The sequence below is a fragment of the Clostridium sp. NkU-1 genome (assembly GCA_001312405.1).
Window position 1 is genome coordinate 57436 of record BBDR01000009.1, and the last position, 115343, is coordinate 172778.

At 44.7% G+C, this 115343-nt stretch carries 109 protein-coding genes, 2 tRNA genes, 1 other RNA gene, 30 pseudogenes and 1 riboswitch (1 of these 143 running past the window's edge); of the genes and pseudogenes, 110 read left to right on the forward strand and 32 right to left on the reverse strand.

Translation table 11 applies throughout. The features are described from left to right. Positions 1-889 precede the first annotated feature (889 nt). The 6 genes from JCM10519_RS14530 to JCM10519_RS14550 form a co-directional block, all read right to left on the reverse strand. Positions 890-963: transfer RNA gene (locus JCM10519_RS14530), tRNA-Val, on the reverse strand. A 6-nt stretch (positions 964-969) separates the two neighbouring features. Continuing rightward, positions 970-1042: transfer RNA gene (locus JCM10519_RS14535), tRNA-Ala, on the reverse strand. Between the two features lie 92 nt (positions 1043-1134). Continuing rightward, positions 1135-1665 carry an NAD(P)-dependent oxidoreductase gene (locus JCM10519_RS30230; protein ID WP_347844347.1) on the reverse strand — a complete coding sequence of 177 codons (531 nt, stop codon included), beginning with the start codon at positions 1663-1665 and terminating at the stop codon, positions 1135-1137. Next, entirely contained in the window at positions 1551-2081 is a 531-nt protein-coding gene (locus tag JCM10519_RS30235; protein WP_347844292.1) for a hypothetical protein, read from the reverse strand. The genes JCM10519_RS30230 and JCM10519_RS30235 overlap by 115 nt, the downstream gene beginning before the upstream one ends. A gap of 155 nt (positions 2082-2236) precedes the next feature. Beyond that, complete coding sequence (locus JCM10519_RS14545; RefSeq protein ID WP_054740042.1) at positions 2237-2719, reverse strand: hypothetical protein; 483 nt, start codon at positions 2717-2719, stop codon at positions 2237-2239. Between the two features lie 14 nt (positions 2720-2733). Beyond that, positions 2734-3549, reverse strand: a complete 816-nt coding sequence (locus JCM10519_RS14550; protein ID WP_054740044.1) for a helix-turn-helix domain-containing protein — start codon at positions 3547-3549, stop codon at positions 2734-2736. A 274-nt stretch (positions 3550-3823) separates the two neighbouring features. On the opposite strand from JCM10519_RS14550, the pseudogene JCM10519_RS30240 reads away from it, so the two are divergent. The 7 genes and pseudogenes from JCM10519_RS30240 to JCM10519_RS14590 all read left to right on the forward strand — a co-directional run bounded on the left by JCM10519_RS30240 (position 3824) and on the right by JCM10519_RS14590 (position 12271). Beyond that, a pseudogene (locus JCM10519_RS30240) lies at positions 3824-4956 on the forward strand (Gfo/Idh/MocA family oxidoreductase). Then, on the forward strand, positions 4956-6908 hold the full coding sequence (locus JCM10519_RS14565; protein WP_054740050.1) for an alpha-glucuronidase: 1953 nt from the start codon (positions 4956-4958) through the stop codon (positions 6906-6908). Before JCM10519_RS30240 ends, JCM10519_RS14565 begins: the two are co-directional and overlap by 1 nt. Before the next feature lie 105 nt (positions 6909-7013). Beyond that, complete coding sequence (locus tag JCM10519_RS14570) at positions 7014-8393, forward strand: extracellular solute-binding protein (protein ID WP_054740053.1); 1380 nt, start codon at positions 7014-7016, stop codon at positions 8391-8393. A gap of 250 nt (positions 8394-8643) precedes the next feature. Further along, positions 8644-9516: a sugar ABC transporter permease gene (locus tag JCM10519_RS14575; RefSeq protein WP_347844293.1), complete on the forward strand. Its 873-nt coding sequence runs from the start codon at positions 8644-8646 to the stop codon at positions 9514-9516. Between the two features lies 1 nt (position 9517). Continuing rightward, positions 9518-10402: an ABC transporter permease subunit gene (locus JCM10519_RS14580; RefSeq protein WP_054740054.1), complete on the forward strand. Its 885-nt coding sequence runs from the start codon at positions 9518-9520 to the stop codon at positions 10400-10402. Beyond that, on the forward strand, positions 10399-11619 hold the full coding sequence (locus tag JCM10519_RS14585) for a sialate O-acetylesterase (RefSeq protein ID WP_347844294.1): 1221 nt from the start codon (positions 10399-10401) through the stop codon (positions 11617-11619). The genes JCM10519_RS14580 and JCM10519_RS14585 overlap by 4 nt, the downstream gene beginning before the upstream one ends. Then, positions 11600-12271 (forward strand): sialate O-acetylesterase, encoded by a 672-nt coding sequence (locus JCM10519_RS14590; RefSeq protein WP_054740059.1) that lies wholly within the window; start codon positions 11600-11602, stop codon positions 12269-12271. The genes JCM10519_RS14585 and JCM10519_RS14590 overlap by 20 nt, the downstream gene beginning before the upstream one ends. Before the next feature lie 194 nt (positions 12272-12465). Here JCM10519_RS14590 and JCM10519_RS14595 read toward each other — a convergent pair whose 3' ends face one another. After that, entirely contained in the window at positions 12466-13452 is a 987-nt protein-coding gene (locus tag JCM10519_RS14595; RefSeq protein ID WP_054740062.1) for a transglutaminase domain-containing protein, read from the reverse strand. 1071 nt (positions 13453-14523) lie between these two features. Here JCM10519_RS14595 and JCM10519_RS14600 point away from each other — a divergent pair. The 4 genes from JCM10519_RS14600 to JCM10519_RS30245 all read left to right on the forward strand — a co-directional run bounded on the left by JCM10519_RS14600 (position 14524) and on the right by JCM10519_RS30245 (position 18148). Further along, on the forward strand, positions 14524-15795 hold the full coding sequence (locus JCM10519_RS14600) for a leucine-rich repeat protein (RefSeq protein ID WP_054740064.1): 1272 nt from the start codon (positions 14524-14526) through the stop codon (positions 15793-15795). Between the two features lie 121 nt (positions 15796-15916). Further along, positions 15917-17437: a leucine-rich repeat protein gene (locus JCM10519_RS14605; RefSeq protein ID WP_054740066.1), complete on the forward strand. Its 1521-nt coding sequence runs from the start codon at positions 15917-15919 to the stop codon at positions 17435-17437. 109 nt (positions 17438-17546) lie between these two features. After that, positions 17547-17987 (forward strand): hypothetical protein, encoded by a 441-nt coding sequence (locus tag JCM10519_RS14610; protein ID WP_054740068.1) that lies wholly within the window; start codon positions 17547-17549, stop codon positions 17985-17987. Beyond that, positions 17981-18148, forward strand: coding sequence for a hypothetical protein (locus JCM10519_RS30245; RefSeq protein ID WP_347844295.1), 168 nt, complete (start codon positions 17981-17983; stop codon positions 18146-18148). The genes JCM10519_RS14610 and JCM10519_RS30245 overlap by 7 nt, the downstream gene beginning before the upstream one ends. Positions 18149-18360: 212 nt before the next feature. Here the strand turns inward: JCM10519_RS30245 and JCM10519_RS14620 are convergent, their stop codons facing one another. The 3 genes from JCM10519_RS14620 to JCM10519_RS14630 all read right to left on the reverse strand — a co-directional run bounded on the left by JCM10519_RS14620 (position 18361) and on the right by JCM10519_RS14630 (position 20464). Beyond that, positions 18361-18888, reverse strand: coding sequence for a nitroreductase family protein (locus JCM10519_RS14620; RefSeq protein ID WP_054740073.1), 528 nt, complete (start codon positions 18886-18888; stop codon positions 18361-18363). A gap of 281 nt (positions 18889-19169) precedes the next feature. After that, complete coding sequence (locus JCM10519_RS14625) at positions 19170-20177, reverse strand: ABC transporter substrate-binding protein (protein ID WP_054740075.1); 1008 nt, start codon at positions 20175-20177, stop codon at positions 19170-19172. A 65-nt stretch (positions 20178-20242) separates the two neighbouring features. Continuing rightward, complete coding sequence (locus JCM10519_RS14630) at positions 20243-20464, reverse strand: hypothetical protein (protein ID WP_054740077.1); 222 nt, start codon at positions 20462-20464, stop codon at positions 20243-20245. Positions 20465-20631: 167 nt separating this feature from the next. Here JCM10519_RS14630 and JCM10519_RS14635 point away from each other — a divergent pair. Next, positions 20632-21428 (forward strand): annotated as a pseudogene (locus tag JCM10519_RS14635) (Cof-type HAD-IIB family hydrolase). Between the two features lie 85 nt (positions 21429-21513). Continuing rightward, positions 21514-21817 (forward strand): annotated as a pseudogene (locus tag JCM10519_RS14640) (YerC/YecD family TrpR-related protein). 51 nt (positions 21818-21868) lie between these two features. On the opposite strand, the gene JCM10519_RS14645 reads toward JCM10519_RS14640, so the two are convergent. Then, the gene (locus JCM10519_RS14645) at positions 21869-22492 is read right to left on the reverse strand and encodes a DUF1836 domain-containing protein (RefSeq protein ID WP_054740079.1); all 624 of its coding nucleotides are present in this window, start codon (positions 22490-22492) and stop codon (positions 21869-21871) included. 264 nt (positions 22493-22756) lie between these two features. Between JCM10519_RS14645 and JCM10519_RS14650 the strand changes: the two genes are divergently transcribed. The 19 genes and pseudogenes from JCM10519_RS14650 to JCM10519_RS14700 all read left to right on the forward strand — a co-directional run bounded on the left by JCM10519_RS14650 (position 22757) and on the right by JCM10519_RS14700 (position 31259). Further along, positions 22757-23140 (forward strand): Rid family detoxifying hydrolase, encoded by a 384-nt coding sequence (locus JCM10519_RS14650; RefSeq protein WP_054740081.1) that lies wholly within the window; start codon positions 22757-22759, stop codon positions 23138-23140. A 419-nt stretch (positions 23141-23559) separates the two neighbouring features. Continuing rightward, positions 23560-24108 carry a Mur ligase family protein gene (locus JCM10519_RS30250; RefSeq protein WP_347844296.1) on the forward strand — a complete coding sequence of 183 codons (549 nt, stop codon included), beginning with the start codon at positions 23560-23562 and terminating at the stop codon, positions 24106-24108. Next, positions 24099-24233, forward strand: a complete 135-nt coding sequence (locus JCM10519_RS30255; protein WP_347844297.1) for a hypothetical protein — start codon at positions 24099-24101, stop codon at positions 24231-24233. The genes JCM10519_RS30250 and JCM10519_RS30255 overlap by 10 nt, the downstream gene beginning before the upstream one ends. Further along, on the forward strand, positions 24217-24840 hold the full coding sequence (locus tag JCM10519_RS30260) for a cyanophycin synthetase (RefSeq protein WP_347844298.1): 624 nt from the start codon (positions 24217-24219) through the stop codon (positions 24838-24840). The genes JCM10519_RS30255 and JCM10519_RS30260 overlap by 17 nt, the downstream gene beginning before the upstream one ends. Next, positions 24833-24973, forward strand: a complete 141-nt coding sequence (locus JCM10519_RS30265) for a hypothetical protein (RefSeq protein ID WP_347844299.1) — start codon at positions 24833-24835, stop codon at positions 24971-24973. The genes JCM10519_RS30260 and JCM10519_RS30265 overlap by 8 nt, the downstream gene beginning before the upstream one ends. Positions 24974-24984: 11 nt before the next feature. After that, positions 24985-25107 carry a hypothetical protein gene (locus tag JCM10519_RS30270; protein WP_347844300.1) on the forward strand — a complete coding sequence of 41 codons (123 nt, stop codon included), beginning with the start codon at positions 24985-24987 and terminating at the stop codon, positions 25105-25107. Between the two features lie 28 nt (positions 25108-25135). Continuing rightward, the gene (locus JCM10519_RS30275) at positions 25136-25951 is read left to right on the forward strand and encodes a hypothetical protein (protein ID WP_347844301.1); all 816 of its coding nucleotides are present in this window, start codon (positions 25136-25138) and stop codon (positions 25949-25951) included. Between the two features lie 13 nt (positions 25952-25964). Further along, the gene (locus tag JCM10519_RS30280; RefSeq protein ID WP_347844302.1) at positions 25965-26303 is read left to right on the forward strand and encodes a hypothetical protein; all 339 of its coding nucleotides are present in this window, start codon (positions 25965-25967) and stop codon (positions 26301-26303) included. A gap of 152 nt (positions 26304-26455) precedes the next feature. Further along, positions 26456-26795 (forward strand): annotated as a pseudogene (locus JCM10519_RS14665) (anti-sigma factor antagonist). Between the two features lie 34 nt (positions 26796-26829). Then, a complete protein-coding gene (spoIIAB, locus tag JCM10519_RS14670) occupies positions 26830-27240 on the forward strand; it encodes an anti-sigma F factor (protein ID WP_347844348.1) in 411 nt (136 codons plus the stop codon). A gap of 5 nt (positions 27241-27245) precedes the next feature. Continuing rightward, positions 27246-27557 carry a sigma-70 family RNA polymerase sigma factor gene (locus tag JCM10519_RS30285; protein WP_347844303.1) on the forward strand — a complete coding sequence of 104 codons (312 nt, stop codon included), beginning with the start codon at positions 27246-27248 and terminating at the stop codon, positions 27555-27557. Further along, entirely contained in the window at positions 27517-27936 is a 420-nt protein-coding gene (locus JCM10519_RS30290) for a sigma-70 family RNA polymerase sigma factor (protein WP_347844304.1), read from the forward strand. Before JCM10519_RS30285 ends, JCM10519_RS30290 begins: the two co-directional genes overlap by 41 nt. A gap of 86 nt (positions 27937-28022) precedes the next feature. After that, positions 28023-28184 (forward strand): hypothetical protein, encoded by a 162-nt coding sequence (locus JCM10519_RS30295; RefSeq protein WP_347844305.1) that lies wholly within the window; start codon positions 28023-28025, stop codon positions 28182-28184. Beyond that, on the forward strand, positions 28181-28411 hold the full coding sequence (locus tag JCM10519_RS30300) for a stage V sporulation protein AA (RefSeq protein ID WP_347844306.1): 231 nt from the start codon (positions 28181-28183) through the stop codon (positions 28409-28411). Before JCM10519_RS30295 ends, JCM10519_RS30300 begins: the two co-directional genes overlap by 4 nt. Continuing rightward, positions 28386-28808, forward strand: a complete 423-nt coding sequence (locus tag JCM10519_RS14680; RefSeq protein ID WP_347844307.1) for a hypothetical protein — start codon at positions 28386-28388, stop codon at positions 28806-28808. The genes JCM10519_RS30300 and JCM10519_RS14680 overlap by 26 nt, the downstream gene beginning before the upstream one ends. Before the next feature lie 68 nt (positions 28809-28876). Then, positions 28877-29194, forward strand: coding sequence for a stage V sporulation protein AB (locus JCM10519_RS14685; RefSeq protein WP_347844308.1), 318 nt, complete (start codon positions 28877-28879; stop codon positions 29192-29194). A gap of 113 nt (positions 29195-29307) precedes the next feature. Continuing rightward, positions 29308-29759, forward strand: a pseudogene (locus tag JCM10519_RS14690) (SpoVA/SpoVAEb family sporulation membrane protein). Positions 29760-29791: 32 nt separating this feature from the next. After that, a pseudogene (gene spoVAD, locus JCM10519_RS14695) lies at positions 29792-30812 on the forward strand (stage V sporulation protein AD). Positions 30813-30904: 92 nt separating this feature from the next. After that, positions 30905-31259 (forward strand): annotated as a pseudogene (locus JCM10519_RS14700) (SpoVA/SpoVAEb family sporulation membrane protein). Here JCM10519_RS14700 and JCM10519_RS30305 read toward each other — a convergent pair. Genes JCM10519_RS30305 through JCM10519_RS30320 form a run of 4 tightly spaced genes read right to left on the reverse strand, consistent with a single transcriptional unit; the run spans position 31233 to position 34083 of the window. Further along, positions 31233-31382 (reverse strand): hypothetical protein, encoded by a 150-nt coding sequence (locus tag JCM10519_RS30305; RefSeq protein WP_347844350.1) that lies wholly within the window; start codon positions 31380-31382, stop codon positions 31233-31235. The pseudogene JCM10519_RS14700 and the gene JCM10519_RS30305 sit on opposite strands and share 27 nt — an antisense overlap. A 47-nt stretch (positions 31383-31429) precedes the next feature. Beyond that, the gene (locus JCM10519_RS30310; protein ID WP_347844309.1) at positions 31430-32227 is read right to left on the reverse strand and encodes a hypothetical protein; all 798 of its coding nucleotides are present in this window, start codon (positions 32225-32227) and stop codon (positions 31430-31432) included. A 7-nt stretch (positions 32228-32234) separates the two neighbouring features. After that, a complete protein-coding gene (locus JCM10519_RS30315) occupies positions 32235-33137 on the reverse strand; it encodes a penicillin-binding transpeptidase domain-containing protein (RefSeq protein ID WP_347844310.1) in 903 nt (300 codons plus the stop codon). Continuing rightward, entirely contained in the window at positions 33049-34083 is a 1035-nt protein-coding gene (locus tag JCM10519_RS30320; RefSeq protein WP_347844311.1) for a transglycosylase domain-containing protein, read from the reverse strand. Before JCM10519_RS30320 ends, JCM10519_RS30315 begins: the two co-directional genes overlap by 89 nt. Positions 34084-34496: 413 nt before the next feature. Between JCM10519_RS30320 and JCM10519_RS14710 the strand changes: the two genes are divergently transcribed. The 14 genes and pseudogenes from JCM10519_RS14710 (at position 34497) to JCM10519_RS14770 (ending at position 47941) form a co-directional block, all read left to right on the forward strand. Further along, the gene (locus JCM10519_RS14710) at positions 34497-34979 is read left to right on the forward strand and encodes a YigZ family protein (protein ID WP_347844349.1); all 483 of its coding nucleotides are present in this window, start codon (positions 34497-34499) and stop codon (positions 34977-34979) included. A 177-nt stretch (positions 34980-35156) separates the two neighbouring features. Continuing rightward, positions 35157-36998 (forward strand): translational GTPase TypA, encoded by a 1842-nt coding sequence (gene typA / locus JCM10519_RS14715; RefSeq protein ID WP_054740086.1) that lies wholly within the window; start codon positions 35157-35159, stop codon positions 36996-36998. A gap of 203 nt (positions 36999-37201) precedes the next feature. Beyond that, a pseudogene (locus JCM10519_RS14720) lies at positions 37202-37830 on the forward strand (single-stranded DNA-binding protein). Positions 37831-37989: 159 nt separating this feature from the next. Continuing rightward, positions 37990-38493, forward strand: a complete 504-nt coding sequence (locus tag JCM10519_RS14725; protein ID WP_054740088.1) for a cob(I)yrinic acid a,c-diamide adenosyltransferase — start codon at positions 37990-37992, stop codon at positions 38491-38493. Positions 38494-38516: 23 nt separating this feature from the next. Then, positions 38517-38691: riboswitch (Lysine riboswitch) on the forward strand. A gap of 259 nt (positions 38692-38950) precedes the next feature. Further along, positions 38951-39834 (forward strand): annotated as a pseudogene (gene dapA, locus JCM10519_RS14730) (4-hydroxy-tetrahydrodipicolinate synthase). A gap of 81 nt (positions 39835-39915) precedes the next feature. Next, positions 39916-40675 (forward strand): annotated as a pseudogene (gene dapB, locus JCM10519_RS14735) (4-hydroxy-tetrahydrodipicolinate reductase). A gap of 76 nt (positions 40676-40751) precedes the next feature. Further along, positions 40752-41054 carry a hypothetical protein gene (locus JCM10519_RS14740; protein ID WP_054740090.1) on the forward strand — a complete coding sequence of 101 codons (303 nt, stop codon included), beginning with the start codon at positions 40752-40754 and terminating at the stop codon, positions 41052-41054. A 204-nt stretch (positions 41055-41258) separates the two neighbouring features. Further along, positions 41259-41630, forward strand: a complete 372-nt coding sequence (locus tag JCM10519_RS14745) for a hypothetical protein (protein WP_054740093.1) — start codon at positions 41259-41261, stop codon at positions 41628-41630. A 146-nt stretch (positions 41631-41776) separates the two neighbouring features. Next, positions 41777-42485: pseudogene (gene purC, locus JCM10519_RS14750) on the forward strand (phosphoribosylaminoimidazolesuccinocarboxamide synthase). A gap of 101 nt (positions 42486-42586) precedes the next feature. Then, a complete protein-coding gene (gene purF, locus JCM10519_RS14755; protein WP_054740095.1) occupies positions 42587-44029 on the forward strand; it encodes an amidophosphoribosyltransferase in 1443 nt (480 codons plus the stop codon). A gap of 138 nt (positions 44030-44167) precedes the next feature. Then, a pseudogene (gene purB, locus JCM10519_RS14760) lies at positions 44168-45597 on the forward strand (adenylosuccinate lyase). Between the two features lie 72 nt (positions 45598-45669). Continuing rightward, positions 45670-46296 carry a LysR family transcriptional regulator gene (locus tag JCM10519_RS14765; RefSeq protein ID WP_347844312.1) on the forward strand — a complete coding sequence of 209 codons (627 nt, stop codon included), beginning with the start codon at positions 45670-45672 and terminating at the stop codon, positions 46294-46296. Further along, complete coding sequence (locus JCM10519_RS30325) at positions 46289-46564, forward strand: LysR substrate-binding domain-containing protein (protein WP_347844313.1); 276 nt, start codon at positions 46289-46291, stop codon at positions 46562-46564. Before JCM10519_RS14765 ends, JCM10519_RS30325 begins: the two co-directional genes overlap by 8 nt. Positions 46565-46664: 100 nt before the next feature. Further along, positions 46665-47941, forward strand: a pseudogene (locus JCM10519_RS14770) (adenylosuccinate synthase). Between the two features lie 158 nt (positions 47942-48099). Here JCM10519_RS14770 and JCM10519_RS14775 read toward each other — a convergent pair. Next, positions 48100-48942, reverse strand: coding sequence for an arginine deiminase family protein (locus JCM10519_RS14775; protein ID WP_347844314.1), 843 nt, complete (start codon positions 48940-48942; stop codon positions 48100-48102). Positions 48943-49345: 403 nt separating this feature from the next. On the opposite strand from JCM10519_RS14775, the gene JCM10519_RS14780 reads away from it, so the two are divergent. The 6 genes from JCM10519_RS14780 to JCM10519_RS14805 all read left to right on the forward strand — a co-directional run bounded on the left by JCM10519_RS14780 (position 49346) and on the right by JCM10519_RS14805 (position 51928). Further along, positions 49346-49921 carry a MerR family transcriptional regulator gene (locus JCM10519_RS14780; RefSeq protein ID WP_054740097.1) on the forward strand — a complete coding sequence of 192 codons (576 nt, stop codon included), beginning with the start codon at positions 49346-49348 and terminating at the stop codon, positions 49919-49921. Between the two features lie 7 nt (positions 49922-49928). Continuing rightward, positions 49929-50162: a GyrI-like domain-containing protein gene (locus JCM10519_RS14785; protein ID WP_054740099.1), complete on the forward strand. Its 234-nt coding sequence runs from the start codon at positions 49929-49931 to the stop codon at positions 50160-50162. Between the two features lie 465 nt (positions 50163-50627). Beyond that, positions 50628-50831 (forward strand): hypothetical protein, encoded by a 204-nt coding sequence (locus JCM10519_RS30330; RefSeq protein WP_347844315.1) that lies wholly within the window; start codon positions 50628-50630, stop codon positions 50829-50831. Positions 50832-50868: 37 nt separating this feature from the next. After that, entirely contained in the window at positions 50869-51075 is a 207-nt protein-coding gene (locus JCM10519_RS30335; RefSeq protein WP_347844316.1) for a hypothetical protein, read from the forward strand. Continuing rightward, positions 51026-51382, forward strand: a complete 357-nt coding sequence (locus JCM10519_RS14795) for a hypothetical protein (protein WP_347844317.1) — start codon at positions 51026-51028, stop codon at positions 51380-51382. The genes JCM10519_RS30335 and JCM10519_RS14795 overlap by 50 nt, the downstream gene beginning before the upstream one ends. Positions 51383-51535: 153 nt before the next feature. Further along, positions 51536-51928: a hypothetical protein gene (locus JCM10519_RS14805; RefSeq protein ID WP_347844318.1), complete on the forward strand. Its 393-nt coding sequence runs from the start codon at positions 51536-51538 to the stop codon at positions 51926-51928. A 121-nt stretch (positions 51929-52049) separates the two neighbouring features. Here the strand turns inward: JCM10519_RS14805 and JCM10519_RS14810 are convergent, their stop codons facing one another. Further along, a complete protein-coding gene (locus JCM10519_RS14810) occupies positions 52050-53342 on the reverse strand; it encodes a PLP-dependent aminotransferase family protein (protein ID WP_347844319.1) in 1293 nt (430 codons plus the stop codon). A gap of 189 nt (positions 53343-53531) precedes the next feature. On the opposite strand from JCM10519_RS14810, the pseudogene JCM10519_RS14815 reads away from it, so the two are divergent. Together JCM10519_RS14815 and JCM10519_RS14820 are read left to right on the forward strand one after the other, a co-directional pair. Further along, a pseudogene (locus JCM10519_RS14815) lies at positions 53532-54246 on the forward strand (AzlC family ABC transporter permease). Continuing rightward, positions 54243-54575, forward strand: a complete 333-nt coding sequence (locus JCM10519_RS14820; protein WP_054740108.1) for an AzlD domain-containing protein — start codon at positions 54243-54245, stop codon at positions 54573-54575. Before JCM10519_RS14815 ends, JCM10519_RS14820 begins: the two are co-directional and overlap by 4 nt. A 118-nt stretch (positions 54576-54693) precedes the next feature. On the opposite strand, the pseudogene JCM10519_RS14825 reads toward JCM10519_RS14820, so the two are convergent. Continuing rightward, a pseudogene (locus JCM10519_RS14825) lies at positions 54694-56606 on the reverse strand (ATP-binding cassette domain-containing protein). Between the two features lie 256 nt (positions 56607-56862). Between JCM10519_RS14825 and JCM10519_RS14830 the strand changes: the two are divergent. From JCM10519_RS14830 to JCM10519_RS14855, 7 genes and pseudogenes are all read left to right on the forward strand, one after another. Then, a complete protein-coding gene (locus tag JCM10519_RS14830; protein ID WP_054740111.1) occupies positions 56863-57537 on the forward strand; it encodes a redox-sensing transcriptional repressor Rex in 675 nt (224 codons plus the stop codon). A 77-nt stretch (positions 57538-57614) separates the two neighbouring features. Beyond that, positions 57615-58433 carry an NAD(P)H-hydrate epimerase gene (locus JCM10519_RS30340; RefSeq protein WP_347844320.1) on the forward strand — a complete coding sequence of 273 codons (819 nt, stop codon included), beginning with the start codon at positions 57615-57617 and terminating at the stop codon, positions 58431-58433. After that, positions 58430-59122: an NAD(P)H-hydrate dehydratase gene (locus JCM10519_RS30345; protein ID WP_347844321.1), complete on the forward strand. Its 693-nt coding sequence runs from the start codon at positions 58430-58432 to the stop codon at positions 59120-59122. The genes JCM10519_RS30340 and JCM10519_RS30345 overlap by 4 nt, the downstream gene beginning before the upstream one ends. A gap of 11 nt (positions 59123-59133) precedes the next feature. Next, the gene (alr, locus tag JCM10519_RS14840) at positions 59134-60348 is read left to right on the forward strand and encodes an alanine racemase (RefSeq protein WP_054740113.1); all 1215 of its coding nucleotides are present in this window, start codon (positions 59134-59136) and stop codon (positions 60346-60348) included. A gap of 99 nt (positions 60349-60447) precedes the next feature. Beyond that, on the forward strand, positions 60448-60795 hold the full coding sequence (locus tag JCM10519_RS14845; protein ID WP_054740115.1) for a type II toxin-antitoxin system PemK/MazF family toxin: 348 nt from the start codon (positions 60448-60450) through the stop codon (positions 60793-60795). A gap of 109 nt (positions 60796-60904) precedes the next feature. Further along, a complete protein-coding gene (locus tag JCM10519_RS14850) occupies positions 60905-62299 on the forward strand; it encodes a CNNM domain-containing protein (protein WP_054740117.1) in 1395 nt (464 codons plus the stop codon). 209 nt (positions 62300-62508) lie between these two features. Continuing rightward, positions 62509-63237 (forward strand): annotated as a pseudogene (locus JCM10519_RS14855) (YebC/PmpR family DNA-binding transcriptional regulator). An 88-nt stretch (positions 63238-63325) separates the two neighbouring features. Here JCM10519_RS14855 and JCM10519_RS14860 read toward each other — a convergent pair. Then, positions 63326-64051, reverse strand: a complete 726-nt coding sequence (locus tag JCM10519_RS14860; RefSeq protein ID WP_347844322.1) for a PocR ligand-binding domain-containing protein — start codon at positions 64049-64051, stop codon at positions 63326-63328. A gap of 204 nt (positions 64052-64255) precedes the next feature. Between JCM10519_RS14860 and JCM10519_RS30350 the strand changes: the two genes are divergently transcribed. Further along, positions 64256-64648, forward strand: coding sequence for a hypothetical protein (locus tag JCM10519_RS30350; protein ID WP_347844323.1), 393 nt, complete (start codon positions 64256-64258; stop codon positions 64646-64648). Beyond that, positions 64620-64892, forward strand: coding sequence for a GNAT family N-acetyltransferase (locus tag JCM10519_RS30355; protein ID WP_347844324.1), 273 nt, complete (start codon positions 64620-64622; stop codon positions 64890-64892). The genes JCM10519_RS30350 and JCM10519_RS30355 overlap by 29 nt, the downstream gene beginning before the upstream one ends. Positions 64893-64895: 3 nt before the next feature. On the opposite strand, the gene JCM10519_RS14870 is transcribed toward JCM10519_RS30355, so the two are convergent. Then, positions 64896-65660, reverse strand: a complete 765-nt coding sequence (locus JCM10519_RS14870) for a GNAT family N-acetyltransferase (RefSeq protein WP_054740119.1) — start codon at positions 65658-65660, stop codon at positions 64896-64898. 235 nt (positions 65661-65895) lie between these two features. Here JCM10519_RS14870 and pepF point away from each other — a divergent pair. Further along, a pseudogene (gene pepF / locus JCM10519_RS14875) lies at positions 65896-67679 on the forward strand (oligoendopeptidase F). A 39-nt stretch (positions 67680-67718) separates the two neighbouring features. After that, positions 67719-68492, forward strand: a complete 774-nt coding sequence (locus JCM10519_RS14880; RefSeq protein WP_054740121.1) for a nitroreductase family protein — start codon at positions 67719-67721, stop codon at positions 68490-68492. An 89-nt stretch (positions 68493-68581) separates the two neighbouring features. Here JCM10519_RS14880 and JCM10519_RS30360 read toward each other — a convergent pair whose 3' ends face one another. Beyond that, a complete protein-coding gene (locus JCM10519_RS30360) occupies positions 68582-68833 on the reverse strand; it encodes an Hsp20 family protein (RefSeq protein ID WP_347844325.1) in 252 nt (83 codons plus the stop codon). Positions 68834-69262: 429 nt separating this feature from the next. Here JCM10519_RS30360 and JCM10519_RS30365 point away from each other — a divergent pair, with 429 nt between their 5' ends. From JCM10519_RS30365 to JCM10519_RS30375, 18 genes and pseudogenes are all read left to right on the forward strand, one after another. Continuing rightward, on the forward strand, positions 69263-69421 hold the full coding sequence (locus JCM10519_RS30365; protein WP_347844326.1) for a hypothetical protein: 159 nt from the start codon (positions 69263-69265) through the stop codon (positions 69419-69421). A 58-nt stretch (positions 69422-69479) separates the two neighbouring features. After that, a complete protein-coding gene (locus JCM10519_RS14890; RefSeq protein ID WP_347844327.1) occupies positions 69480-69899 on the forward strand; it encodes a YkgJ family cysteine cluster protein in 420 nt (139 codons plus the stop codon). Positions 69900-69971: 72 nt separating this feature from the next. Further along, positions 69972-70889: pseudogene (gene pyrF, locus JCM10519_RS14895) on the forward strand (orotidine-5'-phosphate decarboxylase). 9 nt (positions 70890-70898) lie between these two features. Next, positions 70899-71674 (forward strand): annotated as a pseudogene (locus JCM10519_RS14900) (dihydroorotate dehydrogenase electron transfer subunit). After that, positions 71675-72576 (forward strand): annotated as a pseudogene (locus JCM10519_RS14905) (dihydroorotate dehydrogenase). It abuts the pseudogene before it with no gap. Positions 72577-72607: 31 nt separating this feature from the next. Continuing rightward, a complete protein-coding gene (pyrE, locus tag JCM10519_RS14910; RefSeq protein WP_054740122.1) occupies positions 72608-73285 on the forward strand; it encodes an orotate phosphoribosyltransferase in 678 nt (225 codons plus the stop codon). A 116-nt stretch (positions 73286-73401) separates the two neighbouring features. Next, a complete protein-coding gene (locus tag JCM10519_RS14915; protein WP_054740123.1) occupies positions 73402-73551 on the forward strand; it encodes a hypothetical protein in 150 nt (49 codons plus the stop codon). 169 nt (positions 73552-73720) lie between these two features. Beyond that, positions 73721-74218 (forward strand): VanZ family protein, encoded by a 498-nt coding sequence (locus JCM10519_RS14920; protein WP_054740124.1) that lies wholly within the window; start codon positions 73721-73723, stop codon positions 74216-74218. Beyond that, positions 74187-74507, forward strand: a complete 321-nt coding sequence (locus tag JCM10519_RS14925) for a hypothetical protein (RefSeq protein WP_054740125.1) — start codon at positions 74187-74189, stop codon at positions 74505-74507. Before JCM10519_RS14920 ends, JCM10519_RS14925 begins: the two co-directional genes overlap by 32 nt. Before the next feature lie 5 nt (positions 74508-74512). Continuing rightward, the gene (locus JCM10519_RS14930) at positions 74513-76453 is read left to right on the forward strand and encodes an aminopeptidase (protein ID WP_347844328.1); all 1941 of its coding nucleotides are present in this window, start codon (positions 74513-74515) and stop codon (positions 76451-76453) included. 282 nt (positions 76454-76735) lie between these two features. Next, positions 76736-77179, forward strand: coding sequence for an MCP four helix bundle domain-containing protein (locus JCM10519_RS14935; protein WP_054740126.1), 444 nt, complete (start codon positions 76736-76738; stop codon positions 77177-77179). After that, on the forward strand, positions 77116-77778 hold the full coding sequence (locus tag JCM10519_RS14940; protein WP_054740127.1) for a HAMP domain-containing protein: 663 nt from the start codon (positions 77116-77118) through the stop codon (positions 77776-77778). Before JCM10519_RS14935 ends, JCM10519_RS14940 begins: the two co-directional genes overlap by 64 nt. Positions 77779-77880: 102 nt before the next feature. Beyond that, positions 77881-78552, forward strand: coding sequence for a methyl-accepting chemotaxis protein (locus tag JCM10519_RS14945; protein ID WP_347844329.1), 672 nt, complete (start codon positions 77881-77883; stop codon positions 78550-78552). A gap of 243 nt (positions 78553-78795) precedes the next feature. Beyond that, positions 78796-79315: pseudogene (purE, locus tag JCM10519_RS14950) on the forward strand (5-(carboxyamino)imidazole ribonucleotide mutase). Between the two features lie 239 nt (positions 79316-79554). Beyond that, positions 79555-80362: pseudogene (gene purM / locus JCM10519_RS14955) on the forward strand (phosphoribosylformylglycinamidine cyclo-ligase). Beyond that, positions 80356-80957, forward strand: a pseudogene (gene purN, locus JCM10519_RS14960) (phosphoribosylglycinamide formyltransferase). The pseudogenes purM and purN overlap by 7 nt, the downstream one beginning before the upstream one ends. After that, positions 80954-81723: pseudogene (gene purD, locus JCM10519_RS30370) on the forward strand (phosphoribosylamine--glycine ligase). Before purN ends, purD begins: the two co-directional pseudogenes overlap by 4 nt. Continuing rightward, on the forward strand, positions 81720-82220 hold the full coding sequence (locus JCM10519_RS30375) for a phosphoribosylglycinamide synthetase C domain-containing protein (RefSeq protein ID WP_347844330.1): 501 nt from the start codon (positions 81720-81722) through the stop codon (positions 82218-82220). Before purD ends, JCM10519_RS30375 begins: the two are co-directional and overlap by 4 nt. Before the next feature lie 126 nt (positions 82221-82346). Here JCM10519_RS30375 and JCM10519_RS14970 read toward each other — a convergent pair whose 3' ends face one another. From JCM10519_RS14970 to JCM10519_RS14985, 4 genes and pseudogenes are all read right to left on the reverse strand, one after another. Continuing rightward, complete coding sequence (locus JCM10519_RS14970; RefSeq protein ID WP_054740184.1) at positions 82347-83186, reverse strand: helix-turn-helix domain-containing protein; 840 nt, start codon at positions 83184-83186, stop codon at positions 82347-82349. Positions 83187-83326: 140 nt separating this feature from the next. Next, complete coding sequence (locus JCM10519_RS14975; RefSeq protein ID WP_054740129.1) at positions 83327-84160, reverse strand: pentapeptide repeat-containing protein; 834 nt, start codon at positions 84158-84160, stop codon at positions 83327-83329. Positions 84161-84407: 247 nt separating this feature from the next. Continuing rightward, on the reverse strand, positions 84408-84779 hold the full coding sequence (locus JCM10519_RS14980) for an arsenate reductase ArsC (RefSeq protein WP_347844331.1): 372 nt from the start codon (positions 84777-84779) through the stop codon (positions 84408-84410). Between the two features lie 100 nt (positions 84780-84879). Next, positions 84880-86162 (reverse strand): annotated as a pseudogene (locus JCM10519_RS14985) (MFS transporter). A gap of 415 nt (positions 86163-86577) precedes the next feature. On the opposite strand from JCM10519_RS14985, the gene JCM10519_RS14990 reads away from it, so the two are divergent. From JCM10519_RS14990 to rd, 10 genes and pseudogenes are all read left to right on the forward strand, one after another. Then, positions 86578-86943, forward strand: coding sequence for a Na-translocating system protein MpsC family protein (locus JCM10519_RS14990; RefSeq protein WP_054740131.1), 366 nt, complete (start codon positions 86578-86580; stop codon positions 86941-86943). 63 nt (positions 86944-87006) lie between these two features. After that, positions 87007-87189: a hypothetical protein gene (locus JCM10519_RS14995; RefSeq protein WP_054740133.1), complete on the forward strand. Its 183-nt coding sequence runs from the start codon at positions 87007-87009 to the stop codon at positions 87187-87189. A 123-nt stretch (positions 87190-87312) separates the two neighbouring features. Continuing rightward, a complete protein-coding gene (locus JCM10519_RS30380) occupies positions 87313-88200 on the forward strand; it encodes a DUF4914 family protein (protein ID WP_347844332.1) in 888 nt (295 codons plus the stop codon). After that, positions 88172-89191 (forward strand): DUF4914 family protein, encoded by a 1020-nt coding sequence (locus JCM10519_RS30385; protein ID WP_347844333.1) that lies wholly within the window; start codon positions 88172-88174, stop codon positions 89189-89191. Before JCM10519_RS30380 ends, JCM10519_RS30385 begins: the two co-directional genes overlap by 29 nt. Positions 89192-89307: 116 nt before the next feature. Beyond that, positions 89308-89982 carry an FCD domain-containing protein gene (locus tag JCM10519_RS15005; RefSeq protein ID WP_054740134.1) on the forward strand — a complete coding sequence of 225 codons (675 nt, stop codon included), beginning with the start codon at positions 89308-89310 and terminating at the stop codon, positions 89980-89982. Between the two features lie 227 nt (positions 89983-90209). Then, positions 90210-91292 (forward strand): mannonate dehydratase, encoded by a 1083-nt coding sequence (gene uxuA / locus JCM10519_RS15015; protein WP_054740138.1) that lies wholly within the window; start codon positions 90210-90212, stop codon positions 91290-91292. A gap of 13 nt (positions 91293-91305) precedes the next feature. Then, positions 91306-92919 (forward strand): annotated as a pseudogene (locus JCM10519_RS15020) (mannitol dehydrogenase family protein). A gap of 100 nt (positions 92920-93019) precedes the next feature. Continuing rightward, positions 93020-93361 (forward strand): ArsC/Spx/MgsR family protein, encoded by a 342-nt coding sequence (locus JCM10519_RS15025; RefSeq protein ID WP_054740186.1) that lies wholly within the window; start codon positions 93020-93022, stop codon positions 93359-93361. Positions 93362-93372: 11 nt separating this feature from the next. Further along, positions 93373-93717, forward strand: a complete 345-nt coding sequence (locus tag JCM10519_RS15030; RefSeq protein ID WP_054740140.1) for a cupin domain-containing protein — start codon at positions 93373-93375, stop codon at positions 93715-93717. A 110-nt stretch (positions 93718-93827) separates the two neighbouring features. Next, positions 93828-93986 (forward strand): rubredoxin, encoded by a 159-nt coding sequence (rd, locus tag JCM10519_RS15035; RefSeq protein WP_013272313.1) that lies wholly within the window; start codon positions 93828-93830, stop codon positions 93984-93986. Between the two features lie 110 nt (positions 93987-94096). Here rd and JCM10519_RS15040 read toward each other — a convergent pair. Together JCM10519_RS15040 and JCM10519_RS15045 are read right to left on the reverse strand one after the other, a co-directional pair. Further along, positions 94097-96182, reverse strand: a pseudogene (locus tag JCM10519_RS15040) (sodium-translocating pyrophosphatase). A 509-nt stretch (positions 96183-96691) separates the two neighbouring features. Next, a complete protein-coding gene (locus JCM10519_RS15045; protein WP_054740143.1) occupies positions 96692-97639 on the reverse strand; it encodes an N-acetylmuramoyl-L-alanine amidase in 948 nt (315 codons plus the stop codon). 139 nt (positions 97640-97778) lie between these two features. On the opposite strand from JCM10519_RS15045, the pseudogene JCM10519_RS15050 reads away from it, so the two are divergent. The 5 genes and pseudogenes from JCM10519_RS15050 to ssrA all read left to right on the forward strand — a co-directional run bounded on the left by JCM10519_RS15050 (position 97779) and on the right by ssrA (position 104661). Beyond that, positions 97779-98741 (forward strand): annotated as a pseudogene (locus JCM10519_RS15050) (tRNA-dihydrouridine synthase family protein). Positions 98742-99303: 562 nt separating this feature from the next. Further along, positions 99304-101561, forward strand: a pseudogene (locus JCM10519_RS15055) (ribonucleoside-diphosphate reductase subunit alpha). A gap of 64 nt (positions 101562-101625) precedes the next feature. Further along, positions 101626-102668 (forward strand): annotated as a pseudogene (locus JCM10519_RS15060) (ribonucleotide-diphosphate reductase subunit beta). A 106-nt stretch (positions 102669-102774) separates the two neighbouring features. Next, complete coding sequence (locus JCM10519_RS15065; RefSeq protein ID WP_054740146.1) at positions 102775-104109, forward strand: FAD-dependent oxidoreductase; 1335 nt, start codon at positions 102775-102777, stop codon at positions 104107-104109. Positions 104110-104318: 209 nt separating this feature from the next. After that, positions 104319-104661: a transfer-messenger RNA gene (ssrA, locus tag JCM10519_RS30390) on the forward strand. A gap of 7 nt (positions 104662-104668) precedes the next feature. Here the strand turns inward: ssrA and JCM10519_RS15070 are convergent. From JCM10519_RS15070 to JCM10519_RS15090, 5 genes are all read right to left on the reverse strand, one after another. After that, on the reverse strand, positions 104669-105796 hold the full coding sequence (locus JCM10519_RS15070; protein WP_054740148.1) for a site-specific integrase: 1128 nt from the start codon (positions 105794-105796) through the stop codon (positions 104669-104671). A 192-nt stretch (positions 105797-105988) separates the two neighbouring features. After that, entirely contained in the window at positions 105989-106888 is a 900-nt protein-coding gene (locus JCM10519_RS15075; protein WP_054740150.1) for a hypothetical protein, read from the reverse strand. Between the two features lie 46 nt (positions 106889-106934). Then, positions 106935-107378, reverse strand: coding sequence for an ImmA/IrrE family metallo-endopeptidase (locus JCM10519_RS15080; protein ID WP_054740152.1), 444 nt, complete (start codon positions 107376-107378; stop codon positions 106935-106937). 16 nt (positions 107379-107394) lie between these two features. After that, entirely contained in the window at positions 107395-107649 is a 255-nt protein-coding gene (locus JCM10519_RS15085; RefSeq protein WP_054740154.1) for a hypothetical protein, read from the reverse strand. Positions 107650-107656: 7 nt separating this feature from the next. Further along, the gene (locus tag JCM10519_RS15090) at positions 107657-107827 is read right to left on the reverse strand and encodes a helix-turn-helix domain-containing protein (RefSeq protein ID WP_054740156.1); all 171 of its coding nucleotides are present in this window, start codon (positions 107825-107827) and stop codon (positions 107657-107659) included. A 206-nt stretch (positions 107828-108033) separates the two neighbouring features. Between JCM10519_RS15090 and JCM10519_RS15095 the strand changes: the two genes are divergently transcribed. The 12 genes from JCM10519_RS15095 to JCM10519_RS30425 form a co-directional block, all read left to right on the forward strand. Further along, a complete protein-coding gene (locus JCM10519_RS15095; protein WP_054740158.1) occupies positions 108034-108234 on the forward strand; it encodes a helix-turn-helix domain-containing protein in 201 nt (66 codons plus the stop codon). Positions 108235-108365: 131 nt separating this feature from the next. Then, a complete protein-coding gene (locus JCM10519_RS15100) occupies positions 108366-108650 on the forward strand; it encodes a hypothetical protein (RefSeq protein ID WP_054740160.1) in 285 nt (94 codons plus the stop codon). 162 nt (positions 108651-108812) lie between these two features. Then, positions 108813-109025 carry a hypothetical protein gene (locus JCM10519_RS15105; RefSeq protein WP_054740162.1) on the forward strand — a complete coding sequence of 71 codons (213 nt, stop codon included), beginning with the start codon at positions 108813-108815 and terminating at the stop codon, positions 109023-109025. Between the two features lie 53 nt (positions 109026-109078). Then, a complete protein-coding gene (locus tag JCM10519_RS30395; RefSeq protein ID WP_347844334.1) occupies positions 109079-109762 on the forward strand; it encodes an AAA family ATPase in 684 nt (227 codons plus the stop codon). Further along, on the forward strand, positions 109737-110465 hold the full coding sequence (locus JCM10519_RS30400; RefSeq protein WP_347844335.1) for a hypothetical protein: 729 nt from the start codon (positions 109737-109739) through the stop codon (positions 110463-110465). The genes JCM10519_RS30395 and JCM10519_RS30400 overlap by 26 nt, the downstream gene beginning before the upstream one ends. Continuing rightward, on the forward strand, positions 110353-111480 hold the full coding sequence (locus JCM10519_RS15115; RefSeq protein WP_054740164.1) for an AAA family ATPase: 1128 nt from the start codon (positions 110353-110355) through the stop codon (positions 111478-111480). The genes JCM10519_RS30400 and JCM10519_RS15115 overlap by 113 nt, the downstream gene beginning before the upstream one ends. 14 nt (positions 111481-111494) lie before the next feature. Further along, positions 111495-111950, forward strand: a complete 456-nt coding sequence (locus JCM10519_RS15120; protein ID WP_054740166.1) for a DUF669 domain-containing protein — start codon at positions 111495-111497, stop codon at positions 111948-111950. Between the two features lie 2 nt (positions 111951-111952). Continuing rightward, positions 111953-112156 carry a hypothetical protein gene (locus JCM10519_RS30405; protein WP_347844336.1) on the forward strand — a complete coding sequence of 68 codons (204 nt, stop codon included), beginning with the start codon at positions 111953-111955 and terminating at the stop codon, positions 112154-112156. 28 nt (positions 112157-112184) lie between these two features. After that, entirely contained in the window at positions 112185-112577 is a 393-nt protein-coding gene (locus tag JCM10519_RS30410) for a hypothetical protein (RefSeq protein ID WP_347844337.1), read from the forward strand. Beyond that, entirely contained in the window at positions 112567-113232 is a 666-nt protein-coding gene (locus JCM10519_RS30415; protein WP_347844338.1) for a DEAD/DEAH box helicase family protein, read from the forward strand. The genes JCM10519_RS30410 and JCM10519_RS30415 overlap by 11 nt, the downstream gene beginning before the upstream one ends. Then, the gene (locus tag JCM10519_RS30420) at positions 113163-114149 is read left to right on the forward strand and encodes a helicase-related protein (protein ID WP_347844339.1); all 987 of its coding nucleotides are present in this window, start codon (positions 113163-113165) and stop codon (positions 114147-114149) included. Before JCM10519_RS30415 ends, JCM10519_RS30420 begins: the two co-directional genes overlap by 70 nt. Positions 114150-114162: 13 nt before the next feature. Next, positions 114163-115343, forward strand: partial view of a PriCT-2 domain-containing protein gene (locus JCM10519_RS30425; RefSeq protein WP_347844340.1) — the 5' portion only. Its footprint extends 229 nt past the window's final position; the window shows 1181 of its 1410 coding nt (coding positions 1-1181); the start codon lies at positions 114163-114165; its stop codon lies beyond the right edge, outside the window.

Below are 115343 nucleotides of genomic sequence, written 5' to 3' on the forward strand. Positions count from 1 at the left end.
ACTGAGGATGCCCATGAAAAACAGAATTTTAAAACTCTTATGGAAAAGGAATCCGACCAGCAAAAAAGGTGGGGATTTGACCAGATAGCTGACCAATATATAATGGATTTAGAGTATTGTCTTTCTTGGTATCTCTCTAAAAAAGACAATGTAATAGATACATTAATAAATAGGTAAATTTATTTTTCGTAATAGTAATGAAATTCTAAGGTATATTAATGTGACAATGTTAGGATTTACATCAAATGATATATCTTTATTTACAGACCTACTAAACTTAAATGTTTTAGGAATGCTCGTTTTAACTAAGAAGCTATGTACTGACTTTTAAATCAGTACATAGCTTCTTCAATTTGATAAAAAGTAAGCGTCAAATAGGTTCTTTCCAAAGTCAGTTGATTTGATAGTAATATTCATTTAATAGCAACTTTGCTTTTAATAAGTGAAAGCTATTTCGGCCATACATGATTCGTTTGATTACTTTGACTTTATTTACGATTCCCTCTGCCAGGCCATTATTGGAACATGAGAGTAATAACATTAAATTCGATTATATATTCATAAAAGAATAATCATTTGAATACACACTCTGTTGGTAGAGCTTTGTTGAGAGCGTGCGAAAAGGCTGGTATCCCACAAAAGTCCACTCACAAGAAAAGGAAAACATTTGCAAGTAGATTGAAGCAAATGGAGTACCTATTGATGAAATAAGGACTTTGCTTGGATATGCCGACGCACAAACCACTTTAGGTTATATTTTTAATCCATTACCAAAGGATGAAATATTAGATATGATTAAAAATGTATTCTGATATTTGATGTATTCAAGCGGTGAAAATAAAACACCTCAAAACCCTATATAAATCAAGGATCTTGAGGCGTATACGAATGGAAGTAATGGGGCTCGAACCCATGACCTTTCGCGTGTGAGGCGAACGCTCATCCCAGCTGAGCTATACTTCCATTACATGGAGATAGTGGGACTCGAACCCATGACCTATGCGTTGCGAACGCATCGCTCTCCCAACTGAGCTATATCCCCATGTCTAAATTATAGCACGAAGATTCTGAATTACAAGTATTTTTTTATACAAATGAGACAAAAACTCTCTTATTTTTTACCCGGCAAATATTTTAAAGAATGATGTTTGACTGACAGCCTTCCATCCAGTCTTTAATATTGTCAAAGACGATTTTTGCCCGGGCATCCATGGATTGCACCGAGGCAAAGGCCACGTGAGGGGTAACAATGGTATTCTTGCTTTTAAGTAGAGGATGTTCCGGATCAAGGGGAGGCTCTGTCTCAAAGACATCGATTCCGGCGCCGGAAAGATAGCCGTTATTTAACGCGTCAGCCAAAGCATTGGAATCCACCACAGGTCCTCTGGCGGCATTGATTAGGTATGCCCCCTTTTTCATTTTGGCAATGGTGTCCCGGTTTATTAAATGGCGGGAATCATCGTTTAAAGGACAATGAAGGCTTACAATGTCAGAACAGGATAACAGCTCGTCAAGGGATACGAATTCAATAAATGAAGGCTCGCTCCCGGTCAGACGCCGTTTGTATCCGAGAACCTTACAGCCAAAGGCAGAACAAAGTTCCGCAGTCCTTGTACCAATCGCGCCGGCGCTATGATGCCCACTGTTTTTCCCATAATCTCGCAGCCTACCAGGCCGTCCTTTGTTTTCCCTTCCCTGCACCGGGCTTCCACCTGAGGCACATTGCGAAGAAGAGAGAGCATCATGCAGATCGAAAGCTCTGCCACGGCTTCGGTGGAGTATCCGGCTGCATTGCTGACCTTGATTCCTCTTTTTTTTGCTGCTTCCAGGTCTACGTGGTCAACACCTGTAAACGCAACATCTATAAATTTTAAATGCTCACAGGCGGATATTACCTGCCCGGACAGAGGCATATTGGCAATCATGATGACATCTGCCTGTTTGGCCCGCTGAATCTGGACTTCCGGATCCGTATCCTTCGGATAGGAGGTGAAGCAGTGACCGGCATCCGTCAGAGGCTTTGCGTATTCATTTAAAAGACTGTCCGGGATGCCCAGGGATTCTAATAGTACGATGTTCATAGGTTTCACTCCAATCATTGCATAAAATTACAGGGCCGCAGTAAGCACGGCCCTGCAATTCTTATTATAGCACTGATTGAAAGATTAAAAAAGATGGGATTTATTTATGAGCTTAAAATGATTATAAAGATACCCCAGTGATTTTAACTGTATTTTCAACCCTGTCTCAAGGGCAGTACCCGGCAGACGCACTCCCGCCTCCGACAGGGCGGACAGATCATAAGTTCCATGCGGCGTTTGTTGCCTGCATACGTGAGTGTCTCGGGTTCACCATCCTCCTCTACGAAATATCCGTCTTCTTTCTGCGGTGTATCTTTTCTGAGGGGATCATACACAGAATCCGTGGAGACCACTACCAGACGCTTCGTTACACCGGGAAATATATCTAAATCCTGTAAGGCATGTCTTTCATTCATGCATATGCAGTCAAAGACAATGTCCCAGTTGGTATCCGCATCTAAAATCGTTTTCTGGAAATTCTCAGGTTCGTTTCTGCCGGCCTTCAGAAGATGGATCCCGTCACCTAAGGGCCGCTGCCCTCTGGTGACCGCCCAGACTTCATATTTTTCTTTCGCCAATGCAGCCAGACGGCCGCTCAGACCTCCGCTTCCTCCGATAATGAGCGCTTTCTTCTGCATACTGCACCTCCTCCTTATTTGAATGCCTCTGCATGTTTCTTCCTCTCCGGCGGGAGCAGCTTTGAAGGCGGGATTCCTTTTTTTTCTTTAAACAGTTTTGAGAAATAATAAATATCGGAAAATCCGCTTTGGAGAGCTACATCACTCACGTTGCCCTCACCGCTCCTTAACATATTTTCCGCATGATTCAGACGAAGTGAAATCAGGTACTGTTTAAATGTCATGCCTATTGCCTTTTTAAACAGATTTCCATAGTACACAGGATGGATATGAAACAGACTGGCCATAGTATCGATACTTACATCCTCTGCAAAATGAGTGCTCATATAGCGGATGCTGTTGATGATGCGGATGTCTTTACTGCTGATCCGGTTGTCGTTAAAAAGGAGGTCCAGTATATGATAGAGGATCAGGCACATGCTGGCCCGTACCTTTAGTTTATAACCGAACTCTCGCTTTAACCACTCTTCGTGGATCTCATGGAAACATGAAATGAGCTGGGGAACATTGCCGATATGACTGATGAGGTCAAGGGGCAGAAACATATCATCGCCCTTTTGATCTTTGAGGAAAAGGTTTGTGGAGTAACATTCCATTAAATCCTCCGGGACGCTGACTGCCGCCCTGTGAGTGCCCTTGGGTATGCAGATCAGATCGCCTTTCCGGACGATATATTCTGTTCCGTCTATGAAATATCTGGCTTTTCCCGCTATGACATATGTGATGTCAATGAAAGATATGTAATCCGGGTCTATCTTCCAACCCGCAGTACATTTCCTGTGAATGTAGTAGTGCAGTTCGGGAATCATGTTATCAAAATCTACTTCCATAAGCTGCGCCTCCCATTATTTTTTTACTGCTTTTTTAGAAAAAAATACAGTGGCTGTTTCTGATGCAGGATTTTTTAGTACATTTAGTATATCTTGTCCGGTAAAAATGTGCAATAGAGAATACAAAGTAAAAAAATGTTTAAAAAATTACAAATGGTATTTTAATATTACATTCACATAATTGGAGGATTTGGCTAAAATGTAAAGCATAATAAACGTTTATTTAATCAAAATGCTGACGGGCCAGGAAAACTGTTTAAAGAAAGGAAGTATCATGGTAGGTATCATCGGAACGGGCGTTATTGCAGAAACACATCTTAAGGCATACCTTGCACTTTCAGACAGATGTCAGATAGCTGCGCTGTGTGATATCTTTCCTGAGAAAGCGCAGAGGCTGAAAGAGAAGTATGGTCTGGCTGCAGCGGAAGTTTATGAGGATTATGACGAGATGCTTAAAAGACCGGAAATTGATCTTGTAAGTGTCTGTACTCCGCCTTTCACCCATTCGCCGGCTTCCATAGCATGTATGCGTGCAGGGAAGCACGTACTGGTGGAAAAACCCATGGCCTTGTCTCTTGCGGAATGCGACGAAATGATAGCGGTCCAAAAGGAGACCAACACCTATCTGGGAGTTATCTGCCAGAATCGTTTTACGAAAGAAAATCAGATACTAAAGGCACTGATAGAGAGTAAAGCCGCAGGCAGAGTGCTCTTTGGCCAGGTGGAGTCATTCTGGTATCGCGGTCACAGTTATTATGATCTTTGGTGGAGAGGCACCTGGGAGAAGGAAGGCGGAGGCTGCACCATGAATCACGGCGTACACCAGATCGATCTGCTTAACTGGATTATGGGCCTCCTGAGACTGTGACAGCTGTCCTGGCAAATGCTGCACATGATAATGCCGAAACAGAAGATCTGTCGGTGGCAATACTCACCTATAAAAGCGGGGCGGTAGTGACCCTTGCGGTAAATCTGGTGACCCATGGCCAGTACCAAAGGCTCGTCTTCCAGTGTGAAAAAGCGGGTATCTCATCCCCCTGTCAGATCAGGAGCAGCCGCTCTGCAGACTCAGGATTTCCGGTAGACGACCCCGATACTGTCGCAGAGCTTGAGAAGGTGCGGGAATCAATGCCAAAGCCAGAGAGGGAGAATCATGAGGCACAGATAGAGCGGGTTATCTGCTTTATGGAAAAAGGTGAAATACATCGGGAAGACAGCGCAGACGGCCGATTGGCTCTGGAAGTCATTACGGCTATCTATCAATCCGGATTTACGAAATCGACGGTCCGTTTGCCTTTGGGCAAGGACAGTCTTTTATATGATAAAAATGGAATAAATGAAAATGGAAGGAATTTCCATGCGGCAAATCGAAATGCTGGCAGCGGAAATCAGGAGGAACTTAAGTGATGTCAAAAACAAGGGATCTGTGCTGGCTGATAAAGAAAGTACATCAGCCGGATATATCCGGTTATCATATCAAAGATAAAAAAGACAGTATTGTAATGAAAACCATAGAGAGAGAGCTGACCCTGTTATTTGAAGGCGCAGAGCCGTCGGATGATCCGGGATCTTCCCTGGTGCTGTCACTGGCAGGTGCTGGTGGCAGTGATGGATATGAGATAAGAAAGACAGAGACAGGCTATGGAATAACTGCTTCTACTGAGAAAGGGCTTCTTTATGGAGTGTTCAGCCTTCACCGCATTCTGATCACAAAAGGAACGCTTCCCTTTATGAGCGAACCGGATCAGAGCATCCGCATGATAAACCATTGGGATAATTTCGACGGTTCCATTGAGCGCGGTTATGCGGGAGAGTCAATCTATTATGATGGAAACAACTTCAGAGGAGATATGGAAATCGTCCGCTCTTACGCAAGACTTCTTGCAAGTACGGGCATCAATGCCATATCAATCAATAATGTAAATGTACATAAAAAAGAGACATTTTTCATAACGGGCGATAATCTGAAAGAAATCAGAAAGATAGCCGATGTGTTCAGTGAATACGGAATCAGGACTTTTCTTGCCATCAACTTTGCCGCGCCCATAGCGGCAGGCGGGCTTGACACAGCGGATCCCCTTGCACCGGAAGTTGATGCATGGTGGGAAAAAGTGACAGCTGATATATACAAAGAAATCCCCGAATTTGGCGGTTTTATCGTGAAAGCGGACTCTGAGGGAGAGCCGGGCCCATTTACATATGACAGGACACATGAAGATGGTGCCAATATGCTGGCGCATGCGGTTAAACCCTTTGGAGGCATTGTTATCTGGAGGTGTTTTGTATACAACTGTGCACAGGACTGGAGAGACAGATCTCTTGACCGCGCTAAGGCTGCTTATGATATATTTATGGCATACGACGGCAAGTTCGAGGACAATGTCATTCTCCAGATCAAAAATGGTCCTATTGATTTTCAGATCAGAGAGCCTAATTCCCCGCTTTTCGGAGCGCTTAGAAAAACAAATCAAATACTGGAATTTCAGATCACCCAGGAGTACACAGGACATCAGATCGATCTGTGTTATTTAATACCCATGTGGAAAGAAACTTTGGATTTTGACACCTGCTACGGGAAAGATGCTTTTATTAAGAATGAGATCAAAAAGAACTCGCCGGATCCCAAGCGGTCAGGAATAGCGGCAGTGGGAAGTGTTGGCATGGATCCAAACTGGACAGGCAGCAAACTCGCTCAGGCAAATCTTTATGGATATGGAAGGCTTGTATGGGACAACTCCCTCAGCTCTGAAGCGATAGCCGGAGAATGGGTAAACCTGACCTTTGAGCTCCCTGAAGACGGGGCTGCAAAGGTCGTGGATATCCTTACTACTTCCAGAGGTGTTTATGAAAACTATACCTGTCCTCTGGCAGTAGGATTTATGTGCAAACCGGGTATTCATTACGGAGTGGACATTGACGGATACGAATATGACAAATGGGGTACCTACCATTATGCGGACCGCAACGGGATAGGCAGAGAACGCTCGGTCGCAAGGGGGACCGGATATACGAGGCAGTATTCAGATGCCAGATTCAGTGAATACGAAGACTTATCCTCCTGTCCTGATGAACTTCTGCTGTTTTTCCATCATGTGCCCTATACCCATGTCCTCCGCTCAGGAAAGACTGTGATACAGCATATATATGACACGCATTTTGAAGGAGTGGAGAAAGTAGAGCAGTACGGGAGAATTTGGGAGAGTCTTGAGCCTTTCTTAGATAAAGAAAGCTATATGAATGTGAGAGACCGTCTTTTGAAACAAAGAGAAAATGCAATTAATTGGCGGGATCAAATCAATACTTACTTCTGCCGCAAGTCAGGAATCCCTGATGCCCGTGGCAGGAAGATCTATGACTAAAAGTTGTCAAATAAAAATGGTTTTAATGACTGCTCATTGTAAATTCAGGCGGCATGGGGTTTTGCAGGCCCTGCAAATAAAAAAGAAAAGGAAGGAAAAAGTATTATGAAAAAGTGGAAGAGAAGTTCAGTTGTACTAGCAGCAGTTTTAGCGGCAACAGTCAGTTTCACCGGGTGCGGCGGTAATGGAGGAGGCTCGGCAACGGCGGTGTCATCGGGAAATGCCGGTGAGGCAAAGTCAGATGGGGCGGCGGACGGTGAGCTGGCTCAGATCAGTTTTTCCTGGTGGGGCAATGACGACCGCCATCAGGCCACCCAGGAAGCTATTGACGCATTTAATGCGGCTCATACGGGCTCAATCGAAGTGACAGGTGAGCCTTCCGGTTTCGGCAACCTGGAAGAGACCTTTACTACCCGTTACGCAGGCGGTACGGAAGCCGATATCATGACGGTCAATTATCCGTGGCTCATCAAATACAGCCCGGACGGCACTGGTTTTTATGATTTGGGCCAGGTTGCGGATATAGTTGACTTCTCCCAGTATGATGAGGGATTTTTAGAGACAGGAAAAACTGCCGGTGTGATGCAGGCAGTCCCCTACGGACAGAACACTCTGGGCGTTTATTTGAACAAATCTGCATTTGAAAGAGCGGGTATTGAAGAGATCCCATCTACATTTGAAGGGTACAAGGAAGCGGCAAAAGTCATTACGGCGCAGAATCCCAACTCTTACCTGATCGTAAGCCCGACTTTCCGTTTTGCGGCCATTTATTATCTGCAGCAGAAGACAGGTAAGGGTGAATTCGATGAAAATCTGAATATGAATTACACGGTAGAGGACTACAAAGATGCTATGACCTGGTACAAGGAACTGGCAGATCTCCATGTATTCTGCTCCAGGCAGGATTATCTTGAAAATGTAGGAAATGACCCTGTATCCATCGCCCAAAATGCAAAATATATTGATGGCGGTTATTTGGGAGTACTTGAGTGGACAGGTGGTATTGCTTCCAACGCACAGACACTTGCAGATAAAGGAGATGAACTTATCGTAGCACCTCTTCCAACTATAGACGGAGCAGTATTTAAAGGAACCATGGCAAAACCCTCACTGACATTTGCCATTTCCAAAAACTCCAGGCACCCCAGAGAAGCAGCAGAATTTTTACAGTATATCTTAAATGATCCGGAAGGTACAAAGCTTATGGGTTCAAAGAGAGGTATGGTGGCATCAAAGGCTGCAAAAGCTTCACTTGAAGCTGACGGACAGATTACGGGAGCCGTAAAGCAGGCTTATGACTTTACGGATAAGGCAGAAGTTATCAATAACTCCCCTATCTTTGAAGATGCTGTATTTACAAGTTCCTATGAGAGCAACTATGAGAAATATGAATTGGGTGCAAGCACTGCAGATGAAGCTGCACAGGCATTCTTTGATGAAGCATCTGCTCAGGTTGCAAAGCTGAAAGCGGAATACGGGAAATAAAATGAAATAATAACTGCCGGTTGGGAAATCAGCTGCTGTCTCATTGGTCATTGTAGGTCTGCCGGAAGAGAGGCGAAGGATTCACGCTGTTTAACCGAATCAAGTAGGGGCGCGGATTGCGAATATCCCCTTGACAATGGGGCCTTTCACTGCCCGGTGGCCCGCAATGACAAACCGGTACTCCGGTTTAAGAACATATTAACCATATAGCTTTTTGCGGCTATTTCACTAATAACTAGGAGGAATTTTTTTGAAAAACAGCAAGATCGGGCTTTTGTATATTCTCCCCTGGATAATCGGAATGGTTTTTCTTACATTGTATCCCTTTATCAACGCTCTTATTATCAGCTTTACGGATTACAACCTGGTCAGAGAGCCAAACTTTATAGGATTTGCCAATTATGCGAAGTTATTTAAAGATAAAGACTTTTTAGGCACACTGAGACAGACTCTTAAATATACAGTAATCACAGTGCCTTTGCAGCTCGCATTTGCACTTTTTATTGCGTTTATCCTGAATTTTAAACTTAAGGCAATAAACTTCTATCGGACGGCTTACTATGTACCCTCCCTTCTGGGCGGAAATGTAGCGGTTGCCGTATTATGGCGTTTTTTTATTTCAACAAGATGGTTTATCAACCATTTTCTTGGTATATTCGGTGTTGGACCTGTAAAATGGTTGTCTTCCGGATCCGGAGCCATGGCTGTCATAGTACTTTTAAAGGTCTGGCAGTTTGGTTCAGCCATGCTGATATTTCTGGCGGCTCTTAAAGATGTGCCTCAGGATCTTTACGAAGCAGCAAGCGTGGACGGAGCTGCGAAGTCTTATTCTTTTTTTCAAAATTACGATTCCTTTGATCACACCGACGATTTTCTTCAATCTGGTCATGCAGCTGGTCAATGCCTTCCAGGAATTCAACGGACCTTACCTTATCACGAAGAAAGGCCTTTAAACTCTACTTACCTTACCTCTATGTTCATATATGACAATGCTTTCCAGCTATTTAATATGGGTTATGCAAGCGCTGCCAGCTGGGTGCTGTTTATTATTATCGTATCTGTTACGGTAGTGTTATTTGCTACCCAGGACCGCTGGGTATTTTATTCGGATAAGGGGGAATGACATGGCACGGACAATTTTGATCAGCGAAGTTGAAAAACGCAGAAGAAGAAAGTTCATTATAAATGCTGTTTTCAGATATACCATACTTACGGTAGTGGCACTTATTATGATTTACCCCATCGTCTGGCTTGTGGGAGCTACCTTTAAGACGAACAATGAAATATTTACATCAGTAAATTTCATACCCAGCAAAATCGACTTTACGCCTTATATCAATGGCTGGAAAACCAGGACGAAATTTACGTTCACCACGTTTTTTTTGAACACATTCAGTTTTGTTATACCTAAGATATTGTTTTGTCTGGTAACCAGTTCCCTGGTGGCGTACGGATTTGCCAGATTTAATTTTCCGCTTAAGAAATTATTTTTCTCCATACTTATGGCGACCATGTTTTTACCGTCGGTGGTAACCAGGATTCCTCTGTATATTTTATGGAAAAACCTGGGTCTGTTAAATACATATGTGCCTTTGGTTGCTCCAACCTTATTTGCCAACGAGCCGTTTTTTGTATTCATGCTGATCCAGTTTATGCGTTCCATACCGACGTATTTGGATGAGGCGGCAACCATAGACGGCTGTAATTCATTTGGAATTTTGACGATGATACTGCTCCCTGCATTGAAACCGGCACTGATAAGCTGTACGATCTTTCAGTTCGTATGGAGTTTCAATGATTTCTTAGGCCCCCTGATCTATGTGACAAGCCTTTCAAAATATCCTGTGTCACTGGCTCTTAAGATGTCCATAGACCAAAGCAGCGGCATAGTGGAATGGAACCAGATCCTTGCGATGTCATTCCTGGCTCTGCTTCCTGCACTGATCCTGTTCTTCTGCTGCCAGAAGTATTTTGTAGAGGGAGTGACCAGCTCGGGAGTGAAAGGATGAGCAGCCTTTGTGTAACCCCATACATTTCAGATCATGGGGTCTTGCAGCGAAATGAATTGATACCCATTAGAGGTACAGCGGCCGGGAGAGAGTGGGTAGAGGCCAAACTTTTTAGTGCAGATGGGAGCATCGAATTTAGGAAAGAGACCTTGGCGCAAGAGGATGGAAATTGGAAACTCGTGTTTATGCCCATGCAGGCAGGAGGCCCCTATTCTATTTCCGTAACATGTGCAGGTGAGAGAAAGGAATTTTCCGATATTTATATAGGAGATGTCTGGCTCATGTCCGGCCAGTCGAATATGCAGCTGCCCATGCAAAGAGTCAGGTATCGTTTTCCAAAGGAATATGGTGAAAACGGGGATCCACTTATCCGCCAGTTTACCGTTCCGATCAATTGGGATTTTAAGACACCTGCAGATGAACTGTCAGGCGGAAAATGGGAAAGCTATTCCCTGGAAAGCACTTCTTATTTTTCAGCCGCAGGATATTTCTTTGGGGTAAAATTGCGGGAAAAATATCCTGTACCCATAGGTCTTATCCTTACTGCGGTAGGCGGTACGCCGATAGAGGCGTGGATGAGCAGAAAAGCGCTTGCGGCTTTTCCGGGCAAAGCAAAGATAGCTGACGAGTGCAAATCGGATGAATATGTCAGGGGTAAACAGAAAGAAGATGAAGAGAGGACTTTATCCTGGTATAAGAAATTAGATGAAACGGATAGTGGGATTTTAGAAGACTGGCTAAATGCCGGCTTGCAGGACACATGGAAAGCTGTCGACCTTACCGATAATTTCTATTGGAATGAAGATTTTGAAAACCCTGGTTCTGTTTGGTTTAAAAAGACTGTGACGATCCCGCCTGAACGTTCAGGCAAGCCGCTCCGCCTCTCCCTGGGTACCATTAAGGATGCGGATTACACTTACGTAGACGGGCGGTGCATCGGAAATATCACATACAGATACCCACCAAGAGAATATCACCTGGAAGGCCTGACCGAAGGGGACCATGAGATTACAATACGTGTGATCGCTGTGTCCAGATGGATTGATTTCACCAAAGGGAAGTCCCATCAAATGATTTTTGGAACAGGAGAGGTGCTGCCCATCTCTGAAGGCTGGAAGTATAAGAGAGGTGCATCCATGGAAACTCTTGTTCCTCAGACCTTTTTTGAGAAAAAAACCCATGGGGATGTACCAGTCTATGATAGCGCCTCTTCATGATTTTCCTATTTGGGGTATGTGCTGGTATCAGGGAGAGTGTAACGCGGATGACGCCCGTTCCTATCCCCGGTATTTCAAGTGTATGATAGGGGATTACAGACGAAAATGGCATATGGGGAAATTCCCCGTTATTTATGTACAGTTACCCAATTATGATCTTGAAGATGCAGGAAACTGGGTTCAGTTTCGGAATATGCAGCAAAGTCTTGCCAAGCTGGCGAACAGCGCCATGGTAGTTGCCATAGATTGCGGCGAATACAATGACCTTCATCCAACGGATAAAAAGACGGTAGGGGAGAGAATGGCCATGGCGGCGTATGAGATTGCATATCATGAGCCTGGCGAATGGCTGTCACCAATATTTTCCCATGGGAAAAGGAACGGTAATGAGATAATACTTCACTTTGATCATGGAGAGGGAGGATTTGCTGTATCAGGAAATGAACCAGGCGGATTTGAAGTCTGCATATCAGGGGAATGGATCTCAGATGGCATAGATATCCGGATCCAGGGCGGTGCGGTGATTTTGTATGCCAAAAAAGGAGAGGCAATTACCGGAGTACGCTATGCCTGGTCAAATAATCCGGTGAATGCTAATCTCCGCGCCGTATCGGGTCTGCCGGTATCGCCATTTGAGACTGTGATAGTATGACTGATTGGAAGAAAAGGGTATGGATATTCGTAAGTGTTATTTCAATTATGGTATAAAGATACAGGACCACAGCGGCTGAGGTCCTGTATCTTTTATTGCATAACTGATTGTAGGATAAAAAAAGATTGTATTTATTTTTTCGGCCTTTTCAGAATAAACTGTGATGACAAGGTTTTCATAGGGAACCCATTCCCTCAATTGCCTGGATTCTTCCAGAATATTTTCCAGATACTCAAAGCTTTCATTTTCAAACATGGTATCCTTTTTCCAGGCATCCTGTGACTTGCAGCGGTCAACAATGGCTTCAATGGCGGCTGCGTCGGGTTTTCTTGAATTGAGACTGCATTATGATAAGATCGCATTTCATTGGCTCTCCGATTGCACGGTGGGATGGAATATGAGGCGGGAGAATATTGATATCGGTCTGCCAGTACCTTGTCAAATAGGAAAGGATCGAACTCCTGTCCTCCAACGGCAGCAGCAGTACAGTCTATATAGGAAGTCTGGCTGCCTAGTTTAACGGCATTCCAGCTGTGTTCGATTCCCATTTTTGTACCGATTATGACCCAACAGGGGATTCCCAGCTGGTCACATATACCTTTCAGTGCTCTGGAATAGCCGGTGCAGACGGTATTTTTGGTAACCAGGGCGCCATAGGCAGTACGGTCAAAGTGCATGGATTCCGCCATTCGGCCGGTACCGGAAAGGGAGGCAAGGGTGTAATCGTAGGAAGCATTGCCGGATACTTTCTGGAAGGCCGTGTAAAGAAGATCCTGAGGCAGGTCCGATGGGGCAGTACGGCGTACGTCTTCTGCCATTTGGATCATTGCGGAAGAAAGGCTGTCTGCCGCTGTATGAAGCGAATCTTCAGAGGCCTGCATGGATAACCGGAATTCGTAGGTGCCGAAATCCCCCTTCTCCGTCAGAAGGGTAAAGCTTAGGTCAGAGGCTTCACAGGGAAAGGAAGCACAGTTTATCTCATAGTTGTCAATGAGATTGAAAATGGAATCATCAGATAATCCTTTGGGCAGCTGTATCACAGCAACAGGAGAAGGAAATGTATCCTCCCATTGGGAAATCAGGCCGGGAATTTCCTGGGCTGCGGATGCGGATTCGACGACCGGGGCTGTTAGAATCAGGGAGGCTAAAATAGGCAGGAAAGATAAAAATTGAAAATTCATGCAAAGTACTCCTTATAAAAAAAATTAGGGTTGATTTTTTAAATATAATGCTGTTATAGTGAAAATAAACAAAAAAAGTTAGGTGACCTAAAAAAATTGTACCTAACTTTTATTATACCATCGTTATTCTCATTTGAGAATAGCGAATTGCTGTTTTTTTAAACATTTTTATTTACATAAATTAGATATTTCCAAACTTAAAATTTGCAAAAGGTAAAGAGCCTGCTGCGAAGTCGAGAAGTGGTTTTTGCCTGGTGCTAAGGGAGAGAAAATCATGGGAGCCTCTGCCTTCGCTGATAGTGTGATTCTTAGTTTTCATTTGGGGGCGTAGTTCAAGGAAATAGGTATCGGTGCCTGCTAAGGCCTGATTAAGAATAGAAATTGTTTTTGGAAGCTGATATGAGGTTCGAGTACTGGGTGTACTGGCATCTATTAGCTGTTAAAAGGAGCCGGGTATCCTCCTGTGGGGCGTAAGGCTTTAAAAGTACCCAGTTAGAAAGTCCGTAGTCAGCAATTCTGACCGCATCCACTTTACCGGTCTTAACCTTACGGACAGAGTTGTTATCGCAGCCATGGATCAGCTTTGCATGGACAGCGCTGACATAAGAACCAGAATCAGCGGGATATATCGTGCTAAGGGGGGCTAGTATTTGCCGGTGTACTCCACAATGATTCAAGTCTCATCGTATAAGCTTTCGGGAGAGCAGGCCAGCTCTTTTAGTTCTCTTGCGGTGCGGCGGATTGCAAAAGGCTTTTCCACAATTTCACCCAGAAGTTCCATGACGGTGATCATGGGTTTGCTTTTGGAGACATCAATACCAGTGGTGTTTATAAGTAATCTTCCAATCAGTGATGACAGGTAGTGGGGAGTTACCGTTTGCTCATTGCTGAGTTAATTAGTCTGGTAATGTGAACACTCTGGCAATTAGTGGTCTAACCTGCTTAAAACGAACGCTGAAATAAGAGGGAAGTCTGATAATCCTTTTATTAAAGCCCAGGCACAAATGGAAAAACATAACCGCATGTTATGTTTGAATCCCAATATTATAAGTAAAGGAGAGGTAGAGAAAAATGAGAAGAAAACATGTGAGAGGCAAGGGAGTATGGAGAGCAGCCGCATCTATAATGGCGGCAGTGGTCCTTACAACAGCGATCCCTTTAAACCTGCCTGTTTATGGGGAGGAACTGGTAAAGGAACAGGAAAGTCATGAGTCTGGCAAAGGGGTTAATGATGCAGGTGATGAAAGTAATGGAGAAGAGCTGGTAGAGGAAAAGGAAGCTCAAGAGTCCGAAGAAACGGTTGCTGATTCAGAGAACGACAGTAAGGAAGAGAATCAGGAGACGGACGAGAAAGACCACAGCGAGTCTGAAGATGACAAGACGGAAGAAAGTCAGGTGGAAGAAAACCAGACGGAAGAGAGCCAGGCGGAGGAAAGTCAGGAGGAAAAAAGCCAGGAAGAAGAAAGCCAGACAGAAAAAGAGAAAACGGACGAAAATCAGCAAAATGAGAATGAAACAAAGCCGGAAAATGAAAGACCGGCGTCAGATGACGGCCTGACAGGACATGTGGATGAAGAACAGAGTAAGCCGCTAAATCAGGCTGGATCAGCAAAGAAGGCTCAGGCTGCTGTATCGGGTGAAGGCTTTGAGGTCAGTGAAAATGGAGTGATTACCGGATATAATGGGACTGACACGGATATAGAGATACCGTCGAAGATTGATGGGGTAATCATTACAGGAATTGGAGATAATGCTTTCCAGTGGCTTAGTATTGAGATTGAGAAGGTATCAATACCTCATACGATTAAAACAATAGGAGACTTTGCTTTTACATATAATGATTATCTGAAAGAGGTTTATTTTTATGGAAAAGCACCTAAGATGGGTAATGCGGTCTTTGATGATAATGAAATTACGTTCCATTGCCCAAAGAACCTGGAGGATGAGTATGAGGAGGCATTAGGTGAGTGTTTATTTGGGACTAGCAACGAGCTTTCAAATGACCTTGATCCATATGAAGATGATGAAGTCTTATCGGGGCCAGAAGATTACCTGGATGCAGTGATTGATTCATCATCCGAAGGAGTTATTATCAAAGGGTTAAAATCCGGAAGCAAGGAAACTTCTATTACGATTCCTGAAACCATCAATGGAAAGACTGTTACAAAGATTAAGGCCGGAGCATTTAACAATAATACAAAAATTAAAACGGTAACCATAGAAGCAGGAATAACTTCCATTGGAGATGGGACATTTAATGGCTGCAGCAGCTGGAGACAATCACACTCCCCGACACCTTGTCCAGTATCGGCAGTGAGGCTTTTTATAACTGTCAGAAGCTGACCGGTGTAACTTTTCCTGAAAGTCTGAGAGTGATCGGAAGCAACGCTTTCTATCAGTGTCTTGCTCTTGAACGTGTTGACCTAAGTCAGACGGAAATCACGGTTATAGCAAAAAAATACATTTGAAAGCTGCCAGGTTTTATCAGATGTGGTATTGCCGGAAGGTCTGGAGACAATCGAACAGTACGCTTTTTTTCAAATGCAATGCTATTACAGAGATTACCATGCCCCAGAGTCTTAAGAGAATTGGCCAGGGAGCATTCCAGTATGCCCATTTGACAAAGGTGGATATCCCGGCAGGTGTAGGGCTGATTGGGGACAAAGAATTTGCTGCCGAGGCATTCTGGTGTGACGGACTTAAAGAAATAAATGTAAGTGAAGATAATCCGTCCTATGCGGATGTGGAGGGCGTGCTTTACACCAAGGATAAGAAAACATTGCTTTATTATCCCAATGGAAGGGAAGATACTGTATATAAAATCCCAAAGGGCGTAGAGGAAATCAGCGGATACGCATTTAAGGTTCCTGCAGGGCAGAGACCGGCCAACTGGGATTCCGCCAAAGGCGATAATCTGAATACAATCTTATTTCCTGTTACCCTTAAGAAGGTTGGAAACGGAGCGTTTGCCCAGAGGACATTAGACAGTATAACCATTACGCCAAATATAGAATGGGGAACCTATGTACTTGACAACTGTAAGGTAAAGACCATTGAAATTGCGGAAGGCGTAACGGAAATCCCAGATAACTTCTTCTATGGTGCAGCCGGATTTCAGGAGCTAACCCTTCCCGCATCTTTAAAGCGGATTGGAAACCGTGCTTTTGACAGGTTCCCGCTGGAGAACATTGAACTGCCGGAGGGTCTGGAAGAAATCGGAGTGGAGGCATTTGAATGCAGCAAGCTGACCGGCATAAAAATTCCCAAAACCGTAAAGACCATTGGAGACCGTGCATTTTATCTTAATAAAAATCTTAAAGATGTGGTATTTGAAGAGGGTTCTGCTTTAAAGAATACAGGGGCATTTACGTTCAACTCCTGTTCAAAGCTGGAAACCATAACGCTGCCTTACGGGGTAGAAGTCATAGACAACGGCTGTTTCAGCAGCTGCGATTCTCTGGAGTATGTGGGAATTCCATCTACGGTAACGACACTGGGAGATTTTGCCTTTTCAGGAAGCGGCATCCGGACCATGGAATTGACAGACAGCATCCGCTATATGGGAACCGGTGTTTTCCGCAACAGTTTCTTAGAGTATGTAAAGCTGCCGGCATCGCTGGAAACCATGGGTACCTGTACTTTTGAATGGTGCCGGGATCTGGAAAAAGTAATTTTCCCGGATAATATGAAGTTAAAAGATCTTCCTTCTGATACATTTTTCTACTGCACAAATCTTACCGGCCTCACCTTACCGGCCAGCATTGCCAGGACGGAGCCTTGCTCCCTGTCATACTGTGAAAGTCTGGAAAAAGTGGAGTATAAAAATAAAAATTTACAAAGGTCCGTGTTTGATTGCTTTGCAATTAATTTAAACAGTTATTTTGGATATGGAGAGTGGGATGAAGGAACAAACTATGACTTATACATTCCGGCAGACACCACCATTCTACGAAAAACGGATTTACAGTTAATACAGATATTATAACCCCAGAAGCAGATAAAACGGAGAACCTTTACAATGAGGTCATGAATTACACAAATGGATCCAACGGAACAAAGACCAGAAGTGCATCTGCTGCTACGGCGAACTGCGGGTGTGCAGGAGGAAACGGCATTTTCAAGTACACAGCGACCATAAGCCTAAATTCAACTATGTTGTTACTCAGGGTCAGGATTCGGGCGGTAAAGACGATAACCAGAATCCTTCAAACCCTAAGGATAATGAAAACGGGACGAATCCTGGAGATAAGCCTTCTGGAGATAAGCCTTCTAGAAATACATCCTCTGAAAAGTCATCTTCTGAAGACACAATTTCAAGGACAGGAGCAAATGCAAGCAGCCCTGTTAACGTAACCGGCGGACCTAGTACTACACGTTCTGATGGAAAATCTCCGGCGGCAGGTTCCTGGGCAAAGGATGGGAAGGGGTGGAAGTTTAACTATACATCTGACCGGACCAGTGCCTGGGTTGGGAATATGTTACCTGGAATGGAGTTTCCGGTTGGTATTATTTTAACAAAGAAGGCTATATGCTGATCGGCTGGATAGAAGAAAATGGAAGAAAATATTATCTTGACCGGCCGGGAGCGGCTATTCAGGGACAGATGGCCGAAGGTGGAATCTGCTGGACGGAAAATGGTACTATTTTAATACAATTTCAGACGGAGCCAGAGGTGCTCTGCTTACGGATACCGTGACTCCTGATGGATACAAAGTGGAAGCGGATGGTTCCTGGAATGGGATATAATAATGAAAGGACCATACCTCCGTATCTGGAATACTGCCTATTACAGGTAAATAACCAGAACCGTGCCAGGAGTTTTTTTCTGACAATAGTCATTATGAGAAAAAGGACTGAATCTAACAAGAATTACTTGTTAGGTTTGGTCCTTTTTATATCCACTGTAAATTAAAAGTCTTTTCCGTATCCGTTTAACCATGCTCTTTCTTCAAATGGTTTTTTTGTTACACCAGGATTTACTTCGTCTGGAATTCCCAAAGGCATATAGATAGCTACCGTTAAATCTTCCGGTACGCCAAGAAGCTCTCCCATTTTCTTTGCCTTTTCTCCCTCAATCTGTCCCTCAACCCAGGTAGCTGCATATCCCTTTGCATTGATAGCCAAAAGAATGTTTTCAGCTGCGGCAGAGTAATCATGTATGTGATAGGAATTACCCTTATAGGAAATCGTTTCTTTTGACAACAGAAGGATTGCTGCAGGAGCGGTAAGTGCCCATGAGGCACCATAAATAGCAGCCAGATCATACGCTGTCTTCTGATCGTTTACTGCAATAAAACAGGTTGTCTGCTGATTGCAGCCGGAGGGAGCAGCTACGCCTGCTTCCAGAATCTCTTTTAAATCGGCATCAGGTACATGATCCGGTTTGAATGTTTTACGATAACTTTTTCTTGTGAGGATTGCTTCCATTAAGTCCATTCTATCAAGTCCTTTCCATCTTCCTATTTTGATTGTGCTTCTATGTAAAGTATATCATATGTTCCTAGGTTTCGCGAGCATATTATCCTCCTTTTTTTGACGTATTGTGCCATATAGATGAGCAGAACCGGGGTCCGTTCATGATATGAAAGAACCTGGTTGTGGAAGAAAAGGGGTAAATGGTACCCTGACGGTAAGACACAGCTACTTTTTCTATGTCTTACTATCAGGGTACAATTTATTTTTTATATAATTGATTGTTCAATAAAAAAAGACGGGATTTATTTTGCGGCCTTTTCGGAATAAACTGTGGTCACAAGGGTTTCATAGGGAACCCGTTCCTTTAGTTGTCCTGATTCCTCCAGAATATTTTCCAGAAGCTCAAAGCTCTCTTTTTCAAACACGGTATCCTTTTTCCAGGTATCCTGTGCCTTGTAGCGTTCAACAATGGCTGCAATGGTGGCTACGTCGGTTTCCTTAAATTGGGGCTGGATCACTTTTGCGATTTCTTCCGATGAATGGGAATTTACATATTCCAGACCTTTTTGAATGGCATTGGTGAATTTCTGAATGGTTTCCGGATTTTTCTCCAGATAGCTTTTCTTTGCACTGTAGGCAGTGTAAGGAACATAACCGGAATCAACGCCAAGAGAAGCCACTACGTGGCCGTTGCCTTCTTTTTCAAGCCCTGTGGCAAATGGTTCGAACTCCACGGTATAGTCTGCGTCATTGCTGGTAAATGCCGCAGCAGTCAGGCCGAAGTTTATGCTCTGGTCAATAGATAAGTCCGTGACAGGGTCAATGCCATTTTTTTTCAGGATATACTCGAATACCATCTGCGGCATTCCCCCGGCTCTTCCGCCCAGTACCTTTTTGCCTTTTAGATCCGTCCATTTAAAGTCAGGCTGAGAGTTTCTTCCTACAAGAAAGTTTCCGGCTCTCTGGGTCAGCTGGGCGAAGTTGACGGCATAGTCTTTCGATCCGTTTGCGTAAGTATAGATGCTGGCCTCAGAACCCATAAATCCGATATCAGCATCGCCTGATATCAGAGCAGTCATGACCTTGTCGGCGCCGGCCCCGTTGACTAAGGTTAAGTTAATGCCTTCATCTTCAAAATATCCCAGTTCAATGGCTGAATACTGGGGAGCGTAGAAGATGGAATGGGCAACTTCATTTAGTGTGACCGGAGTTAATTCAGATGCCTTTGCTTTTGGGCCGCAGGCAGTCAGGCTAAGTAAAGACGCTCCGGTGAGTATGGCCGCCAGAAGTAAGTGATAGGCTTTTCTCATAAAATCCTCCTTTGAGAAATCTTAATACTACATTTTATTATGAGAATATGGGAAGGTACTTTGTCTTACAAAATTTTATAATGCCATGAAAGCAATGAACCAGGCGCTGCAAAGCGGCATTTGGCGAATGTCGCAGGATAATAGACGCTTGTTTCTATAATACCGTGGCCCTGACAGATACATGATAAAAAAAGAGGTCTTATATGCTTTCTGGCCGTAGTTCTGCAGCTTGTCAGGGAGACAGCCAGCATGAATGCAACCAGGAATAAGGCGATTGTCTTTTTCATATGATTCTCCCCTTCTTATTCTCTCCTAGTGGCAATGTATGAGAGGGGCCAGGCTGCAGTTCCGCCCATTTATATATTTCTGTATTTTAGGATGGAATAAGAAGAGAAACTGTGTTATACTGCTATAGTAAAATTTACAAAACAGGAGAAATTCAATGGACTATCGGATGATTGTGCTGGATTTGGATGGGACGCTGACCGACAGAAATAAGAAGATCACACCCAGGACCAAAGAGGCACTTTTTGAATTAAAACGACAGGCGGAATCATTGTACTGGCTTCCGGACGGCCGACTTATGGGGTAATGCCCCTTGCCAGAGAATTGGAGCTTCATGAGTCAGGAGGATACATTCTGTCCTTTAACGGAGGGCGAATCATTGACTGCAGAACCGGGGAAACGGTTTTTGCAAGAGAACTGCCTGTGTCCTCAAATTCCAGAATCATCCGTATGGCAAAGGAGCATGGGGTGAACATCCTTACCTATGAGGATGATCTGATCATCACGCCCAATGCCGGGGATGAATATGTGGAAAAGGAATCGACCATCAACAAGCTGGAAGTAAAAGAAATCCAGGATATGGAGGCTTATGTACAGTTTCCGGTTGTAAAATTCCTGATGCTTGATGAAGGTGACTACCTTGCCATGGTGGAACCAAAGGTAAAGGCGGCCCTGGGGCGTGATTACAGCGTTTACCGTTCAGAACCCTATTTTCTGGAGATACTTCCTAAAGGAGTTGACAAGGCGGCAAGTCTGGAGCGTTTGCTTATGAAGCTTGGCATGAGCAGGGAGGAGATGATTGCCTGCGGAGACGGCTACAATGATTTGTCCATGATCCAGTATGCAGGCCTTGGCGTTGCTATGGAAAATGCAGTTCTCCCGGTGAGGCTGGCCGCTGATTATGTGACCCTTTCCAATAACGATGACGGAGTGGCTCATGTTATAGAAAAATTTATGCTTTCATGATGTCTCCGAAGGGTGGACTTTACAACTTTAGTATGTTAAAATGCACCTAAGGGTAAAAACAAGAAAAAGGGGATTGATCGATACTATGAATAAAAAGATTAAAACAGATGCGGTAGACCATCTGTTTGAAGCCATTTTAACCTTGAAATCTTCAGAGGAGTGCTATACTTTTTTTTGAGGATGTATGCACAGTCAATGAACTGTTAAGCTTATCCCAAAGGTATGAGGTGGCAAAGATGCTGCGAGAAGGCCGTACTTATCTGGAGATCGCAGAAAAGACGGGGGCGTCCACTGCGACCATCAGCCGTGTGAACCGCTCCTTAAATTATGGAAACGATGGATATGATATGGTGTTCAAGCGTTTAGAGGAAGAAAAAAGAGAAGACTGATTAAGACAGGGGACAAGCCGGGAGCCGGTACTTGCCCCTGTTTTTCATGTATCATTTTTTTTCTTTTTTTACGTTTATTGGTTCGGTTTCTCTTAAATCATCAATAATCTGCTCAATGATCTGCTTCTTTAAATATACATCAAAGGAAAGCTCGCAGATCCAGGAAAAGAGACGGAGATATTCCAGATCATCTTTTGGCAGCCCTTTATCTTCAAAGGTCTTGCTGGCGTGCTCGTATTTTTGGAGGATATCCTCTTTGATACGGTCGATTCCGCCTTCTACCTGGGAGAAAATTTCCCGGTAGATGTCCTCCAAAGGAATCCCATCCGAAGAATTAAAATGCTTTTCCGTAATGGGGCGGAAAAGCTGCTCAATATCATGAAAAGAGAGCAGATTTTTAAAATAATATATAAATATCAGCAGCAGAATGTGTTCTCTTGAGTATTTCTTTTTATTAGGAGCCGGAAGAAGGTTGTTCTTGGCATAATTATTGATCATGGTCTTGGTCAGGACCTTGTCCTCAGGATAGCGTTTGGTGTCCTTTAAGTGTTCATCCATGAAGGTAGTGACCTGATCCATGTACAGATCAATATTTGGAATGGTTTCCGGCGTGATATGGTCTAAGGATTCCAGATGCTTCAGGATGTCCTGCATTCTTTCGTCGTTGGTCTTCATATGTTTTCCTCTTTCCTGCCCATGCCTTTTGGACATAAAAATATGCCCGCGGGGCGCCGGCCTTCTGCACGGCGGCGGCCGCACATAAGGGATGATCCCCTTTATTATATCATATTATATAGTATTCAATACCAGATGACAAGGGGTAAAAAGGTATAATGGACTGAATTTTTTTAAGAACACCTAAAAAAAATTTCTTGACTTTTACGGAATGTGTGCTAATCTAGAATTATCAGAGAAATGAGCGAAAGGAGACACATCATTATGAAAAAGGTATTAGCAACAGAAAAAGCGCCGGCAGCAATCGGCCCATATTCTCAGGGCGTTCGTGGAGGCGATTACGTATTTATATCAGGACAGCTTCCAATTGACCCTGCTACCGGAGAATTTGCAGGTGAGGATATCGTATCCCAGACAAAGCAGTCATTGACAAACATCAAAGCCATTCTGGAAAGCGAAGGCTTATCCATGGCCAACGTGGTTAAGACAACTGTTTTATTAAAGAATATCAGTGAGTTTGGAGCAATGAACGAAGTTTATGCATCCTTCTTTGTAGGAGAATGCCCGGCAAGAGCCGCATTTGAAGTGGCAGCTCTTCCAAAGAATGCTCTGGTTGAAATCGAGGCCATCGCATATTGCGGTAAGTAAAATACCTACAACAAGTTGCAGGTATTTTTCCCGCGGGCAGTCGCCAAATGGATATGCAAGCATATCTGCCCGGCTCGCTGCCTCCGCGTGAATAATCGTCAGATCAGTTTCTGAGAGTTTGATTTAAGGAAACGAAAGCAGGGAGTACAGCACTTTGAGATGCTTGACAGTGTTTCAGAGGGCTTTGCTCTCTTTTTGTATTTCTGTAAACATAAGGCGTATTTCAAGGGCAGTTGTAGAAATAAAGGGCTTTTTGCGAAAGAAATGGGTTGCATATTGACGGACTTATATTATAATAAATTAGAAAGTCCGATTTTTTTGGCTCATCGGAAATCAGGCTTGAAATTACATAGGAAAGCTGGTACTCTAACGATGAAGATTGATGAAACGGCAGAAGAATATCTGGGCCGGATTCCTATGTGGGCCAGAAAGAAAAAAACTCTCTGGAAGATATCCGGGAATTCCTCTGTGAGATGGGGGAACCGGATGAAGGGATGAAAATTTTTCATGTGGCAGGTACCAACGGAAAAGGGTCGGTATGCGCATTTTTACAGTCTGTTTTAAGAAAAGCAGGCTGCAGGGTGGGAACTTTTACCTCCCCTCATCTGATTGAAACCAGAGAACGTTTCTGTATAAATGGAGAGATGATATGGTCAAAGGTTTTTGAAGAAAGCTATCAGACCGTCCGAAATCTTTCTGAGAATATGATGGAGAAAGGATATTGCCATCCGTCTTATTTTGAATTTCTGTTTTATATGGCAATGGACATGTTCCGTAAGACAGAAGTGGATATTGTAATTCTGGAAACAGGTCTTGGAGGAAGGCTGGATACGACTAATGTCATTAAGTCCCCTCTGGTGTCGGTGATTACCTCCATCAGCCTGGATCATACGGAATATCTGGGAGATACCATTGAAAAAAATCGCATGGGAAAAGGCTGGAATTATAAAAAAAAGGGGTGCCCGTAGTTTTTGACGGAAATGACGGACAGGCTTCCCAGGTTATCCGCTGCAGGGCAAAGGAGCTTGGCTCCCCTTTCTGTGAAGTGGACAGGCTGGGATATGAGATAACCGGATATGAAGAAAAGCTGTAAGGCCAGATTTTTTAAAGCAGGAGGAGGTTTCATTGAAGTTACCGTTCCCACCGTTGCGGAGTATCAGGTGATGAATGCCTTTCTTTCGTTTAAGGCTCTTGAGGCAGTAAGGCTTAAGGAAATCATGGACTTAGAGATATCTGATGAGCAGGTAAAAGAAGGAATTGCCAGCATGTACTGGCCGGGAAGAATGGAAGAGGTGCTTCCTGGAGTATATCTGGACGGAGCCCATAATCCGGGCGGTATCCAGGCTTTTGTCAGGGCAGCAGCCGGTTTGTGCAAAGCAAGAAAGAAACGGGCTGAGCTTTTGTTTTCGTCAGTATCCGATAAGGATCACGATAAAATGATAAAGGAAATTGCAGGTGCACTGCCTCTTGATCAAGTAGCGGTGGCTCATATTCATTCGGAAAGAGGGCTTGAAACTAAGGTTCTGCTAAAAGAGTTTCAAAATGCCTGCGGATGCGGTGTGGAAGGATTTCAGACAGTGGAAGAGGCTGTTTTATACATGCTTCATAAAAAGGATGAAGGGCATCTGCTGTTTTGTGTAGGTTCTCTTTACCTGATGGGGGAGATAAAGGCAGTATTAAGGAGGAACGGATATGATTGATTTTGAAGCTGAGATTGACAGTTACAGGCCAAGCCTGGAGGTTGATGCCATTGAAGATGCCATTGTAAGAAGTGATTTGACGGATATGAATGACTTAATGATGGATCTTATAAAAGAAATCAACAAGGAATAGGCGGTTAAAATATGGATTATGAAAGAAAAACCCGGGTAATCGCAAACAGCTATTATAACATGGGGCTGGAACGGGCAAAGCTCAGGGACTTATCAGGAGCTTCCGAATGTCTGAAAAAAAAGCCTCCATTTTAACAAGTATATGACAGACGCAAGGAACCTTTTGGGGCTGATTTATTATGAGGTCGGAGAAGTGGGCGAAGCTCTTGTGCAATGGGTAATCAGCATGAACTTACAGCCAGAAGGAAACCGCGCAGATGAATACCTCGGTGAGATACAGAGAAAATCAGGCACCATGGAGACGGAACGGCGGGCAGTGAGAAGATTCAACCAGGCCCTGATCTACGCCCAGAGCGGCAGTGAGGATCTGGCGATCCTGCAGCTTATTAAGGTGGTGGAAAGCAAGCCCAACTATGTGAAGGCCCAGCTTTTGCTGGCACTCCTTTGCATAGCCAGAGAGGATTATCAGAAGGCTGGCAAAGCCGTTTATAAGGTATTACAGATCGACCGCAACCATCCAAAGGCACTCTATTATAAGTCCCTGGTAAAGGATACGGCCGGGAATGGAAAAAGTGAACGGGAACCGGAAAAGCGGAAACTGAAAAATGTGCTTTCCCACAGGCAGATGGAAGATGATGATGTGATCATACCCCCAAGCTATCGGGAGAATACCAAGGATCAGGCGGTGGGGAACATTCTTGCCGGGCTTTTGCTGGGCGCGGCGGTAATCTTTTTTCTGGTAATGCCGGCCAAGACAAAATCTATTAATGAATTACATAATAAGGAAATAATAAAATACAGCGAACAGTTAAGCCAGGCCAATCAAAAATCTGACAGCCTGACTGCACAGCTGGAATCCCTGGAAACAGAAAAGAAGACTGCAGAGGCCTCTTTAGCATCCATTACCAGTGATTCCGACAGTGTTCTGGCTCAGTATCAGGCCGTGATTGGAATCCTTCAGGCTTACAAAAAAAGATGACTTTCCGTCCGCGGTGAAGATTTATGCCGGGTTGAATCCGGATCTTATCACTTCCTCCGATGTCCAGGCAATCGTAGGTGAGATAAGAAAGGATATGGTGGAGAATGGCTGCCCAATTCTGGAAGGACTTGGGGACAAGGCGATGGAGGCAGGGGATGCCCAGACTGCACTTGCTTACTACTTGAAATGCCTTGATTTAAAGCCGGACAGCTGGCAGGCAAAATACAAGACGGCAGTCATTTATAAGGGAATGGACCAGAAAGAGCAGGCCAACGGGCTGTTCTCCGATATTATAAATAACAGCAAAGATGAAGAGCTATCTGCTAAGGCAAAATCAGAACGTGGTTTTTGACATAATTTCCTTAATTTTAGCTAATGAAAGACACTACAGAAGACTAATTTTTTTGTGGTGTCTTTTTTCATTTTCCCGGGCCGTTTCCGGCGGCCGGGTGACGCTCTTTTTGGCATTACGGACAGACAATAAGGAATGGAGGAGTATTGCATATGAATCAACCACACTTTACATATGAAGCAGAGGGGCAGACGCTGATCGTCCATCTGCCGGAGGAGTTGGATCATCATAACTGTTCAGGGCTTAAATGCGAAACCGATTTAATCCTTTCCGAGAACTATATCAGGCGCATTGTTTTCGATTTTTCAAAGACCAGGTTCATGGATTCCTCGGGAATCGGTATCTTGCTGAACAGGTATAAGCAGATGGCTTTAAGCGGGGGAACAATAGCCATCTACGGTGCAGGACCCAGGCTCTCCGCATTCTTAAAATAGGGGGATATTAAAATTAATGAAATTATATGACTCTAAGGAAGCAGCAGTCACAGGTTGAGGAGGAACGTATGTCAGAACAGAATAAACCAGAAATTCTGAAAATGGAATTGGAAGCCCTGTCAAAGAATGAAGAATTTGCCAGAGTGGCAGTGGCAGTTTTTATGGCAAGATTGAATCCCACCCTGGAAGAAGTGGATGATGTGAAAACAGCCGTGTCGGAGGCAGTCACAAATGCGGTCATCCATGGATATCAGGGGAAAGGAGGAATCATTTATCTGGAAGTGGGGATAGACGGCCAGGAAATTTCAGTAACCGTACGGGATACGGGTATTGGAATTCCCGATATCAAGCTGGCCATGGAGCCTATGTATACCACAGATCCGGATGGAGAACGGTCAGGCATGGGATTTTCCTTTATGGAAGCGTTTATGGATCAGGTGGAAGTAGAGTCGGAGACCGGAGTGGGAACTGCCGTAACCATGAAAAAGAAGATTGACAGGTGAGCCTTATGGATGAGACCATGAGATTGATAGAAATGGCTCACGAAGGAGATAAAGCGGCAAGAGACCAGCTTGTGACCGACAATTTCGGGCTGGTTTGGAGTATAGTACGCAGATTTACAGGGCGTGGTTATGAACCTGAGGATTTGTTTCAAATCGGCAGCATTGGCTTAATGAAAGCCATTGATAAATTTGACTTATCCTATGAGGTGAAATTTTCCACTTATGCGGTGCCCATGATAACAGGAGAGATCAAACGTTTTTTTAAGAGACGACGGAATGATCAAGGTCAGCCGCTCCATAAAGGAAATGGGGCTTAAGGTGAAAAACGTCAGGGAAGAATTGGTATATCGTCTTGGGAGAGAGCCTACGGTGGAAGAAATTGCTGGAGAAATAGGGGCCAGCAAAGAAGAAGTGGCAGCTTCCATTGAAGCGGGAGCGGAAGTGGAATCCTTATACAGGTCCGTCAACAAAAATGACGAAAACAGCATTTTACTCATTGATAAAATTGAAGAGGAAAGTTCTGCCCAGGAAGATCTGTTAAACCGCATGGTGCTGCGGGAACTTTTAACGGCGCTTTCCGACAAGGATAGGGAAATTATTATCAGGCGTTATTATTATAATGAGACTCAAAGTCAAATTGCGGCAAAGCTTGGAATATCCCAGGTTCAGGTTTCCAGACTGGAAAAAAGATTTTAAAACAGATGCGGGAAAAATTGTAGAATAAAATAATTTTATACGGCTCATACTAGCTTTGAAAACCAGAGAAAAGGATGTGAGCACGTATGGAATCCGTAAAACATAAGCTTGTCATGGCGCTTCTTGTATTATGCCTGATTGCAGTTGCTGCTGCTATCTGGTACATGATTGCTGTTATGCCGGACGGGTCAGAAAAAGAAGGGACGCTTGTTGAAGCCATTCCGGGATGGGAGATGATGGTTTCATGAGCAAGACTGTTTATTTGAATATCAGCCAGATTACTGAGGTGCGGCACAAGGAAATCCAGTTAAAGGATGTGGCGGATGTTTATTGCGACGATACGGCTATTATGAATAAGTGTAAGGCCCTTCGGATCAAAACCATCCATTTGGACCGCAATAAGCGTTATATAGAAAAAAACTCTGGATGTAATCAAGAAGCTGATAGAAATGGATCCGACTCTTCAGATCAATAATGTGGGAGAGGTAGACTTTATCATAGACTACCATAAGCCCAAACCTCCCGTATGGGCCTGGCAGTGGGCCAAAACCATTTTTGTCTGTATCGTATGTTTCTGCGGTGCATCCTTTGCTATTATGACCTTTAATAATGATGCCAGCGTTACGGATGTTTTCAAGGAAATTTACCGGATCATCATGAAGCAGGAGTCAAGCGGATTCACGATTTTGGAGGTCAGTTATTCTGTTGGACTGGCTCTTGGAATTGTGGGATTCTTCAACCATTTCGCAAAATACAAGATCAATACCGATCCAACTCCGCTAGAGGTGGAAATGCGGCTTTACGAAGACAATATCAGTAAGACTCTGATCCAGAACGATGGTAGAAAGGAGTCGGACATTGATGTTTCTTAAAGAAGTATTTCTTGTTTTTATTGGGCTCAGCGCTGGCGGCATTATAGCAGCCGGCGTTTTTGCTTTTTTTGGCAATTATTGGCGTGTTTCCAAGACTGATCGGAGCAACCCAAACAAAGAAGCATATTCTGCTCTTTGAGTCGGTTATCATTCTTGGCGGTGTCCTTGGGAATATATGTGATATTTATAGAATTCCCATAGGGTTCGGCGGAAATCTGGTTCTTGGAATATACGGGCTTTCCGTCGGAATATTTATAGGCATCCTTGTCATGTCTCTTGCAGAAACTTTAAAAGCCCTGCCCATAATCAGCCGTAGAATTCATCTGGCTGTTGGCCTGCAATATTTGATCCTTTCCCTGGGTCTTGGCAAATTGATCGGTCCCTGATCTATTTTACAGGGAATTTTAAGCAGTAGTATCAGGAAAAGGATTTACAGAACGTAGAAACGCCCGAAGGCATGTTATATGCCCGGAAAGAATGGGAGCAAAGGAGGAAAATCATGGAAATAAACAAAAAAGCATATGAAGCTTATGTAAAACAGGTGACTCCGGTGCACAAAAAATGGCCGGGGCTTATAAAGGCCTTTTTTGTAGGGGGAATCATATGTACCCTTGGACAGCTTACTACAACTTTATTTATGAATACAGGCATGGAAAAGGAAGCTGCCTCTGCCTGGACCACTTTGGTTCTGATTGCAGCTACTGTCATCCTGACCGGATTTAACATTTATCCCAAGATTACAAAATTTGGCGGAGCAGGAGCCTGGTGCCGATCACGGGATTTGCCAATTCCGTTGTCGCTCCGGCTGTGGAATTTAAGGCGGAAGGCCAGGTGTTTGGAATCGGCTGTAAAATCTTTACCATTGCCGGTCCCGTCATATTATATGGGATATTAAGCTCCTGGATCCTGGGAATCATCGCCTATGTATTAAAGGCCTTTCAAATACTGTAGGAATGAACCGGTCAGAGAAATGGAGAGAGAAAATGCAGATAGGAAAAGCAAGTGTTAAATTTGATGAACCTCCGATTATTGAAAGCATGGCTTCTATTGTCGGTAAAAAAAGAAGGCCAGGGTCCCCTGGGAAATTTATTCGATGTGGTAGAACAGGACGATATGTTTGGAGCGGATACTTGGGAAAAGGCGGAAAGCGCCCTTCAGAAGCAGACGGCTGATCTGGCCATTGAAAAGGGAGATATCCGGAAAAAGGACATTCGTTATTTGTTTGCAGGAGATTTACTGGGACAGCTGATCGCTACTTCCTTTGGAACGGTAGATTTGGAAATCCCCTTATTCGGTCTGTTCGGAGCCTGCTCCACCATGGGAGAAGCTCTTAATTTAGGGGCCATGACCGTAGCAGGGGGCTATGCGGATAAGGTCATGGCCATGGCTTCCAGCCATTTTGCAACGGCTGAAAAACAATTCCGTTTTCCCCTGGGATATGGAAGCCAGAGACCGTATTCCTCCTCATGGACTGTCACCGGCTGCGGTGCGGTGATACTCACCAAGCACAGGAAAGAAGGAATTGCAGCCATCACCGGGATCACCACAGGACGCATGGTGGATATGGGCATCAAGGACTCCATGAACATGGGGGCAGCCATGGCGCCAGCCGCTTTCCACACCATTCAGCAGAATTTTGATGATTTTCAGGTGGATGAATCCTATTATGACAAAATCATCACAGGAGATCTGGGCCAGGTCGGCCGGACGATTCTGCTTGATTTTATGAAAAATAAAGGACATGACCTGGAAAAACTGCATACGGATTGCGGGATGGAGATATTTAACAGTGATAATCAGGATACTCATGCAGGAGGCAGCGGATGCGGATGTGCGGCTTCCACCCTTTGCTCCTATATACTTCCTAAAGTACAAGACGGCACATGGAAAAGGGTCTTGTTCGTGCCCACCGGCGCCCTCCTTTCCACAGTGAGTTTTAACGAAGGTGAGACGATTCCTGGAATTGCCCATGCAGTTGTGATAGAGAATATAGGAAACCTATAGGGCACAGCCCGCATTCATAATTTGGCAACGTTTTCCGCCAAATTATGAATGGAATGGTGAACACATGGACAGTAAAAAGAAAGGAGACAGCCATGGATTACGTGAAAGCATTTTTAGTCGGAGGAGCGATCTGCGCCCTGGTGCAGATATTAATGGACAATACAAAACTGATGCCCGGCCGCATCATGGTTCTTCTGGTGGTAACCGGAAGCATTCTGGGCGCTATTGGCATTTACCAGCTTTGCCGACTGGGCCGGAGCCGGGGCAACGGTTCCCCTTCTGGGCTTTGGGAACACCTTATGGAAAGGCGTATCAAAGAGCATGGGAGAGGATGGATTTTTAGGGATTTTTAAAGGGGGATTTACTGCAAGCGCAGTAGGAATTTCCGGAGCATTGATCTTCGGATACCTGGGCTCTATTCTATTTAAGCCTAAGATGAAGAGCTGATACGATTGGCATAAAACGAAAATATAAGAAAATATAATGCAAAAAGAGTGCCTCAAAAGCCAAATCGGCTTTTGAGGCATTCTTGTGTTTTTCTTTATTATTGTTTCCGTTTTCCTGTGTCATAGCCCCGCCCTGCTTACCGGAGGCAGCATCCCATCCACAGGTGTTATTTAATAGCCTCCCCAGGGAGGAATCTGTGTTGCTCCACCAGGATTCTGAGGCCCATGTCCAGGTCCATACTGCTGTGGAATTCCGCCGGGTGAATCCGAATTATCTCCCGGAGGAAGGATGATGGAGTTGGCAGAATGGATGGTGCAATATCCTGGCATTGCGTATTTGGAGTCATCCGTTGACCCTTCTTCTCCCGAAGGAATTGCCATAAATATGGCGGTGGTCCGTTCCGGACAGTAAGGAGTAGGCAGACGGTGGGATACAGAGCAGACCGTTGCGCGTACATGATTATTGCATACATCGGTTGGAACCGTGCCTTTTGCAAAATATTCGGTGTATACCGCATTGCCTCTGGGGTCGTTGTTGCAGACGCCGGAGACTGCCAGCTTGCCGGATTTACGGCAGATCTGAGCGGTTTCTATGCTGTCAGGCACTGGAAAGCCAGGATCGGGCATTCCTTCATGGACTCTGGTCATGATCTTCCGCCAGATGGCCTTGTGGAAGGAGGCTCCTCCATTTTGCTTCGTAAGTTTCTGGTTGTCGTCACAGCCGGCCCAGATACCGGCAGTATAATAGGGGGAATAACCTACGAACCAGATATCATTGTTTGCGGAGGTGGTACCGCTTTTTCCTGCCCCTGACATACCGGGAATGTGAGCAGAGGCACTGGTGGAGCTTGGCCCTGAGCTTGAGAATTTCCTGCTGCTTTCCATGGAATCGGCCATGGCATCGGTTAAAAGAAATGCAGTGGAATCCTTTAATACCCGGTGGGTTTCCGGCGTATTGTCAATTAGCACCTTGCCGTCATGATCCAGAATTCTGGTAAAGAATATAGGTTTTTTTGTAAACTCCTCCGTTTGCTATGGTGGCAAAGGCGCCGGTCAGCTCTAAGTTGGAAACGCCGGTGGTGATTCCTCCAAGGGCCAGGGCCGCATTATAATCGGTATCGGTTAAGGAGGAAATTCCGAAATTCTTGGCGTATTCCACACCAAGCTGAGGCGTTACGGTTTCCATCAGGCAGCGGACAGCCACGATGTTCATGGAATAGATAATTCCGTCACGTATGCTGGAGTAGCCTTGATAGCCGGAGCTGTACCAGTTGGAAAAGGTCTTAGTGCCCACCGTGTAAACAGAATCATAATAAACGGATCCCAGGGTGGCCCCACAGGTATCAATGGCAGGTGCAAAGGCTGTTAAGATCTTAAAGGTAGATCCTGGCTGACGGTATGTGTTGCTGGCCCGGTTCAAGGTTAAGCTGGCTGTTTTTTGTCCCCGCCCGCCGCTTATGGCTTTTACTTCCCCGGTTTTCTGGTCCATGAGGACAAAGGAAGCCTGGGGCTGCAGCATTTTATGAAGGCTTTCACCAAGAATGGTATCCCCTTCTTTTAATAGATAAGCCTTGTATCCGTTTATATCGTCCTGGATTGCTTCTTCGGTATTATATAAGCCGTCAAATCCCGTATCCCCGTTTTCCTTGTGATAACGTTTTATATTTTCCTCAGAGTAATGGGTTGTGGTTCCATCCTTATGGGTGACGGACAGCCTGTATTCGATGGAATATCTGGCGGCAAAATAGTTTTCAGGGCTGTTGATTTCCTCGTCTACAATGGACTGGATCTTAGGATCCTGGGTGGTATAGATCGACAGTCCGCCGCTGTAAAGCATGTTGTGGGCCTGGGTGTCCGTGTATCCTAGCTGGTCCTTCATGGCCTTTTTTTACCTGCTCCACCAGCTCATCCGTAAAATAGCTGTATGGGGTGGAAGTCTCCTTGGTAGCGGTATCTACGTTCTGGATCCTGGAATAGACGTCATCGGACAGCGCCTCATCTTCTTCCTGCTTTGTGATATATCCCTGGTCATTCATATATTGAAGAATTACCTTTTGCTTGTCCGAATTGGCTTTTTGCCCTGTGATGGGGTTAAACTTTGAGGGGTTCTGGGTGATCCCTGCAAGGACTGCACATTCTGATAATGTCAAGTCCGGCACGTCCTTATTGAAATATCTTCTGGCAGCCACCTTGACTCCCAGGGAATTGTTGCCCAGGTTAATGGTATTTAGATAGTTGGTTATGATCTGTTCCTTGGCCATGGCCTTATCCAGCTTGACGGCTAAAAACCATTCCTGCAGCTTTCGTTCCAGCCGTTCTCCGAAGCTTTTTTCCATGCCGCCTCCAAAGACGCTGTTTTTAATTAACTGCTGGGTAATGGTACTTCCTCCGCCTGCGGTGGAATCCCCTGTCAGAACGCCCTTAACGGCGCGGAGAATGGAACGCAAATCGATTCCATTGTGCTCCCAGAACCGGGAATCCTCATAGGAAACAAACGCATTAACGAGATTCTTCGGAAGTTCCTCATAACTGGCTTCCTCCCGGTTGGAACCTGCGGTTACCAAGGTTTCAGTGACGTTTCCGGCGCTGTCATAGACGGTTGTTGCATATTCGTTTGGAACAATGGTTGCGATATCTACGTCAGGAGCATTGTCTATGATTCCTTTTACCATGCCAAAACAGATGCTGGCAGCAACAATGCTGCCAAACAAGCATAGCACAAATAGACTCTTTAAAAAGGCAAGAAAGACCTTAGTGGTATATTTCCTTGTCTTTGAATTGGCAGATCTGATTTTTTTCTCTGTCGCTTGTTTGCCGTAATTCATAGGAAGCCTCCTTTCCACTTTATTGCCCATGCTTTTTGGGCAGAGCCTGCCCCGCTTTTACGGGCGTAAAGGTATGCCTGTAAGGCATTACCGGTACATTATACCAAAAATTGTCTTGCAATTCAACACCTACCATTTTTGGAGATAATCAGGCAAAATATACATGAAAGCTTGCCTGGGCCTGTACTTTTGGTTATAATGGGGGTAATCGGTTAAAAATAAGGAATGAGGAAGTTTATGAGAAAGGCTTATAGGATTTTGTATCAGGGCGGCACAGGGGAAATTACAGAAAAAAAAGTCCCGGTTCATTGCTAATTTAAAGCCGGTGGAAACAGAGGCTGAGGCTCTGGCGTTTATAGAGGAAACAAGAAAAAAAATATTGGGATGCAAGACATAACTGCTACGCCTGGATTCTGGGGAGAAGCGGAGAAGAGAAGCGCTTAAGCGATGACGGGGAGCCCAGCCAGACTGCGGGAAAACCCATGATGGATGTTCTGGACGGAGAAAAGCTTGTGAACCTCTGCGCGGTGGTGACCCGGTACTTTGGAGGGACTCTTCTTGGGACAGGAGGCCTTGTACGCGCTTATTCAAAGGCAGTGCAGGAAGGGTTAAAGTCCTGTACGGCATTAACCGTGGAACCGGCGGTAAAGCTTTCCGTTACTACGGATTATAACGGCATTGGGAAGATCCAGTATCTTCTGGGACAGCGGGAAATCACGACCCTTGGCGCCGAATATACGGACCGGGTGGAGCTTACTGCCCTGGTTCCTGATGAAGCCCTGGATAAGCTTCGGGCAGACATCACAGAGGTGACAGGCGGAAAAGCAGGTCTTCTTCTGTCGGGAGAGGTCTACTACGGCATTTTTAATAAAGAAGTGGTCCTGTTTCCGGGCTGAGAACTGGATGGCGATCCTATGCAGCCCTGGAAACTGTCGAAATATAGGAAAAAAATCTTGCAATATGAAATATAGGATGATATACTGAATAATTGTGATAATGTAAATGAGACTAAGGGCGATCTGGTCCTTAGTTTTTTATGCTTTGTTTAAAGAAGAGAAAGAAGAGTACAGTTTATGAAAATGAAAAGAGAAGACGTAAGAAATGTGGCGATTATAGCCCACGTCGATCACGGTAAAACAACGCTGGTGGACGCCTTGCTTAAGCAAAGCGGCATTTTCCGTGAGAATCAGGAAGTCATGGAACGGGTAATGGATTCCAATGATATTGAGAGAGAGCGGGGAATCACCATTTTATCCAAGAATACAGCCGTTCATTACAACGGAACCAAGATCAACATCATTGACACCCCTGGCCATGCGGATTTCGGCGGCGAGGTGGAGCGTGTTTTAAAGATGGTAAACGGCGTAATCCTGGTTGTAGATGCTTATGAAGGAGTTATGCCCCAGACAAAGTTCGTGCTTCGTAAGGCACTTGAACTGGGGCTGTCTGTAGTAACCTGTATCAATAAAATCGACCGTCCTGAGGCAAGACCTGAGGAGGTAGAGGAAGAAGTATTGGAGCTTCTCATGGATCTTGATGCCAGTGAAGAACAGCTTGACTGTCCCTTTGTCTATGCTTCTGCAAAAACCGGATTTGCCAAAAAGGGGCTTGATGATCCGGAAACTGACATGGCCCCCTTGTTTACGACCATCATCGATCATATACCGGCTCCGGAAGGAGACCCGGATGCATCGACCCAGCTCCTGATCAGCACCATTGACTACAACGAATACGTTGGACGTATCGGCGTAGGCAAGGTGGATAACGGACGTATCAGAGTGAACCAGGAATGTGTGATCGTAAACCACCATGAACCGGATAAATTCCGTAAGGTAAAGGTGGGCAAGCTGTATGAATACGAAGGTCTTAACAAGGTAGAGGTACAGGAAGCCACCATCGGCGCCATTGTTGCCATTTCCGGAATTGCGGATATCCACATTGGTGACACCCTTTGCTCTCCGGAAAATCCGGAGGCAATTCCGTTCCAGAAGATCTCAGAGCCTACGATTGCCATGAATTTCATGGTAAATGACAGCCCTCTTGCCGGACAGGAAGGAAAATACATTACTTCCCGCCATATCAGGGAACGTTTATTCAAGGAATTGAATACAGATGTCAGCCTTCGGGTAGAGGAAACTGATTCTCCGGACTGCTTTAAGGTTTCCGGCCGCGGGGAGCTTCATCTGTCTGTTTTGATTGAGAACATGAGAAGAGAAGGCTTTGAATTCGCGGTCAGCAAGGCAGAGGTTTTGTACCATTTTGATGAGAGAAACCACAAGCTTGAGCCTATGGAGATCGCTTATGTTGACGTACCGGAGGAATTTACCGGTGCAGTTATCCAGAAGCTTACAAGCCGTAAGGGAGAGCTTCAGGGCATGAGTCCCGCCAATGGAGGCTATACAAGGCTGGAGTTTGCAATTCCTTCCAGAGGCCTGATCGGTTATCGCGGAGAGTTTATGACGGATACAAAAGGAAACGGAATCATGAATACGTCATTTGACGGCTATGCGACCTTTAAGGGAGAGTTATCATACCGTAAGACAGGATCCCTGATCGCTTATGAGTCAGGAGAATCCATTACCTACGGCTTATTTAGTGCCCAGGAAAGAGGAAGCCTGTTCATTGGACCTGGAGTAAAGGTTTATTCCGGCATGGTTATAGGACAGAATCCAAAGGCAGAGGACATCGAAATCAATGTGTGCAAGACGAAAAAGCTGACTAACACCCGTTCCTCCAGTGCGGATGAGGCTCTTAAGCTGACTCCTCCAAGAGAGATGAGCCTGGAGCAGTGCCTTGACTTTATTGATACCGATGAATTGCTGGAAATCACTCCTTCAAATCTTCGGATCAGAAAGAAAATTTTAGACCCTACCATGAGAAAAAGGTCTTCTCTTAATAAAAAATCATTGGCATAATTTGTAATATAAAGGAGGATGCTGCCTTCGAAAACCGATAATTCGGCAAAGAGGCGGCATTCTCTTTTGTTTTCCGGCGCATTCTGCCTGGAACTGTCGATATTTTTGGATTGCTTTCTATCATTTTACAGGATTCTATCACATAAATTTAATATTAGCTGTGAAGCATATTAGCAAATAAGTGAAAGAAGAGGGGAAATACAATGTCAGAAAAAATGATTGAAAACAACAAAGTGAGCGTCATCGGAGAGATCGTCTCCGGCTTCACCTTCAGCCATGAAGTATTTGGAGAAGGATTCTATATGGTGGATGTTGCGGTAAATCGTCTTAGTGAACAGGCAGATATCATACCGCTCATGATTTCAGAACGTCTTATTGATGTGGAAGGAGATTACTCAGGCTTAACGATAGAAGCCATTGGCCAGTTCCGTTCCTACAACCGTCATGAAGGAACAAAAAACAGGCTGGTGCTTTCTGTATTTGTGAGAGAAGTTCATTTTATAGAAGAGTTTACGGATTATACGAAGACCAATCAAATTTTTCTTGATGGATACATATGCAAAGCTCCCATTTACAGAAAAACGCCTTTAGGAAGGGAAATTGCGGACCTGCTTCTTGCGGTTAACCGCCCATATGGAAAATCAGATTACATACCCTGCATCGCATGGGGGAGAAATGCCAGATATGCTTCAGGATTCACAGTAGGAACAAGAGTAAAAGTATGGGGAAGGGTCCAGAGCAGGGAATACACCAAAAAATTAAGTGAAACAGAGTGTGAAAAAAAAGAGTGGCCTATGAGGTATCAGTCAGCAAACTGGAGTGTGCGGAATAAAAGCTGTTATTTATAAATGTAAGGAGCGCCCGGAAACCATGGGCAATAATTAAGGAAAAGGTAAGAAAACTTGCAAAAAAATTAAAATTATGATACTATAATCAGGTTCTAACATAATATGTAAATAATTGCTTTTTAGCTGTTATGAGGTGCTGAAGGATGAATAGAGGTGCGATACAGGTTATATGCGGGGAAGGAAAAGGAAAGACTGCAGCCGCGTTGGGTATGGGAATCGGAGCTCTGACCAAGAACAGAACTGTGATCATGATACAGTTTTTAAAGGGCTGCTCCGGCCGGGATTCTTTTGACATTATGAAACGCATGGAACCTGAGATGAAAATATTCCGGTTTGAAAAATCCGATGGTTTTTTTGAAAGTCTTTCCAAAGAACAGCAGGAAGAGGAGCGGATGAATATCAGAAACGGCCTGAATTTTGCCAGAAAGGTCGTATCAACAGGGGAATGCGATATGCTGATCCTGGATGAAATCCTTGGACTTCTGGACCAGAACATCATAGAGGCAGAGGAGCTTGCAAAGCTGCTTCAGTCCAAAGTTGATGATATGGAGGTCATATTAACCGGTAAGGTATTTCAAAAGGAAATAGAACCTTATGTAGATAGTATTCTGGAAATCAACCATGTTAAAGTTGACAATATAAAATAATAATGATAGTATGGTAACATACATATTAGAGTAGAGGTTGCGTTGCTTATAAGTACTCTGTCCGATGTATCAGGTACAGACGAGGGCAGGGGGAAGGAAGAGACGCCGAAGAAGGGTATGGCCTGAGCATACTTGTTCTGGGCATATGGTTAATAGCCATATGACTGTCATCCTTTTGGATGGGGAGCTACTTAAAGAAAGATGAGATTACCAGATTCTGAACTTTAAGAGCTGACCCTGTTGTCAGCTCTCTTTTTAATTTATGGGAGATTACGGCTTATGGATTAAAAATGCTCCAATATGGATGTACATGACCCACAAATGCATTAAGGCTGCTGAATTAGTTGCGTTCCGGCGTAAGAGCCTGCTTTGCGGCTCAGTGTTTGGCAGCAGAGAAGACTGCGGGCCGGATGTAAGTTTACTGTGTATGACGAAAAAGAATCAGGAGGATGATATCATGGCAATTTTTGAGGGAGCAGGTGTGGCGCTTGTCACACCATTTAAGGAAAACAGAGATGTAAACTATGAGAAGCTGGAGGAACTGGTAGAAGAACAGATCGCTTTTGGAACGGATTCTATCATTGTATGCGGTACAACGGGCGAGGCGTCTACCATGACCCATGAGGAGCATTTGGACGTGATCAAATACGTATGCCAGATAACGAAAAAAACGGATCCCGGTCATTGCAGGAACCGGTTCTAATTGTACGGATACAGCGGTTTACCTGTCTAAAGAGGCGCAAAAGCACGGCGCGGACGGGCTTCTTCTCGTATCTCCCTACTATAACAAGGCAACTCAAAATGCTGAAGGCTCACTTTAAGACAGTTGCTGATGCGGTGAGGATTCCTGTTCTTCTGTATAATATTCCGTCAAGAACCGGAGTAAACATTGCAGCTGAGACTATAGCGGATTTATGCTTACATATCTCCAACATTGTAGGGGTAAAGGAAGCCAGCGGCAACTTTTCAGCTATTGCAGACTTAATGAACCTTACGGATGGACGTGTGGATCTATATTCCGGCAATGACGATCAGATCGTTCCCATGCTGTCCCTGGGAGGAAAAGGTGTTATTTCCGTTCTTTCCAACATTGCGCCCGCCCAGACTCACGAAATCTGTGAGGCTTATTTTAAGGGAGATGTAAAACGGAGCGCCGCACTTCAGCTGGCTGCCATTCCTCTCATCAATGCCTTGTTCTGTGAGGTCAATCCGATTCCGGTTAAGGCTGCCTTAAATCTTATGGGAAAGGCTGCAGGCCCTATGCGTCTGCCTCTTACCGAGATGGAACCTAAGAATCAGGAACGTTTAAAACAAGCCATGAAAGAGTATGGAATTTTATAATCAGTAAACGATATGCCTATGAGGAAACACCCTGCGGGTATACCTTTATGCCCAAAAAGCATGGGCAGGAAAGAGGAAAACATGATTAGGATGATAATGCACGGCTGTAACGGGGCCATGGGCCAGGTGGTATCCCAAATTGCTGCAGAGGAAACAAATATAACCATTGTTGCGGGAATTGATCCCCATGATACCAGGCAGAATCCGTATCCCGTATTTCCGTCACTGGAAGCCTGCAGTGAAGAGGCGGATGTGATCGTGGATTTTACCTCCTCTAAAGCAGTGGATGGCCTTCTTGATTACAGCGTAAAGAAAGAAATACCTGTGGTAGTATGTACCACCGGCCTTTCGGACGAACAGATGAAAAAACTTGAGGAGGCTTCCAATCACGTTGCGGTCCTTAAATCCGCCAATATGTCTCTTGGCGTCAACCTGCTCATGAAGCTGGTAAAAGAGGCAGCGCAGGTACTGGCAGCCGCGGGGTTTGATATTGAAATACTGGAAAAGCACCACAATAAGAAGCTGGATTCCCCAAGCGGAACAGCCCTTGCCCTGGCGGATTCCATTAATGAGGCCATGGAGCAGGAATATCATTATGTTTATGACAGAAGCCAGGTCAGAAAAGCCAGAGACAAAAAAAGAGATCGGGATCCAGTCTGTCCGTGGAGGAACGATTGTCGGAGAACATGATGTGATTTTTGCCGGAAAGGATGAAATCGTCACCTTTCATCACTCCGCATATTCAAAGGCGATTTTTGCAAAAGGCGCGGTTTCTGCGGCAAAATTCCTGGCGGGAAAAGCTCCGGGATTATATACCATGAAAGATGTAATAAAATCATAAATTTTCCAATATCTTCCACCATAATTCGTTCTTCCTTTACACATACTAATCGTAGAAAATGAAAGGAGAATGTATTATGAAAAGAATAAAACCTTATGCAATTACCCTTATTGTCATTATGACAGTAATGTGTCTGACTGCTTGCGGTACCACAAAAGGAAACAATGGAACCACAGCAGGTACCACAGGTGCAACAACCCAGACAACTGCGGCTTCAACGACCAAAACTACTGAAACCACTGCTGTGACTGACACAACAAGCGCCAATGAGAGCACCGGTGTGATTAACGGTGTTGTTAATGATGTAGAAAAAGGGGTTGACAAAATTACAGGGGAAAGCAATGGCCAGCCAACTTCAGGAGCGACAAAAGCACCATAATAAAAAGAAATTTGTAATAAAAAAGCTTCAGGCATGGAATCTATGCTTGAAGCTTTTTTATTATAAGATATAATAGTATCGACATATATCTTGCCGTATTATGTAAACAATTCTATTTTATTTATCAAAGACCATATTCAGGCCAAATATCCAGAGGCAACGTCAAAATAACAAGAGCCTTCCCGGCAGAGAGGCAAAACGTTCATGAAAAGGAAAATTGATTATTTTAAATATCAGCGGTATAATGATAAAAGGAAAAAGCCGTGGAGAAGTCTTAAGAAAGTGATTCCTCTTAAGAAATGCTCCGGATTCCGTCTGAGAAAAGGCTTGCAGCTTCTTATCCTTTTGGAGGCGGCGGTATTTTTCCTGACCTATGGAGAAATAATTGCGGAAAGTGCTCATGAATTCCTGCCTGTCAGCAGAGAAGCGGAAACAGAGAAGGAATGGCTGGCTGATGCCTTTTGGGGCCGGAAAACCGGGGAGACCAAAGAACAGGGGCTTTCTGTTGACTGGAAGGAAGGCAGGGTTAAAATCTGGAAAAAGATAGAGCGTGTAATTCTTCAAGGTCCTGATTGAGAAACAAAATCATAATAAGGTCATTAGTATTTATAATAACAAAACCAGTTGCAATCCTATTTTTACTGTATTATAATTTCTACTGAAACACCGTGGTTTTATTTGAAAAACTTATAAATTAATTCAGAAAAGGACAGGTGGATACCGTGGAAAAGAAAGAATTGCTGTATGAGGGAAAAGCGAAAAAGGTTTATATAACGGAAGATCCGGATGTATTGGTTGTTTCATACAAAGACGATGCCACAGCATTTAATGGTCTTAAAAAAAGGCACCATTGTTGGAAAAGGCGCGGTCAACAACCGAATGACCAACTTTATTTTCAAAAAGCTGGAGGCCAAGGGCGTTCCCACTCATCTGGTGGAAGAACTGAGTGACCGTGAGACTGCAGTGAAGAAAGTGGAGATCATTCCCCTTGAAGTGATCATCAGAAACTATTCCGCAGGAAGCTTCGCCAAGAAGATGGGGATGGAAGAAGGAGTGAAGTTCGCTTGTCCGACTCTTGAATTCAGTTATAAAAATGATGATCTGGGCGACCCGTTCATCAACAGCTACTATGCATTGGCCCTCAATCTGGCCACCCAGGAAGAGATCGATAAGATTACAGAATATGCCTTTAAGGTAAATGAAGTGCTGAAAGAATATTTTGACAGTTTAAATATTGACCTGATTGACTTTAAGATTGAGTTCGGCCGTTATCATGGACAGGTCATTCTGGCTGATGAAATTTCTCCTGACACATGCAGGCTGTGGGATAAGGATACCCATGAAAAACTGGATAAGGATCGTTTCCGCAGGGATTTAGGAGGCGTGGAGGACGCATACGAGGAAGTGTTCCGCCGTCTCGGCATCCGGTAAACAGCACAGAGAGGAAACACCCTGCGGATATACCTTTACGTCCGGTAAAGCGGGGCCAGCTTTGCCCCAAAACATGGGCAGGAGAGAGGAAAAGACATCAAATGAATAACGAATTGAATTTCAATTTTGAGGATGAGCTGCATGAGGAATGCGGCGTATTCGGAATTTACGATTTTGACGGCGGCGACGTTGCTTCCACCATTTATTATGGATTGCTTGCATTGCAGCACAGAGGCCAGGAGAGCTGCGGAATTGCGGTCAGCGATACCGGCAGCTTTAAGGCAAAGGTAAGCGCCCATAAGGGGATGGGGTTATGCAATGAAGTCTTTACACCGGAAATTTTAGAAGGTCTTCGCGGCGACATCGGCGTGGGTCATGTTCGTTATTCTACTGCAGGCAGCAGCACACGGGAGAATGCCCAGCCGCTTGTGCTCAATTATCTGAAAGGAACCCTGGCCATGGCTCATAACGGCAACCTGGTCAATGCACCGGAGCTGAGACGTGAGCTTGAGTATAACGGGGCTATTTTCCAGACGACGATTGATTCAGAGGTGATCGCCTACCACATTGCCAGGGAGAGAGTGAAAGCTGCTACCGTTGAGGCTGCGGTAGCAAATGCCATGAAAAAGCTTAAAGGCGCTTATTGCCTTGTCATCATGAGTCCCCGTAAAATGATCGGAGCCAGGGATCCTTATGGATTTAAGCCTTTGTGTATTGGAAAACGCGATAACGCCTATATTCTGGTATCGGAAAGCTGCGCCCTTGATACTCTTGGCGCAGAGTTTGTCCGGGACGTCTGCCCTGGGGAAGTTGTGACCATTACAAAGGAAGGCATCACTTCTGATACAAGCCTCTGCCCTGTGGATAAATCAAAGGAAGCCAGATGTATCTTTGAATATATTTATTTTGCAAGGCCTGACAGCGTGTTTGACGGTGTCAGCGTCTATCATTCCAGGATGTGCGCCGGCCGTGCTTTAGCCATGGATTCTCCGGTGGAAGCGGATCTTGTGGTCGGAGTGCCGGAATCAGGCAACGCCGCTGCCCTGGGATACTCCCTTCAATCCGGAATCCCTTATGGGACCGCTTTTGTAAAGAATTCCTATGTTGGCAGGACATTTATAAAGCCAAAGCAGAGCAACCGGGAATCCTCGGTCAGGATCAAGTTAAACGTGTTAAAGGAAGCAGTGGTGGGGAAACGGGTCATCATGATCGACGATTCCATTGTCCGTGGAACCACCAGCGCCCTCATTGTCAATATGCTTCGGGAGTCAGGGGCAAAGGAGGTCCATGTCCGGATCAGCTCCCCGCCATTTCTCCATCCCTGTTATTTTGGAACCGATATACCCAACGAAGAGCAGCTGATCGCACATAACAGGACCATTGAAGAAATCCGGGATCTTCTGGGAGCGGATTCCCTGTCTTACTTAAATACTGAGCGGTTAAATGAAATGGCAGAGGGACTTCCGATCTGTACCGCATGCTTTAGCGGAGATTATCCCATGGAACCGCCAAAAGAGGATATTCGGGGAGAATACACTGAGTAAAAATGGATATTATTAGAGACGGGGACCGCCGGGCTGATTGTGTTTATCCAGCCCGGAGGGTCCCCGGTTCCTCTTCCCATCAATAAAAAAATATGTTACTATGAATATAAATGAAGCCCAAGGAGGAATATAAGAACCATGACAGATAGATACCAAAGCCCGCTGTCTGAGCGCTATGCAAGTAAGGAGATGCAGTATATCTTTTCACCGGACAGGAAATTTCAGACATGGAGAAAGCTGTGGGTTGCCCTGGCAGAAGCAGAAAAGGAACTGGGACTTCCCATCAGTCAGAGCAGATAGAAGAATTAAAGGCCCATCAGGATGATATCAATTACGATGTGGCAATACAGAGGGAAAAAGAGGTCCGTCATGATGTAATGTCTCATGTGTATGCATATGGCGTCCAGTGCCCAACTGCAAAAGGAATCATCCATCTGGGAGCCACCTCCTGTTACGTGGGGGACAATACCGATTTAATAATTATGACAGAAGCGTTAAAGCTGGTCCGCAGGAAACTGATCAATGTTATTGATGAACTGGCCCGTTTTGCCGACTCATATAAGGACCTGCCTACCCTGGCTTTCACACATTTCCAGCCGGCTCAGCCCACAACCGTAGGCAAAAGAGCCACACTCTGGCTTCACGATCTGACCATGGACTTAGAAGATCTGGACTATATCATCGGTTCTATACGGCTTCTTGGCTCTAAGGGCACCACAGGGACACAGGCCAGCTTTTTGGAGCTGTTTGACGGCGATATGGACAAGGTGAGAAGGGCGGATTCCATGATTGCAGAGAAGCTGGGATTTGCCGGCTGTTATTCTGTTTCCGGCCAGACTTATTCCAGAAAGGTGGACAGTCGCGTGGTCAATGTCTTGGCGGGCATTGCCCAGAGCGCCCATAAATTTTCCAATGATATCCGTCTTTTGCAGCATTTAAAGGAAGTGGAAGAGCCTTTTGAAAAGAGTCAGATCGGTTCTTCCGCCATGGCCTACAAGCGCAATCCCATGAGAAGCGAGCGGATGGCCTCCCTGTCCAATTATGTAATGGCAGATGTAATGAATCCGATGCTGGTTTCTTCTACCCAGTGGTTTGAGAGAACTCTTGATGATTCTGCAAATAAAAGATTAAGCATTCCAGAAGGATTTTTGGCGGTTGACGGAATTCTGGATCTTTACTTAAATGTTGTGGATGGGCTTGTGGTATATCCCAAAGTGATCGAAAAGCACATGATGGCAGAGCTTCCCTTTATGGCTACGGAAAACATCATGATGGATGCGGTAAAGGCCGGCGGGGACAGACAGGAGCTTCACGAGCGTATCAGGGAACTGTCTATGGAAGCAGGCCGAAATGTGAAGGTCAATGGCCTTGATAACAATTTGCTGGAGCTGATTGCAGCAGATCCTTCCTTCAACCTTTCTTTGGAGGATTTAAAGAAAAGCATGGATCCCAAAAGATATGTGGGCTGCGCCCCAGCTCAGGTAACTGCTTATCTGGAAGAGGTGGTTAAGCCCCTTCTTGAAGAAAACAGAGAACTTCTTGGGATGAAAGCAGAGATTAACGTATAGAAGCTTGCAGGCAGACGACAGTATTATGGGAAGTCTGCCTGTTTTTCTGGATACTCATATCAGGAGGAAGTCATGAGCAGCAATTTGGAATATTACAAGGTGTTTTATTATGTGGCCCAGCTTAACAGCATTACCCTAGCGGCGGAAAAGCTGTGCATATCCCAGCCTGCCGTGAGCCAGGCGGTACGGCAGCTGGAAAAAGCCCTGGACAGCCAGCTTTTTCTGCGGACGTCCAAAGGAGTTCGTCTGACCCGGGAGGGAGAATTTTTTTACGGATATGTAAAAACCGGTTTAGAAAACATCTGGCATGGAGAAAGTATGTTAAACAGGCTAAAAGATCTGGATACGGGCGAAGTGCGGATCGGAGCCAGTGATATGACGCTTCAGTTTTATTTATTACCCTATCTTGAAAAATTTCATGAGCTGTATCCTGGTATTAAGGTAAGTGTTTCCAATGGGCCTACGCCTGAGACGCTCCGGCATTTATACGGCGGCAAGATTGATTTCGGGGTGGTCAGCACTCCCTTTGAAGCAAAGAACGAGGTTATGCGGACCGATGTAAAGGAAATCCGGAATGTGTTTGTGGCAGGGGATAAGTTCCGTTATTTAAAGGACCAGGAACTGGATTATGATATTCTGAAGGAACTGTCCTGCATATTTCTGGAAAAAAAACACAAGCACAAGGACATTTATGGATGAATATCTGGCAGACCATGGGATCGTGGTGGAACCGGAGTTTGAGCTTTCCACCAGTGATATGATCGTACAGTTTGCCATGCGCAATCTTGGGATAGGCTGTGTGATGTCAGGATTTGCACAGATGGAGCTGGAAAAGGGAACTCTTGTAGAGCTGAAGTTCCGTGATGAAATGCCAAAACGTCATTTCACCATTGTCACTGACAGCAAAACCCCCGTATCTCCGGCAGGGAAGCGCCTTTTACGACTGATGACAGAAAGCATAATTTGAAATTATGTTAAACATAAATAATATTAATTTTACTTATGCGCAACCTTGCGTTATCATAAGTAAGTAAAAGGTATTTTTCACTCGAAGGAGGAACAATCGAATGGTAAGAGCAATCGTAGGCGCCAACTGGGGCGACGAAGGAAAAGGTAAGATTACGGATATGCTGGCAAAGGAATCAGATATCATCATCCGGTATCAGGGAGGCAGCAATGCCGGACACACAATCATTAACAACTATGGTAAATTCGCCCTGCACCTTCTGCCCTCAGGCGTATTTTATAATCATACGACCAGCGTCATCGGCAATGGTGTGGCGTTAAATATCCCGTTCCTGGTAAAGGAAATTGAGGATCTCGTAAGCAAGGGGGTTCCAAAGCCTGATATCCTGGTTTCAGACCGTGCCCAGATCCTGATGCCATACCACATTCTGTTTGACCAGTATGAGGAGGAACGCCTTGGCAAAAAGTCCTTTGGTTCCACAAAATCAGGGATTGCTCCATTTTATTCAGATAAATATGCAAAGATCGGATTCCAGGTCAGCGAGCTTTTTGACGAAGAAACGTTAAAGGAAAAGGTCGACAGGGTTTGTGAAACAAAGAATGTTTTAATGGAGCATCTATATCACAAGCCGGCCATGGACCCTCAGGAACTGTATAATACTCTTCTGGAATACCGGGAGATGGTGAAGCCTTATGTATGTGATGTATCCAAATACCTTCATGAGGCCATCAAAGCAGGAAAGAACATCCTTTTGGAAGGCCAGCTGGGATCTTTAAAGGATCCTGACCATGGAATTTATCCTATGGTTACATCTTCCTCGACTCTTGCAGCCTATGGCGCCATTGGCGCAGGCATTCCGCCTTATGAGATTAAGAATATTACCACTGTGGTAAAAGCTTATTCCAGTGCAGTAGGAGCAGGTGCGTTTGTCAGCGAGATATTCGGAGATGAGGCTGATGAGCTGAGACGGCGCGGTGGTGACGGCGGAGAATACGGCGCAACCACAGGAAGGCCAAGACGTATGGCTGGTTTGATGCCGTTGCATCCAGATACGGCTGCCGGATCCAGGGTACTACAGAGGTTGCTCTTACGGTTCTTGATGTGCTTGGATATCTTGATGAGCTTCACATCTGTGTTGGTTATGAAATAGACGGAAAGGTTACAAAGGATTTCCCCACAACTGTAGAGCTGAACAAAGCAAAACCAGTATATACCACGCTTCCGGGCTGGAAATGTGAGATACGGGGAATTAAGAATTACGAAGACCTGCCGGAAAACTGCAGGAATTATATTGAATTCATTGAGAAAGAACTTGAAACGCCCATTACCATGGTTTCCAATGGACCGGGAAGAGACGAGATTATTTTCCGCAAATGAACAGGCAGGAATAAATAGAAAAACAGAGAATAATGAATGGGATTTTCCCATATAGGTATTATGGGTTTTTGAGAAAAGCCGCAGGATTGTAACATTTATAATCCTGCGGCCTTTTATCTGCCCCTTCCCTGCAATTTAGTGCAATGGGCAAGTCACAGCTATCCCCTTATAAGCGGCTGCGTGCTGCACCGGAAGGAACCTCCTAAACTTCTGGAGATTTGGAAATCAATGTACTCCACTGTTATACCCCTTGTCTTTAGCTGTTCTGCAATATATTCAAATTGGGGGTCTAAAATATACGTAGACTCATTGATTGGAAGCCCATTCACCGCCAAATAAGCTATATCTTTATAAGGAACAGAAATTTTATCCCAATTCTTTAAGGATTCTGGAATTCCATTTATGAGGGCTTCTTCACATATAATCATCAGCCCGTCTCTTACAAGGCTTAATGCGCAATCCAAATGCAGTACATCCTGTTTTAGGGGAACCTCAACTACTTCATAGCCAAAATGGGATAAAAATGATTGAAGCCACAGATAACCGTTATGATTGGAAGCTAATCCGGAATTACCCACAAAAACCGTTTTGTCTAAAACCAGAACATCTCCGCCTTCCAAAAAGGGACCCTGTTCGGCATCAATGCCTTCTGAAATATCAGGCCTGGGTACAGAGACATAGAAAGCTCCTGTGTTATAAGCTTCTTTAACAAGGATATCCCTGATTGGCAGAATTTCATTTCTGCGATGGAAAAAACGTAATGATCCTTCAATAATGGAAGGACCAACCGTAAAGAAAGGATCACGTGCAAAGAAATTACTGGAGCCAAACTCTCTTCCGGCTTCCTTCTCATAGTCAGTGAGCAACCGTGGGCGCACTACTTCAACTCCATATTTCTCAAGGACTTCTTTTAAATTTTCCCGTTCTTTTTCCCATTTTCGCTGACGCTCTGGGAAAACCTCTTTATAGTCTTTCCCTGCATGATCAACGCCCTCAAGCAAACTCAGGCTTTCCTTTGAAAGAAATGCGTCATCATGAATGCCTTCCGTTCGGGAGGGATAGATGAACTCCGATTGCGTTAAAATAACTTTTTTTTAAAGGAGCAAATTCACTTTTTACTTTTATTCTGTTAGTTTCCATATAAACCATTTCCTTTCATGATAATTTCTATTTTAGCATAAAGCATAAAACGGCACTCTGTCAGGTTTCATAGGCCCGAACCTGCAGGCCGGCAAACCGGATGTTGTCCCATTTCTGTTAATCATAATATTTCCGCCGAAAAACGCACAGTATACAGTGCGTTCATATAAATAATTTCAGAGATATGAATATCATTGACAATTTTCTTGCATCATGACATTATAAGGTATAGGGTAACCCAATAGTCAAGAGGAGGAATAAAAAGTGTCAAACAATCAGTATCTTACGACCAGTGAATTTGCAAAAGCCTGCGGAGTAACCAAATATACGCTGTTTCATTATGATGATATCGGCATTTTAAAACCAGAATATGTAAATGATAAAGGCTACCGATTTTATTCTTTGAAGCAATTTTCCATTTTTGATATCATTGTAACCCTGCAGGAAGCAGGAACGCCGTTAAGCGAAATCAAAGAATATTTGGACCATAAGAGCCCTGCCCGTTTTCTCTCTATTTTGAAAGAGAAAAAAGAAAAGCTGGTTTTAGAACAAAAAAAGATTAAGCGAATGGAACGATTGCTGCAAATCACTTATGATATGACGAAAAATGCATTGCAGGTAGTTTGTGGTGTTCCGTTTATGCAGGAATTTGAAAAGGAGTATTTGATAACGGTGGCTTTATCTCCTGAGGGAATTGAAAAAGAAGATGTGAAAAATATGGGAGAACATTTTGACTATTGCGTGGACCACCATATCGAGTATACCTGCCCGTCAGGCATTATTATAGGGAAAGACTATTTGGAGCGGGGAATCTATAATAAGCCGGAGTTCTTTTTTTAATAAATTATTGAAAAAGCAAAAAGGGGAGAAGGTGCACATAAAGCCCAGGGGCAAGTACGCTGTCATGAATCATAAAGGCGGATATGATATGCTGCCAAAGTCCTATGGGGTGTTAGCAAACTATATAAAAGAAAATCATTTGAGCATTACAGGCAATGCTTATGAGTATGAGATACTTAGCTATCTGGCGGCAGAAGATCCTTTGGATTACATCATTCAGATTGCGATCCAAGTTGATTGAGAGTAAAACGTGAAGGAAAAAAAGATGATTGGAAGAATGAAGTTATTATGAAAATGCAATGAAAGGGTCAGAAGCATTGTGTTGAATGATATGGAAAAAGTCTGGATATGGCAGAACAACAATTCTGATATATTCCAGTCCTATTTTACGCATAAAGCAAATTCTCCGGTAAAGATTATTTACTAATTGCCTGTAATCCTTTGGCTGCCATGATGAACAATACTGATTTTTGTAAATATCCTTATTGGAGAATTGCTGAAAGAGCGCTTGCGTTTCCTGTTCTTATTATTTTAATGTTTTTCATTTTTTTCCGGCAGAATCCGGTTCTTTTTTATTCTGTCTGATTACCCGGGCGGCCAGCTGGGCGGCATAGAGAAAGACGGGGATGACGACAGAAGAAAAAATAGCGGCCGTCAGCCAGTTTTTTTTGCTTCCGGATTATGGGAAAAGGCGGATATTATAGCTATGGCATATATGGAGAGAATGAACACCACTCCGGCCATAGCCAAAGGACGTTTCCATTTCACAGGTATCACCTCCCTTTCTGAAACTTTGTTTTTTATTATTATAGCCTATAAAAGAGAAAATAGAAAGAAGGGCTTTTCATTGTTAATAAAAACTTTAATTTTGAAACCTGTACTTTTCTCTGGAAATATAGTAATATTTTAATTATAAAATGGAAGACCCTGGAAGGAGTGCAGAACTCTTGAGGAAACGATGGATAGCGGCGGCAAGTATCATTCTCACCATGGGAAGCATGATGACTTCCACGGCAGCGGAAGAGATGATACAGGGAGAGGGCGAGAGCCAGCAGGCGGCAGTATCGGACTGGCAATGGCAGGAGGACTCGGGCGGCTGGAAATATGTCAATGCAGCGGGAGAATTCAGAAAAAAACCGTTGGGAAGAGATTAACGGGTATTGGTATTACTTTGACAATGAAGGATATATGGTTTCTGACTGGACAAGGATCGGCGGAATGAACTACTGCTTTTCCGAGACAGGGGAGCTGCAGCTTGGCTGGTGTTACAACGACGAGGAAGAGAAATGGCATTATTTTCATGAAGACGGCATAGCTCAGAAAGGCTGGTATCAGGAGGCAAACGGAAGCTGGTACTGGTTTTCCCCAAGGGGGAGATGGCTTCCTCCGGCTATAAAAACGTGGCGGGAAAACGGTATTATTTCTTTGATAATGGACAGCTGGCCGCAAACCAGTATGTAGGCCTTTTCTATATGGACGAAAACGGCCAGAGAAACAAGGAATTCGATATCAGCATTGATGGAAAGAAAACCTCCTCATCTGTTTCTTCTGAGGTGAAGGATGCTTTTACAGAGGCAACAAAGAACATTCCCAGAGATTGGATCAGGAAGTTTAATGCTCAGCTGGGAGATTATCTACTATCCCGGAAAAAGGTATTTCTCTGCGCCTATGACAGAAAGCGGCATTTATTATGTTTGCCATAAACTTGATACTAATTATAAAAAAATTAAAATATGCCAGCCGGAAGACTTAACGGCAGCTTTTGGGGAATACATCGGTTATGCCTCCGGCTGCTATGGCAGTGCCAGCCAGGAAGGGACGGATCTTCTCATGAGCAGGGATTCGGTGGAGGAATTCGTGTATATCCCGGATTATTTTTCTGATGATATAAGGTTTTATTTTGGAAAGCTGGTTGCAGCTTATGTGGGCAGCTCCTATACAAGAGGAGAGATGGAAGAGGAGGCGCCCCAGGTAACGGAAATATTAAAAAGGATATTGTATACATAAAAGCTGCAGGATTTTAAAATCCTGCAGCTTTTCTCTTGGATTGTTTATAGAAATTCTAATGCATTTTTTAATATATGCAGACCTTTTTCCAATTCTTCCAGAGTGCTGCATGATGATAATGCTACCCGCAGAAAGGTTTTTTTGTTCGCTTGTGTTGCATAAAAAAACGGTCAGAGTGAAAGACCTGTATTCCACGCTCTTTTAAGCTGGCTTCAAGATGTTCACTGCTTAGCTTTGTGCTGATAGGCAGCCAGCGATGATAGCTGTATGGATGCTCGTTTAATGCATGGCGGGAAAAGCAATCCTGGTACAATTTGTTTGCGCATTCAGCTAACCGCTTTTTTTCATTTACAATCTGGTAAGCTGTGCCGTTTAAAATCAATTCCGTTATGATTTCAGCGTCAAAGGAAGAGGTTTTCACATTAATATTAAAAATACCCTTTAAAATCTTTTCACGGAATTGTTCGCCAAATACCATATAAGCGATTCGCAGGCCGGAACAAATGGACTTGGAAGTGCCGCAGATATAAATGGTCTGATCAGGGATAAACTGGTACATAGGCCCTTCATAATCCTTTATAAGTCCGGCAGAGAGGAACGCATATACGTCATCTTCAATCAGGATCAGGTTTTGTTCCCGTATAACGTTGGCAAGCTCTTTTTTTCGCTGCTGCGAAATCATAACAGTAGCAGGGTTACTGCAGGAAGGCATTAAGAACACTCCGTCAATTCCGCTTAAAATACACTGGTTATAAAGCTCTGCCGGCAGCATTCCTTCCTCATCACCGGATATTGCGATAAGCTGTATTTGAAAAGTTCTTGCCAGTTCAATAAAGTTTGAATAAGTGAACGTGTCCACTGCGATTTTATCTCCTGGTTCAAATAAGGCATATAAGGTGATTGCCAAAGCATTTAGTGCTCCCGAAACAATGGCCATGTTCTCTGGCCCGGCTTCAACGCCAAATGGCTTCATCCAGTTGATTCCCGCCATTTTCTGATGCTGCATCCCAGTAGGATCATCGTAGCCAAATAGCTGCTCAACATATTTTTTTCTGGATACCTCCTGAACGGTTTCCACGACCATGCTGTTGCATTGCTCAAAGGAGGCGATGAATCCAAGCTCAATTAAATTTTTGGGCGTGTTATCCAGTGAGATCGTGATAGGCAGCTTGGCATTAGGTGATACAAAGGTACCGCTGCCGGTTACTGCATAAATCAGGCCTTTCCGCTCACATAGGTTGTAGGCTCTTGTGACCGTAGTAAAATTGATGTCCAGAAAGTCTGCTAATTCTCTCTGTGGGGGCAATTTTGTGCCAGGGGCAAGCAAGCCGCTTTTAATATCCTGTTCCAGCTTTTCAGCAAGAGAAAGATAAATTGGACGCTTTAGCTGGTGTTTTTCCGGCTTCCAGCTCATGTGATAATTCAAAAAAAGAATTGACAGGCATAGCCCTGTCACCTCCAATCATATAGTAATCCGAACTTGCAAAGATCTTTTGTTTTCATAATATTGTAATGCATACAATTATACAATTGAATGTATGGATTGTATAGGCTAAAATGTTATAAATATAAAACAATTAGACATCAATCGTGGAGGATCAACATGAATGCAAAAGAAAAAGTCATAGGAAAGGCTTTTAAAGCAGCTTTTCCTATGACAATACCTATTATGGCAGGTTTTTTTGTTTTTAGGACTTGCTTATGGAATTTATATGAATGTTTCGGGATTTAATTTTGTATACCCGATGATCATGAGCCTGATCATTTACGCTGGCTCGGTAGAATTTTTGACAGTGGGATGGCTCCTGGGTGGTTTTTCACCTTTAAAAGCACTTGCGCTTACCTTGATGATAAATGCCAGACATCTGTTTTACGGACTGTCCATGCTGGATAAATACAACTTGCCGGGGCTAAAAAAAATCTATCTGATTTTTGGATTGTGTGACGAATCCTTTTCCATTAACTGCACGGCGGACATTCCTGTGGATGTGGACAGAGGCTGGTTTATGATCTTTGTTACGCTGTTAAATCATATATATTGGGTTGTAGGTGCAACAATCGGCGGCTTGTTCGGCTCGTTTATTCATTTCGATACCACAGGGCTCGATTTTGTGATGACTGCACTGTTTGTGGTGATTTTTCTTGAACAGTGGATGAAGGAAAAAACTCATTACAGCTCACTTTTAGGATTAGGTTTATCGCTTCTTTGCCTGCTCCTGATTAGAGACACGAATTTTATCATTCCGTCAATGTGTACGATATTTGGAGTTCTTACTTTACTTAGAAAGCCTTTGGAGAAAGCAGGTGGATTTCAATGACTATGACACTGGGCCAACAGATTATCACCATCGGCATTGTGGTTTTGGGAACAGTTATCACGAGATTTTTACCATTTCTTCTTTTTCCATCGGATAAGCCGGCACCGGAATTTATTCAGTATCTTGGAAAGGTACTTCCGCCGGCAGTTCTCGGGATGCTGGTCATCTATTGCTTAAAGGATGTAAATGTCCTTGCCGGAAATAAGGGGATCCCTGAACTGATCGCCATAGCAATCGTAATAGGACTTCATTTTTGGAAAAGGAAAATGCTGCTTTCCATTGCCGGAGGAACCATTGCCTATATGCTGATGGTACAGCTTGTATTTTAAGATGAGGATATAATACAGCCTCCAATAAAGATTAATCGTTTCACTTTGTGGGAAACAACTATGATTTTTGTAAGTACCCTTATTGGAGGCTTTGTAAATCAGCTTTTTAAAATATTATTTATTCCGCCAGTTCTTCCCACAGCTCATACAGCTCTTCCAGCCGCAGCCTGATGGTTTCCTTCTCGTTATTAAGCTCCATCAGCTTTGGTACATCGGTAAAAATCTCCTCCTTACCAAGCAGCTCATCAATTTCTCCGTCTCTGGTTTCTAATTGATGGATTTCATCCTCGGTTTTCTTTAAATCATTCTGGCGTTTGCGAAGACGGGCCTGCTCTTCCTTTTGCGCCTTCCAGTCCAGCTTGGTCTCGGAGATCTCTTCCTGGGGAACCGCCTTTGCAGAAGGAGGGGCAGCATAGAGACTGGTCATGATCTCTTTCTTTTCCAGATAGTAGTCGTAATTGCCGATGTAATTGACCAAGGTCTGATTGGTTAAATCCAGGATCCTGGTAGCGGTTTTATTGATGAAATAACGGTCATGAGACACGTACAGAATGGTTCCCGTATAACCTACCAGGGCATCCTCTAAAATTTCTTTTGAGGTAATGTCCAAATGGTTGGTAGGCTCGTCCAGAATAAGGAAGTTGGCTTCTGAAAGCATCAGCTTTGCCAGGGATACCCGGCCCCGTTCGCCGCCGCTTAGGTCTTTTACCCGCTTGAACACATCGTCTCCGGTGAACAGAAAAGCAGCCAGGATGTTCCGGATCTGGGTATTGTTCATGGAAGGGTAAGTGTCCTGCAGTTCATCGAATAAGGTCTTTTCCATATTCAGCACCTGATGTTCCTGGTCATAATAGCCGATATGTACCTTGGAGCCTAAGGAAATCTCCCCTTCATCCGGTTCTAAAATACCGTTTAATATTTTAAGAATGGTAGTTTTTCCGGTTCCGTTGCCGCCGATGATCGCTACCCGTTCCCCTCGTTTGATTTCAAAGCTGACGTTATCAAAAAGCTGGTTCTGAGGGAAGGCCTTTCCCAGGCCGCGGACGGTGAGAACATCGTTTCCACTGATGATATTGGGCTCCAGACGGATCTTCATCTCATCGTTTATTTCTGTTGGCCTTTCCAGAACTTCGATTTTATCCAGCATCTTTTCCCGCTTTCCGCCCGTTTGATGGATTTTTCCCGGTTAAAAGATTTTAATTTGGCAATAACTTCTTCCTGATGCTTGATTTCCTGCTGCTGGTTTATATACGCTTTCATCTGGGCATCCCGGATCATGGCCCGCTTTCCGCTGTAATCGGTGTAATTTCCCTGATACACGCTCATAAGGCCGTTATCCAGTTCCATGATCTTCGTGACCACACGGTCAAGGAAATAGCGGTCATGGGCAACGATAATAACGCTGCCGTCGTAGTTGATCAGATATCCTTCCAGCCATGCAATGGATTCCATATCCAGGTGGTTGGTAGGCTCGTCAAGGAGAATGATGTCCGGCTTGGTGAGAAGGAGCCGGCCTAGGGATACCCTGGTTTTCTGGCCGCCGGATAGAGCCATGACAGGCTTATGAAATTCCTCTTCCGTAAAACCAAGTCCTTTTAGTACTCCTGTCACTTCGCTTTGATAGGCGTAGCCGTTTAACAGCTCAAATTCGTGGTTGAGGCGGCTGTAGGCGGTGAGCATGGCTTCCAGCTCTTCTCCTGTGGCGTGCTTCATATCCACTTCCAGCTGGCGGATCCTTGCTTCCATTTCCATGACAGGCCGCTTGGTTTCCAGGACCTCCTCATAAACGGTCCGGTCTCCGGATAAATCCTGGTGCTGTGCCAGGTAGCCGATGGATTTTCCCTTGGAAACTATTACATCTCCTTCATCGGCAGCAAGCTCTCCGATGATGATCTTTAAAAGAGTGGATTTCCCGGCTCCGTTAATTCCCACAATGGCGGCTTTTTCATGGTCTTCTATGTGAAAGGAAGCATGTTTGATCACCTGGTTGCTTCCAAATGCTTTGCTTATATTATTGCATGACAGAATCATGTTTCATTTCCTCTTTCCTGCTTGTTTTATGGCATAAAGGTATATCCATAGGGTGTTTCCTCTTTCCTGCTTGTTTTTCAGAGTATATAACTATACCCGTAGGGTATTATCCTCCTGTATGAATGTAAGGCAATAGAAATAGTATAATATAGGTCCTTTCTTTTTTCAAGGATACAATGATAAAACCCGTTTGACATTATTTTGTCATGCAGTTATAATAATATTAGTTTGATTCTAAGTTAAAGAAGGTGAAGAAGTGTCAGAGAAAGAAATTTCCAAAGCAGTGATTACCAGGCTTCCGAGATATTATCGGTATCTGGGTGAATTAATGGAGGATGGAGTGGAACGTATTTCCTCCAATGACCTAAGTGTACGAATGAAAGTGACCGCTTCTCAAATCCGTCAGGATTTGAATAATTTCGGCGGATTCGGCCAGCAGGGCTATGGCTATAATGTAAAATACTTATATGCAGAGATCGGGAAGATACTGGGAATAGACAGGCAGCATAATATCGTTATCATAGGCGCTGGAAATTTAGGACAGGCAATTGCTAATTATGCCAATTTTGAAAAACGGGGTTTTCTCATTAAAGGTATGTTTGATATCAATCCGCGCCTGATCGGCCTTGTGGTCCGTGGGATAGAGATCCGCAGCGTAGATGATCTGGAGCAGTTCGTGAAAGACAATGATGTCCAGATTGCGGCGCTGACCATTCCAAAGACAAAGGCGCCGGAGATAGCAGACCGCCTTGTGAAGGCAGGGATCAAGGCGATCTGGAATTTTGCCCATACGGATTTAAGCGTACCGGAAGATGTGGTTGTAGAAAATGTCCACTTATCGGAAAGCCTGATGCGGTTATCCTACCGGGTCTGCAACATGCAGGATAAAACCGAGGAAGAAAGAAACAGACAATCTGAAGAACTGGAGTAACATACCTGCCGGCAGGCGAAGGGAAATCTCTTCGCTGCCGGTAGTTTTTCTATAGACAGAGTTCAAGGAGGGAATATATGAGATATCTGGTAACAGGAGGACAGATGAAGCAGGTGGACCGCTACACCATAGAGAATATAGGGGTTCCCTCTCTGGTGCTTATGGAACGGGCCGCCCTGGCGGTTACAGAAGAAGTGATAAACCTTGGGCAGAAGACGGACCGGATATGGGTCTTGTGCGGAAACGGCAATAACGGAGCGGATGGAGTCGCGGCTGCCAGAATGCTGCATTTAAAAGGATATACGGTGTCTGCTCTATTGGCAGCCGGAGGAGAAAAGGGAAGCAGCGAATATTTGACCCAGGTTTCTATTGCAAAACATACGGGCGTCAATCTGGCAGAAATTTCTGATCTCATACCAGGTACCTGTGATATTCTCATTGACGCGCTTTTCGGCGTGGGGCTGGACCGGGAGATTCTTGGCAGATACCGGGAAATCACGGAGACAGTACTCCGCTGCAGACCGAAATTTACGGTGGCAGTGGATATTCCCTCAGGCATTCATTCCGATACGGGACAGATTATGGGGATTGCTTTAAAGGCGGACGTAACCGTTACCTTTGGCTATGAAAAGCTGGGGACCATGCTGTATCCGGGGAAGGAATACGGCGGAAGGGTGCTTGTTGCTGACATCGGTTTTCCGGGGGAGAGCTTAGAACGCCTTAAGACAGAATATTTCACCCTGGATCCGGGAGATGAGGAACAGCTTCCAAAGCGCCCGGCCTATTCCAATAAAGGCAGCTTTGGAAAAGTCCTTGTGGTGGCAGGGTCTAAAAACATGAGCGGGGCAGCTATTTGTGCGCTTTGGCCGCTTACAGGACAGGAGCCGGCCTGGTGAAAATTTTTACTGTGGAGGAAAACAGGACCATCCTTCAAACCGGACTTCCGGAAGCTATCATTACCACCTATGATGCCGGGGAGGCAGAAGCAGGGACAGATGAATTTAAAAAGCTGCTGGTAAAGCAGTGTGAATGGGCCACTGCCATTGTTCTGGGACCAGGGCTTGGGCAGGAAGGCTATGTAAGGAATCTGGTGGAAGAAGTCCTTGCCAATGCCTATGTTCCCATTGTTCTGGATGCAGACGGGCTGAATACGATAGCGTCAAACCCGGAGCTGACCAGCTATTTTACGGAAAATATCATTGTAACTCCTCATTTGGGAGAGATGGCAAGGCTTACGGGAAGCGACTTAAAAACAATACAAAAACAACTGATTGCTGCGGCCAGGGAATATGCGGACCGGTTCGGCATCACCTGCGTGTTAAAGGATGCGGTGACCATTGGGGCATTAAAGGACCAGAGGACCTATATCAATGGAAGCGGCAACAGCGCCATGGCAAAAGCCGGGGCAGGAGATGTGCTGACCGGGATCATAGCCGGGCTTTTAGCTCTGGGTCTGGAAGAGTCAGATGCAGCGGCTTTCGGCGTATGGCTTCATGGCCGTGCAGGAGATATGGTAAAAGAGAAACAGGGGGATCACAGCCTTCTTGCCAGGGAACTGGCGGAAGAAATACATTCGATACGGTAGAGGTCAAAGTGATGAAATTATACAGCAGAGTTTATGAAACAATTGATTTAGATGCTATCCGGCACAATATGGAGGCCATGAAGGCAAATCTTAAGGAAGGGACCAGGATGATCGGCGTTGTAAAATCTGATGGATACGGCCACGGAGCGGTTCCTGTAGCCTGGGCCATAGATTCCTATGTGTGGGGATATGCGGTGGCCACCGTGGAAGAAGGTGTGATTTTAAGGAGACACGGAATCAGAAAGCCCATTCTGGTCCTGGGAGTCGTGCCTTATGATGGGTACAGCCTTTTGGTGGAATATGGGATCAGCTCCTCCATATTTCAGCTTAAACGGGCAGAGCGCCTTTCTGCTCTGGCGGAAAAGGCGGGGAAAAAGGCAGTGATACATCTGGCGCTGGATACGGGCATGAGCAGAATCGGATATCCGGTCACAGAGGAATCGGCAGATGAGGCGGTGAAAATCTGCGGCCTTCCTGGAATTGAAGTGGAAGGACTGTTCACTCATTTTGCAAAGGCAGATGAAAGGGATAAGGCAGCCACCGATAAACAGATTGAAAGGTATGAGAAATTCGTAACCATGCTTTCTGACCGGGGGATCAGGATCCCTGTCCTTCACTGCTCCAACAGCGCCGGAATCCTGGATATACAGCGTGCTAACTTTCAGGCGGTACGGGCTGGGATATCCATATACGGCATTTATCCGTCAGGAGAGGTTGACAGGGATATGGTAAGGCTTAAGCCTGCCATGGAATTGAAAAGCTTTATTTCTTACGTGAAAAAAATCGAGCCTGGAACTTCTGTAAGCTACGGGGGGACATTTACCGCTGACCGGGAGATGACAATCGCCACGATTCCCGTAGGATATGGGGACGGCTATCCAAGGAATCTTTCCGGAAAAGGGGAAGTGCTTATAAGGGGACAGCGCGCCAGGATATTAGGGCGTATGTGCATGGACCAGTTCATGGTGGATGTGACTGAAATAAAGGCCGCAGAAGAAGAGGATGAGGTGGTTTTGATCGGCAGGCAGGGAAAGGAAGAAATTACGGTAGAAGAGCTTGCCAGAGCCGGTGGCGGCTTTCATTATGAAATCGTCTGCGATATGGGCAAACGGGTCCCCCGGGTCTATTTGGAAAACGGCCGGGTCATTGGAACGAAAGATTATTTTGATGATTGTTACGAAGGGTTTTGCAAGGCTGATAACATACTCCATGTCCAAAACATATGATAAGGTATGCGGCGGAAAAACTTAATTGAATACTCGAGTCAAAGAAGGTCAATACTAGACTTAGGTAAGATTCCTAAATAATTGACGGAGTGTGAGAGTGTGATAATCAGACGTGGAGACATTTATTATGCAGACCTAAGACCGGTGGTCGGCTCTGAGCAGGGCGGGATCCGTCCGGTTCTTATTATACAGAACGACATAGGCAATAAGCACAGCCCTACCGTAATCTGTGCAGCAATTACATCAAGAATGAATAAGGCGAAGCTTCCCACCCATGTGGAGCTGGATACCAAAAAATGTGATATGATTAAGGATTCGGTAATCCTTTTAGAACAGCTTCGCACCATTGATAAGCAGAGACTGAAGGAAAAGATCTGTCATATTGACGAAGAGCTACAGCAGGAAGTGGACTGTGCATTAAGGGTGAGCCTGGAACTGGATACATAGTTCACCGGAATCGAACTTCCTTGACGGATTACTGAGAAAATGGTATATTTCTAAGTAGTTACGAGAAAAAAATACGAATGATAATGGACAAAAGGAGTAGATTTTTAGAATGGACGATGGCAATCCGCTTATACGCGTGATTATTTTTATTGCTTTTATCGTGCTGGACGCTATATTCTATGGATTTGGAGCAGCAATCCAAAACGTGAATACAGGCGAACTGGAGCATCAGATGGAGGAGGGTAGTAAAAAGGCCGGTCAGCTGTTACATATTGTAAACAGGCCGACAAGGTTTGTAAATACTATCCAGATCACCACAAATTTAATCGGTATGGTAACCGGGGCTTTTGTTTTGGAGCAGCTGGGAGCAAGGTTAGAGACTGTCCTGACAAGAGACGGGGCTTATGCCAGCCAATGGATATCCCTTATCAGCCTGCTGCTGGTTTCTGTCCTGCTGGTCGTGCTTTTGATCAGCTTTGGCATCATTATTCCAAAACGATGTGCGGCGAAAAACCCTGAAAAATGGGGGTATCGGATGCTGCCTGCGGTATCTGTCATTATGATACCTGTTATCCCCTTTACCTGGCTGGCCAATGTGGTGGCTTACTTTGTCTTAAAGCTGCTGGGTATCGATATGGCATCAGATAATGAGAACGTTACGGAAGAGGACATCATGTCCATGGTGAACGAGGGCCATGAACAAGGCGTTTTAGAGGCCAGGGAAGCGGAGATGATTACAAACATCTTTGAGCTGAATGATAAGGAAGCCGGGGATATTATGACCCACCGAAAGAATCTTGTCGCTTTGGATGGCGAGATCACTCTTCGGGAGGCTGTGAATTTTATACTGAAAGAGGGATTCAATTCCCGTTATCCGATTTATAAAAAAGATGTGGATGATATTATCGGGATCCTTCATATGAAGGATGCTCTTATAGCCGTGGAAAATAAAAGGAATGCGTCCCGTCAGCTGTGGGAGATCGAGGGACTTCTCAGAGAGGCTCATTTCATTCCGGAAACCAGGAACATTGATACCCTGTTTAAGGAAATGCAGTCCAGAAAGATCCATATGGTAATTGTAGTGGATGAATATGGGCAGACGGCGGGTATCGTGACAATGGAAGATATTCTGGAAGAGATCGTAGGCAATATCCTGGACGAATATGATGTGGATGAAGAATACATTGTCCCTTCAGACGACGGTTCCTATGTGGTGAGCGGCATGACTCCCCTGGAAGATGTAGAAAGGGCCTTGAACATTGAATTTGACGAGGAGGATTACGACTCCTATGATACCATAAACGGTCTGCTGATTTCCAGGCTGGACCGGATTCCCCAGGAAGGGGAAGAGACGGAGGTGTCCATTCTGGGATATTGTTTCAAAATCCTTCGTGTGGAAAATAAGATCATTCATACCATCCGGGTCAGGAAAGAAGAACCGGAAGAGAAGCAGGAGGATGCGGACCTTAAGAAAATAGAGGCCCATGAGGAATCTCCGGAGTAAAAAGTGTAAAACGTGCACAGCTGTCATTTGTTCCCAGGTAAAAAGGGGAATCGGCGGCTGTGCATTATTTTCTTGCAAGATAATAAAAATAGTGCTAAAATGAAAAAGATGTTGATTTTTTAGCCGAATCAAGTAGCGAAGCGGATTGCGAATATCCGCTTGACAAATTATAAGGACGAAATAGAGAAAGAAAAGGAGTGTTGGAAACAATGTCAGGACATTCAAAGTTCGCGAATATTAAACACAAAAAAAGAGAAAAAACGATGCCGCAAAAGGCAAGGTTTTCACTGTCATTGGAAGAGAACTGGCGGTAGCGGTGAAAGAAGGCGGACCAGACCCTGCAAACAATAGTAAGCTCCGTGATATTATCGCAAAGGCGAAGGCCAATAATATGCCCAATGATACCATTGACCGCGGCATTAAAAAAGCAGCCGGCGATGCAGGTTCTGTTAATTATGAAACCATTACATACGAAGGATACGGCTAACGGGGTTGCAATCATCGTAGATACGCTGACAGACAATAAGAACCGGACTGCAGCAAACGTAAGAAACGCATTTACCAAAGGCGGCGGCAATGTGGGAACTCCCGGCTGTGTGTCCTTTATGTTTGATAGAAAAGGCCAGATCATCATTGATAAAGAAGAATGTGAACTGGATCCTGATGAGCTGATGATGATTTCCCTGGAAGCAGGCGCCGAAGACTTTTCTGAGGAAGAGGACAGCTTTGAAGTAATTACCGGACCAGAGGAATTCAGTGGAGTGCGTGAGGCACTGGAAGCTGCAGGCGTTCCCATGGTGGAAGCAGATGTTACCATGATTCCTCAGACTTGGGTGGAATTAACGGATGAAGAGTCCGTTAAGAAGATGAACCGGATTTTGGATCTTTTAGATGTGGAAGATGACGTACAGGCCACTTACCATAACTGGGAAGAATAAAGTTTATATACAATCATAAAAAAGTGAGGAAAAGCTTTTAGCAGGCTTTCCTCACTTTTTATATGTTAGTCGATTTCCGTTAGATTCCTTACGGACTTTTCGATCGCTCCAACAAGCTCATGGATCCTTTGATAGACAGCTCCGGAGCTTTTTGATATATCTCCAAACTCTCTGGCAACCACGGCAAAGCTACCCCTGCTTCTCCAGCCCTGGCGGCTTCAATGGAGGCGTTGATGGAAAGGATATTTTCCATGGAGGCAACATTCTGGAGATCACGGGTTTTATTTGTCACTTCGCTTAAGGATCTTTGGATGTTTCCTATTTCGGAATCAAGAACGTTGTTTCTTTTTTGTGTAATGGCCTTAATATATTCAAGATTGACCAGCTGGTTTACGATGTTTCCCAGCATTTGGGCGGAAGCCTGGATCATGTGCTCGGACCGGACAGGAATCTTTTTAAGTGCGTCCACATAGGAAGCTTCGTTTACGCCGATTTCTCTTGCAATGCTTCGGAATTTTTCTTCCTCCGGTTCTTTCGGGAGAACTTGTCCACCTATGACAGCGCCCACTTTTTCACCGTTTATGATGATGTCGGTGGAAAAGTCCATAAGGCCTGCATGGCAGAAATAGGCTCCGCTTCCTTCCGCATCGCACTTCTGGCACCGCTGGAGGCCTTCCTGGCTCCCTCTGGTGTATTTCATACAGAAATCAGAAAAATTACTTCCCTTTGTTATGTAATTGCCTTCTGCGTCCAGCGTAATGGCTGCCAGGCCGGTGGAGTCGGAAAATTGATCCTGGATTTTTTTGCAAAGCATTTAGATCAATGAATTTTTTTGATGTCAATCATACTCTTTTTGCCGCCCTTTCTGTAGTAAAGTGCTATACAACTTTTATGTATAATATTATATAATATTGGAGAAGGAATTACAAGCAAGTAATCGAGCAAAAGACGAAAAGAAATGAATACACGCCATAAAAGGTGGTACGGTGTTAAAAGGAAATGGAAGAGGATTAAGATTATGGATAGCGACCGATTGTACCGGGTAAAAAAAGAAGATGTGGAAAAATTAAAGGAACTGCTGACAGAATGCTTTGCCGGAGATCCGCTTTATTGCAGCCTGATCCCTGACGGAAACACCAGGAGCCGTCTGCTCCCGGAATTATTTGAATGTGATATGGAGGAATTTTTAGAAACTTGTGAAATATATGCCGACAGCCCGGAAATTAACGGGATCCTTGTGGTGGATGATGAATCCCAGCCTTACAATGCCTTTCATTACTATCTGGCAGAAGCAGCCGCCCTTTTAAAAACGGACGGCTATCTGATCAAGGAAGATCCTTCTTTAAAAACATTCTGGAATTTTTTTCCAGGGAAGGGATTATTTGAATTCCAGCTGGACGGACCGGCTTGACCAGGAGAAACGGCTGCACATCATTTATCTGGCTGTGCGCCCTGCCGTTCAGCATCATGGAATATCCTCTCTCCTGTTAAGGGAAGCCATTGACTACGCAGATAAAAATAAGCTCATGATTTCCCTGGAAACACACAATGAAAGCAATGTACAGTTTTATGAACATTTCGGCTTCAAGGTCTTCAGCATTGTGGAAAAGCGTTTTCATTTAAAACAATACTGCATGGTCCGGGAAATAAAATAATGCTTAGTATAGATAGTAGGACAGGCTTTCCGTAATTTGAAAGCCTGCCTTTTTATATATTGCCATGGCAGGGGCATTTTGGCCGGACACCTGAAGAGAAAGCTTTTTCAGTTTTTCAGAGCCAGGCAGGGAAAAGCAGGTTTCCAAAAGCAGATAAAGGCAGGCGCTGCCAAGCCCCTGGTTCCGTAAATTTTCCGAAATTTCAAACCCGTAAAAATAGGCGCTCCGTCCCCTGAAATCCAGGTAACAGGAGCCTACAGGGGTGTCCTTTATCAGAAAGGTACAAAGGGAAGGGCCTTCATCATCAGAAGCCATAGAGAGCGTAAGAGACGCAGAAAAACGGTTGTCTTTAGCCAGACCGGTTTTCAAAAAAGCGGAAGCAGAAAGCGCCATTAAATGCTCCTGATACCAAAGGGAGGCTCCTATGGCATTAAGGGTTTGGACAGTATCCTCACAGGTCTCATCCACAGGGAAGACCAGGTCACTGTCATCCGTTTCCTTCAGCAGTTCTTCCAGAAGCATCCTGAAATGTCCTTTCTGCCTGTTTGGCGGAAGGGTATAAGCGCAGCATTCATAGTCCCCGTTTTCATTAAAAAAAGCGGAAAGGGCGGATAAGAGGCTGGCTTCGTCGTATAATAAGTAAAAGATACAGTCCTCATCCATAGGAAAGGTGATAGAAATATGGTCATGTTTTCTGCAGGTTTCCTGCAGGCGGTGCAAGTCGCTGATTTGGGTTTTGCTGGGGGTTTTTGTTCGTATCATATTCATGGCTGGACTCCTGGTTCGTTTTCGTATAGTATAGGGTATCTGAACTTGCAGCGCAAGTGAAGATAAAAGGGGCGTTCTGTGCCCCGTCCATCCGATTACCGGAAGTGTTTTTGGCTTCCGATAATATAATACAATAAAAATATCAAAATTCAATAAAATATTTCCATATTGCTGATTGTCTCTTTCAAATTTGGGTGATAGAATAAACACAAGTGAAGGAGTTGGAGGGATTTATTTGAAAAAGAGAGAAGAAATACCGGTTTGCGATACATGGAACCTGGCGGACATTCTGCCGTCTGAGAGTGCATGGGAGGATCTGTTCCGCGAAACAGAACGCTCGCTTTCAGGTTATAAAAGTTATGAAGGACATCTGGCAGATTCTGGCGAGGTGCTTTTTTTCCTGTCTGAAGTTTGATGAAGAGGTATCCCTGAAAATAGAAACATTATTCGTATACGGAAGGCAGAAATCCGACGAAGATACGGGCAATGCCAGGTATCAGGAATTTTCCTCCAGGGCAAGGTCCCTTTCCTATGAGGCGGCTGGGCTGTCGTCATTTTTGATACCGGAAATCCTGGAGATACCGGAGGAAACCCTTGACCGGTACCGGAAGAACACGCCGGAGCTTAAACGTTATGACAGGACCTTTGAAATTATTTTAAAGAAGAAGGCCCATACGTTATCAGCCCTATGGAAGCCCTGCTGGCAAAATCCATGGAAGCCACATCAGCCCCTTCCGAAATCTTTAATATGTTTAACAATGCGGATGTAAAATTTCCTGAAATAATGGATGAAAAGAATCAGCCGGTCAGGATCACTCATGGAAATTATGTTGCCCTTATGGAAAAGCAGGACAGAAGGGTGAGAAAGTCCGCGTTTGAGGCTTTGTACAGCGTCTATGGACAGTTTAGCAATACCCTGGCTGCGACTTTTTCTTCCAATGTGAAACAGGCGGCTTTTTACGCCAAGGCAAGAAATTATTCCTCTGCCAGAGCCCATTCTCTTGGAGAGAATGAGATTCCGGAGGAAGTGTATGATAATCTCATAAAAGCAGTTCATGAGGGGCTGCCAGACCTCCATGGATATGTAAACATCAGAAAGAAGGCCCTTGGGGTAGACGAACTGCATATGTATGACCTTTATGTACCATGGTTTCAAGGGAAGAGCGTAAAATTACCTTTGAGGAAGCCAAGGCCATGGTGCTGGAGGGCCTTAAGCCTCTGGGAGAGGAATACTTGTCTCTTTTAAGAGAAGGCTTCAGCAACCGGTGGATTGATGTATATGAAAATGAAGGAAAACGGAGCGGTGCTTATTCCTGGGGAGTTTACGGAAGCCATCCCTATGTGCTCTTAAACTTTAATGGAACTCTTGACAGTGTATTTACCCTGGCTCATGAGATGGGGCATGCGCTCCATAGCTGGTTTTCCGATAAAAACCAGACCTATGTTGATGCAGGATATAAGATTTTTGTGGCGGAGGTGGCTTCTACCTGCAATGAAGCGCTGCTCATCCGTCATCTATTGGAAACCACGTCAGATAAAAAGGAACGGGCTTACCTTGTAAATCATTTTATGGACAGTTTCCGTGGGACTCTTTACCGGCAGGCCATGTTTGCGGAGTTTGAAGCAGAAACCCATCGTCTGGCAGGGGAAGGAGAGGTGCTCACTGCGGAAGTCCTTTGCAGGATATATCACCGGCTGAATGAGGAGTATTTTGGCCCTAATATGGTGGTCGATCAGGAAATCGATTATGAATGGTCCAGAATCTCGCATTTTTATACACCGTTTTACGTATACCAGTATGCCACAGGGTTTTCGGCTGCCATTGCGATCAGCAGCAGGATTCTTAAGGGAGATGAGAATGCGGTAAAGGGATATTATGAATTTTTAAGCGGCGGAAATTCCATGACTCCCATAGACTTATTAAAGCTGTGCGGCGTTGACATGGGGACAGCTGAACCGGTGAAGGACGCACTCCAGGTATTTGCCGGGCTTTTGGAAGAAATGAGCCGGCTTATTTAAGTCCGGTGGTTGGATAGAGGAGAGGGGAGCAGAGCAGGTATGAATCTGTATCAGATGATATTTAAAAGAAGATCGATCAGGAAATTTAAGAAGGAAGAAGTCCCGGGGCAGCTGTTAAAGGACATTCTTTATTTTGGGGAAAATATACCAAGGCTGCACGGGGATATTCAGATTAAGCTGGGAATAAGTGAAAATATGGAAGAGCATTTGCCTGTTAAGGGACTGTGGAAGGTGGAGGCTCCTTATTATCTGGTGTTTTACTCCGAGGAGAAGGAGGGATATCTGGCAAACGCAGGATATGTGCTGGAGCATGTTCTTTTATATATGACAGGAAAAGGGCTTGGTACCTGTTATCTGGGGAACACCAAGGTTCCGGAGCCTGGTCCGACAGGGTTAAAGCAGGTAATTGTAGTTGCCTTTGGATATCCCAAAACCCTGCTTTACCGTGACCCTGCAACGGCAAAGCGGCTTCCTTTAAAGGAATTATGCGTGTTTAAGGAAGAAGCAGGAGAATCTTTAAAGAATATATTAAAGGCTGTCCGCCTTGCTCCGTCGGCCATGAATACCCAGCCCTGGCGTTTTATCGTTTATCGTGATAAAATCTATGTATTTTCCTGCAGGGAATTCCTGCCGTCATCTTCTTTTGTGTCCATGCGGGAAATCTGCATGGGGATCATGCTTGCTCATTTGACCATTGCTGCAGAAGAAATGTGGATGAATGTAAAGCTGGAAGCAGAGGAAGCCATGGAGAAAAAGTCTTATAAAAGCGGGGCATATGTAACTACGGCATTTTTAAAAGAGTATAAAGGCTGATAAGATCGATCTGCTGGTACAGAAAGAAAGGGAAGACCCTGAAAATGGGGGTCTTCCCTTTTTGTCTGTTCTGTGTTATCCAAGGTATTTTACTCAATGGTAATATAGTGATTTTCCTCGATCTGCTTTGGAGCTTCTTTTGGAACAACCAGCTTCAGGATGCCGTTTTCAAAGGAGGCCCTGACATCTTCCTGCTTCAGGCCGGAACCTACATAAAAGCTTCTTTTCACAGAGCCGTTGTAACGCTCTCTGCGGATATAGTTTTTCTGATCTTTTATTTCATTTTCGGAAACAGTTTCCGCGTATATGGTCAGATATCCTTCTTTTAATTCGGCTCGCACTTCCTCTTTTTTTATAGCCAGGAAGCTCGATTTCAATGACATAGTCGTTTCCATTGTCTTCGATGTCGGTTTTCATCAGGGACTGTCTGTTGTGATAAGCATCCGTAAAAAAACGGATCATTGAAAAATTCATCAAATAAGTTATTTCTTCTGGTTAATAACATAAAAGATTCCTCCTTTTTGGTAATATATTTGTCACCGGCTATCCGGTGCATTTCTATTTGTTATACATGTAATATAACACACGTTGTTAGCACTGTCAAGAGGTGAGTGCTAATTAGTTTGTGAAAATTCTGTGAAGTACTGAATTTACGGTTTCACAAAGACAAGTGCTGATTTTTACAAACAAATTAATCTGTCATTGAATGTATTAGCCGGAAATGGTAGAATATCCATGTTTGTTAAAAAGAAAGTTGAGGAAAATGATTCATGAAACGGGAAATCGATTGGAAAGAGATCTCAGATGGAAAATTATATGGCTTAAACGATATGGTAAAGGCTGACTGCGGTGATTGCAAGGGCTGTTTTGCCTGCTGTCAGGGATGGGGCAGTCGGTCATCCTGGACCCCCTTGACTGTTTCCGGCTGACGGAAAATCTCCGTTGTACCCTGGAGGAACTGCTTGCAGATAAGCTGGAACTAAATGTGTGGATGGAATTGTGCTTCCTAACTTAAAAATGGGAGGAAAAGTGGAAAGGTGCGGCTTTTTAAACCAGGAGGGACGATGCGGGATTCACAGCTTCCGCCCTGGAATCTGCCGTCTGTTCCCATTGGGGCGGATCTATGATGAGCAGGGGTTTCAGTATTTTCTCCAGGTTCATGAGTGCAGAAGGGAAAACAGGGCAAAGGTCAAGGTGCGCAAATGGATTGATACCCCTGATGCAAAGAGGTATGAAAAATACGTATCAGACTGGCATTTCTTTTTAAAACGGTTGAAAAGAAAGATGGAAGAAGATGGGGATCAGGCGTTGGCAAATAAGATCAGCATGTATGTTTTAAAGCAGTTTTATCTTACGCCCTATGACAGGGACCAGGATTTTTTTCGATCAGTTTGGCAAAAGGCTTGAAGCAGTTCTTTCTTATGATAGAATTGGTAAGAATAGAGAAAAATAAGGGCAAAGAGATCCAAGGAGGAAGCTATGATCAGGCAGTTAATAGACAAAATTCAAAAAAACAAAGGCCCCAATCTGTGTAGGTTTGGACCCCATGTTAAACTATATACCAGAGCACGTTACAAAGAAGGCATTTGAAGAATTCGGTGAAACCTTAGAAGGTGCTGCGGAAGCTATTTGGCAGTTCAATAAAGAAATTATTGATCATGTATATGATCTGATTCCATCCGTTAAGCCTCAGATTGCCATGTACGAACAGTTTGGCATCGAAGGCCTGAAAGCGTATACAAAGACTGTGAATTATTGCCAGGAAAAGGGGCTTTTCGTCATTGGAGATGCTAAGAGAGGAGATATTGGTTCCACATCAGCCGCTTATGCTACGGCGCATATCGGTAAGGTGAAGGTTGGAAACAAAAGCTTTTCTGCTTTCGGTACAGATTTCCTTACGGTCAATCCATATTTGGGGACCGATGGCGTGAAGCCCTTTGTGGATGTGTGCAGGGAAGAAGACAAGGGCCTTTTCGTTCTTGTGAAAACCTCCAATCCTTCCAGCGGAGAATTCCAGGATCAGCTGATTGACGGAAGGCCGCTGTATGAACTGGTTGCGGAAAAGGTTGTGGAATGGGGAGCAGACTGCATGGATGGTGTTTACAGCAATGTGGGAGCTGTTGTGGGGGCCACCTATCCTGAGATGAGCAGGATTCTCCGCAAGCTGATGCCAAACACCTATTTCTGGTACCGGGATACGGCGCCCAGGGAGGAACGGCAGAGGATTTGAAGCATTGCTTTAACGAGGACGGCCTGGGAGCCATTGTAAACTCCTCCAGGGGAATTATTGCAGCTTATAAATCTGAAAGCTACGCCCGGTTTGGCGGAGAGCATTTCGGTGAAGCCTCCAGACAGGCGGTTATTGACATGGTTTCCGATATCAACAGGGTATTATAGGGGGATTGCATGGCAAAGGTAAAGGAAATAGCAGTGGTTGCCAGCCAGACACGGCTTGGAGACGATGTATACAGCATGTGGATTAAGACAAAGGAAATCGCTGGCCAGGCAGAACCGGGACAGTTTGTTGACCTATATACGAAGGATGGAGCAAAGCTTCTGCCACGCCCCATCAGCATTTGCGAGACAGATAAGGACAAGGGGCTTTTAAGGCTGGTTTACCGGGTTGCAGGGGGAGGAACGGAAGAGTTTTCCCATTACAGGGAAGGAGATTCCGTTGAGGTCATGGGGCCTTTGGGCAATGGATTTCCCCTTGAAGCCGGTGGAAAAGGGAAAAAAGCATTTTTGATCGGCGGCGGAATTGGAATTCCTCCCATGCTGGAGCTGGCAAAGCATTTGCCCTGCGAGAAACAGGTGGTACTTGGATACCGGGATGCCCTGTTTTTAAATGAAGAATTTCACCCATATGGAGATACTTATATTGCCACAGAGGACGGAAGCGCCGGAACTAAGGGCAATGTTTTGGATGCCATCCGGGAAAACGGCTTAAAAGGCGATGTGATTTTTGCCTGCGGCCCTACTCCCATGCTAAAGGCTCTTAAGGCCTATGCCTTTGAAAATGAAATAGAATGTTATCTTTCCCTGGAGGAAAGATGGCCTGCGGCATTGGAGCCTGTCTTGCCTGCGTATGCAAAAGCAAGTCAGTGGACGAGCATTCCATGGTTCACAATAAGCGTATCTGCAAGGATGGTCCGGTATTTAAGGCTGAGGAGGTAGAATTTTAGATGAATACGAAAGTGAATCTGGCCGGAGTGGAGCTTAAGAACCCGGTTATGACTGCTTCCGGCACCTTTGGTTCCGGTGAAGAATACAGCGAGATGATTGATTTGAATCATTTGGGCGCTGTGGTTACAAAAGGCGTGGCTAATGTACCATGGCCCGGTAACCCTACACCCAGAATCGCGGAAACCTACGGAGCATGATCAATGCCATCGGCCTTCAGAATCCTGGAATGGAAGTTTTTATTAAGAGAGATATTCCGTTTTTAAAGAAGTATGATACAAAAATCATTGTCAATGTATGCGGAAAGACCACAGAAGATTATATTGAAGTTGTGGAGCGATTGGCAGATGAGCCGGTGGATATGCTGGAGATCAACATTTCCTGCCCCAATGTAAAAGAGGGAGGAATCGCCTTTGGGCAGGATCCTAAAGCGGTTGAAGCCATAACAAGGGAAGTTAAAAAGTATGCAAAGCAGCCGGTCATCATGAAGCTGAGCCCCAACGTGACGGACATTGGGGTAATGGCAAAGGCGGCTGAGGCCGGAGGCGCAGATGTGCTCTCCCTCATTAACACCTTGACCGGAATGAAAATCGATATTAACCGACGTACCTTTGCAGTCGCCAATAAAACGGGAGGATTATCAGGCCCTGCTATTAAGCCCATTGCGGTGCGCATGGTATACCAGGCTGCCAATGCGGTGAAGCTTCCTATAATTGGCATGGGCGGAATTATGAATGCTGAGGATGCCATGGAATTCATTCTTGCAGGGGCTACGGCTGTTTCCGTGGGAACAGCCAATTTCCGGAATCCTTATGCGGCGGAAGAGGTAGTTAAGGGCATAGAGGATTATATGAAGAAATATCATGTAGAGGATATCAGGGAACTGATAGGAGCTGTACGGTAAGAGGCACTATTTTAATAGAGAGGATAAAAAAATGGAACAGTATAAGCAGGAATTTATTGAATTTATGGTAGACAGCAATGTCCTTAAATTTGGCGACTTCACACTGAAAAGCGGAAGAAAGTCCCCATTTTTTATGAATGCAGGTTCCTATGTGACAGGAGCGCAGTTAAAAAAACTGGGAGAATATTATGCAAAGGCCATTCACGATAATTTCGGGGATGATTTTGATGTTCTGTTTGGGCCTGCTTATAAGGGTATCCCCTTAAGCGTAGCAACTGCCATCGCTTTTCATGAGCTGTACGGAAAGGAAATCAAGTACTGTTCAAACAGAAAAGAGGAGAAGGATCACGGCGGTGATGCAGGAATCCTCCTTGGAAGCCCCATAAAGGATGGAGACCGGGTGGTGATCATTGAGGATGTGACGACCTCCGGAAAATCCATTGAAGAGACCTTCCCTATTATCAAGGCCCAGGGAAAAGTGGAGATTTTAGGCCTGATGGTTTCCTTAAACCGCATGGAAAAGGGAAAAGGGGACAAGGGAGCTTTGGATGAAATCCAGGAAAAGTATGGATTTAAAGCAGCAGCCATCGTTTCCATGGCAGAAGTCATTGAATATCTGCATAACAGGGAGTATAATGGAAAAGTTATTATTGATAATGGTATAAAAGAGGCCATTGATGCTTATTACGAAATCTATGGTGTAAAATAATCCCTTTCAGGGATGCCTTTATGCCCAAAGAGCGTGGATGGGAATAAGGAAACACCCTGCGGGCATACCTTTATGCCCAAAGAGCATGGGCGGGAATAAGGAAAGGAGAGCTTAATATGGAGAGAGTTTATAAAACTATGAGAAATATAGGAGCTTTAAGCATTGGTGTTGGAATTGTAATGACCGTTATCGGAATTGCCGCCGGGACCATATCAATTATAAATGGAGCGTTTTTGCTGAAGAGAAAATCTGAAATTACATTTTAACTGTTATTATGGGAGAGGATGCTGGTGGAAAGGTGTGGCTTATAAGCAGCCCCTCTCTTTTTTGCGCGAGTAATGAGCGGAATGAATATGCAAGCATATTCATTGGGCCAATACCGCGGCAGCTAAGGAAAACCTGTTTTCCTTAGTGCCGCATATAGATGGAGCTGTTATGATTAGAAATGCGACAAAACGGCAGAAGATGGGTTGGGTAATCTTTATAGTTTACCTGATCTTTTTGGCATACTTTTTATTTTTCTCCGATTATTTCGGCAGGGGGAGCCATGTTCGGCAGGAATATGCATACAACTTAACCCCGTTTAAGGAAATACGGCGTTTTATTATTTACCGCCATGTGGTCGGACTGGAATCCTTTCTGATGAATATTGTGGGAAACATTGTGGGCTTTATGCCCTGCGGCTTCTTTCTTCCGGTCATCAGCCGCAGGAGCCGTCAATGGTTTAATACAATGCTGTTAAGCTTTTTGTTCAGCTTAAGCATTGAAACCACCCAGCTTATTTTCAAGGTGGGGTGCTTTGATGTAGATGACATGTTACTGAATACACTGGGAGGTGTCCTTGGATACATCCTGTATAAAATCATTCAGCATACAAGAGTGAGAATGAGGAGGAAAAGGCGTGCAAAAGCAGAAAAGAGTGTCCTACATTAGAAAGCCCTTTGCAAAAAGAAGCTTTCTGTCCCTGGGACTTGCAGTCGGGGCACTTATACTAGGAATCATTGGAATCGTCAGCTCTGTAATGGCTGAAGGGCAGGCGCAGCTTAATGTGGCAGCCGTCTGCTTCTGCAGCCTGTTGATTTCATTTTTTTCACTGATTTACGGTGTTCTTTCTTTCTTTGAAAAGGAAAAGAAATACATACTGTCTAAAATAGGAATGGGGATCAGTTTAGGTCTTATCATTCTTTGGACAGTGCTTATCATTATAGGAATAAAGGGGTAACGATTATGGATTATCAAGTATTGTTTAAACAGGAAAATGAGGATATTAAGGAGCGCTTTGAGCTGTCTATGGAGCGGATCGGGCAGATGGCAACGGAACAAACTGTGCCGGAACCTTACCGTGATTATTTCGCCAGGACAGCGTCCTTTATCACCATGATGGGGGAGTATCTCCGGTTTATTGAGTCCGGAGACCAGAAAAAGGCTTCTGCGGAGGTATTAAGAGAATGGAACCAGAAGCTTTACCAGGATATTTTACCCGGCCATTATGAGGAGAGCTATGCCAACCCGGCATATGCGGTATCAAAGCTGGGAGAGGGCTATGGCCAGCTTCTTTCGTATCTGTATAAGGAGATCCGGGGGGACATTGTCTTTGTCCATGAGTGGAGACTTACGGATCTTACCATTTTAAATGAAACGCTTATTGAAATTTACAACATATTTGAGGAGGAAATCCCTGAGGTTTCTAAAATTAAGGAAGTAATCTACTGGTTTGTCAGCGATTATACGGATCATACGGTTACCTTCCGGGTCAGGGAAGGGCTTGATCCGACGCTTTCCTTTGCAGCGGATATCATCCGGGAAAATGGCTTAGGGGATCTTCGGTATTTGTATTATTTTGGCGAATACATTTCCGATTCAGAATTAAAAACCGCAGAATTCTTAAATTCCCTGCCAGAGGAAACGGTACGCCTTATGGCGGATACCTACACCGAAGGATACCGCAAAGGCTTTGAGGTAATGGGAAGGGATTTAAAGAAAAAGGGAGCAGTACAGATCCGCTATGAGCTGGGCTTTGAGCGCATGGTGAAATATGCCATGGAAAACTTCGAAAAGCTTGGTCTTAAGGTCATCCTTTGCCGTGCAGCTGTCTGGACAGTCAATACCAATGCCGGCCGGAAATCCGGTTACTACAGCACATCTCCCAACAGACAGTATGATTATGATCACCGTTACGACGATGCCCTTTATCTGAATAAGGCATTTAAAGACCGGAAAGCGGCAGTTTTAAAGGTGGCCTATGAAACCTACAAGGAACAGGCGGCAGCCTTTGCAGGGCCTGCGGTCCTTGAAACCTTTGGAAAAGAAGGCTTTAAGCCGGTGAATAAGCTGGAAGCCAACCGTCTGGATGCCAGACAGGAAAAGCTTTCAGCGGAAATGTCCAATGAAACCTCAAGAATTCTCAATCAATACGTACCTGGAGATGAGACCAGCTTCACCATCATTGCTTTTCCGGTACCGGAAATCGGGGAGGACTTTGAAAAGATCTTTGAAGAGACTATTGCAATCAACACCCTTGATTATGAGAAATATAAGGCAATCCAGCAGGCGGTTATTGATGTTCTGGATGAGGCAGATTACGTGGAGGTAACGGGAAAAGGAAATAACAGGACACACCTTAAAGTGGCCCTTCGCCCGCTGACAGACAAGAATAAGGAAACAAAGTTTGAAAACTGTGTGGCTGATGTGAACATTCCCCTTGGAGAAGTGTTTACGTCCCCAAGGCTTGCGGGAACGGAAGGGACTTTGGCAGTCAGTTCGGTGTATATTACGGACTTCCAGTTTAAAGATCTTGTCATGACCTTTGAAAATGGTATGATAAAGGACTATTCCTGCAGCAATTTTGAGGATCCGTCGGAAGGAAAGGCTCTTGTGAAACAGGTGATCTTAAAGAACCACGACACCCTTCCCATGGGAGAGTTTGCCATAGGTACCAATACCACGGCTTATGCTATGGCCCGTAAGTTCGGAATTATCGATAAGCTGCCAATTCTCATTGTGGAAAGATGGGCCCATTTTGCAGTGGGCGACACCTGTTACAGCTGGGCAGAGGATAGCCCTGTTTACAATCCAATGGCAAGGAGATCATTGCCAGGGATAATGAAGTTTCCATTCTCAGAAAAGAAGATGTATCTAAGGCTTATTTCAGCTGTCATACGGATATAACCATACCTTATGCCGAGCTGGATAGGATAGAGGCTGTCACGGCTTCCGGAGAAAGGGTTTTAATTATTGATGACGGCAGATTTGTATTAAAGGGCACGGAGGAATTAAATATTCCCTTATCAGGACTTTAATTGCAAAAAAATAATTAAAAAAACGAGAAATATCCAAATATTTAACAAATTATATTAAAATACTTATAAAAAAGCAAGACTTGCCGATAAGATATATATGGATTTATTAGTTATACAAAAATGGGATAGATAAAGTGATTGGAGGACAAAGGTGAAGAATTTAAAGATTGGTAATAGAATTGGACTTGCTTTTGGGGCTATCCTTGTGCTGTTTTTAATAGTTTCCACAATTTCCATGGTAAGCTTAAGGCAAAACAACGGTAAATTTGTAGATTTCTTTAACAACGGACACCAGATCGATATGCAGACTCTTGAGATGAGACGTGATATCCAGTCTGCGGCTAAAAATGTAGGATATGCAACCATGAGCCTTGATTTACAGACTACTGGTGAATATATTGATACTGCAGAGGCTGACCTTGAAGAGTTTCGTAACAAAATACAGTTTTTAAGGGAAAACTATCAGGGAGACCAATCCATGGTGGACAGCATCGAGAACACCTTAAATGAGGCGCAGCTTTTAAGGATCAGGTGTTTAGCCTGGCAAGGGAAAATAAGACCAGACAGGCAGCAGATATATTCTTTGAATCATTAAATCCTTATTTCACCAAGGTTCAGGATGATCTGGTGAAAATCAGTGACGATGCCAGTAAAAGTGCCAATGCCAATTATACGAACGCTCAGAAGGCGGCAGGACTAACCCAGACGGCAGTGGTCGCTTTGCAGTTCCTTGCTATATTAGCTACATTGGGCTTTTCGATTTTCACGACCAAGAGCATCGTGGTGCCGGTCAAGGAGATTGAGAAGGCGGCAGGGGAAATGTCAAAGGGAAGTCTTCATATTCAGTTAAATTACCAGTCGAAGGATGAGCTGGGAGTTCTGGCTGACAGCATGCGGGCCACCATTTCCAATATCGGAAACATGATTGACGATATCAGCAACTTGCTGACATCATTGGCAATGGGGGATTTCCGGATTGAATCCCAGCATCAGGAACAGTATGTCCAGGATTATGAGCCTATTCTTATGGCCATGTGTGGTATCAGGAATAATTTAAGCGAAGCCCTTTTCCGCATTAACCAGTCAGCGGATCTGGTAGCCAATGGTTCGGAGCAGGTATCCTCGGCGCCCAGGCATTGTCCCAGGGCGCTACGGAGCAGGCTTCTTCCATTCAGGAGCTTGCAGCTGCCATAAGCGATATATCAAACCAGATAAACGTCAATGCCCAAAATGCAAAAGAGGCACGTTCCACATCAGAAGAATCTACCAGGAATGTGGCAAAGAGCAGTGAAAAAAATGTCTGAAATGAATCAGGCCATGATGGAGATCAGTGATAAGTCCAATGAAATTGGAAAGATCATAAAGACCATTGAGGATATTGCATTCCAGACGAATATCCTGGCGTTGAATGCGGCCGTTGAAGCCGCCCGTGCAGGAGAAGCCGGAAAAGGCTTTGCAGTTGTGGCAGATGAAGTACGTAACCTTGCAAGCAAATCAGGAGAAGCAGCAAAGAACACCACGCTGCTTATTGAGGAAAGCATGCACGCCGTGGATAATGGAACCAGAATTACCGCTGAGACAGCGAAGGCTATGCAGGCGGTTGTGGAAGGAAGCAGACGCATTAATACGATTATTGAAGAGATTGCATTGGCTTCTGACAAGCAGGCGGTGGCAGTTGATCAGGTCGCACAGGGAATTGACCAGATATCCTGCGTGGTTCAGACCAACTCCGCCACAGCGGAACAAAGTGCTGCAGCAAGCGAAGAACTGTCAGGTCAGGCCCAGATCATGAAGGGACTTGTTCAGGGCTTTGATCTTTATGAGGGTGAGAAGGAGGCGACAGAATCCAAGCCTAAGGATTCCCAACCGGAAAAACCGGTTTATGCAGAAGACCAGGAGGTCCCGGCCCTTACCATTGATCCGGTTTATTTTGAGGAGCCATCCTCATTTGGAGGCGGAAAGTATTAACCATACATAGTCAGGCGGGAGACCGGAGAGAATAAGATATCTTTCCGGTTCTCCCGCCTTTTTGTATCCCTTATGGGGCTGTGGCCAAATTTTTAAGAAAACCATTGACGAAGCAGAAAAAAAACTTGTATTATAATTAATAAGTAAAAGTTAATTAATAAGCGATAATTATTAATAAAACTAATAGGAAGTATTACTGCAAATAATGAATCCTCACATCAAACAAAAAAAGGAGAATTTACTATGGCAAATGTATCGATTGTTATGGGAAGTGATTCTGATATGCCTGTTATGGCTCAGGCGGCAGATGTTTTAAAAAAAACTGGGAGTGGAATTTGAGATGACGGTGATATCCGCCCACAGGGAACCGGATATATTTTTTGAATATGCCAAAACGGCGGAAGCAAGAGGCATAAAGGTCATCATTGCCGGCGCAGGCAAGGCGGCCCATCTTCCGGGAATGTGCGCGGCCCTGTTCCCAATGCCGGTGATCGGCATCCCCATGAAGACTTCGGACCTTGGCGGAGTGGATTCTCTTTATTCTATTGTACAGATGCCTTCCGGAGTTCCGGTTGCAACCGTTGCAATAGGCGGAGGAACCAATGCAGGAATCCTTGCAGCCAGGATTTTAGCAGTCAGTGACGGGGAACTTTTAGGAAGACTGAAGGAATACTCGGAAAACTTAAAAAATGAGGTAGCAGAAAAAGCGGAGAAACTGGATCAGATCGGCTATCAGGAATATTTATCCCAGATGAAGAAGTGAGAAAATCGGAGGCGAGGAGAAAAATGGATTATAAGAATGCAGGAGTTGACATTGAAGCCGGGTATAAGTCGGTTGAATTAATGAAAAAGCATGTGCAGGAAACCATGAGACCCGAGGTCCTTGGAGGAATCGGGGGATTTTCAGGAGCATTTTCCATGTCAGCTTTTAAAAACATGGAAAAGCCGACTCTGGTATCAGGAACCGACGGGGTGGGCACAAAGCTGAAGCTTGCATTTTTAATGGACAGGCACGATACCATTGGAATCGACTGTGTTGCAATGTGTGTCAATGATATTGCCTGCGCAGGCGGAGAACCTTTGTTTTTTTCTGGATTATATTGCCTGCGGCAGGAATTATCCGGAAATCGCGGAAATCGTCAGCGGGGTTGCAAACGGCTGCAAGCAGGCAAATGCTGCTTTGATCGGCGGAGAAACAGCGGAGATGCCGGGGTTTTATCCTGAGGACGAATACGATCTTGCCGGTTTTGCAGTTGGCGTGGTGGATGAGAAGAATCTTATTACCGGGGCTGATGTGGCAGAGGGGGATGTTCTCATAGGTATTGCCTCTTCCGGCATTCACAGCAATGGCTTCTCCCTGGTGCGCAAAGTCTTTGACATGACAAAAGAAAGCCTGGATACCTATTATGAGGAGCTGGGTAAAACCCTTGGCGAAGCGCTGATCACTCCTACCAAAATCTATGTAAATACATTAAAAAGCGTAAAAGACAGCGGGGCAGTGATCAAGGCCTGCAGCCACATCACCGGAGGCGGCTTTTATGAAAATATCCCCCGTATGCTTCCTGAGGGCATCCGGGCGGTGGTTAAAAAGGACAGCTATCAGGTGCCTGCTATCTTTAGGCTGCTGGCGGATAAAGGCGGTATTGAAGAAAAGGTCATGTACAATACTTATAACATGGGAATCGGAATGATTTTAGCAGTAAGCCCGGCAGATGTAGATAAGGCTATGGAAGCCATCTGTAAGGCTGGAGAGGTTCCCTATGTGATCGGTCATACGGAAAGAGGAGAGAAGGGCGTGACGTTATGCTGAAAATCGGTATATTGGTTTCCGGCGGGGGAACCAATCTTCAGGCAGTCTTAGACGCGATAGACTGTGGAAGGATCACAAATGCAGAGGTAAAGGTGGTCATCAGCAATAACCGGAACGCTTATGCCCTGGAAAGAGCCAGAAACCATGGAATTGAGGCTTTCTGTATTTCTCCCGGGGATTTTCAGGAAAGAGAAGAGTTTTATGAAGCCCTTCTTTCAAAGATAGACCAGTACTGCCTTGATTTGATCGTTCTGGCCGGATATCTGGTTGCTGTTCCGGCAGCCATGATACAAAAGTACAGGAACCGGATCATTAACGTTCACCCGTCCCTTATCCCGTCTTTTTGCGGAAAAGGGTATTATGGGCTTAAGGTTCATGAGGCTGCCTGGCACGGGGAGTGAAGGTTACGGGAGCCACGGTCCACTATGTAGATGAGGGGATGGATACGGGGCCAATTCTTTTGCAAAAGGCAGTAGAGGTCCGGGAAGGAGATACGCCGGAGATTTTGCAGCGGCGTGTCATGGAAGAGGCAGAATGGCAGATCCTTCCAGAAGCCATACAGCTGATTGCAAACGGACAGGAGGAATCGCAATGAAGGTTTTGGTCATAGGCGGAGGCGGGCGGGAGCATGCCATTGTATGGAAAATCTCCAGAAGCCCTAAGGTTGATAAAATATATTGTGCCCCCGGAAACGCAGGAATCGCAGAGCTTGCGGAATGCGTGGATTTTGGGGTAATGGATTTTGGCAGGCAGGTGGCATTTGCCAGGGAAAAGGAGATCGATTTGACCATCATAGGACCGGATGATCCCCTGGTGGCCGGAGCAGTGGATGCATTTGAAGCAGCAGGGCTAAGGGTATTCGGCCCGCAAAAACGTGCTGCACTGCTGGAAGGCTCCAAATCATTTTCTAAGGATTTGATGAAAAAGTATGGAATTCCCACAGCGGCATATGAAATCTTCGATTCTCCTGAGGAGGCATTAAGCTATGTGAAAACAGTCCCAATGCCCATTGTATTAAAGGCTGACGGCCTGGCTTTGGGAAAGGGCGTTTTGATATGCAGCACAAGGAAGAAGCAGAAAACGGGGTAAAGGACTTAATGCTTGATAAGCGGTTTGGCTCCGCAGGGGACCGGATCGTGGTGGAAGAGTTTATGACTGGCCGGGAGGTATCAGTGCTTTCCTTTGTGGATGGAAAGACTGTTAAAATTATGACATCTGCCCAGGATCATAAGCGGGCAAAGGATGGAGACCAGGGCCTTAATACGGGAGGAATGGGAACCTTTTCTCCAAGTCCCTTTTATACGGAAGAAGTGGATAGGTTTTGTAAGCAATATATTTATCAGGCGACTGTGGATGCATGAAAGCAGAGGGCCGGGAATTTAAGGGGATTATATTCTTTGGGCTGATGCTGACGGAAAAAGGCCCCAGAGTATTGGAATATAATGCCAGGTTTGGCGACCCTGAAACACAGGTGGTGCTTCCCAGGATGAAAAATGACATTGTAGAAGTTTTTGAGGCTTGCATTGACGGGACGCTGGATCAGATTGACCTGCAGTTTGAAGATAATGGGGCGGTCTGTGTGGTGCTGGCATCGGATGGCTATCCGGAGAAGTATGAAAAGGGGTATTCCATTGCCGGGCTGGAAGCATTTAAGGGGCAGGAAAGATATTTTGCTTTTCATGCAGGAAGTAAATTGGACGGCAGCGGGGCAGTGGTGACCAATGGCGGAAGAGTGCTGGGAGTGACGGCAATCGGAAGAGATCTAAAGGAAGCCAGAGCAAATGCCTATCAGGCGGCGGAATGGGTTTCTTTTGAGAATAAGTATATGAGGCGGGATATTGGCAAAGGGATTGAGTAGTCTGAAAAAGAGGCGGGGAGATAAGAGCGTCTGAGCGCTGACAGCTCTACTGTATGTCCGGACGATTTCCGGCTTATGATTCAAAAGCACAAGACGGCTTATCCAAGCCACCTTGTGCTTTTTTTGTTATTTGATTGGCAGAAGTTCAATGTAGCCTCTTGAGCCTATAGGCTCAAGCTGGATTCGTGGATTTGATGAATCCCACTGTGCATCAATAACAGCAGGATCGTACTTACCGATAGCTGTCTGCACATCTTCGATGGCCTTGCAGTAATCTTCCTCAGCAAAGGGTTCTCCCTGAAACATCAGGTATTTCGCGGCAGGAAGCTCAATAACATCAAATCCATCGGGAACAACCCCATCATAAGTCACTGGCACTTCAACGCCCTGCACATACTCTGAGGTGCCGGGAACAATATATTTTGGGGGCAGCCACAGGCAGACCGGTTCACCGCTAATGGATTTGATGCTTTGCAAAAGTCCCCACACATCACAGCCGACCTCCTGGCAATAAGCGAAATAGCCGGCAGCTTTTACCCCTCTCTTGATTAGTACCTTTCGTTCCGGCTTTTCCATAACCTGCACAAATACACTTTTTACAGTTTCCATGTGTTTCTCCTTTCTGGCTATTCGATATTTGACTCCATAAGGTGTGAAAAGATAGAGCGGAACTGGGCTTTTGGCATACTCCCCGGGATTGCACCCGAACTCACGGAAGAACGCCCTCTGATAGCCGTCCACGCTGCCAAATCCAAGTTCCAAAGCTGCATCTATAATTTTGCAGGATTCATCCCGCAGCTTGATTGCTGACTTAGAGAGCCGAAAGCGCCGAATATAATCGGCTGGTGTCATGCTGGTGTGCTGCAAAAACAGACGATAGGAGTACCACGGTGAAAAATATGAAACGCTTGATAACGCGGTCAATGTAATATTCTCTGACAGGTGTTCTGCAATATAATCCTGCATCCGCTGGACAGCTTCGATTTTTTTCTTCCATCTTACCACCTCCTTACGTTTCTTATCTTACATCTCCAGTGGGAGAAACTTCTCGATTATTTTTGCTAATCTGGTATAAGTTTACCACGTAACCATCCAGGAAAACCAGCTCATTTTTCCCATGTAGCCGGACGGGACAAGTTTACGGGGATTTTTGTATTGGAATTTCCTCTTGCGGAATTAAGCTGCATTTGTGTTAGAAAGATGCTCTCGCTTAAATCGGTATTTTTGAAGTTTGCGTCACGGAGGTCAGCGCCTAAAAAGTTAGTCTTTCTTAGACTGCATCCTGAAAAATTTGCCGCGATCAATAATGACATACTGAAGTTTTTACTGTCAAGATTTGCTTTCTTAAAATCTTTCCCCAAATAGTTTGCACCGTGAATTTGATTAGATGAAGCATTTGCCGAAATTGCGGCGCTTATTTGTTTTAATACTTTGTTCACTTTTAATCTGTATTTTGAGAGATCCAGGGTAGAAAGATTATCCATGGGCTGCTGTACCATTTGTTCATTTTCTGAGATAAGCAAATCAATGGTTGATTTTAGAAGTTCGTCTGATGTCAAAGTAAATGCCTCAACCAGATACCATAGCATCTGATGCAACTGATATACAATCATAAATATATGAAAGAGTTTGTCCTCTTGTTCAGAATTGGTTTTCCATGTTCCATCTGGTAAATAAAGCTGGGTCGTTCTTTGTCCCGCACCGAAACAGTCATAGGCTAAACAGCCTTTGTAATTTTTGTCAGCCAGTTTGGAATGGACTTTGCAGAGAAAATCTGAATCCAGATATTTACATGGTATTCCAGCTTCTTTATTCCCAGGAAAACCATCTGTTTTTGTGCAGTACAAAGCAACACAGCATAATCCGCTGCATTTCTTACAATCAATTTTCAACTTTGTTATCAAATTATCATATTTACTATTTACTTTATCATTGGTCACGATTTCACCGCCTTAGAATTTCTGTTTCAGTTTCTGTTATAAATAATGAGTAAGCGTTTTTTTAACTGAATCAGGTAGGGTCGTGGATTGCGAATATCCGCTTGAATAGTTATCATACCATGCATTGTAGAAAACTCCATCCAGGTATGGACTGCTTGATTCCCGTAATGCAACAAAATAGCTGGCAAGTGCAAAACACCTGCCAGCCTTTTTTATAAAGTTCCGTTTTGGATACGATCTTTAAGGTCTAAAATTTTATCCCGGATGAGGTTATGGTTTCTAAAAAAACGGTATCATCCATACCGCTGGGATCCTTAAGTCCCCAATCTTCCCGATATTTGCATGGCAGGGACGGACACTTCACATTGCAGCCCATGGTTATGACAATATCTGCTTGAGGAATCTCAGACAGGAGCTTGCTATGCTGGGTCTGCTCCATATCAATTCCGTAAAGCCGTTTCATAAGCCGTACTGCATCCTGATTGATCTGCGGTTTGGTTTCTGTTCCGGCAGAATAGCTTTCAAAGGTATCTGAGGCAAGGTGCTTGCCAAGTGCTTCAGCTATCTGGCTTCGGCAGGAATTATGGACGCATACAAACGCTATTTTGGGTTTATTCATTTATAAAACACCTCCTGGTTTAATTTGCTGCCCGCACCAGCTTAACAGGTACATAGAAGCTGTAAGAGCACATTACTGAGCTAATTGGATACAAGGACAATTATTTTTCCAGTTTCCAGATATTTCTGTCCGCCCGAAAGGGCAGACATGATAATGATCCTGTAATTCCGATAACAAGAAACAGCAAAGCAGCGCCGGAGCCTTTACCTGTTCCGAACAGTGCGGTCAACAGACTGCCCGCCGGCTGCCCTGCCATAAATGGTTCAAACACCCGGTCAACTAAAATCCCGCCGCATAGATATCCTAAGGGAATGGTGAAAAATTGCAGGGTATTTCTTGCTGAATAGACACGGCCCTGCATCTCAATAGGGATTTTTGTACGAAAAAGTACATCCATATTGGCATTCATAACAGGAATGAATATCCAGCCGAGGATTGCACCAAAACACCATACAGGAGTACTCTTTCCAAAAGCAAGGATAAAGTTCTCGGTACTCATGGAAAAAAGCAGGCAATTGCAGATCGTCCGGACCCGGCTTTTGGGCGGGGGCAGGATAGAAACCAGAATGCTTCCAGACATTGTTGCGATTCCTGTAACGGTGTTGACCATGCCAAGGGCCAGTTCTCCGCCGCCGGCACGTGAAAGCAGCATAGCGGGCATGGCGGCATTGAAGATTGAGCAGTAAAATTAATTACAGCCAAAAACAGAATCAGATCCAGAATTCCCCTGTTGTCCCTTAAATACCGCAAGCCGCTTTTGGCAGACTGCAATACCGTCTCCTTTCCCATGCTGCGGTCTTCTGTTACCTGAGGGATTCTGACAAAGCAAAGCAGCGAAACGAACGCTGTTACAAATGTAATCAGATCAAACAGGATGACAAACCGGATTCCTGCAAATGAAAGCATGGACGTAGCGAGTACAGGCGTCAGTACGGTAATTAGGGAATTGGATAAGGAACGCATCCCACTGACCTTCTGGTAGTGCTTTTGCGGAGCCAACAGGCTGATGGACACATCCGACGCAGGCTGCTGTACGGTGTTCATAAGTCCATTTAAGGTGTTAATCAAATACAGATGCCAAATCTGGAGTTTACCGGTTGTCAGCAGAATAAGCACTGAAACAGTACAAAGTGCCGCAAAGCTGTCACTGAGCAGCATGGTGGCCTTTTTGTTCCACCGGTCACTCAGTGCACCTGCAAAAATACTTAAAAGGACATATGGTGCGTAGGAACAGATGGCCAATAACGAGGTGGTAAGAGCCGATCCTTCCTGCTGATAAGACCAGATCACCAGCGCAAAATTGGTCATTGCACTGCCAAGGGCCGAAAATGACTGTGTAATCCATAAAATCAGGAAAGTTCGAAGTTCCCTGATATTTGTTATTAAATTTTTTTATCATGACTTTGCTCCTTTTTCAAATAAAATCGATACGATTTAATGAAAGTGCAAAGTCCAACGGACGAATTCAATCCGCTCCATGCAGTTTCGTCCGGTTCAGACCTTGCACGGAGCAATGCCAATGCATAGCTGCATTTTAATTCTCCTTTTATATCCCTGGTTTTCGTTTCAAGCTTAAGTTGCTTAAAACCCAGTTTATTCTATCTTACCATAAATAAAACCGGAAAACCACAGGAAATATTCAGATTCCGGGGAGCTGCACCATAAAACATTTGGGAACATGTAGCTGGTCACGGCGTTTCCCGGCAGTTTGATGTTTATGAAGAAGCTTCTTGATTCGGTTAAAAAATTATTGACACGACCCGGTTTTCATGATATTGTATCTCACAGGTGATGCAATATGACAAAAGGTCAATTGGAAGCTAAAATCAGTGAAGTCGTCAGTAAATTTGAAGTTGAATATATGGGCAGGGGTCCCAAGATGGTCCGTACCTATGTATTAAATGACATGATCATTGTCAGGTTATTAGGATTTTTAAGCCCTTCTGAGAAAAAGCTTACGGAAAGTGCCCAGGGTATTGAATTGCTTAAAAAAGTCCGGACTTCCCTGTTTGAGGGCGGAAGAGAATACCTGGAGAAATTATTAACAGAAGTCATGGATGTGACCGTTATCAGCACTCATTCCGATATCAGCACTAAAACAGGTGAAAAGATCATTGTCATAACGGTTGACAGGAATTTAGAGGAGTTTTATACAGTTAAATAACACCGGAAGACGTCACAAAGTAGAATCATCATTCTAAGTTGTAAGTAAGCCGATATCCATTTTATGGATATCGGCTTTATATATATAAGGAAGGAGGCGATAGGTGAACAGGAAAACACCGCAACAATGGAAGTCATAAGAGTTTTTCAGTTATGCGCAGAAGGTATTCGGCATGAGTCTAAAAAGGCTTTGGGGAAAATAACAGAAGGATCTCATGCATGGAATATTATAATAGAAACTATGTAATACTTAACAAAATTGGGAAATGAAGGTTGAAGAAAACCATTTTAACTACATGGTTTGCGCCGTACCCATATTTGGTGCAAACATCAGATGTGCATAATGGCGTGCGCAGGAACGGAGGAAAATATGCTGGAATGTTTACGTGATATGAATTTACCCGAGTATGTAAAGGATATATTGGTTCAGTCAAAAGGTGTTGTCATTCCTAAGACAAGGAAAGATTTGCTGACGCTTGCAATGGGAAATTCTGAGAATACCGAGTTTGATATTGAATATGAAGTGGAAGGCAAAGGCAAGGTTTTGGAGGCCACAGCTATAAAGTGTAAAAATGGAGTTGTAGTCAATTATACGGACGATTACATGAGAAGGCGTGATCCTGACTGTCTGTTAATTGCGGATCAAAAACCAACGGATAAACCCAGATATGAGGAGATTTATCATTCTGATTTTGAGACCCTGAGAACAGAAACCTTTGACTGGCTGAAACAGCAGGAGCTGATTTTCTTTCCATTTAAGTCAGGCGGACTTGAATATGGATATGATTCAATCCTGATTGCCCCCTTAAACGCCGGATTTTTCGCTGCCGGACTTGCAGATTTACAGGGATTTTTAAATATTGACGAGATTTCTTCCGACTTTAAGCCAAGAGCGGTTGTATTTCTGGCTCCTCCATTCAGACATACTCATTTTGACGGAAAACAGATCGTGGTTCATAACCGTCTGGAGGGAATTCATGAAGTTTATTCCTATAATTTATATCCCGGACCAAGTGCCAAAAAGGGTATTTACGGAGTTCTTCTTAATATAGGAGAAGAGGAAGGCTGGGTTACAGCACACGCATCAACGGTAAAAGTAATCACTCCTTATGACAATGAGATCGTCATCATGCACGAAGGCGCTCCGGAGGCGGAAAAAGTGAAAATGATCGAAGACATTCACAAGGAAATGGATGGCAGAGCCATATTAGGAAGAAATACGGTTACAGGTGAAAAAAAATTATTTAGTATTAAGTGAAACCTGTGAACTGATACCAGTGACAGATGACATGGCATTATGTCATCCCAAAATGCAGAATGACAGCAAAAAGCTGGTAGTAAAGGATGCAGAATCCGCCTGGTTTTTACGCCTTGATAACATTAAATGCTATGGTTCTTCTCCCCAATATGAAAAAATACTGATCCAGCCGGAAGAGCCCCTTATTTTCTTAAACATGCAGGCAGTACCTGGTGCCACCTGCCTGGTTTGGGAACATACCCTGGATCAGAACGGAAAGCCCTGTCCCAACCCCCGCGTTGTTTTACCAAGAAGACTGGTTCCCAAAGCCATTGACACTCCCGTGGAAGTGGATGTGAGAAGCTTTGGCGTACGGACTCCGGCATGTACAAAGGAAAACCCGACATACGGAATTCTTGGCATTCTCCACATACTTCCTCCGGCACTGGCCTGGTTATGGCGTCTTGTGGCTCCGAGAGGATTTAACAATCCAAGCATTATCGATTCTCTTGAAATGACCAGTGAAGGAGTCGGTTCTTACTGGCCTTTTGCAACCGGTAAAATGGTGACTCAGGCCAACCTTTTGCTTGACCAGATTTTAAGTTCAACCAATACCCGGTATGTCCTGATCCCCAACCAGCATATCGGGGCATATGAGGTGAGCTTTATGCCCCAATGGGTTGCAAGGGAATACATTGCCCGCCGGGGCAGCGCCAAGTTTAAACCGGAGCATCTTGTGGAAGCACGCTGTCCGCTTCTTGGCTTTGGACTTGACTCCCTAAAAATTGACGGCCAGTACATCAGAAGAGCATTTTTAAGACCGGAAACCCAGCAGGAGGTAGGCATCCAGGGCTACGACGACGGAGCAAAAATCCTGACAGACTTCTTTAAACAGGAGCTGATGAAATATTATACCGATGATTTAAATCCGTTAGGAAAGCAGATCATAGATATGTTCCTGGCAGGTGCCACGGTTAAGGACTATCTGGAAATCATCCCCATGAGGTATTAGAATTGTCGAATGGCCGTGGGTTCCAGGTAACAATGTACTTGTATACTAGTGCTTGACAATGAGGTTGATTTCGCTTATTCTATGTATGAACAGAATTTGAGAAAAGAGGTCATGATATGCGGCTGACAGAACGGTATTCCAAAGAGACTGGAAGGGAATATGCACTCAGGATGCTAAAGGATAATATCATACATCTTGATTTGGTTCCGGGAAAGCTGCTGAGCGAAAATGAATTATCCTCAGAAATGAATTTGTCCCGGACCCCGGTGAGAGAAGCCTTGATTGAGCTGTCAAAGGTGAAAATCGTGGAAATTTATCCCCAAAAGGGAAGCGCGGTGGCTTTGATCGATTATAACCTGGTGGAAGAGGCGCGTTTTATGCGCAATGTCCTGGAATGCGCGGTCGTGGAGCTGGCCTGTAAGACGGCTGGGGAAGATGCGGTCAGGGAGTTAAAGGATAATGTAAAGCTTCAGGAGTTTTATCTGGAAAACCGTTCACCTGAGCAGCTTCTTAAGCTGGATGATGAATTTCACCGGCTGCTGTTTCATATAACCGGCAAGGATCAGGTTTATCAGCTTATGGACAGCATCACCATTCATTTTGACAGAATACGCAGCATGTCTCTGATTGCAGTAAAGGATTTGAAGACAGTTTCCGACCATCAGGCCATTGTGGAAGCCATTGCCGCAAAGGATGGTGACCTGGCAAAAGAACTGATGGATAAGCATTTATCCAGATATAAAATTGATGAGGAAGCCTTGCGAAGAGAATATCCGGGGTATTTCCTGTGATTTAACCTTTATGATGCATAATGAAAGCGGTAATAAGAGAGGGAAAGCCCCATCTCTTATTACCGTTTTTGATGATCGGATGCAAACCATTGAGAGCAATCAGATGCTTGTACATAATACATAAAAAAAAATCGATATTTATGAAATATGCTGATTGAACTACTAGTATACTAGATATATACTTAAAACAGGACTTAATAGCCGCAAAGAAACGGAGGTATTCAAACATGAAAATGATTATGCGTTGGTTTCCCTTTGGGGATGACAGCGTGACCCTCAGCCAGATCCGCCAGACACCTGGAGTTTCCGGTGTGGCCACCTGTCTGCCCAAGGTACCAGTGGGACAGGTCTGGCCCCTGGAGACCATAAAAGCCCTGAAAGAGGAAATCAATGAGGCCGGTCTTGAGATGGAGGTAATCGAAAGCGTCAATATCCATGAAGACATAAAAAAAGGCCTTTCCACCCGGGATGAGTATATTGATGCTTATATAAAGACACTGGAGCATTTAAGCCTGGCAGGGGTTAAATGTCTCTGTTATAATTTTATGCCAGTAATGGACTGGGCGCGGAGTGATCTTGCTTTTCAAACGGAAGACGGAAGCTATGTCATGGCTTACCGCCACGATGAAGTGCTTCAGATGAATCCGGAAAAAATGGCAAAGGCCATGGAGGGAAAAGCCAGAGGATACTCCCTGCCGGGCTGGGAGCCGGAGCGGCTTTGTGCCATGGCCCAGGACATCGAGTTTTACCAGTCCATGACAAGGGAGCAATACTGGAACAATATGAAATATTTCCTGGATGCGGTAGTTCCTTATGCAGAGAAGTATGATATTAAAATGGCGATTCATCCAGATGATCCGCCGTGGCCTCTTTACGGACTTCCAAAGGTCATTACCAATGCGGAAAATATCCGGACGTTTCTTGACTTAAACAGCAGTCCCTATAATGGTCTGACCTTATGCACCGGCAGTCTGGGAAGTGATTTAAGCAATGACATTCCGGCCATGATGCGGGAGTTTGGAAACAGGAAGCGGATACATTTTGCCCACATCAGGAATGTTCACCATATTTCGGAAAAGGATTTTGATGAATCGGCTCATCTTTCTTCCTGCGGGGATTTAGATATGTTTTCCATTGTAGAGGCTCTTTATGAGTCCGGCTTTGAGGGATATATCCGTCCGGATCACGGACGTATGATCTGGGGAGAACAGGCCCGTCCTGGATACGGCTTATACGACCGGGCCATTGGGGCAAATTACTTATTAGGTCTTTGGGAAGCCATTGATAAAACCCATAAAAACAGAAAATAGGAGGCATGGATTTATGAAACTGAATCGGTCCTGTTTAACAAACCGGGAAGCCTGGGAAAAGGCTTCTGTAAAGCTGCCGGAATTTGACTGGGAAAAAATGAGGTCGGCTACGGATCAGTCGCCGACATGGATCCATTTTGGGGCAGGGAATATTTTCCGGGGATTCATCGCAGTGCTGCAGCAGCGCCTGCTGAATGAAGGTCTAGAAAAAAAGCGGCATCATAGCGACAGACACCTTTGATTATGATATCATTGATAAAATATATACTCCCTTTGACAATATGACCATGATGGTCAGCTTAAAACCGGACGGAACCATGGACCGGGAGGTAGTGGCAAGCGTTGCCAGGGGCGTAAAGGCTGATGTGGGCAATGAAAAGGATTTCGGATATCTGGTAAAGGCTTTTGAGAATCCATCTCTTCAGATGGTGAGCTTTACCATAACCGAAAAAGGATATGCTCTTGCCAATTTCCGTGGAGAGCTTTTTCCAGCAGTGGAAAAGGACATGGAAGAAGGCCCGGAAAAAGCCAGCCATGCCATGAGCGTGGTGACGGCTCTTCTTCTTAAACGGTATCTTGCAGGAGGCCATCCTTTGGCATTGGTCAGCATGGATAATTGCAGCCATAACGGAGAAAAGCTAAGGAACAGCATCCTTTCCATTGCAAGGGCATGGACTGAAAAGGGGTTTGCTTCCGAGAGCTTCCTTTCCTGGGTCCAGGATGAACATAAGGTTTCCTTCCCCTGGTCCATGATCGATAAGATCACTCCCCGTCCTGCTGAGGTGGTGCAGAAATTACTGGAGGAAGACGGGATCGAAGATATGGCGCCCATTATCACCAGCAAGAACACATACATTGCCCCCTTTGTTAATGCGGAGATCCCTCAGTATTTAGTGGTGGAAGACCGGTTTCCAAACGGACGTCCTGCACTTGAAAAGGCTGGGGTATACTTGACGGACAGGGATACGGTAAACAAGACAGAGCGGATGAAGGTCACCACCTGCTTAAATCCCCTGCACACGGCATTGGCGGTGTTTGGCTGCCTGCTGGGATATAACAGCATAGCCGCAGAGATGAGAGATGAGGACTTGACCTCCCTTGTGGAGCGGATCGGTTACAAGGAAGGCCTGCCGGTGGTTACGGATCCGGGAATCTTAAGCCCTGAGGATTTTATCAGGGAGGTCATTGAATACCGTCTGCCTAATCCATTTATCCCCGATGCCCCCAGAGAATTGCAACCGATACCAGCCAGAAGATCCCCATCCGCTTTGGAGAAACCATAAAGGCTTATCTTGCAGATGATCATCTGGAAGTCCAGAATCTGACCGCCATCCCGCTGGCAATTGCCGGCTGGCTCCGCTATCTCCTTGGTGTGGATGATGAGGGAAAAACCATGGAGATCAGCAGCGATCCAATGCTTTCAGAATTAAAAGAACAGTTAAAGGGAATCAGGCTGGGAGAAAAGCCTGATGGAAAAGAGGGACTTAAAGAGATCCTTTCCAATCCCCTTCTTTTTGGAACCGATTTGGTTCAGGCAGGTCTTTCCGGAAAGATTGAAGCCATGCTTTATGAAATGCTGGAAGGCCCGGGGGCAGTGAGAAAGACATTACACCGGTATGTAAAATAATATGATAAAAATGAGGAACCCCTGGTTATTGAAACCAGCGGTTCCCTGTGTTATAATTGGCCTGTCAAAAAGAAAAGTACCAGAAAGGTGGACAAGACCCGTGAACATACAAATTTTTGGAACCGGAAAATGTTTTGATACCAGGAAGGCCGAGCGCTATTTCAAGGAACGTGGAATCAAATATCAGTTTATTGATATGAAAGAAAAGGGGCTGAGCAAAGGCGAGTACAATGGAGTCAAACAGGCAGTAGGAGGACTTGAGGCCATGCTTGACGAAAAATGTAAGGATCAGGAAGCCCTGGCGCTTATCAGATACATTGCCGGTGAGGATAAAGATGAAAAGGTCTTAGAGAACCAGAAGGTACTGAAAACACCTATTGTCAGAAACGGAAAGCTGGCTACGGTTGGATACCAGCCGGAGGTGTGGAAGAATTGGAGCTAGGAGAAGGTATGATGAAAAAACCGGAGAAAGATCAGATGTGGGTATTTAATAAGGACATAGAAGGAGAACAGGCTTCAGAAGGTGTTGTCAGAAAGGTTCTGGCATACTGTGATGGCATGATGTGTGTGGAAAACCAGTTTGAGAAGGGAGCAGTGGGAAATCTGCACAGCCACCCCCATACCCAGATCACTTATGTTGCCAGCGGAAAGTTTGAGTTCACCATAGGGGATGAAAAAAAGGTCGTAGAGGCAGGAGACAGTCTTTTAAAGCAGAATGGAATCACCCATGGCTGCATATGCCTTGAAAAGGGAATACTGGTAGATATCTTTACGCCCATGAGAGAAGATTTTTTATAAATAACGGAGTCTTACTGGAAATAAAAATGGGACATGCGAAATAAATCTATTGATAAAAATGGTATAATATGCTATAAAGAAAGCACAGTAAGTTAAAGGAGGTGATAGGGATGGGAAAGTATGTTTGTGAACCATGCGGATATGTGTACGATCCTGAAATCGGTGATCCAGATTCTGGCATTGAGCCAGGTACTGCATTTGAAGATTTACCCGAAGATTGGGTTTGCCCAGTTTGCGGAGTTGGTAAGGACATGTTTGTTGAAGAGTAATTTTGCGGCCAATGGCCGGCAAATAAAACCTTCAAGCTTTCGGCAGATGATCTGCCGGGCTTGAAGGTTTTTTTGTTCTTTTTAGAATCAGCAGGAATACGTATCCTTCATCATAATAAATGGAAGGTCAGGACAAGGGATGCAAATACGATGGAAACCATGGAAGTAAGCTTTATGAGAATGTTGATCGACGGCCCGGAAGTATCCTTAAACGGATCGCCTACGGTGTCGCCTACCACAGCAGCTTTATGCTGGCTGCTTCCCTTTCCGCCATGTGCGCCCTGTTCAATATACTTCTTTGCATTATCCCACGCACCTCCGGAGTTAGCCATCATAACTGCAAGTACAAAACCGGTAACGGTATTACCGGCAAGAAGAGCTGATACACCTTCCGGCCCTAATAACAAGCCAATAACAATAGGAATAACAACGGCTATCATGGCCGGTGCGATCATCAGCTTTTGGGCTGATTTTGTACACATGTCAACGCAGGAAGCATAATCTGGTTCCGTTTTTCCTTCCATAATCCCGGTTATGGTCTTAAATTGACGGCGGACTTCCAATACGATTGCCTGAGCTGCTTTGCCAACGGCTTCCATGGTGAGAGCAGCAAATAAAAAGGGTAATACACCGCCAATTAACAATCCGACCAGTACTTTTGGATTGGTTATGGTTAAATCCAGATTTAAATCCGGCTGGATCTGATGTACTTTATCAACATAGGAAGCAATCAGTGCAAGAGCGGTCAAGGCAGCGGATCCGATAGCAAATCCCTTTCCTGTAGCAGCGGTGGTATTGCCCAGAGAGTCAAGCGCGTCTGTTCTCTGTCTTACGGAAGCATCCATATGTGTCATCTCAGCAATGCCACCGGCATTGTCAGCGATTGGTCCGTAAGCATCCGTAGCCAGTGTAATGCCTAAAGTGGATAACATTCCAACTGCAGATAAACCGATGCCGTAAAGTCCGAGATTAAAATCATTGGCGCCTCCGGAACAATAGTAACTTACAAGGACAGAAATGCTTACAATTACTACCGGTGCGACAGTGGAAAGCATACCAAGGGATAATCCGCTGATGATTACTGTTGCGGCCCCGGTTTCACTGGACTCCGCTAATTTTTGGGTAGGGCTATAGGTATCTGATGTGTAATATTCTGTAATTGCTCCGATTAAAACTCCTGCAATCAATCCCGAAAGAACGGCAGCGTAAAGCCCCATATGGCCGGGAAGCATCAGCTTTATGATAAAAAATGCTGCAATAATAATGATTGCCGCACTGATATAAGTGCCCGTTCTCAGCGCTTTGAGAAGATTCTTCTGAGAAGCGCCTTCTTCTGTCTTGACAAAAAAAGGTACCGATGACGGATGCTACAACGCCCAGCGCTGCAAGGAGCATGGGTATGGACACGCCCTTGATTCCGTATCCTGCGGCAACCGCAAGAGCTGCAGTTGAAACAATAGAACCAACATAGGATTCATAGAGATCAGCGCCCATTCCGGCTACGTCCCCTACATTATCCCCTACATTATCAGCAATAACAGCCGGATTACGCGGATCGTCTTCGGGAATGCCGGCTTCCACTTTACCAACAAGATCTGCCCCCACATCTGCAGCCTTGGTAAAAATACCGCCGCCGACCCTGGCAAAGAGGGCCATACTGGAAGCACCCATACCAAAGGTCAGCATATTCGCTGTTATTTCTGTAATTCGCTGGTCTACCGGAAGATGGCGAAAGGCAGCGTTTAAAATAAAATACCAAATAGAAAGATCCAGAAGACCAAGTCCAACCACGGTAAAGCCCATAACAGAGCCGGCTGAGAATGCCACCTGGAGTCCCTTATTTAAGCTTTTTGAAGCGCCTTCTGCGGTTCTGCAGTTAGCCATGGTTGCCGTTCTCATGCCTACAAATCCCGACAGACCTGAGAAAAAGCCGCCCGTCAGAAATGCAAACGGGGTAAAAAAGCTTAAGAAACCGTTAAATGCCATAATAAGTAAAATGCAAAAGACTGCGATAAAAAATATTGCGACCCCTGAATACTGCCGTTTTAAGTAGGCATTTGCCCCTTTTCTTACAGCTTCAGAGATCCGGGCCATCTCCGAGGTGCCCTCTGGTTGTTTTTTTACACGAAGAAACATGACCCAGGCAAAGAATATCCCCAACAATGACCCCATTGATACAAAATAAATTGCATCCATTAATTCATACCTCCTGTTTTATATTTTGATGATTTCATTATAGTACCAAATAATATATAATTTCAACAAATAAATGAATGAATTTACTAAAAAAAGGAACGATTTATCTAATTGTTGTGAAGAAATCTGGATTCTAGTATTATTTTTAGCATTTTCTTAACGGCATTCTTTGTTTTTGTTCCTGTTCCTGCAATTATAACCGTGTCTGCGAATCTCTAATAATGATGATATTCGGGTTTTACAGGATTATTATCGGCAATATTAGTAATTTTATTATTTCTTTCCAGACATAGTATCCTGGGAGACATAGCATATTTTGCTATCCTGCAATAGCCTTTAGTGAAATGCACGAAAGAATCATTTTGTCAGTATTTTAACAAAGTAATAAAACAGCGCAAAAAAAGCCCATGTCCTCATGGATGAAGACGTGGGCTTTCTTTTGCGCTGAAGCTTTTATGGGCAGGATGCCTGCTGTGTTCTTTCTCCGGCAAGGCATTAACCGGCAGATATTAATTCACGCCCGGTCCTTTGCTTTCAGATACAGGGGGAGGGGCAACAGTCCCTTCATTCTGGTTGCTGGCACCCTGAGCTGCCTGAGCGGTCTGAGTTGTCTGGACAAATTTAGATTTTCCCGCTTTTTGCAGATATTCCATGATTCCTTTTGCATCTGCCTCTCCCAATGCCTTATACTGTTCCTCTGTTGACAGAAAAAGGGTCAAGTCGCTGGTGTGGTTTAAAAAGCCGTGCTCAATGATAAAGCCTCGGATTCCATACATCTGGGAATAACGGGGAATTGCATAGTAATCGGCCTGGCTTCCGTCGGGAAATAAAGTTCCGTTCTCTGAATCCCGGAGGATCAGTCCCCGGTTGTGCAGCCCCAGAGTGTTTAACTGCTTTAAAATGGTATTGGCGGCTTCCTGGGACTGGATGGCCAAATCATTGTTATAGCGGCCGGTCCTGGGAGCCATGGAGCTGACTCCATAAGCATTTTTCACCGTACCGTTTCCCAATGCCGAGTCTATGTGCTGGCTTACAAAAAGGTCCGCATGCACGGAGGCGGCAAAAGAAGCCCGCTGATCCAGGGGGACGGTAGTTTCCGCACTGTCCTTTGTTAAATAAACCGTATAGTTGGAAAACTGCTCCAGATACTGTTTTGTATAAGTGGCGATCTTCATGGTGATTTCATCTTCATAGTAGGTGATTCCGTTATATTCAAAGTGGCAGCCGGAATAATGTCCGCCTGTCTTGCCGTGGCCCGGGTCCAGGACTACGATAAAGTTGGAGCTGTTTTGCATGCCCGGTCCGATTTCAGGCGTTACTGTTTTGGTTACCGGAGGAGCAAAGGCTGGCCCGGTTTCTTCTTCTGCCCATGAGACGGAAGAGGAGGCGGTGGAAATAAGAACGGCAAGTAAAAGGGCCTTGGCGGCTGCTGGTATTAAGTTCTTTAATTGAGTCATGATCGATCCTCCAGAATAATGCGTTTTGCATTATATTATACCACTATTTGGCAGATTCTGTAAATGGCATTCTATGAATTTGTCTCTTGTTGTGGTAAAATGTACCGATATAGAAATAACTGAAAAAGGAGACTGAAATATGAAGTATTATTTTGCCCCCATGGAAGGGATCACCGGCTATATTTACCGGAACGCTCACCACAAGTTTTTTTAAGCAGGTAGATGTGTATTTTACTCCTTTTATCGTGCCCACCCAGAACCGGAAATTTACCTCCAGGGAAAAAAATGATTTTCTGCCGGAGCATAATGTGGGATTGCATGTGATTCCTCAGATTCTCACCAATAAGGGGGAAGATTTTATATGGGCGGCAAAGGAATTAAAACAATTTGGATATGAAGAGGTGAATCTAAATCTGGGCTGTCCCTCTCCAACGGTGGTTTCCAAGGGAAGAGGATCCGGCTTTCTTGGAGAACCGGAGCTGCTTACGATATTCTTTGATCAGATTTTTTCTTCATTGGACATGAAGATCTCTGTAAAAACCAGGATCGGAAAGGACAGCCCTGAAGAATTCGGAAGGCTTATGGAGATTTATAATAAATATCCCATAGAGGAACTGATCATCCATCCCCGTATCCAGAAGGACTATTACAGGAATGAGCCTGATTGGAAAGTATGAAGGAAGCGGTCTCTTTAAGCAATAATCCCTTGTGCTACAACGGAAACCTGTTTTCGGCAGAAGATTATAAGAAATTCACTGCTGCCTTTCCTTCCATAGATTGTGTCATGCTTGGAAGGGGAATGGTGGCAAATCCCGGTCTGGCAGGGGAAATGAAGAGCGGGGAGAAAATGGAAAAGAGGCAGCTAAAAGCCTTTCATGACGAAGTTCTCAAAGGATACGAAGAGATCATATCCGGGGACCGCAACGTCCTGTTTAAGATGAAGGAGTTATGGGCTTATATGATTCAGATGTTTGACGGAGGCGAAAAACATGGCAAAAAGATCCGGAAGTCCCAGCACCTAGCAGATTACAGGGCAGTGGTTGACAGCCTGTTTGGAGAACTGGATTTAAAAGAATCCGGAGGAACATTTGGCGGAGAATAAGACCACCTTAGCGGCCCTGCTGGGTTCGGCCCACAAAAATCATGGGCCGGAAAACCTTGGGAAGCCATTTATTCGCGGCGCCAGATAAAAATTTTTAGGCCTTTTTATCTATGATGTTCCTATTAATGATAACGCTTGAAATCTTACGTTGTAAGACTTCAGGCGTTTTTTTAACTGAATCAAGTAAGTCTCCCACTTCAAATGCGAAAAGCACTAAGTGGCGGGAGGGGACTTACTTGCGTCAGGTGAAGTATCATCATTTTGCCGCTTTGCGACAAGAAACAAGCGCTCCACCTGACAGGCGGCGGTAGCTGCTATTCAGTTATGTCCGGTGTAACGGGGCACGCTGTGAGCAAGTAGGGGCGAGGATTGGGAATATCCGTTTGACTAATTAATTTTGCAGCTTTTGTCTGGCAATAAGAAAAAAAAGAAGATCGTGTGAAAACGAATATTTTGTATCTCGGTGGTTGAAATTAACTATATGTTGTGGTATATTTTTACATATGAGATTCAATAACAGTTATTGATACTAATATAAAATATGGAATGGCGGGAATTATAAATGGATAAGACAGATGGAAAACAGGAGATTCTGGAATATTTTAAAGAGGTCAAGCCACTGGATGGAATTTTAGACGGAATCCGTAAGGATTGGGATTCCGCATCATATGACCTCTGTCACCTCTCCGTAAAATTCACAGGGTTCTGTAAGAAAAATATGAGCCTGGGGGAACGGTTTGAGGCGCTTATCCAGGCGGCAGTGGAGCTGACGACCCAAGAGGCGCCGGATTGGGAGTATATAGGAGCAAGGCTTCTTATGCTGCGCTTTGAAACCAGGCTAAAGGAAGAGCTGGACCGGAGGAAGATCGGAAGCTTTTACGATAAGATCTGTTTTCTGACAGAGGACGGGCTTTACGGGGATTACATTCTGAAGAATTACAAAAAAGAAGAAATTGACCGATATGAAGCGTATATGGATCAGAGCAGAAACCATCTGTTCAATTATTCCGGACTTGAACTGCTGCTTAACCGGTACGTGATCCGCAGCCGCCAGAATGCACCTTTAGAGATGCCTCAGGAAATGTTTCTTGGAATTGCCATGCATCTTGCCATGCTGGAAAAGGATGACCGGGACACCTGGGTAAAACGGTTTTATGATATGCTCAGTACGTTAAAGGTTACCATGCAACCCCCACCCTTTCAAACGCCAGAAAGCCTTACCATCAGCTTTCCTCCTGTTTTATTGATACGGTTCCGGACAGCCTGGATGGCATTTACCGGAGCATTGACAGCTTTGCAAAGGTCAGTAAGTTCGGGGGAGGCATGGGCCTTTATTTTGGAAAGGTCCGCGCCGCAGGGAGTGCGATCCGCGGCTTTAAGGGAGCTGCAGGAGGTGTGATCCGTTGGATCAAGCTGGCCAATGATACGGCTGTGGCAGTGGACCAGCTTGGAGTAAGGCAGGGAGCCGTGGCGGTTTACCTGGATGTCTGGCACAAGGACCTGCCGGAGTTTCTGACTCTCAGGACCAATAACGGAGACGACCGCATGAAGGCGCATGATGTTTTTCCGGCTGTCTGCTATCCCAGCCTGTTCTGGAAACAGGCAAAGGAGAACATAGAGGGAGACTGGTATTTAATGTGCCCTCATGAAATCCTGACAATAAAGGGCTGGGCATTGGAGGACTCTTATGGAGCCCAGTGGGAGGAACGTTATCTGGACTGTGTTAATGACAGCCGTATCCACAAGCGGATCATTCCCATTAAAGATATTATCCGCCTGGTTTTAAAGAGTGCTGTAGAAACAGGAACGCCCTTTACCTTTAACCGGGATATTGTAAATGAAGCCAATCCCAACAGCCACAGCGGCATCATTTACTGCAGCAACCTGTGTACGGAAATTGCCCAGAACATGAGCGGAGTCGAGCAGGTTGACCAGCAGATACAGACAGTGGACGGGGAAACTGTGGTGGTTACCGTGACAAAGCCGGGAGACTTTGTTGTGTGTAACCTGGCCAGCCTTTCCCTGGGAAAGATTGATCTTAAGGAGACCGGGGAGCTGACGGAATTGACAAGAAGTGCTGTCCGGGCATTGGACAATGTAATTGATCTGAATTTTTTTCCCTGTGCCCTATGCAAAAGTCACCAGCCTCCGCTACCGCCCGGTGGGACTGGGGGTAAGCGGATACCATCACATGCTGGCAAAAAATGGGATCTCCTGGGAATCAGAGGAGCATCTTAAATTTGCTGACAAGGTATTTGAGGCCATCAATTACGCGGCAATTGAAGCAAGCTGTGATTTTGCCAGGGAAAAAGGGAGATATAACCTGTACGAAGGCAGCGAATGGCAGACAGGGGCATATTTTGACAAACGGGGATATTGCTCTGAGAAGTGGAATCGTCTTCGGGAAAAGGTGGCAGAAAACGGCATGAGAAACGGCTGGCTCATCGCCATTGCACCAACCAGCAGTACCAGCATGATCTCCGGAACCACGGCAGGGCTGGACCCAGTCATGAACCGGTATTATCTGGAGGAAAAAAAAGAATGGCCTGGTACCCCGGGTGGCACCGGACTTATCACCGGAAACATTCTGGAAATATAAAAATGCCCATTATATTGACCAGAGATGGTCTGTGCGGGCAGCGGGAGTCCGGCAGCGCCATGTGGACCAGGCCCAGAGCATGAATCTTTATATAACCAATGACTATACTTCGTCAGGTGCTGGGGCTTTATATCCTGGCCTGGGAACAGGGCGTAAAAACCATTTACTATATCCGTTCCAAAAGCCTGGAAGTGGATGAATGCGAGGCCTGCTCCAGCTAGAGGCCGGTTCTGGTTAAACCGGACGGTTGACCATAATAAAACAGGAGAGTTTGGAGAGAGTGATATGGAACAATTAAAAAAAAGACCCCTTTTTCATCCGGATGGGGAGATTGAGGTAAGAAAACGGCGGATGATCAACGGCAACACCACAAACCTCAATGATTTTAACAATATGAAATACACCTGGGTAAGCGACTGGTACCGGCAGGCCATGAATAATTTCTGGATACCTGAAGAAATTAATTTAAGCAGGGACAGGAAGGATTATCCTTTATTAAGTCCTCAGGAGCGGAGAGCTTATGATAAGATATTATCCTTTCTGGTGTTTTTGGACAGCATCCAGACCGCTAATTTACCGGCCCTTGGAGAATATGTGACTGCCAATGAGATCAATCTCTGCCTTTCCATTCAAACCTTTCAGGAGCAGTACACAGCCAGAGCTACAGTTATATGCTGGATACCATCTGTGAACCTCAGACACGGAATGAGGTGCTCTATCAGTGGAAGAGCGACCCCCATCTTCTTGCCCGCAATACCTTTATCGGCGACCTGTACAATGAGTTTCAAAAGGACAAGAGCGCATTTGCTTTCATGAAAGCGGTGGTGGCTAATTTTATTCTGGAAGGCGTGTATTTTTACAGTGGATTCATGTTCTTCTATAACCTGGGACGGAACCATAAAATGACCGGATCCTCCCAGGAAATTCGTTACATCAACCGGGATGAGAACACTCATTTGTGGCTGTTCCGCAATATTATTCTGGAACTGGAAAAGGAAGAACCGGAGCTGTTTACCAGGGAACGGGTGGAGGTTTACCGGGACATGATCCGGGAAGGCTGCGAGCAGGAGATCGCCTGGGGCTGCTATGCCATCGGAGATGAAGTGCCCGGGCTTACAAGGGAAATGATCACGGACTATATCATGTATCTGGGAAACTTACGCTGTGCAAGCCTTGGCTGGGAGCGGATTTATGAGGGGCATGAGAGGGAGCCGGAAAGCATGACATGGGTCAATCAGTACAGCAACCCCAATTTGATTAAAACTGATTTTTTTGAAGCAAAAAGCACGGCCTATGCAAAAAGCAGCGCTCTGGTGGATGACCTGTAACAGGTGAAATATGCTAAAAAAAAATAGATGAATTTCGATAATAATAATTGTTTTTATTTTAACAACGTGTTATAATTAAGAAAAACAATTTTTAAGGAGGCTATTTATGGAACGCATTGTGGTAATCGGCGCAAACCATGCCGGAACGGCAGCAATAAACACAATTTTAGATAATTATAAGGACAAGAAAGTTATTATATTTGATTCCAATGACAACATCAGTTTTCTGGGCTGTGGTATGGCTCTTTGGATTGGGGACCAGATTCACTCCTCCGACGGCCTGTTTTATTGCAGCAAAGATATTTTTGAAAAAAAGGGCGCAAAGGTCTACATGGAAACTAAAGTTGAACGCATTGATTATGATAAAAAGACTGTCTTTGCTGTGGGAAAATATGGACAGAGATACCAGCAGGAGTACGATAAACTGATTCTTGCCACAGGTTCTCTTCCTATTTCTCCTGATATTGAAGGGAAAGAGCTGGACAACGTTCAATTTGTAAAATTATTTCAGAATGCGAAAGAGGTCATTGACAAGCTGCATAACAGTGCCTTGAAAGATATTGTGGTAGTAGGAGCAGGGTATATCGGCGTTGAACTGGCGGAAGCATTCCGCCGTGTGGGAAAGAATGTCACCCTGATCGACAATATGCACACCTGTCTGTCCAGCTATTATGATCAGGAGTTTTCAGATATCATGTCCGAGAACTTATCAAGCCATGGAATTCAGCTGGTTTATGATGAAATCGTGACCAGGCTTGAAGGAAACGGCAAGGTAGAAAAGGTGGTCACCGACAAAAAGGAATACCATGCTGATATGGTAATACTGGGCATCGGCTTTAAGCCTAACAATCAGTTAGGTAAAGAGGAGCTTGAACTGTTCCGCAATGGGGCATTTCTGGTTGACAAACGGCAGCAGACCAGCCGCCCGGATGTATATGCGATCGGTGATTGTGCCACTGTTTTTGATAATTCCATCCAAAAGACAAACTACATTGCTCTGGCTACCAATGCCGTTCGTTCCGGAATCGTGGCTGCCCATAACGTCTGCGGCACTCCCCTGGAATCTGTTGGCGTTCAGGGATCTAACGGAATCTGCATCTGGAATCTTAAAATGGTCTCTACAGGGATCAGCTATGCGAAAGCCAAAAAGCTGGGGTATGATGCGGCAGCAGCGGATTATGAGGATACCCAAAAACCGGCGTTTATTGAGCATGACAATTACAAGGTAAAAATCAGGATTGTATATGATAAGAAGACCCGCATCATTCTGGGGGCACAATTATGCTCGGAATATGATGTCTCCATGGCAATACATATGTTCTCCCTTGCCATTCAGGAGCAGGTAACCATCGACCGGTTAAAACTGACGGACATTTTCTTCCTGCCTCATTTTAACCAGCCTTATAATTACTTTACAATGGCTGCACTGCAGGCGAAATAGGTTTTAACGGGCGTGTGCTTTTCCTGCTGTTAAAAACAGGTTTTCAGATGAGATGCCGGATAACAGAAGGAATTAAAAACCAAAAAAAGGAAAAAGGTGAATCAAGAGGCAGCGTTGCCACAAGGTAATAGCAGCAGGAAATGCACAGGTCTTGACAATTGATTTCATTCATGTTAGTATGAGAATGCTCTCTAGAAGAGTACCAGTCAGGGGCAGTACTGGTTTCGACAGGGGCTATGCAGCTGGTGAAGCTATCCGCATGCGATGCGTTAAATGGCAAACCTAAATATAAACGCTAACAATAACGAATTAGCATTAGCTGCTTAATGCAGCTTGTCGGCCTTAAGGCACTCACACTTTAAGATCCCGGCATCGACTATGTGAGAAACGACGTATGCAAAGCTTTGAGCACGCGGTCGTAATATGAAGCTACTGAAGCTGTCAGGGTGTTAGTTCCCGGGCGGTGGAGGGAATGTCAATAAACTAACTATGATAGTAGAAGAACAGGGAATTGGTTTTTGGACACGGGTTCAACTCCCGTCTGCTCCACTCAAAAAGTCTAGTATTTACTAGGCTTTTTATTTTTGTGTTGCATTTCGTGTTGCATGGTTTCAAAGTGCTGATTAATTTTATGATTTATTTTCTTAGATTCTTCCGTTATGGTACTTCTATATATTGTTTTCATTACATTATCTGTAGACCAGCCGCCGCGCTCAATTATATATTGATCCGGTACGCCAATGGCATGGAGGATTGAAGCTCCATAATGCCGCAGATCGTGAAAACGAAAGCGTGGAATATCTAACAACTTAATAGTGTCAATGAATCGTTTTGTAATGCTGTCAGGAGAAAGAGGGACAACTCTGTCATTGGAAGAATTATTCAAAACAATGTCAATGACGAATTTTGGAAATTCAATAGTTCGATATCCAGCCATTGTTTTTGGAGGCTTGATGTGCCACTGAGCATCATCACCTTTCACCATTGACTTTGTAACACTTATATTGCAACCATTTATATCTGACCTAGTTAAAGCACATATTTCGCCCCTTCTCATAGGGCCGAATGCGGCAAGGCAGATGGCTGTTTCCAAATGTGTTCCTTTGACGTATTCTAAGAGAGTTTTTACATCACTATCAGAGGGCGTATACAAGTTGGGTATGATAGCCTGAGGCATCGTAACCTCAGTTAATGTTTTTGAGCATTTAAACATAGTCAAAGTTGAAGTAAGCAGTCCAAATGCGTTACGAGTAGTTTTTGGGGAGTGGGAAACGGAAAAACTGTTTATCCATTTTTGAATCTGAACAACCGTTATTCTGGAAATCTGGAGTGCAATTAAAGGTGAATAGTAGCTTTTAATCATTCTTTTATATTCTCTGAGGGTACTGGGAGAGAGAACGTTGCTCTTTAAAGTACAATACTGCTCCAGAGCCTCTTGTAGAGTCATACCGGTTTTAACCCTTTTGTTTTGTTCTTTTGTATCCGCATACACGGCCGCTAAACGTTCAGCCTCACGACGGCCGGCCGGACTGGGATCGTCACTGGTGAAAGATTCATAAATCCGTTTTTGTTTCTGTTTCCCATTCTTTTCAAGTACGGGCTTTCCTGTTTCATCGAATACGGGTTCGCTGTGGCTGTATACCAGACATCTCCAGGATCCGGAGGGAAGTTTCTTTGCTTTTGCCATAATATCATTTCCTTTCGTGAGTTGTGATGTCACAACTTATTTTTGGGTACAAAAATACGCCCCTTGCCAGGACGTTCCGAAAATGATATAATTCTATTGATCAGGTAGAATATATCTTTCCAGGATGTCTGGTAAGAGAAAATCTATGTGAAGCCGTTCGGTGTTACCAGCACCGGGCGGTTTTTTCATATATTAATTTAGTTCAATGGTTATTGGTTCAGTGTCTACAACAGTTCTAGTGAAATCTGATGATGAAATATGAAAGCTTGTTTCTAAGCTTTTTATATCAGTAATCCCGTTTGACTTCAAATCAGAATTATAAATAGTCATGGTGTCTACAGCTTTTTTTCCAGGGAGCACATCTATGGACATGGTAGGATCAACCATAAAACCATCTACGGAAGTATCTCTAACTTGAACAGTTATTTCTTCGTCACTATTATTTTCGATATAAAATAGTAATGCAGAATAATGGTCATCCGAGGCAAAGTCTTTCCAGACGACTTTAATGTTTTTCTGGTCGCAAACTATCGTGCCTGAATCATCATAAGTTTGCGTATATGGCTCACTAAGATTTCTAATTAAATGAATCATATCGCTTTCAGCAATGGGAATGAAGTATTCGTCACTTATGCTGAGACAAAATTCAATATCGTAAATTTTCCCAATTCCACTTATGTCGATTGACGTAAGATCCATTAAAATCTTATCATTTGCCTTTTTCCCGGGAGCTACTTCACAAGAAAAAGTGAAATCGACCATATACCCATTCAAACTGGATTTTCTTGTTTGTACAGTTATATTCTTGTCAGTGTCGTTTTCAACCAATACATTCAGATATGGTCCATCAGCATCTTGATCAAAGCCTTTAACTGTTACTTTAACTCCATCTTGGTTGTATATTTCCTGTTCCTCTACTTCCACAATGGCTTTGGTGACTGCTTGCTCCTCGGTTTCATTTTGGGCGTTGGACCCATTCGTCGTTACAGACTCCGTGGTAATCACGTTTTGACCTGGTACTTCTGTGGTTTTGGTACCGCAGGCTGTGAGCATAGATACGGCCAAGACAGTAACAATAATACTCTTCTTCATATCATTTCCCTCCTAAAATAGCATTTATTATTAAAAAAGCCATAGGCTATTCTAACCTTAGTTTTATCAGTTCCTCCGGATATCCAGTGCAATCACAGAATTGTTCCCGTGTAAAGCTTTCATAGTCATGCATCAATTCATCATTAATAAGAAGGTGCGCAGCAAATCGGTTTGCTTGCCGTTCTATCTTTGATGTTAAAAGCAGTGTGTATCCATTCATGAAGGTGCAATTTTGAGTACGATGCATTATCGCATGTCCCAATTCATGCGCCAGTATAACTTTATGGTAAGAATTATCCTTTATGTTGGAATTGATAAATATGTACCTTCTACGCTTTAAATATTTATAATATCCAGCAATGTTGTCCCCCATTGGCATATTTATTATAGTTACATTCAAGTAATCGGCCAGTTCCCCCGGATCGTTAGTCCCATATTTATCAACCAAACCTTTTACTATCTTTGGTATTTCTGTGCTTAACGTAAACATCACCCCCAAAAGAAACCTATTTCTTATACCTATTTTTGTTTGGATTATAGGTTACTTTGTTTTTCTTTTTGGCGTCTGTAAGAGCAACTTCGATAGCTCTTTGCAGAAAAATCACATCTTCTTCATTTAAAGGTTGCCCATTGTAAAATATTGGCCCGTCAGTTGCGCTTGAGATTTCTTCCATTATGCGATCAAGATCTTTAGCTATATCGCGCTTATCTCTAGCGGTAAGCTCTGATTCTTTCTTCTCCGATTCTTCTCCTCCTGTCATAAGATAGTCAACCGATACTCCGAAAAAAATCAGCAATTTTTTTCATCTTATCTTGTTTTGGTACGTATCTTCCTGCTTTCCAATTGCTAATGGTGGCAGTAGTTATCCCTGTTTCTTTGCATACTCGATATGGAGTTACCCCATTTTCTTTACATAATTTCTCAAAAATATCATACATATAGCACCTCTTAAAAATAAGTTCGAAAAATAAGCTAAACTTATTGACAAGCTTTGAAATCAATGCTATTATATGGACATAGCTTTGATATAAAAGCTAAAACAAAAGCGATTAGCTTGGATTTCTTCTATAACTTTGACCGACATCTTGATTATATTAGAAAACTTAGCTAATGTCAATAGATTTCTTAGTTAGGAGGTGTAAATTTGTACCAGAAATATGTGGATCTAAGAGACAAAGCAAAAGTAACTGATTATAAAGTTGCAAAACAGACAGGTGTTTCCACAGCGACATTAACAAATTGGAAATACGGAAGATACACCCCAAAGCTTGACAAGCTTACGGCTCTGGCAAAGTACTTTGATGTTTCGATTGAGTATTTCACAAATGGGACCCAGGATACATAACAGTACATTGAAAAAGAGGAAGTGAGGCATGGTTACGGTTACATATTCATGTAAGTCCTGCAAGCACCGCAACCGTTGTCCTGAGCGTAGCAGGCGATATCCATGCAAAGATTATATAAGGAGGGATTCAAGTGCCAAAACTAAAACCAAGTGACAAAGAAGTGTCCAATCGGGTGGTCCAGGCCTGCATCTCCAGCAATATGGCTCTTTACGATTGCAGCGAGAAAGCAATGGCGGTCAAGCTTGGGGTAACAACCAGAACGATTCAGAATAAGCGATCTAAGCCAGGGACACTTACCTTGAATGAGCTGTGGGATTTAAGCAAAGCTCTAAAGCTTACGCCAATACAGGCGGCTAGCATAGCCCTGGGGAGACCACTCACCAGTAAAGAGATTAAGGAGTTTATTCTATTATGAAAAAGTACTTTGATAACCTAGATGATTACACCGACACCCGCCCGTCACGCTTGATGGAGTTTACGAAGTGGTTTCTGCCGGCAGTCATCTTTGTAGCCTGTGTGATTGTGATTTTGGGAACATGCGGGCATTTGGAAGCTTTGTGAGAGGGGGTGAGAAATCATGAAAAATCCTAAAGCAGATTTGGAAGCCATCATGGATTTGTTGGCAGAGTGGCGCAAGGAGAACGGCGTGGGTTATGTGAGTATGTGGATTACCGAAAATGGAGGTGGACAAGCCTTTGACCTCGATGACGGTCCCTCGCGTTATGAAGTATCTAAGGACTATGAAAAAGCAGAAACCCCAGGAGCTGCAACTCCCAGGGAATCAAGGTAACTGATAATAACTTTACACCCTTATTATAAGGGATTTACAGGAGGATTGCAACAATGTCTATGAAAATCAATCAGTTAGAGATTGAAAACGTAAAGAGAATTAAGGCCGTAAAGATTGAGCCAACGGCCAACGGCCTCACTATCATCGGAGGAAGGAATAATCAGGGAAAGACCTCTGTATTGGATTCCATTGCCTGGGTGCTGGGCGGAGACAAGTTCCGACCCTCACAGGCCCAGCGGGAACAATCCGTGATCCCTCCGAACCTGCGTATTACTATGAGCAATGGCCTTGTAGTGGAGCGGAAGGGAAAGAACAGCGCCCTTAAGGTCACGGACCCAAACGGGCAAAAGGGAGGTCAGCAGCTCCTTAATGACTTTGTGGAGCAGTTCGCCCTTAACCTTCCAAAGTTCATGGAATCAACCTCAAAGGAAAAGGCTCAGATTCTTCTTAAGATCATCGGAGTGGGGGACAAGCTGGTGACACTGGAAAAGGAAGAGCAGGAGCATTACAATGAGCGGCTTGCCATTGGCCGTATTGCGGATCAGAAAGAGAAGTACGCCAAGGAGCAGCCCTATTATAACGATGCCCCGGCGGAACTTGTATCAGCTTCGGAGCTCATTAAGAAACAGCAGGATATCCTGGCGCAGAATGGTGAGAACCGGAGAAAAAAAGGAACGTCTCCATCAACTGGAACAGGAAGACCAAAGACTTATGGAGCAGATTCAGGAGTTACTTAAGAAACAGGAAGCGGTCCGGGCCGATCTTGCCATTGCCAGAATGGATGCCAAGGATTTAGAGGACCAGTCTACCACAGAGTTGGAGCAGAACATTTCTGATATTGAAGAGATCAACAGGAAAGTCCGGGCGAATCTTGACAAGGAAAAGGCGGAGGACGATGCCAAAGAGTACCGCAGGCAGTACGATCAGTTGACCAAACAGCTTAATAGCACGCGTGACGCAAAGAATGACCTTCTTAAATCGGCGGCGTTGCCCCTTCCAGAGCTTTCCATCAAAGATGGCGAGCTGGTTTACAAAGGCCAGCAGTGGGACAACATGTCTGGATCTGATCGACTGAAAGTATCCACTGCCATTGTAAGAAAGCTCAACCCGGAATGCGGTTTCGTTCTCCTGGACAAGCTGGAGCAGATGGACCTTGAAGTACTTAGGGAGTTCGGGGAGTGGCTGGAATCAGAGGGCCTGCAGGCTATTGCAACCCGAGTAAGCACCGGGGAAGAGTGTTCCATAATCATTGAAGATGGATATGTGGCAGGACAAGAGCACCCGGTTGTAGAAGGTGGAAGCCAGAATGGAAGAAAGGAGTATTTTAATGCAGATTATCAGAGGGAAATTACCGGGGGCAAAAAAGATTATTGTATACGGCCCGGAGGGTATCGGCAAATCGACGTTTGCTGCACAGTTCCCGGATCCGGTATTTATTGATACTGAGGGTAGCACCAAAGACATGGATGTGGCAAGGCTTCCGGAGCCCAGCAGCTGGACCATGATCATGGAACAGGTTTCAGAGGTGATTCGGACGCCGGGTATCTGCAAGACCTTAATCGTTGATACCGCAGACTGGGCGGAAATGCTTTGTACTGCCAGTGTTTGTGATAAGAACCATAAAAGCAGCATTGAAGAGTTTGGATATGGAAAGGGATACATATACATTCAGGAGGATTTTGGAAAGCTTTTGAACCTCCTCACAGACGTGATAAAAGTTGGTATCAATGTAGTTCTTACGGCCCACGCTAAAATGCGGAAGTTTGAGCAGCCGGATGAGTTGGGTGCTTATGACCGATGGGAAATGAAGCTTAGCAAGGGGGTGGCCCCTATGGTAAAGGAATGGGCGGATATGGTCCTGTTTTGCAACTATAAGACTATGGTGGTCAACGTAGATGGACAAGGAGCGCAGAAGGGCAAGAACAAAGCCCAAGGTGGCAAGCGTGTCATGTATACGACCCATCATTCCTGTTGGGACGCTAAGAACCGGTACGGGCTTCCTGATGAAATGCCATTTGAATATGGGGCCATTCGTCACATTATTGAAGAATCGACAGGCCAGGCAACCCCTGTAAAGGAAGAGAGAAAGGCAGCTCCACCCCCTTCACAGCCGAGGCAGGAAGAAGCTGGGAGTACAGTCAGTAAAAGCAATCAGGAGCCTCCAAAGGAAGAGAAAACAGCTCCACCAGTGGAAACAAAGTCGGGGCCTATAAATCCACCGGAAGTGAAGGTTGACGGACGGATCCCGAAAGCCCTTCGTGATCTGATGATCAATAATCAGGTTGACGAGTGGGATATCCAGAATGTTGTGGCTGCCAGAGGATACTTTCCTGCAGATATGGCGGTCGCTGATTATCCGCCGGATTTTATTGCCGGTGTATTGGTGGGAGCCTGGGATCAGATGTTTGACATAATTAAGGAAATGAAAGAAAAAGACAGCTTGGTATTTAATTAAGGAGGTAGTGATTTATGAATAACGAAGAAATGGGAAGAGAAATAGGCTGGGACGATCAAATCGAAAACGAGGGCCAGGACTTTGAACCCCTCCCAGACGGTGAATATGAATTTACAGTAGCTTCTATGGAGCGCGGAAGGTTTCCTGGAAGCGCCAAGATGACGGCCTGCAACATGGCCAGCCTGGACTTGATCGTCAAGGATGCAGATGGTAATGATCGCCATGTATATGACACCCTGTACTTGAACTCTAAGGCTGAATGGAAGTTAAGCCAGTTCTTCCTTGGGATCGGTCAGAAAAAGAAAGGGGAGTCATTAAAACCCAACTGGAATACGGTCCCTGGATCTACCGGAAAGTTAGAGCTTTACATAGATGAGTACAAGGATAAGGAAGGGAAGCCCAGGAGAAACAATAAGATTTCCAAGTACCTTCCGTATGAACCGAAAAAGTTTGAAGCAGGGAAGTTTTAACTATGCCAGCAAAGATTGATCATACAGGAAAGAGATTTGGAAAACTGGTAGTTCTCAAAAGAATGCCCCAGCAGAAATATGAAAAAGCCAAATACCTATGCCAATGTGATTGTGGCAATCAAATAGTGGTTAACAGCTCAAACTTATCTACAGGACATGCAAAATCTTGTGGTTGCATAGTAAAAAAAGCACGGATTATCGCATAAAGAACGCCTGTACAATATCTGGGTCGGAATGAAACAAAGATGCAGAGATGAAAACTCTCCAGATTATTACAGGTATGGAGGAAGAGGGATTCGTGTTTGCTATGAATGGGATAATGATTATCTTTCATTCAGAAATTGGGCAATGCAGAATGGTTATGATGATACTCTTTCAATTGACAGAGTTGATTCAAACGGTAACTATGAACCCGGTAATTGCAGGTGGGAAACTTTTGTAATTCAAAACAACAACAAAAGTGGAAACAGAATTGTTGATTTCGGCGGGGAAAATCTAACGTTAGCGGAATTCGCAAGAAAGTGCAATATACCATATCGCATTGTTAACCAAAGGATTCAAAGGGGCTGGGATATAAGACGTATAGTCTCAACCCCAGTAAAAGGGGTGAAGAAAAATGCAACTTAGGAACTATCAGTCAGAGGCAAAGGCTGCAATCTTTGAAGAATGGGACAAGGGCGTCAAACGGACGCTCTTGGTCCTCCCCACCGGGTGTGGTAAGACAATCGTGTTTGCCAAGGTAACAGAGGATTGTGTACGAAGAGGTAACCGGGTGTTAATCCTGGCTCACCGTGGGGAGCTTTTGGATCAGGCCGCCGATAAGATTGGAAAGGCCACGGGTCTTGGGTGTGCCACCGAGAAGGCGGAGGAAACCTGCCTGGGGAGTTGGTTCCGGGTTGTAGTTGGATCCGTCCAGAGCCTTATGAGAGAAAAGAGACTAAAACAATTCCCGGTGGATTATTTCGACACCATCATTATCGACGAAGCACATCATTGTTTATCCGACAGTTACCAAAAGATTTTAGATTATTTCAAAGGGGCCAACATTCTGGGGGTTACGGCCACACCAGACCGGGGCGACATGAGAAACCTGGGTGAATGTTTTGACAGCCTGGCTTATGAATATACGCTTCCCAAAGCAATTAAGGCCGGGTTCTATCCCCGATCAAAGCCCTTACCATTCCCCTGCAGCTTGATCTTTCAGGTGTTGGTATGCAGTCAGGGGACTTTAAGTCTGGAGATATTGCAACGGCTCTGGATCCATACCTGTATCAGATCGTAGATGAAATGGAAAAGCATTGTAAAGACCGGAAGACCGTTGTATTCCTTCCTCTGGTAAAAACAAGCCAGAAGTTCCGGGATATCTTGAATGAAAAGGGATTTAAGGCTGCCGAGGTAAATGGGGACAGCAAAGACCGGGCGGAGGTCCTGACGGCTTATGACCGGGGAGATTATAACGTTCTCTGCAATTCCATGCTTCTTACGGAAGGCTGGGACTGCCCAAGTGTAGATTGTATTGTGGTGCTTCGACCCACAAAGGTCCGAAGCCTTTACAGCCAGATGGTAGGGCGCGGCACCCGGTTATTCCCAGGAAAAGACCACTTACTATTATTGGACTTCTTATGGCACACGGAACGTCATGAATTATGCCATCCTGCAAGTCTGATCTGTCAGGATGAGGAAGTCGCAAAGAAAATGACGGAGAACATCGAAAAGGCCGGCTGCCCTATAGATATTGAAGAAGCAGAAAAGCAGGCCGCAGAAGATGTTGTCGCTCAAAGAGAGGAAGCACTTGCAAAGCAGCTTAAGGAAATGAGAAACCGTAAAAAGAAGCTGGTGGATCCTCTGCAGTTTGAAATGAGTATCCAGGCAGAGGATCTATCTGGATATGTGCCGGCCTTTGGTTGGGAAATGGCACCTCCATCAGACAGCCAGAAAAGAGAGCTTGAAAAGCGCGGGATTCTCCCTGATCAGATAGACAATGCTGGAAAAGCCAGCTTAATCCTGGATCGTTTGCACAAGCGGCAGGAAGAAAACTTAAGCACACCGAAACAGATCCGCTGCCTGGAAAAGTACGGATTCCAGCACGTAGGAACATGGAACTTTGATTCTGCGAAAAATATGATTGACCGTATCGCAGCGGCAGGTTGGCGGGGAGCTCCTGCAGGTGTAAATCCGCAGGAATACATACCGGAATAAGGAGACTTGAAACATGGATAGTACATACGACCTCATGGAGGTCCTTAATCATATAGACCCATCAGAGCTTGACTACCAGGGTTGGGTTAATGTTGGAATGGCCCTGCAGCATGAAGGGTATTCCGTTGATGTATGGGACCGTTGGAGCATGAATGACCGGCGCTATCACGCAGGTGAATGTGAGCAGAAATGGCGGGGCTTCCACGGGGCCGGTACTCCGGTAACAGGTGGAACCATTGTCCAGTATGCCAGGGATCAGGGATGGACACCTCCCTATGATCCTGGGACAGCCCTTGACTGGAACGACACTATATCGGTGGAAGGTGTAGTCGTTGACGGAAATTGGGTAGAAGGCCGGGAAGTTGTTGAGCCTGATCGGTGGGATCCAGCGAGGGAGCTTATCAAATACTTGGAAACACTCTTTGAAGCTGGCGAGAATGTTGGTTATGTAGTTAAGAGCTACAAAAAGGAAGATGAAGAAAAGTGGGTACCGGCAGACCGCGGGGCCTACGACCGAACTGCAGGACAACTGATTGAGCTCTTATCACAGTGCAATGGGGATATAGGCAGCGTGCTTGGTGACTACGATCCGGAGGGCGGAGCCTGGATCCGATTTAATCCCATGGACGGAAAAGGTGCTAAAAACGAGAATGTAACTGATTTTAAATATGCCCTGGTGGAATCGGACTTGATGGATATTGAGAAGCAGCACGCTATTATTCGGGAGCTGGAGTTACCTGTGGCCTGTCTGGTTCATAGCGGTGGGAAAAGTCTTCACGCCATTGTAAAAATTGATGCTGCTGATTATGCAGAGTACCGGAAGCGTGTGGATTATCTTTATGATATCTGCAAGAAGAATGGACTTGCTATTGATCAGCAGAACCGGAATCCTTCCAGGTTATCCAGAATGCCCGGTGTCATGCGGGGCACTCAGAAACAGTTTATCGTTGATACTAATATAGGAAAAGAGAGCTGGACGGAGTGGAAAGAATGGATTGAGTCCATCAATGATGATCTTCCAGATCCGGAAAGCCTTGATGATGTATGGGAGAACCTTCCAGAGTTGGCCCCTACTCTGATTGATGGAGTGTTAAGACAAGGCCACAAGATGCTGATTGCAGGTCCCTCTAAGGCCGGGAAATCGTTTCTTCAGATAGAAATGTGTATTGCTATAGCTGAGGGAAAACAGTGGCT

Bases quoted from the DNA above. Each gene is read 5' to 3' on its own strand.
- JCM10519_RS30235 (WP_347844292.1), bottom strand. From the start codon at position 2,081: ATGAACATCGTACTATTAGAATCCCTGGGCATCCCGGACAGTCTTTTA.
- JCM10519_RS14545 (WP_054740042.1), bottom strand. From the start codon at position 2,719: ATGCAGAAGAAAGCGCTCATTATCGGAGGAAGCGGAGGTCTGAGCGGC.
- JCM10519_RS14550 (WP_054740044.1), bottom strand. From the start codon at position 3,549: ATGGAAGTAGATTTTGATAACATGATTCCCGAACTGCACTACTACATT.
- JCM10519_RS14565 (WP_054740050.1), top strand. From the start codon at position 4,956: ATGTCAAAAACAAGGGATCTGTGCTGGCTGATAAAGAAAGTACATCAG.
- JCM10519_RS14570 (WP_054740053.1), top strand. From the start codon at position 7,014: ATGAAAAAGTGGAAGAGAAGTTCAGTTGTACTAGCAGCAGTTTTAGCG.
- JCM10519_RS14580 (WP_054740054.1), top strand. From the start codon at position 9,518: ATGGCACGGACAATTTTGATCAGCGAAGTTGAAAAACGCAGAAGAAGA.
- JCM10519_RS14585 (WP_347844294.1), top strand. From the start codon at position 10,399: ATGAGCAGCCTTTGTGTAACCCCATACATTTCAGATCATGGGGTCTTG.
- JCM10519_RS14590 (WP_054740059.1), top strand. From the start codon at position 11,600: ATGATAGCGCCTCTTCATGATTTTCCTATTTGGGGTATGTGCTGGTAT.
- JCM10519_RS14595 (WP_054740062.1), bottom strand. From the start codon at position 13,452: ATGAATTTTCAATTTTTATCTTTCCTGCCTATTTTAGCCTCCCTGATT.
- JCM10519_RS14600 (WP_054740064.1), top strand. From the start codon at position 14,524: ATGAGAAGAAAACATGTGAGAGGCAAGGGAGTATGGAGAGCAGCCGCA.
- JCM10519_RS30245 (WP_347844295.1), top strand. From the start codon at position 17,981: ATGCTGATCGGCTGGATAGAAGAAAATGGAAGAAAATATTATCTTGAC.
- JCM10519_RS14620 (WP_054740073.1), bottom strand. From the start codon at position 18,888: ATGGACTTAATGGAAGCAATCCTCACAAGAAAAAGTTATCGTAAAACA.
- JCM10519_RS14625 (WP_054740075.1), bottom strand. From the start codon at position 20,177: ATGAGAAAAGCCTATCACTTACTTCTGGCGGCCATACTCACCGGAGCG.
- JCM10519_RS14630 (WP_054740077.1), bottom strand. From the start codon at position 20,464: ATGAAAAAGACAATCGCCTTATTCCTGGTTGCATTCATGCTGGCTGTC.
- JCM10519_RS14645 (WP_054740079.1), bottom strand. From the start codon at position 22,492: ATGAAGACCAACGACGAAAGAATGCAGGACATCCTGAAGCATCTGGAA.
- JCM10519_RS14650 (WP_054740081.1), top strand. From the start codon at position 22,757: ATGAAAAAGGTATTAGCAACAGAAAAAGCGCCGGCAGCAATCGGCCCA.
- JCM10519_RS30260 (WP_347844298.1), top strand. From the start codon at position 24,217: ATGAAGAAAAGCTGTAAGGCCAGATTTTTTAAAGCAGGAGGAGGTTTC.
- JCM10519_RS30265 (WP_347844299.1), top strand. From the start codon at position 24,833: ATGATTGATTTTGAAGCTGAGATTGACAGTTACAGGCCAAGCCTGGAG.
- JCM10519_RS30270 (WP_347844300.1), top strand. From the start codon at position 24,985: ATGGATTATGAAAGAAAAACCCGGGTAATCGCAAACAGCTATTATAAC.
- JCM10519_RS30285 (WP_347844303.1), top strand. From the start codon at position 27,246: ATGGATGAGACCATGAGATTGATAGAAATGGCTCACGAAGGAGATAAA.
- JCM10519_RS30290 (WP_347844304.1), top strand. From the start codon at position 27,517: ATGATCAAGGTCAGCCGCTCCATAAAGGAAATGGGGCTTAAGGTGAAA.
- JCM10519_RS30295 (WP_347844305.1), top strand. From the start codon at position 28,023: ATGGAATCCGTAAAACATAAGCTTGTCATGGCGCTTCTTGTATTATGC.
- JCM10519_RS30300 (WP_347844306.1), top strand. From the start codon at position 28,181: ATGAGCAAGACTGTTTATTTGAATATCAGCCAGATTACTGAGGTGCGG.
- JCM10519_RS14680 (WP_347844307.1), top strand. From the start codon at position 28,386: ATGGATCCGACTCTTCAGATCAATAATGTGGGAGAGGTAGACTTTATC.
- JCM10519_RS30305 (WP_347844350.1), bottom strand. From the start codon at position 31,382: ATGACACAGGAAAACGGAAACAATAATAAAGAAAAACACAAGAATGCC.
- JCM10519_RS30315 (WP_347844310.1), bottom strand. From the start codon at position 33,137: ATGAAGGACCAGCTAGGATACACGGACACCCAGGCCCACAACATGCTT.
- JCM10519_RS30320 (WP_347844311.1), bottom strand. From the start codon at position 34,083: ATGAATTACGGCAAACAAGCGACAGAGAAAAAAATCAGATCTGCCAAT.
- typA (WP_054740086.1), top strand. From the start codon at position 35,157: ATGAAAATGAAAAGAGAAGACGTAAGAAATGTGGCGATTATAGCCCAC.
- JCM10519_RS14725 (WP_054740088.1), top strand. From the start codon at position 37,990: ATGAATAGAGGTGCGATACAGGTTATATGCGGGGAAGGAAAAGGAAAG.
- JCM10519_RS14740 (WP_054740090.1), top strand. From the start codon at position 40,752: ATGAAAAGAATAAAACCTTATGCAATTACCCTTATTGTCATTATGACA.
- JCM10519_RS14745 (WP_054740093.1), top strand. From the start codon at position 41,259: ATGAAAAGGAAAATTGATTATTTTAAATATCAGCGGTATAATGATAAA.
- purF (WP_054740095.1), top strand. From the start codon at position 42,587: ATGAATAACGAATTGAATTTCAATTTTGAGGATGAGCTGCATGAGGAA.
- JCM10519_RS14765 (WP_347844312.1), top strand. From the start codon at position 45,670: ATGAGCAGCAATTTGGAATATTACAAGGTGTTTTATTATGTGGCCCAG.
- JCM10519_RS30325 (WP_347844313.1), top strand. From the start codon at position 46,289: ATGGATGAATATCTGGCAGACCATGGGATCGTGGTGGAACCGGAGTTT.
- JCM10519_RS30330 (WP_347844315.1), top strand. From the start codon at position 50,628: ATGGCATATATGGAGAGAATGAACACCACTCCGGCCATAGCCAAAGGA.
- JCM10519_RS14795 (WP_347844317.1), top strand. From the start codon at position 51,026: ATGTCAATGCAGCGGGAGAATTCAGAAAAAAACCGTTGGGAAGAGATT.
- JCM10519_RS14805 (WP_347844318.1), top strand. From the start codon at position 51,536: ATGCTCAGCTGGGAGATTATCTACTATCCCGGAAAAAGGTATTTCTCT.
- JCM10519_RS14810 (WP_347844319.1), bottom strand. From the start codon at position 53,342: ATGAGCTGGAAGCCGGAAAAACACCAGCTAAAGCGTCCAATTTATCTT.
- JCM10519_RS14820 (WP_054740108.1), top strand. From the start codon at position 54,243: ATGACTATGACACTGGGCCAACAGATTATCACCATCGGCATTGTGGTT.
- JCM10519_RS30340 (WP_347844320.1), top strand. From the start codon at position 57,615: ATGAGATATCTGGTAACAGGAGGACAGATGAAGCAGGTGGACCGCTAC.
- alr (WP_054740113.1), top strand. From the start codon at position 59,134: ATGAAATTATACAGCAGAGTTTATGAAACAATTGATTTAGATGCTATC.
- JCM10519_RS14850 (WP_054740117.1), top strand. From the start codon at position 60,905: ATGGACGATGGCAATCCGCTTATACGCGTGATTATTTTTATTGCTTTT.
- JCM10519_RS14860 (WP_347844322.1), bottom strand. From the start codon at position 64,051: ATGCTTTGCAAAAAAATCCAGGATCAATTTTCCGACTCCACCGGCCTG.
- JCM10519_RS30350 (WP_347844323.1), top strand. From the start codon at position 64,256: ATGGATAGCGACCGATTGTACCGGGTAAAAAAAGAAGATGTGGAAAAA.
- JCM10519_RS14870 (WP_054740119.1), bottom strand. From the start codon at position 65,660: ATGAATATGATACGAACAAAAACCCCCAGCAAAACCCAAATCAGCGAC.
- JCM10519_RS14880 (WP_054740121.1), top strand. From the start codon at position 67,719: ATGAATCTGTATCAGATGATATTTAAAAGAAGATCGATCAGGAAATTT.
- JCM10519_RS30365 (WP_347844326.1), top strand. From the start codon at position 69,263: ATGAAACGGGAAATCGATTGGAAAGAGATCTCAGATGGAAAATTATAT.
- pyrE (WP_054740122.1), top strand. From the start codon at position 72,608: ATGGAACAGTATAAGCAGGAATTTATTGAATTTATGGTAGACAGCAAT.
- JCM10519_RS14915 (WP_054740123.1), top strand. From the start codon at position 73,402: ATGGAGAGAGTTTATAAAACTATGAGAAATATAGGAGCTTTAAGCATT.
- JCM10519_RS14920 (WP_054740124.1), top strand. From the start codon at position 73,721: ATGATTAGAAATGCGACAAAACGGCAGAAGATGGGTTGGGTAATCTTT.
- JCM10519_RS14930 (WP_347844328.1), top strand. From the start codon at position 74,513: ATGGATTATCAAGTATTGTTTAAACAGGAAAATGAGGATATTAAGGAG.
- JCM10519_RS14945 (WP_347844329.1), top strand. From the start codon at position 77,881: ATGTCTGAAATGAATCAGGCCATGATGGAGATCAGTGATAAGTCCAAT.
- JCM10519_RS30375 (WP_347844330.1), top strand. From the start codon at position 81,720: ATGAAAGCAGAGGGCCGGGAATTTAAGGGGATTATATTCTTTGGGCTG.
- JCM10519_RS14970 (WP_054740184.1), bottom strand. From the start codon at position 83,186: ATGCAGGATTATATTGCAGAACACCTGTCAGAGAATATTACATTGACC.
- JCM10519_RS14980 (WP_347844331.1), bottom strand. From the start codon at position 84,779: ATGAATAAACCCAAAATAGCGTTTGTATGCGTCCATAATTCCTGCCGA.
- JCM10519_RS14990 (WP_054740131.1), top strand. From the start codon at position 86,578: ATGACAAAAGGTCAATTGGAAGCTAAAATCAGTGAAGTCGTCAGTAAA.
- JCM10519_RS14995 (WP_054740133.1), top strand. From the start codon at position 87,007: ATGGATATCGGCTTTATATATATAAGGAAGGAGGCGATAGGTGAACAG.
- JCM10519_RS30380 (WP_347844332.1), top strand. From the start codon at position 87,313: ATGCTGGAATGTTTACGTGATATGAATTTACCCGAGTATGTAAAGGAT.
- JCM10519_RS15005 (WP_054740134.1), top strand. From the start codon at position 89,308: ATGCGGCTGACAGAACGGTATTCCAAAGAGACTGGAAGGGAATATGCA.
- uxuA (WP_054740138.1), top strand. From the start codon at position 90,210: ATGAAAATGATTATGCGTTGGTTTCCCTTTGGGGATGACAGCGTGACC.
- JCM10519_RS15030 (WP_054740140.1), top strand. From the start codon at position 93,373: ATGAAAAAACCGGAGAAAGATCAGATGTGGGTATTTAATAAGGACATA.
- rd (WP_013272313.1), top strand. From the start codon at position 93,828: ATGGGAAAGTATGTTTGTGAACCATGCGGATATGTGTACGATCCTGAA.
- JCM10519_RS15045 (WP_054740143.1), bottom strand. From the start codon at position 97,639: ATGACTCAATTAAAGAACTTAATACCAGCAGCCGCCAAGGCCCTTTTA.
- JCM10519_RS15065 (WP_054740146.1), top strand. From the start codon at position 102,775: ATGGAACGCATTGTGGTAATCGGCGCAAACCATGCCGGAACGGCAGCA.
- JCM10519_RS15070 (WP_054740148.1), bottom strand. From the start codon at position 105,796: ATGGCAAAAGCAAAGAAACTTCCCTCCGGATCCTGGAGATGTCTGGTA.
- JCM10519_RS15075 (WP_054740150.1), bottom strand. From the start codon at position 106,888: ATGAAGAAGAGTATTATTGTTACTGTCTTGGCCGTATCTATGCTCACA.
- JCM10519_RS15080 (WP_054740152.1), bottom strand. From the start codon at position 107,378: ATGTTTACGTTAAGCACAGAAATACCAAAGATAGTAAAAGGTTTGGTT.
- JCM10519_RS15085 (WP_054740154.1), bottom strand. From the start codon at position 107,649: ATGACAGGAGGAGAAGAATCGGAGAAGAAAGAATCAGAGCTTACCGCT.
- JCM10519_RS15090 (WP_054740156.1), bottom strand. From the start codon at position 107,827: ATGTATGATATTTTTGAGAAATTATGTAAAGAAAATGGGGTAACTCCA.
- JCM10519_RS15105 (WP_054740162.1), top strand. From the start codon at position 108,813: ATGAAAAATCCTAAAGCAGATTTGGAAGCCATCATGGATTTGTTGGCA.
- JCM10519_RS30395 (WP_347844334.1), top strand. From the start codon at position 109,079: ATGTCTATGAAAATCAATCAGTTAGAGATTGAAAACGTAAAGAGAATT.
- JCM10519_RS30400 (WP_347844335.1), top strand. From the start codon at position 109,737: ATGGAGCAGATTCAGGAGTTACTTAAGAAACAGGAAGCGGTCCGGGCC.
- JCM10519_RS15115 (WP_054740164.1), top strand. From the start codon at position 110,353: ATGCAGATTATCAGAGGGAAATTACCGGGGGCAAAAAAGATTATTGTA.
- JCM10519_RS15120 (WP_054740166.1), top strand. From the start codon at position 111,495: ATGAATAACGAAGAAATGGGAAGAGAAATAGGCTGGGACGATCAAATC.
- JCM10519_RS30405 (WP_347844336.1), top strand. From the start codon at position 111,953: ATGCCAGCAAAGATTGATCATACAGGAAAGAGATTTGGAAAACTGGTA.
- JCM10519_RS30410 (WP_347844337.1), top strand. From the start codon at position 112,185: ATGAAACAAAGATGCAGAGATGAAAACTCTCCAGATTATTACAGGTAT.
- JCM10519_RS30415 (WP_347844338.1), top strand. From the start codon at position 112,567: ATGCAACTTAGGAACTATCAGTCAGAGGCAAAGGCTGCAATCTTTGAA.
- JCM10519_RS30420 (WP_347844339.1), top strand. From the start codon at position 113,163: ATGCAGTCAGGGGACTTTAAGTCTGGAGATATTGCAACGGCTCTGGAT.